General features: G+C 61.0%; 103 protein-coding genes and 2 pseudogenes (1 of these 105 running past the window's edge). 50 read left to right on the top strand and 55 right to left on the bottom strand.

The features are described 5' to 3' along the window. Nucleotides 1-8 carry the start of a glycerate kinase gene (locus tag JTP94_RS33890; protein ID WP_204854714.1) on the bottom strand. 1258 nt of this gene lie to the left of the window's left edge, so 8 of the gene's 1266 nt are visible here — the first part of the coding sequence; its start codon is at nucleotides 6-8; its stop codon lies off the left edge, out of view. Between the two features lie 150 nt (nucleotides 9-158). Between JTP94_RS33890 and JTP94_RS33885 the strand changes: the two genes are divergently transcribed. Beyond that, entirely contained in the window at nucleotides 159-587 is a 429-nt protein-coding gene (locus JTP94_RS33885) for an OsmC family protein (protein WP_034503705.1), read from the top strand. Nucleotides 588-869: 282 nt separating this feature from the next. Here the strand turns inward: JTP94_RS33885 and JTP94_RS33880 are convergent, their stop codons facing one another. From JTP94_RS33880 to JTP94_RS33870, 3 genes are all read right to left on the bottom strand, one after another. After that, nucleotides 870-1412: a carboxymuconolactone decarboxylase family protein gene (locus tag JTP94_RS33880; protein ID WP_204854713.1), complete on the bottom strand. Its 543-nt coding sequence runs from the start codon at nucleotides 1410-1412 to the stop codon at nucleotides 870-872. 9 nt (nucleotides 1413-1421) lie between these two features. Then, complete coding sequence (locus tag JTP94_RS33875) at nucleotides 1422-2768, bottom strand: LLM class flavin-dependent oxidoreductase (RefSeq protein WP_204854712.1); 1347 nt, start codon at nucleotides 2766-2768, stop codon at nucleotides 1422-1424. A gap of 140 nt (nucleotides 2769-2908) precedes the next feature. Continuing rightward, nucleotides 2909-3820, bottom strand: coding sequence for a LysR family transcriptional regulator (locus JTP94_RS33870; protein WP_204854711.1), 912 nt, complete (start codon nucleotides 3818-3820; stop codon nucleotides 2909-2911). 123 nt (nucleotides 3821-3943) lie between these two features. Between JTP94_RS33870 and JTP94_RS33865 the strand changes: the two genes are divergently transcribed. The 3 genes from JTP94_RS33865 (at nucleotide 3944) to JTP94_RS33855 (ending at nucleotide 7047) form a co-directional block, all read left to right on the top strand. After that, the gene (locus JTP94_RS33865; RefSeq protein ID WP_204854710.1) at nucleotides 3944-4684 is read left to right on the top strand and encodes an SDR family oxidoreductase; all 741 of its coding nucleotides are present in this window, start codon (nucleotides 3944-3946) and stop codon (nucleotides 4682-4684) included. A gap of 92 nt (nucleotides 4685-4776) precedes the next feature. Then, the gene (locus tag JTP94_RS33860) at nucleotides 4777-5679 is read left to right on the top strand and encodes an SDR family oxidoreductase (protein ID WP_204854709.1); all 903 of its coding nucleotides are present in this window, start codon (nucleotides 4777-4779) and stop codon (nucleotides 5677-5679) included. Between the two features lie 156 nt (nucleotides 5680-5835). Then, nucleotides 5836-7047 carry an adenylate/guanylate cyclase domain-containing protein gene (locus JTP94_RS33855; protein WP_204854708.1) on the top strand — a complete coding sequence of 404 codons (1212 nt, stop codon included), beginning with the start codon at nucleotides 5836-5838 and terminating at the stop codon, nucleotides 7045-7047. Between the two features lie 107 nt (nucleotides 7048-7154). Here the strand turns inward: JTP94_RS33855 and JTP94_RS33850 are convergent, their stop codons facing one another. From JTP94_RS33850 to JTP94_RS33815, 8 genes are read right to left on the bottom strand one after another with little or no spacing between them, the layout of a single operon-like run. Then, complete coding sequence (locus JTP94_RS33850; protein ID WP_204854707.1) at nucleotides 7155-9122, bottom strand: 3-hydroxyacyl-CoA dehydrogenase NAD-binding domain-containing protein; 1968 nt, start codon at nucleotides 9120-9122, stop codon at nucleotides 7155-7157. A gap of 22 nt (nucleotides 9123-9144) precedes the next feature. Further along, the gene (locus JTP94_RS33845; RefSeq protein ID WP_034503717.1) at nucleotides 9145-9540 is read right to left on the bottom strand and encodes a RidA family protein; all 396 of its coding nucleotides are present in this window, start codon (nucleotides 9538-9540) and stop codon (nucleotides 9145-9147) included. Beyond that, entirely contained in the window at nucleotides 9518-9949 is a 432-nt protein-coding gene (locus tag JTP94_RS33840; protein WP_204854706.1) for a thioesterase family protein, read from the bottom strand. The genes JTP94_RS33845 and JTP94_RS33840 overlap by 23 nt, the downstream gene beginning before the upstream one ends. Nucleotides 9950-9957: 8 nt before the next feature. After that, nucleotides 9958-11139, bottom strand: coding sequence for an acyl-CoA dehydrogenase (locus JTP94_RS33835; RefSeq protein ID WP_204854705.1), 1182 nt, complete (start codon nucleotides 11137-11139; stop codon nucleotides 9958-9960). Between the two features lie 14 nt (nucleotides 11140-11153). Continuing rightward, nucleotides 11154-12335, bottom strand: a complete 1182-nt coding sequence (locus JTP94_RS33830; protein WP_204854704.1) for an acyl-CoA dehydrogenase family protein — start codon at nucleotides 12333-12335, stop codon at nucleotides 11154-11156. A gap of 3 nt (nucleotides 12336-12338) precedes the next feature. Next, nucleotides 12339-13190 carry an enoyl-CoA hydratase family protein gene (locus tag JTP94_RS33825; protein WP_204854703.1) on the bottom strand — a complete coding sequence of 284 codons (852 nt, stop codon included), beginning with the start codon at nucleotides 13188-13190 and terminating at the stop codon, nucleotides 12339-12341. 5 nt (nucleotides 13191-13195) lie between these two features. After that, nucleotides 13196-13975 carry an SDR family NAD(P)-dependent oxidoreductase gene (locus JTP94_RS33820; RefSeq protein ID WP_204854702.1) on the bottom strand — a complete coding sequence of 260 codons (780 nt, stop codon included), beginning with the start codon at nucleotides 13973-13975 and terminating at the stop codon, nucleotides 13196-13198. Nucleotides 13976-13982: 7 nt separating this feature from the next. Next, nucleotides 13983-16301, bottom strand: a complete 2319-nt coding sequence (locus JTP94_RS33815; RefSeq protein WP_204854701.1) for a bifunctional salicylyl-CoA 5-hydroxylase/oxidoreductase — start codon at nucleotides 16299-16301, stop codon at nucleotides 13983-13985. A gap of 299 nt (nucleotides 16302-16600) precedes the next feature. Between JTP94_RS33815 and JTP94_RS33810 the strand changes: the two genes are divergently transcribed. Further along, nucleotides 16601-18211: an AMP-binding protein gene (locus tag JTP94_RS33810; protein WP_204854700.1), complete on the top strand. Its 1611-nt coding sequence runs from the start codon at nucleotides 16601-16603 to the stop codon at nucleotides 18209-18211. Nucleotides 18212-18224: 13 nt separating this feature from the next. Here the strand turns inward: JTP94_RS33810 and JTP94_RS33805 are convergent, their stop codons facing one another. From JTP94_RS33805 to JTP94_RS33785, 5 genes are all read right to left on the bottom strand, one after another. Continuing rightward, nucleotides 18225-19073 carry an ABC transporter ATP-binding protein gene (locus JTP94_RS33805; protein ID WP_204854699.1) on the bottom strand — a complete coding sequence of 283 codons (849 nt, stop codon included), beginning with the start codon at nucleotides 19071-19073 and terminating at the stop codon, nucleotides 18225-18227. Then, complete coding sequence (locus tag JTP94_RS33800) at nucleotides 19070-19942, bottom strand: ABC transporter ATP-binding protein (protein ID WP_204854698.1); 873 nt, start codon at nucleotides 19940-19942, stop codon at nucleotides 19070-19072. Before JTP94_RS33800 ends, JTP94_RS33805 begins: the two co-directional genes overlap by 4 nt. Then, on the bottom strand, nucleotides 19939-20832 hold the full coding sequence (locus tag JTP94_RS33795) for an ABC transporter permease (RefSeq protein ID WP_204854697.1): 894 nt from the start codon (nucleotides 20830-20832) through the stop codon (nucleotides 19939-19941). The genes JTP94_RS33800 and JTP94_RS33795 overlap by 4 nt, the downstream gene beginning before the upstream one ends. Further along, entirely contained in the window at nucleotides 20825-21832 is a 1008-nt protein-coding gene (locus JTP94_RS33790) for an ABC transporter permease (protein ID WP_204854696.1), read from the bottom strand. Before JTP94_RS33790 ends, JTP94_RS33795 begins: the two co-directional genes overlap by 8 nt. A gap of 217 nt (nucleotides 21833-22049) precedes the next feature. After that, nucleotides 22050-23585, bottom strand: coding sequence for an ABC transporter substrate-binding protein (locus JTP94_RS33785; protein WP_204854695.1), 1536 nt, complete (start codon nucleotides 23583-23585; stop codon nucleotides 22050-22052). Between the two features lie 375 nt (nucleotides 23586-23960). Here JTP94_RS33785 and JTP94_RS33780 point away from each other — a divergent pair, with 375 nt between their 5' ends. Both JTP94_RS33780 and JTP94_RS33775 read left to right on the top strand, forming a co-directional pair. After that, nucleotides 23961-26114 carry an indolepyruvate ferredoxin oxidoreductase subunit alpha gene (locus JTP94_RS33780; protein ID WP_204854694.1) on the top strand — a complete coding sequence of 718 codons (2154 nt, stop codon included), beginning with the start codon at nucleotides 23961-23963 and terminating at the stop codon, nucleotides 26112-26114. Between the two features lie 9 nt (nucleotides 26115-26123). After that, nucleotides 26124-27683 carry an indolepyruvate oxidoreductase subunit beta family protein gene (locus tag JTP94_RS33775; protein ID WP_204854693.1) on the top strand — a complete coding sequence of 520 codons (1560 nt, stop codon included), beginning with the start codon at nucleotides 26124-26126 and terminating at the stop codon, nucleotides 27681-27683. Between the two features lie 178 nt (nucleotides 27684-27861). On the opposite strand, the gene JTP94_RS33770 is transcribed toward JTP94_RS33775, so the two are convergent. The 3 genes from JTP94_RS33770 to JTP94_RS33760 form a co-directional block, all read right to left on the bottom strand. After that, the gene (locus JTP94_RS33770) at nucleotides 27862-28368 is read right to left on the bottom strand and encodes a MarR family winged helix-turn-helix transcriptional regulator (protein WP_204854692.1); all 507 of its coding nucleotides are present in this window, start codon (nucleotides 28366-28368) and stop codon (nucleotides 27862-27864) included. A gap of 24 nt (nucleotides 28369-28392) precedes the next feature. After that, a complete protein-coding gene (locus JTP94_RS33765; RefSeq protein ID WP_204854691.1) occupies nucleotides 28393-29982 on the bottom strand; it encodes an NAD(P)/FAD-dependent oxidoreductase in 1590 nt (529 codons plus the stop codon). A gap of 76 nt (nucleotides 29983-30058) precedes the next feature. Further along, entirely contained in the window at nucleotides 30059-30841 is a 783-nt protein-coding gene (locus JTP94_RS33760; RefSeq protein ID WP_204854690.1) for a cyclase family protein, read from the bottom strand. Nucleotides 30842-31240: 399 nt separating this feature from the next. Here JTP94_RS33760 and JTP94_RS33755 point away from each other — a divergent pair, with 399 nt between their 5' ends. Next, complete coding sequence (locus JTP94_RS33755) at nucleotides 31241-32809, top strand: NAD(P)/FAD-dependent oxidoreductase (RefSeq protein ID WP_204854689.1); 1569 nt, start codon at nucleotides 31241-31243, stop codon at nucleotides 32807-32809. 97 nt (nucleotides 32810-32906) lie between these two features. Further along, nucleotides 32907-33422 (top strand): MarR family winged helix-turn-helix transcriptional regulator, encoded by a 516-nt coding sequence (locus JTP94_RS33750; RefSeq protein ID WP_204854688.1) that lies wholly within the window; start codon nucleotides 32907-32909, stop codon nucleotides 33420-33422. Between the two features lie 9 nt (nucleotides 33423-33431). Here JTP94_RS33750 and JTP94_RS33745 read toward each other — a convergent pair whose 3' ends face one another. The 7 genes from JTP94_RS33745 to JTP94_RS33715 form a co-directional block, all read right to left on the bottom strand. Further along, complete coding sequence (locus tag JTP94_RS33745) at nucleotides 33432-34106, bottom strand: amino acid ABC transporter permease (RefSeq protein ID WP_204854687.1); 675 nt, start codon at nucleotides 34104-34106, stop codon at nucleotides 33432-33434. Nucleotides 34107-34303: 197 nt separating this feature from the next. Then, a complete protein-coding gene (locus JTP94_RS33740; protein ID WP_204854686.1) occupies nucleotides 34304-35101 on the bottom strand; it encodes an ABC transporter substrate-binding protein in 798 nt (265 codons plus the stop codon). An 81-nt stretch (nucleotides 35102-35182) separates the two neighbouring features. Further along, a complete protein-coding gene (locus JTP94_RS33735; RefSeq protein WP_204854685.1) occupies nucleotides 35183-36391 on the bottom strand; it encodes a pyridoxal phosphate-dependent aminotransferase in 1209 nt (402 codons plus the stop codon). A 189-nt stretch (nucleotides 36392-36580) separates the two neighbouring features. Continuing rightward, the gene (locus JTP94_RS33730; protein ID WP_204854684.1) at nucleotides 36581-37363 is read right to left on the bottom strand and encodes an HpcH/HpaI aldolase/citrate lyase family protein; all 783 of its coding nucleotides are present in this window, start codon (nucleotides 37361-37363) and stop codon (nucleotides 36581-36583) included. Nucleotides 37364-37543: 180 nt separating this feature from the next. Then, the gene (locus JTP94_RS33725) at nucleotides 37544-38824 is read right to left on the bottom strand and encodes a cysteine desulfurase-like protein (RefSeq protein ID WP_204854683.1); all 1281 of its coding nucleotides are present in this window, start codon (nucleotides 38822-38824) and stop codon (nucleotides 37544-37546) included. 102 nt (nucleotides 38825-38926) lie between these two features. Next, a complete protein-coding gene (locus JTP94_RS33720; protein WP_204854682.1) occupies nucleotides 38927-39655 on the bottom strand; it encodes a GntR family transcriptional regulator in 729 nt (242 codons plus the stop codon). Nucleotides 39656-39735: 80 nt separating this feature from the next. Then, complete coding sequence (locus tag JTP94_RS33715) at nucleotides 39736-40695, bottom strand: DMT family transporter (RefSeq protein WP_204854681.1); 960 nt, start codon at nucleotides 40693-40695, stop codon at nucleotides 39736-39738. Between the two features lie 140 nt (nucleotides 40696-40835). Here JTP94_RS33715 and JTP94_RS33710 point away from each other — a divergent pair, with 140 nt between their 5' ends. Continuing rightward, nucleotides 40836-41597, top strand: a complete 762-nt coding sequence (locus JTP94_RS33710; RefSeq protein WP_204854680.1) for a helix-turn-helix domain-containing protein — start codon at nucleotides 40836-40838, stop codon at nucleotides 41595-41597. A gap of 6 nt (nucleotides 41598-41603) precedes the next feature. On the opposite strand, the gene JTP94_RS33705 is transcribed toward JTP94_RS33710, so the two are convergent. Beyond that, complete coding sequence (locus JTP94_RS33705; protein ID WP_204854679.1) at nucleotides 41604-42470, bottom strand: sigma-70 family RNA polymerase sigma factor; 867 nt, start codon at nucleotides 42468-42470, stop codon at nucleotides 41604-41606. A 134-nt stretch (nucleotides 42471-42604) separates the two neighbouring features. Here JTP94_RS33705 and JTP94_RS33700 point away from each other — a divergent pair, with 134 nt between their 5' ends. Then, complete coding sequence (locus tag JTP94_RS33700; RefSeq protein WP_034503761.1) at nucleotides 42605-43063, top strand: carboxymuconolactone decarboxylase family protein; 459 nt, start codon at nucleotides 42605-42607, stop codon at nucleotides 43061-43063. Between the two features lie 144 nt (nucleotides 43064-43207). Here JTP94_RS33700 and JTP94_RS33695 read toward each other — a convergent pair whose 3' ends face one another. Next, nucleotides 43208-44119 carry a LysR family transcriptional regulator gene (locus JTP94_RS33695; RefSeq protein ID WP_204854678.1) on the bottom strand — a complete coding sequence of 304 codons (912 nt, stop codon included), beginning with the start codon at nucleotides 44117-44119 and terminating at the stop codon, nucleotides 43208-43210. 231 nt (nucleotides 44120-44350) lie between these two features. Between JTP94_RS33695 and JTP94_RS33690 the strand changes: the two genes are divergently transcribed. The 6 genes from JTP94_RS33690 (at nucleotide 44351) to JTP94_RS33665 (ending at nucleotide 54842) form a co-directional block, all read left to right on the top strand. Continuing rightward, complete coding sequence (locus JTP94_RS33690; RefSeq protein ID WP_204854677.1) at nucleotides 44351-45163, top strand: alpha/beta hydrolase fold domain-containing protein; 813 nt, start codon at nucleotides 44351-44353, stop codon at nucleotides 45161-45163. Between the two features lie 172 nt (nucleotides 45164-45335). Next, complete coding sequence (locus tag JTP94_RS33685; protein WP_204854676.1) at nucleotides 45336-46523, top strand: efflux RND transporter periplasmic adaptor subunit; 1188 nt, start codon at nucleotides 45336-45338, stop codon at nucleotides 46521-46523. A 132-nt stretch (nucleotides 46524-46655) separates the two neighbouring features. Next, on the top strand, nucleotides 46656-49853 hold the full coding sequence (locus JTP94_RS33680; RefSeq protein WP_204854675.1) for an efflux RND transporter permease subunit: 3198 nt from the start codon (nucleotides 46656-46658) through the stop codon (nucleotides 49851-49853). A gap of 276 nt (nucleotides 49854-50129) precedes the next feature. Further along, a complete protein-coding gene (locus JTP94_RS33675) occupies nucleotides 50130-51083 on the top strand; it encodes an NAD(P)-dependent oxidoreductase (protein ID WP_349010757.1) in 954 nt (317 codons plus the stop codon). 7 nt (nucleotides 51084-51090) lie between these two features. Then, complete coding sequence (locus tag JTP94_RS33670) at nucleotides 51091-52875, top strand: IlvD/Edd family dehydratase (RefSeq protein WP_204854874.1); 1785 nt, start codon at nucleotides 51091-51093, stop codon at nucleotides 52873-52875. Between the two features lie 134 nt (nucleotides 52876-53009). After that, the gene (locus tag JTP94_RS33665) at nucleotides 53010-54842 is read left to right on the top strand and encodes a bifunctional diguanylate cyclase/phosphodiesterase (protein WP_204854673.1); all 1833 of its coding nucleotides are present in this window, start codon (nucleotides 53010-53012) and stop codon (nucleotides 54840-54842) included. Here JTP94_RS33665 and JTP94_RS33660 read toward each other — a convergent pair. Beyond that, the gene (locus JTP94_RS33660; RefSeq protein ID WP_204854672.1) at nucleotides 54805-55827 is read right to left on the bottom strand and encodes a YeiH family protein; all 1023 of its coding nucleotides are present in this window, start codon (nucleotides 55825-55827) and stop codon (nucleotides 54805-54807) included. The two genes, JTP94_RS33665 and JTP94_RS33660, sit on opposite strands and share 38 nt — an antisense overlap. Further along, nucleotides 55779-55943, bottom strand: a pseudogene (locus JTP94_RS36115) (hypothetical protein); the annotation flags it as partial. The pseudogene JTP94_RS36115 and the gene JTP94_RS33660, both read right to left, overlap by 49 nt. Between JTP94_RS36115 and JTP94_RS33650 the strand changes: the two are divergent. Next, on the top strand, nucleotides 55943-56824 hold the full coding sequence (locus JTP94_RS33650; protein ID WP_204854671.1) for a LysR substrate-binding domain-containing protein: 882 nt from the start codon (nucleotides 55943-55945) through the stop codon (nucleotides 56822-56824). The pseudogene JTP94_RS36115 and the gene JTP94_RS33650 overlap by 1 nt on opposite strands. Before the next feature lie 4 nt (nucleotides 56825-56828). On the opposite strand, the gene JTP94_RS33645 is transcribed toward JTP94_RS33650, so the two are convergent. Continuing rightward, the gene (locus JTP94_RS33645; RefSeq protein WP_204854670.1) at nucleotides 56829-57638 is read right to left on the bottom strand and encodes a DeoR/GlpR family DNA-binding transcription regulator; all 810 of its coding nucleotides are present in this window, start codon (nucleotides 57636-57638) and stop codon (nucleotides 56829-56831) included. Between the two features lie 314 nt (nucleotides 57639-57952). Here JTP94_RS33645 and JTP94_RS33640 point away from each other — a divergent pair, with 314 nt between their 5' ends. Beyond that, nucleotides 57953-58831, top strand: coding sequence for a choline/ethanolamine kinase family protein (locus tag JTP94_RS33640; RefSeq protein ID WP_204854669.1), 879 nt, complete (start codon nucleotides 57953-57955; stop codon nucleotides 58829-58831). Between the two features lie 9 nt (nucleotides 58832-58840). Beyond that, nucleotides 58841-61288: an FAD-dependent oxidoreductase gene (locus JTP94_RS33635; RefSeq protein ID WP_204854668.1), complete on the top strand. Its 2448-nt coding sequence runs from the start codon at nucleotides 58841-58843 to the stop codon at nucleotides 61286-61288. A gap of 114 nt (nucleotides 61289-61402) precedes the next feature. On the opposite strand, the gene JTP94_RS33630 is transcribed toward JTP94_RS33635, so the two are convergent. The 3 genes from JTP94_RS33630 to JTP94_RS33620 form a co-directional block, all read right to left on the bottom strand. Beyond that, nucleotides 61403-61786 carry an NUDIX hydrolase gene (locus JTP94_RS33630; protein ID WP_204854667.1) on the bottom strand — a complete coding sequence of 128 codons (384 nt, stop codon included), beginning with the start codon at nucleotides 61784-61786 and terminating at the stop codon, nucleotides 61403-61405. A gap of 19 nt (nucleotides 61787-61805) precedes the next feature. Next, nucleotides 61806-62126 carry a hypothetical protein gene (locus JTP94_RS33625; RefSeq protein WP_204854666.1) on the bottom strand — a complete coding sequence of 107 codons (321 nt, stop codon included), beginning with the start codon at nucleotides 62124-62126 and terminating at the stop codon, nucleotides 61806-61808. Between the two features lie 195 nt (nucleotides 62127-62321). Further along, the gene (locus tag JTP94_RS33620; RefSeq protein ID WP_204854873.1) at nucleotides 62322-62861 is read right to left on the bottom strand and encodes an AAA family ATPase; all 540 of its coding nucleotides are present in this window, start codon (nucleotides 62859-62861) and stop codon (nucleotides 62322-62324) included. 231 nt (nucleotides 62862-63092) lie between these two features. Between JTP94_RS33620 and ung the strand changes: the two genes are divergently transcribed. The 3 genes from ung (at nucleotide 63093) to JTP94_RS33605 (ending at nucleotide 65495) form a co-directional block, all read left to right on the top strand. Further along, a complete protein-coding gene (gene ung / locus JTP94_RS33615; protein ID WP_204854665.1) occupies nucleotides 63093-63794 on the top strand; it encodes a uracil-DNA glycosylase in 702 nt (233 codons plus the stop codon). A 143-nt stretch (nucleotides 63795-63937) separates the two neighbouring features. Next, nucleotides 63938-64870 carry a VOC family protein gene (locus JTP94_RS33610; protein ID WP_204854664.1) on the top strand — a complete coding sequence of 311 codons (933 nt, stop codon included), beginning with the start codon at nucleotides 63938-63940 and terminating at the stop codon, nucleotides 64868-64870. Nucleotides 64871-64883: 13 nt separating this feature from the next. Continuing rightward, nucleotides 64884-65495, top strand: a complete 612-nt coding sequence (locus tag JTP94_RS33605; RefSeq protein ID WP_204854663.1) for an alpha/beta hydrolase — start codon at nucleotides 64884-64886, stop codon at nucleotides 65493-65495. Between the two features lie 50 nt (nucleotides 65496-65545). Here JTP94_RS33605 and JTP94_RS33600 read toward each other — a convergent pair whose 3' ends face one another. Beyond that, nucleotides 65546-65971 (bottom strand): hypothetical protein, encoded by a 426-nt coding sequence (locus JTP94_RS33600; protein WP_204854662.1) that lies wholly within the window; start codon nucleotides 65969-65971, stop codon nucleotides 65546-65548. A gap of 245 nt (nucleotides 65972-66216) precedes the next feature. Here JTP94_RS33600 and JTP94_RS33595 point away from each other — a divergent pair, with 245 nt between their 5' ends. The 4 genes from JTP94_RS33595 (at nucleotide 66217) to JTP94_RS33580 (ending at nucleotide 68930) form a co-directional block, all read left to right on the top strand. Further along, nucleotides 66217-67116 carry a DMT family transporter gene (locus JTP94_RS33595; RefSeq protein ID WP_210384348.1) on the top strand — a complete coding sequence of 300 codons (900 nt, stop codon included), beginning with the start codon at nucleotides 66217-66219 and terminating at the stop codon, nucleotides 67114-67116. Nucleotides 67117-67177: 61 nt separating this feature from the next. After that, entirely contained in the window at nucleotides 67178-67567 is a 390-nt protein-coding gene (locus tag JTP94_RS33590; RefSeq protein WP_204854661.1) for a RidA family protein, read from the top strand. Continuing rightward, nucleotides 67567-68073 carry a VOC family protein gene (locus tag JTP94_RS33585; protein WP_204854660.1) on the top strand — a complete coding sequence of 169 codons (507 nt, stop codon included), beginning with the start codon at nucleotides 67567-67569 and terminating at the stop codon, nucleotides 68071-68073. Before JTP94_RS33590 ends, JTP94_RS33585 begins: the two co-directional genes overlap by 1 nt. 128 nt (nucleotides 68074-68201) lie before the next feature. Further along, complete coding sequence (locus JTP94_RS33580; protein WP_204854659.1) at nucleotides 68202-68930, top strand: bifunctional 2-polyprenyl-6-hydroxyphenol methylase/3-demethylubiquinol 3-O-methyltransferase UbiG; 729 nt, start codon at nucleotides 68202-68204, stop codon at nucleotides 68928-68930. 10 nt (nucleotides 68931-68940) lie between these two features. On the opposite strand, the gene JTP94_RS33575 is transcribed toward JTP94_RS33580, so the two are convergent. The 6 genes from JTP94_RS33575 to JTP94_RS33550 all read right to left on the bottom strand — a co-directional run bounded on the left by JTP94_RS33575 (nucleotide 68941) and on the right by JTP94_RS33550 (nucleotide 75097). Next, nucleotides 68941-69522, bottom strand: coding sequence for an NAD(P)H-dependent oxidoreductase (locus JTP94_RS33575; protein ID WP_204854658.1), 582 nt, complete (start codon nucleotides 69520-69522; stop codon nucleotides 68941-68943). Beyond that, a complete protein-coding gene (locus JTP94_RS33570; protein WP_204854657.1) occupies nucleotides 69519-70928 on the bottom strand; it encodes an FAD-binding oxidoreductase in 1410 nt (469 codons plus the stop codon). The genes JTP94_RS33575 and JTP94_RS33570 overlap by 4 nt, the downstream gene beginning before the upstream one ends. Nucleotide 70929: 1 nt before the next feature. Beyond that, on the bottom strand, nucleotides 70930-72243 hold the full coding sequence (locus JTP94_RS33565) for a cytosine deaminase (protein ID WP_204854656.1): 1314 nt from the start codon (nucleotides 72241-72243) through the stop codon (nucleotides 70930-70932). Further along, nucleotides 72243-73109, bottom strand: a complete 867-nt coding sequence (locus tag JTP94_RS33560) for an ABC transporter permease (protein ID WP_204854655.1) — start codon at nucleotides 73107-73109, stop codon at nucleotides 72243-72245. Before JTP94_RS33560 ends, JTP94_RS33565 begins: the two co-directional genes overlap by 1 nt. Further along, the gene (locus JTP94_RS33555) at nucleotides 73109-73933 is read right to left on the bottom strand and encodes an ABC transporter ATP-binding protein (RefSeq protein ID WP_204854654.1); all 825 of its coding nucleotides are present in this window, start codon (nucleotides 73931-73933) and stop codon (nucleotides 73109-73111) included. The genes JTP94_RS33560 and JTP94_RS33555 overlap by 1 nt, the downstream gene beginning before the upstream one ends. Before the next feature lie 147 nt (nucleotides 73934-74080). Further along, nucleotides 74081-75097, bottom strand: coding sequence for an ABC transporter substrate-binding protein (locus tag JTP94_RS33550; protein ID WP_204854653.1), 1017 nt, complete (start codon nucleotides 75095-75097; stop codon nucleotides 74081-74083). 184 nt (nucleotides 75098-75281) lie between these two features. Here JTP94_RS33550 and JTP94_RS33545 point away from each other — a divergent pair, with 184 nt between their 5' ends. Continuing rightward, nucleotides 75282-76250, top strand: coding sequence for a LysR substrate-binding domain-containing protein (locus JTP94_RS33545; protein ID WP_204854652.1), 969 nt, complete (start codon nucleotides 75282-75284; stop codon nucleotides 76248-76250). Here JTP94_RS33545 and JTP94_RS33540 read toward each other — a convergent pair. After that, a complete protein-coding gene (locus JTP94_RS33540) occupies nucleotides 76238-77035 on the bottom strand; it encodes a creatininase family protein (protein ID WP_204854651.1) in 798 nt (265 codons plus the stop codon). The two genes, JTP94_RS33545 and JTP94_RS33540, sit on opposite strands and share 13 nt — an antisense overlap. Nucleotides 77036-77366: 331 nt before the next feature. Between JTP94_RS33540 and rutF the strand changes: the two genes are divergently transcribed. Next, nucleotides 77367-77897 (top strand): NADH-dependent FMN reductase RutF, encoded by a 531-nt coding sequence (gene rutF / locus JTP94_RS33535; protein WP_204854650.1) that lies wholly within the window; start codon nucleotides 77367-77369, stop codon nucleotides 77895-77897. A 9-nt stretch (nucleotides 77898-77906) separates the two neighbouring features. Here rutF and JTP94_RS33530 read toward each other — a convergent pair whose 3' ends face one another. Both JTP94_RS33530 and JTP94_RS33525 read right to left on the bottom strand, forming a co-directional pair. Further along, complete coding sequence (locus tag JTP94_RS33530) at nucleotides 77907-78911, bottom strand: NAD-dependent epimerase (RefSeq protein ID WP_204854649.1); 1005 nt, start codon at nucleotides 78909-78911, stop codon at nucleotides 77907-77909. A gap of 14 nt (nucleotides 78912-78925) precedes the next feature. Then, the gene (locus JTP94_RS33525; protein ID WP_204854648.1) at nucleotides 78926-80248 is read right to left on the bottom strand and encodes a UDP-glucose/GDP-mannose dehydrogenase family protein; all 1323 of its coding nucleotides are present in this window, start codon (nucleotides 80246-80248) and stop codon (nucleotides 78926-78928) included. Between the two features lie 318 nt (nucleotides 80249-80566). On the opposite strand from JTP94_RS33525, the gene JTP94_RS33520 reads away from it, so the two are divergent. The 4 genes from JTP94_RS33520 to JTP94_RS33505 all read left to right on the top strand — a co-directional run bounded on the left by JTP94_RS33520 (nucleotide 80567) and on the right by JTP94_RS33505 (nucleotide 86313). Then, entirely contained in the window at nucleotides 80567-81421 is an 855-nt protein-coding gene (locus JTP94_RS33520; protein WP_204854647.1) for a GNAT family N-acetyltransferase, read from the top strand. Nucleotides 81422-81627: 206 nt separating this feature from the next. Continuing rightward, entirely contained in the window at nucleotides 81628-82434 is an 807-nt protein-coding gene (locus tag JTP94_RS33515) for a class I SAM-dependent methyltransferase (protein ID WP_204854646.1), read from the top strand. Between the two features lie 203 nt (nucleotides 82435-82637). After that, nucleotides 82638-83933 carry an adenylosuccinate synthase gene (locus tag JTP94_RS33510; protein WP_204854645.1) on the top strand — a complete coding sequence of 432 codons (1296 nt, stop codon included), beginning with the start codon at nucleotides 82638-82640 and terminating at the stop codon, nucleotides 83931-83933. 61 nt (nucleotides 83934-83994) lie between these two features. Continuing rightward, nucleotides 83995-86313, top strand: a complete 2319-nt coding sequence (locus tag JTP94_RS33505) for a hypothetical protein (protein WP_204854644.1) — start codon at nucleotides 83995-83997, stop codon at nucleotides 86311-86313. An 85-nt stretch (nucleotides 86314-86398) separates the two neighbouring features. On the opposite strand, the gene rpoH is transcribed toward JTP94_RS33505, so the two are convergent. Both rpoH and JTP94_RS33495 read right to left on the bottom strand, forming a co-directional pair. Further along, entirely contained in the window at nucleotides 86399-87307 is a 909-nt protein-coding gene (gene rpoH / locus JTP94_RS33500; protein ID WP_034503797.1) for an RNA polymerase sigma factor RpoH, read from the bottom strand. A 372-nt stretch (nucleotides 87308-87679) separates the two neighbouring features. Continuing rightward, on the bottom strand, nucleotides 87680-88705 hold the full coding sequence (locus JTP94_RS33495) for an RluA family pseudouridine synthase (RefSeq protein ID WP_204854643.1): 1026 nt from the start codon (nucleotides 88703-88705) through the stop codon (nucleotides 87680-87682). 50 nt (nucleotides 88706-88755) lie between these two features. Between JTP94_RS33495 and JTP94_RS33490 the strand changes: the two genes are divergently transcribed. Both JTP94_RS33490 and JTP94_RS33485 read left to right on the top strand, forming a co-directional pair. Then, complete coding sequence (locus JTP94_RS33490; RefSeq protein WP_204854642.1) at nucleotides 88756-89133, top strand: hypothetical protein; 378 nt, start codon at nucleotides 88756-88758, stop codon at nucleotides 89131-89133. A 10-nt stretch (nucleotides 89134-89143) separates the two neighbouring features. Further along, a complete protein-coding gene (locus tag JTP94_RS33485; protein WP_204854641.1) occupies nucleotides 89144-89974 on the top strand; it encodes an RNA methyltransferase in 831 nt (276 codons plus the stop codon). Nucleotides 89975-89994: 20 nt separating this feature from the next. On the opposite strand, the gene JTP94_RS33480 is transcribed toward JTP94_RS33485, so the two are convergent. Continuing rightward, nucleotides 89995-91188 (bottom strand): hypothetical protein, encoded by a 1194-nt coding sequence (locus JTP94_RS33480; RefSeq protein WP_204854640.1) that lies wholly within the window; start codon nucleotides 91186-91188, stop codon nucleotides 89995-89997. A gap of 182 nt (nucleotides 91189-91370) precedes the next feature. Continuing rightward, on the bottom strand, nucleotides 91371-91982 hold the full coding sequence (locus JTP94_RS33475; protein ID WP_204854639.1) for a DUF1134 domain-containing protein: 612 nt from the start codon (nucleotides 91980-91982) through the stop codon (nucleotides 91371-91373). Nucleotides 91983-92259: 277 nt separating this feature from the next. Between JTP94_RS33475 and chpT the strand changes: the two genes are divergently transcribed. Continuing rightward, nucleotides 92260-92907 carry a histidine phosphotransferase ChpT gene (gene chpT / locus JTP94_RS33470; RefSeq protein ID WP_204854638.1) on the top strand — a complete coding sequence of 216 codons (648 nt, stop codon included), beginning with the start codon at nucleotides 92260-92262 and terminating at the stop codon, nucleotides 92905-92907. 205 nt (nucleotides 92908-93112) lie between these two features. After that, nucleotides 93113-93475: a PleD family two-component system response regulator gene (locus JTP94_RS33465; protein ID WP_034503804.1), complete on the top strand. Its 363-nt coding sequence runs from the start codon at nucleotides 93113-93115 to the stop codon at nucleotides 93473-93475. Between the two features lie 134 nt (nucleotides 93476-93609). Here the strand turns inward: JTP94_RS33465 and ctrA are convergent, their stop codons facing one another. Next, complete coding sequence (gene ctrA, locus JTP94_RS33460) at nucleotides 93610-94311, bottom strand: response regulator transcription factor CtrA (RefSeq protein WP_047456684.1); 702 nt, start codon at nucleotides 94309-94311, stop codon at nucleotides 93610-93612. A gap of 442 nt (nucleotides 94312-94753) precedes the next feature. On the opposite strand from ctrA, the gene JTP94_RS33455 reads away from it, so the two are divergent. Further along, entirely contained in the window at nucleotides 94754-95110 is a 357-nt protein-coding gene (locus JTP94_RS33455; RefSeq protein ID WP_037195441.1) for a hypothetical protein, read from the top strand. 237 nt (nucleotides 95111-95347) lie between these two features. Here the strand turns inward: JTP94_RS33455 and JTP94_RS33450 are convergent, their stop codons facing one another. From JTP94_RS33450 to cysQ, 4 genes are all read right to left on the bottom strand, one after another. After that, nucleotides 95348-95629, bottom strand: coding sequence for a GNAT family N-acetyltransferase (locus JTP94_RS33450; protein ID WP_037195233.1), 282 nt, complete (start codon nucleotides 95627-95629; stop codon nucleotides 95348-95350). A gap of 74 nt (nucleotides 95630-95703) precedes the next feature. Further along, nucleotides 95704-96270: a hypothetical protein gene (locus tag JTP94_RS33445; protein ID WP_204854637.1), complete on the bottom strand. Its 567-nt coding sequence runs from the start codon at nucleotides 96268-96270 to the stop codon at nucleotides 95704-95706. A 222-nt stretch (nucleotides 96271-96492) separates the two neighbouring features. Further along, a complete protein-coding gene (locus JTP94_RS33440) occupies nucleotides 96493-96768 on the bottom strand; it encodes a DUF1153 domain-containing protein (RefSeq protein WP_007533628.1) in 276 nt (91 codons plus the stop codon). A gap of 292 nt (nucleotides 96769-97060) precedes the next feature. After that, complete coding sequence (gene cysQ / locus JTP94_RS33435) at nucleotides 97061-97855, bottom strand: 3'(2'),5'-bisphosphate nucleotidase CysQ (RefSeq protein ID WP_204854636.1); 795 nt, start codon at nucleotides 97853-97855, stop codon at nucleotides 97061-97063. 328 nt (nucleotides 97856-98183) lie between these two features. Between cysQ and JTP94_RS33430 the strand changes: the two genes are divergently transcribed. The 12 genes and pseudogenes from JTP94_RS33430 to JTP94_RS33375 all read left to right on the top strand — a co-directional run bounded on the left by JTP94_RS33430 (nucleotide 98184) and on the right by JTP94_RS33375 (nucleotide 112733). Beyond that, complete coding sequence (locus JTP94_RS33430) at nucleotides 98184-99434, top strand: sarcosine oxidase subunit beta family protein (protein ID WP_204854635.1); 1251 nt, start codon at nucleotides 98184-98186, stop codon at nucleotides 99432-99434. A 13-nt stretch (nucleotides 99435-99447) separates the two neighbouring features. Next, nucleotides 99448-99723 (top strand): sarcosine oxidase subunit delta, encoded by a 276-nt coding sequence (locus JTP94_RS33425; protein ID WP_204854634.1) that lies wholly within the window; start codon nucleotides 99448-99450, stop codon nucleotides 99721-99723. After that, nucleotides 99720-102677 carry a sarcosine oxidase subunit alpha family protein gene (locus JTP94_RS33420; RefSeq protein WP_204854633.1) on the top strand — a complete coding sequence of 986 codons (2958 nt, stop codon included), beginning with the start codon at nucleotides 99720-99722 and terminating at the stop codon, nucleotides 102675-102677. Before JTP94_RS33425 ends, JTP94_RS33420 begins: the two co-directional genes overlap by 4 nt. Nucleotides 102678-102684: 7 nt before the next feature. Then, complete coding sequence (locus tag JTP94_RS33415) at nucleotides 102685-103239, top strand: sarcosine oxidase subunit gamma (RefSeq protein WP_204854632.1); 555 nt, start codon at nucleotides 102685-102687, stop codon at nucleotides 103237-103239. A 219-nt stretch (nucleotides 103240-103458) separates the two neighbouring features. Beyond that, a complete protein-coding gene (locus JTP94_RS33410) occupies nucleotides 103459-105885 on the top strand; it encodes an FAD-dependent oxidoreductase (protein ID WP_204854631.1) in 2427 nt (808 codons plus the stop codon). Nucleotides 105886-106196: 311 nt separating this feature from the next. After that, nucleotides 106197-107099 carry a branched-chain amino acid ABC transporter permease gene (locus tag JTP94_RS33405; protein ID WP_204854630.1) on the top strand — a complete coding sequence of 301 codons (903 nt, stop codon included), beginning with the start codon at nucleotides 106197-106199 and terminating at the stop codon, nucleotides 107097-107099. Between the two features lie 85 nt (nucleotides 107100-107184). Beyond that, nucleotides 107185-108528: pseudogene (livM, locus tag JTP94_RS33400) on the top strand (high-affinity branched-chain amino acid ABC transporter permease LivM); the annotation flags it as partial. Next, nucleotides 108528-109400, top strand: a complete 873-nt coding sequence (locus JTP94_RS33395; protein ID WP_204854628.1) for an ABC transporter ATP-binding protein — start codon at nucleotides 108528-108530, stop codon at nucleotides 109398-109400. The pseudogene livM and the gene JTP94_RS33395, both read left to right, overlap by 1 nt. After that, nucleotides 109400-110128 (top strand): ABC transporter ATP-binding protein, encoded by a 729-nt coding sequence (locus tag JTP94_RS33390; protein WP_204854627.1) that lies wholly within the window; start codon nucleotides 109400-109402, stop codon nucleotides 110126-110128. Before JTP94_RS33395 ends, JTP94_RS33390 begins: the two co-directional genes overlap by 1 nt. A gap of 24 nt (nucleotides 110129-110152) precedes the next feature. After that, nucleotides 110153-110506, top strand: a complete 354-nt coding sequence (locus JTP94_RS33385; protein WP_204854626.1) for a DUF6867 family protein — start codon at nucleotides 110153-110155, stop codon at nucleotides 110504-110506. A gap of 184 nt (nucleotides 110507-110690) precedes the next feature. Further along, complete coding sequence (locus JTP94_RS33380; protein WP_204854625.1) at nucleotides 110691-111812, top strand: branched-chain amino acid ABC transporter substrate-binding protein; 1122 nt, start codon at nucleotides 110691-110693, stop codon at nucleotides 111810-111812. A gap of 672 nt (nucleotides 111813-112484) precedes the next feature. Continuing rightward, nucleotides 112485-112733 (top strand): hypothetical protein, encoded by a 249-nt coding sequence (locus JTP94_RS33375; protein ID WP_204854624.1) that lies wholly within the window; start codon nucleotides 112485-112487, stop codon nucleotides 112731-112733. A 188-nt stretch (nucleotides 112734-112921) separates the two neighbouring features. Here the strand turns inward: JTP94_RS33375 and JTP94_RS33370 are convergent. Then, a protein-coding gene (locus tag JTP94_RS33370; RefSeq protein ID WP_204854623.1) for an IS630 family transposase occupies nucleotides 112922-113870 on the bottom strand; the annotation gives its coding sequence in 2 pieces (ribosomal slippage) (nucleotides 112922-113533 and nucleotides 113535-113870; 948 coding nt in all). Nucleotides 113871-113926: the final 56 nt, after the last annotated feature.

Here is a 113926-nt window from a genome sequence, read left to right as displayed (position 1 = left end):
ACGGTCATGTCAAAGTGCCTGTCTGCGATGAGCTTGTAACCATTTGGTGGCTTAACTGGCGCAAAGACGCAAGAGGCCGCAACGGCAATTGTGTCCGAGGGTGTGAATCCCTATGTTCTGAGCAAGGGTTTTATTGCACGATTTGAAGGATTTTCGAAATGGCCGAATTGAAGGTGAAGACGAGGCAGACCGGTGCCACCGCCACGGTTGGCCGCACCGGTCTTCCGCACGTGACATCGGTGACCGGCGGCGAAATCGACATCGTCACCTCGCCGTCGCAGCCGGGATTCAACCCGCTCGATCTGCTCTATTCGTCGCTGTCGGCCTGCCTGGTTCTCAGCGCGCGCATGGCCGCAAGCAGCCTCGGCGTGCTCGACAAGCTCACCGAAGTCACCGCCGTCGTAACAGGTGAAAAGGCGACGGAAGGGCTTTCCCGCGTCGAGAAATTCAACATCGCCTTCACCATCAAGGGCGATTTCGGCGACGAGATCCGCAATGCGATCGCGCATGCCGCCGAAGACGAGATCTGCACCGTCAGCAACACGATCCGCGGCAATCCGAAGTTCGAGACGGTGATTTCGGGGTGAGGTTGGCGCAGACTGGCGGCAAATGCGGAGCCTATCTCGCCCTTGGCGGGCGAGAAAGCAATTTCATTGGTTTAGGAATTGCGACACCGAAGCGCCTCCATATTCCATAGCTCGGCGCAATTTCTAAGCCATTGAAATTGCCAGAGCGGTGGCCATGTCTTGCTCAACCTATTCGATGTTAAGTGCGCCCTACCTACCCCCTCCCTTGCAAAATCTAGCACTTAGCTGAAGCTAAATGCTGATTTTGTTTTCCCGCCCGCAGGGGGCGGGATAGGCGGCACCTTATCGTCCCGGCAACTCAAACCCTTCGAGATAAGGCCCGAGCTCCGGGTCAATATCCACCTTCACGGCGTTGTTATAGATCGCGGTGGCGATCATGATGCCGGCGAAGGCGACGAGGTTGACGAGTGTCGGCTCGTCATAGCGTTCCTTCAGCCGTTCCCACAATTCCTCGGGAACGGCGTTGGAATCCCTGACGATGGCTCTGCCGAAATCGATCAGCAGCGCTTCGTCTTCGCTCGGTACGATCGTGTCGGGTGTCTGGCCGGCATTGATCAGCGCGCGGCGGAAAAAGCCGACGGGGATGATCGAGCGGCACTCCGTTGCGATGGCCTGGCAGAGAAGCCAGACGGCGCGGTCGTCCAGCGCCGGGCGCAGCTCTTCGCGCAGTGTGAACCATTCGGCATAGATGCGATGCGCCACCGGCGAATGCAGCAGCGTCCGCTTCATGTTCGTCATGCGGCCGCGCAGCTCCACTTCGCGGTCGTGCTCGGCACGCACTGCGTCGGAGGCGGTCTCGTAGTCGATCGGCGTGATATGGCTCATTGGTATCTCTCACTGCGCTGCCGCAGGCATTGCCTTGAAGAAACGATTGTCCGGGCGCGGCAGGCCCAGATGCTCACGCAGCGTCGTGCCTTCGTATTCTCGGCGGAAAATGCCGCGGCGCTGCAGCTCCGGAACGACACGGGTGGTTACGTCAAGCAGGCCCTGCGGCAGGAACGGGAAGACGACATTGAAGCCGTCGGAGCCTTCCTCGTGCAGCCATTGCTCCATCTCGTCGGCGATGGTTTGCGGCGTGCCGACGAAGGCGAGGCCGGCATAGCCGCCGAGACGCTGGGCAAGCTGGCGCACGGTCAGCTTTTCCGCTTCGGCAAGCGCGATGACGCGTTCGCGTCCGCTCTTGCTGGCATTGGTATCCGGAATTTCAGGCAGCAGGCCATCCGGATCGAAGCCGGACGCATCATGGCCGAGCGCGATCGATAGCGATGCGATGGCGCTGTCGTAGTGAACGAGGCTGTCGAGCTTGGCCCGCTTGGCCTTCGCCTCTTCAACCGTATCGCCGACGACGATGAAGGCGGCCGGCAGGATTTTCAGATGATCCGGATTCCGGCCGATCTCTCTCATCCGTCCCTTGATGTCGGCGAAAATCGCCTTGCCGTCTGCGAGATTGCGTGGTGCGGCGAACACCGCTTCCGCCGTCTCGGCCGCAAGCTGGCGGCCGGCATCGGATTGTCCGGCCTGCACGATGACAGGCCAGCCCTGCGGCGAACGGGCAATGTTGAGCGGGCCACGCACACTGAGCTCCTCGCCCTTGTGGGCGAGTACGTGCATTTTCTCCGGATCGAAGAAGATGCCGGTCTCGGCATTGCGGATGAAGGCGTCGTCGGCGAAGCTGTCCCAGAGGCCGGTGACGACATCATAGAATTCGCGGGCGCGATGGTAGCGCTCGCCATGGTCCATATGTTCGTCGAGGCCGAAATTGAGGGCTGCGTCGGGATTGGATGTGGTGACGATATTCCAGCCGGCACGGCCGCCACTGATATGGTCGAGCGAGGCGAAACGGCGGGCGATGTGGTAGGGCTGGTCGAAGGTGGTCGACGCGGTGGCGACGAGACCGATCCTGTCGGTGACGGCGGCCAGCGCCGAAAGCAGGGTAAAGGGCTCGAAAGAGGTTACGGTGTGGCTGCGCTTCAGCGCCTCGATCGGCATGTTGAGGACCGCCAGATGGTCGGCCATGAAGAAGGCGTCGAATTTCGCCTTTTCGAGCTCCTGCGCAAAGCTCTTAATATGCTGGAAATTGAAATTGGCGTCCGGATACGCGCCGGGATAGCGCCATGCGCCGGTATGCAGGCTGACGGGACGCATGAAGGCGCCGAGCTTTAATTGCTTCTGTTCGGTCATCGGCTCAGTCTCTCTCGAAAATTGCCGGGTCGCCACAACATCGCGACGCCGTCGTCAGCGGAATATGCACTACGACGTAGGCGTGCTCCTCACGCATTCAAAGAGCCGATTTCATTTATTTGATCGCTCGCGTGGAATATTCATCCAGCCTGCGTTTCCACGCCGATCTGCCCTGCGAAGACCTTGACCAGCCAGTCTATGAAAACGCGCACGCGCGGCGAAAGCTGGCGGCTGCGTGGATAGAGCATGGATACCGGCGTCTGGGTCGGTGGAAACTCCTTGAGGACATGCAGCAGCTCGCCGCTGCGCAGGGCATCCTCAGCGTGATAGCGCGGGACCTGGATCAAGCCGAGCCCGAGCTTGGCCGCGGCGAAATAGCTCTCGGCGGCATTGACGGAAATGGTTGCCGGCAGGGTGATCTCGCGCACCGTGCCGCCAACCTCGAATTCCAGCGGCAGCAACCCGCCCGTCGCCGAGGAGCGGAAGCCGACCATGCGATGGCCGTTGAGTGTATCCGGATGCATCGGCATGCCGAGACGCTTCACATAGGCCGGAGCGGCCAGCGTAACTTCTTCCAGCATCGCGACGCGTCGCCCGATCATGTCGCTGTCCTGCAGCGTGCCGACGCGCAACACGCAGTCGATCCCTTCGCGGATGAGATCGACGAAGCGGTCGCCCTCGGTCATCTGAAATTCGATCTCAGGGTAGGTTTCGAGGAAGGAGGGCAGGTTCGGCAATACGAAGTGCCGCGCCAGCGTTCCATGCACATCGACGCGCAGTACCCCCTTCGGCTTGGCGCCGGCAAAGGCGCCTTCGGCATCTTCTATGTCGGAGAGGATCCGCAGGCAGCGCTGATAATAGGCCTCGCCGTCAAGCGTCGGGCTCACATGCCGCGTCGTGCGCTGCAGCAGGCGCACCCCGAGCCGCGCCTCCAGCTGCTTGACCGCATCCGTCACTGTCGAGCGCGGCAGGCCGGTGTCTTCGGCCGCCAGCGTGAAGCTGCGCCGCTCCACCACTCGGCAAAACACCCGCATGGCATCGAATCTGTCCATCTTATTTGTTCGCTCATTTCGGATAGTGATGCCAATAAATGGCTCATTATCCGCCTTTTGAAAAGAGGCATCTTCTCCTCATCGAAACGCGCCACGGCGCAAGATCAGTGAAGGATGAAGATCATGAGCAGCAATTCCAACAAGGTAGCGATCGTTACCGGCGCATCCCGCGGCATTGGCGCAGCCATTGCGCAGCGGCTGGCAGCAGACGGTTTCACCGTCGTTATCAACTACTCCGGCAGCGAAGCCGCCGCCGAGGAGCTGGCCCGCAAGATCGAAGAAAAAGGTGGCAAGGCGCTGACGGCAAAGGCTGATGTTTCCGATTTCGATGCCGTGCGCCGCATGTTCGATGCAGCCGAGGCGGCCTTCGGCGGCGTCGATGTGCTGATCAACAATGCCGGCATCATGCAGCTTGCCAAGATTGCTGACGCCGATGACGCGCATTTCGACCGTCATATCGCCATCAACCTCAAGGGCACGTTCAACACGCTGCGCGAGGCCGGCAAGCGGCTGCGCGACGGTGGCCGTATCGTCAACTTCTCGACCAGCGTCGTCGGGCTCAAGCTCGAATCCTATGGCGTCTATGCCGCCACGAAGGCGGCAGTCGAGACGCTGACGGGCATCATGTCGAAGGAGCTGCGCGGCCGGTCGATCACCGTCAACGCCGTTGCTCCAGGCCCGACGGCCACCGACCTCTTCCTCAATGGCAAGAGTGACGAACTCATCGACCGCATGGCCAAGATGAACCCGCTGGAGCGTCTGGGCACGCCTGATGATATCGCCGCAGCCGTCTCTTTCCTCGTCGGCCCCGATGGCGGCTGGATCAACGGCCAGACGCTGCGCGCCAACGGCGGCATGATCTGAGCCATTCAGGCGGCAGGGCAATGCCTGCCGCCACCACCCCTCTCGACATCATTTCATCATCAGCAACTGACCATCCAAAAAGGAGCAGGATCATGAGCAAGCAAGTCATCGTCATCACTGGCGCATCGAGCGGCTTCGGCGCTCTGACGGCGCGTGCCCTCGCCAGAGCAGGCCATACCGTCTATGCCGGCATCCGCGAGACCCAAGGGCGCAACGCGCCGCAGGTTGAAGCGGTTGCCGCCTTCGCCAGAGAGAACGGCGTCGATCTTAGAGCCGTCGAGCTCGATGTCGCCTCGGATGCATCCGTGGAAGCCGGCATTGCCGAGATCATCGCACAGCAGGGTCGCATCGACACCGTCATCCACAATGCCGGCCACATGTCCTTCGGCCCCGCGGAAGCCTTCACGGCCGAGCAATTTGCCGAACTCTACGACATCAACGTGCTCAGCACCCAGCGCGTCAATCGCGCCGCGTTGCCCCATATGCGCAAACAGGGCAAGGGCCTGGTCGTCTGGGTATCCTCATCAAGCACCCGCGGCGGCACGCCGCCCTATCTGTCGCCTTATTTCGCCGCCAAGGCGGCGATGGATTCGCTCGCCGTCTCCTATGCGTCTGAACTGACCCGCTGGGGCATCGAAACGGCCATCATCGTGCCCGGCGCCTTCACGAAGGGTACCAACCATTTTGCCCATTCCGGCTCGCCTGCCGACAAGGCCCGCGCCGCTGAATACGACAACGGTCCCTATGCAGGCGTTCCTGATCAGGCATTGAAAGGTCTCGCCTCGCTGGAACCGGCCGATGCCGATGCCGCCTCGGTCGCGACCGCGATCGTCGAAGTCGTGGATATGCCCTTCGGCACACGCCCGTTCCGTATCCATATCGATCCGTCTGAAGATGGTGCGGAGATCGTCAACGGCGTCGCGGACCGAGTGCGCGCAGAACTTTTCCGGCGCATCGGCCTGGAGGATCTGCTGAAGCCGCATGCAAGGGGCTGAGACTTCGCCGCCACCCTTCCAGCATGTCAAATCGCCGCTTCTGTGCCACAGGGGCGGCAATCACTTACTTCCGTTGAGACTATTTTGCGTCGTATGGCATTCCAACCCTATAAGTTTCGTACTAAAGCGAATCCTTTAGAGGGTCGGGAGATATCCATGGACGCGAAGGACATCGGCGAAATCGCCAGCTGGCTCATGCAGGCCGGCCTCAAGGGCATGGCAGAAACCGATATCCTGGCGGGTTTCTGCGAGCAGTGCCGCCAGCATGGTCTCAGGCTCGATCGTGCCATGGCGTTGATGGACACGCTGCATCCGGTCTATGAGGGCCGTGCTTTCCGCTGGGACGGCAACCAGGTGATCGAGCGCGAGTTCGAATATGGCCCGTCGCATCAGGGGATCGCCGCCGAGAATTGGCAACGTTCCGCCTTCCATCATATGTTGACGACGGGCGGCGACGAAGTGCGCCGCCGCATCGGCTTCGGCGAGCCGGCCGATTTCTATGGGCTCGACACGCTGCTGGCCGATGGTCACACTGACTACATGGCCATGGTGCACCGTTTCGAAGAAGGGGGCACGATCGGCGAGATGGATTGCTTCTACTCCAACTTCGCCACCGCTGCCGAAGTGGGTTTCCCGGACGAGGATCTGCGCGTGCTGCGCAAGCTTACGCCGGCGCTGGCGTTGGCAATCAAGTGCACCGGCATGAGCCGTATCGCCCGAACGATTGCCGAGGTCTATCTCGGCGAGGATGCCGCCCGGCATGTCCTCGAAGGCAAGATCACGCGCGGCAAGACTGAGCGGATTTCGGCGGCGCTCTGGTTTTCCGATCTCGCCAACTATACCCGCATCTCCGATACCGCCGAGCCGGATGAGATCATCCCGATGCTGAACGCCTATGCCGATGCCGTCATTTCCTCGATCCACGAGGCGGGCGGCAATGTGCTGAAGCTGATCGGCGACGGCACGCTGGCGATCTTCAAGGCGAGGAATTCCGCCGATGCCTGTGCTGCCGCGCTGATGGCGGAATCGCTGCTGCGCCAGAGACTGCGCGATCTGAACGCCCAGCGGCAGATCGAGGGCAGGCCCGTCACCGATGTCTATCTTGGCCTGCATATCGGCGACGTCTTCTATGGCAATATCGGCAGCATGGACCGGCTGGACTTCACCGTCATCGGGCCTGCTGTCAACGAGGTCAGCCGCATCGCCTCCATGTGCCGTTCGGCCGACCGCAATGTCCTGATGTCGTCGAACTTCGTCGAGACGCTATCGACACACAGCAGCAACGATCTCGTCTCCGTCGGTCGCTACGCGCTGCGCGGGGTCAACCGACCGCAGGAACTGTTCACGCTGCTGTCCTCGGCGGCGTAACCGCGCTTAGAGCGGTTCAGCTTTTCACGGAATCTCTGAACCGCTCTATCTCTTTGTTTTACGCAATTCCGGACGGAAAACCGTTGCGCACTTTTCCTGGAATTGCTTTAGCGGCGGCCAGCGGCGAACATCGGGCCGCCCTTGCTCGATGGAAAGCCGTAGCCGTTGATCATGACGAGATCGATGTCGCTGGCGCGGGCGGCGATGCCTTCCGAAAGCAGCGCGTCACCTTCGGCGGACATGGCTTTCAGCAGGCGGGTGACGATCTCTTCCGCAGTGAAGAGCTTCGGCACGATGCCTTTCTCGGCGCGCGCGGCGTCGATCATGGCTGTTACGTCCGGATCGACTGTCCGCTTGCCGTCGGGATAGGCATACCAGCCACGCCCGGCCTTCTGGCCGAAGCGACCGGCCTCGCATAGCCGGTCGGCGATGACGACATAGCGTTCCGCAGGATCGCGCGTTGCGGCCTGCCGCTTGCGGCGCGCCCAGGCGATCTCCAGGCCAGCCATATCGTAGACGGCGAAAAGACCCATGGGGAAACCGTAGGCTTCCATAGCCGCATCGATCTCGTGCGGCAAGGCGCCGTCCTCGACCATATATTCGGCCTCGCGGCGATAGGCCGAAAAGACGCGGTTGCCGATGAAGCCTTCGGTGACGCCGCAGACGATCGGCAGTTTGCCTAACCGCTTCGCGAATGCCAATGCGCTCGCCAGGACCTCCGGCGCCGTCTTCTTGCAGTTCACCACCTCCAGCAGCCGCATGATGTGGGCGGGTGAGAAGAAGTGCAGGCCGACGACCCGCTCGGGCCGCGCAGTGGCGGCGGCGATGACGTCAGGATCGAGATAGCTGGTGTTGGTCGCGAGAATTGCGTCGGCGCGGACGATCGTATCGAGGCGCTGGAACAGTTCGGTCTTGACGGCGAGGTCGTCGAAGACGGCTTCGATGACGATATCGGCATGCGCGAGTTGCCGCATATCGGCGGTCACGCTCAATCGACCTAAACGGTCCTCGCGACCGGCCGCGTCGAGGCGTCCGGATTGCACTGCCTTGTCGAGGATGCCGGCGATCCGTTCGCGGCCCTTTTCCGCTGCTTCGGCACTCTGCTCGACGCCGATGACGCGATAGCCGCCGTTCAGTGCGGCGACCGCGATGCCCGATCCCATCAGTCCAGTGCCGACGATGCCGACGGTTTCAATTCTGCGCGGGGTGACTGCCTCCAAACCCTCGACCTTGCCGGCGGCGCGTTCGGCGAAGAAGACATGGCGCAAAGCAGCCGCCTCCTCGCTATCGCGAAGTTCGATGAAGGTGCGACGTTCTTCGGCAAGTCCTTCCGTCAACGGAGCAGTTGCAGCAAGGCGGACGAGGCGGATGGCTTCGACAGGCGCACGTTGACCGCGTGCCTTGCGCAGCGCATCGGCTGCTGCCTTGTCGATGGTCTCAACGGTCTCCGATGGAACGGAGAGTATGCCAGTGCGACGCGACGAGGAAGCGACGGCTACTTTGATACCCGCAATGGCGTCTGCGAGCAGGGCGCTCTCGGAAACCCCATCGAGAATGCCGAGCTTGAGCGCTTCGGTGGCAGAAACGATGCGTCCGCTAGCGATCATATCGATGGCGGCGGTGGTGCCGATGAGGCGCGGCAGGCGCTGTGTTCCGCCGGCGCCGGGCACGATGCCGAGCTTGACTTCCGGCAGGCCGAGCTTGGCGGCCGGAGCGGCATGGCGACGATGGCAGGCAAGCGCTACCTCGAGGCCGCCGCCGAGCGCTGCGCCATTGATGGCTGCAGCCATGGGCTTCGCAAAGGCTTCGATGCGGGCGATGACATCAGGCAGCAGCGGCTCGATCGGCGGCTTGCCGAATTCCTTGATGTCGGCGCCGCCGATGAAGCTGTTGCCCGCGCCTGTCAGTACGACGCCGGCGATTGTGCGCTCGTTCTCGGCATGATCGAGCGCCGCCATCAGGCCGGCCCGGACATCCGCCGAGAGCGCGTTGACGGGCGCATTGTCTATGGTGACGACAAGGATCCCGTCGGTCAGCGCCGCCGAGATGGTTTGCGAAAAGCGCAGTGCCGACATGATCTCCCCAGTCTATCCCGAGCTATTCCGGAATGATGGCTGTAGCCTGGATTTCGATCTTGGCGCGATCCTCGACAAGGGCGACGACCTGCATGGCGGCCATGGCCGGAAAGTGCCGGCCGATGACCTCGCGATACACCTGGCCGATGGCCTTCAGGCTGGCGAGATATTCCTGCTTGTCGGTGAAATACCAGGTCATCGAGGTGATGTGTTTCGGTTCGGCACCGCCTTCGGCGAGGATGGCGACGACATTCTTCAATGTCTGGCGCACCTGCTCGACAAAGTCGTCGCTTTCGAATTCGCAGGCAGCATTCCAGCCGACCTGGCCGCCGACGAACACCATGCGGCCGGTTGCCGCCATGCCATTGGCATAGCCGATCGGCTTGGCCCAGCCTTCAGGTTGCAGGATGGTGTGCATCGGTCGTCTCCAGATGAGAGGTCAGTGCGGCGCGGATATCATCCGGCCAGGCAAGCGATTGATTGTTGTCGAGCGAGGTGGCGACGACACGGTGCTTGGCAGTCCACAGCACATGGCCATTCGCCGAGACCTGGTGTTCCAGATCGAGCGAAGAACGGCCGATGCCGCGTACCGTCAGCGCGAACTCAAGGTCGTCGCCCTGAAAGCCCGGCTTCATGAAAGTCAGATCCAGCCGCACGGTGGGCACGCCGATCCGGCGGTCGTCGACCAATCTCTTCCAAGGGAAGCCAAGCGAGGTGAAGTAATCCTCCAACACTCCGACGAGGATGTTCAGATAGGACGGGAAATAGGCGATCCCCGAGGGGTCGCAATCTCCGAAGCGCAGGGGTCTCGTGGTTTTGAACGCCAAAGCCGGCCTCAATTCGAAAAAGCGGCGATGCCGGTGATGGCGCGGCCGAGGATGAGGGCGTGGATGTCGTGGGTTCCCTCATAGGTGTTGACCACTTCGAGGTTGACGAGATGGCGGGCAATGCCGAACTCGTCGGAGATGCCGTTGCCGCCGAGCATGTCGCGGGCGGCGCGGGCGATGTCGAGCGCCTTGCCGCAGCTGTTGCGCTTGAGGATCGACGTCAGCTCCACAGGCGGATGGCCGTCTTCCTTCATGCGGCCGAGACGCAGGCAGCCCTGCAGGCCGAGCGTGATCTCGGTCACCATGTCGGCGAGCTTCTTCTGGATCAGCTGATTGGCGGCAAGGGGACGGTCGAACTGCTTGCGGTCGAGCACATATTGCCGCGCCTTGGCATAGCAATCCTCGGCAGCACCGAGCGCACCCCAGGCAATGCCGAAGCGCGCCGAATTGAGGCAGGTGAACGGCCCTTTGAGGCCGGAAACATTGGGCAGCAGGTTTTCTTCCGGCACGAAGACATTGTCCATGACCACTTCGCCGGTGATCGAGGCGCGCAGGCCCACCTTGCCGTGGATGGCCGGTGCCGACAGGCCCTTCCAGCCCTTTTCGAGGATGAAGCCACGGATGATGCCGTCCTCGGTCTTGGCCCAGACGACGAAGACATCGGCGATCGGTGCGTTCGAAATCCAGGTCTTGGCGCCGGTGAGGCTGTAGCCGCCATCGACCTTCTTTGCCCGCGTCACCATCGAGCCCGGGTCGGAGCCGTGGTTCGGTTCGGTGAGGCCGAAGCAGCCGATCCATTCGCCAGTGGCAAGCTTCGGCAGATATTTCTGCTTCTGTGCTTCCGAGCCGAAAGCATCGATCGGCACCATGACGAGCGAGGACTGTACGCTCATCATCGAGCGATAGCCGCTGTCGACCCGTTCCACCTCGCGGGCGATCAGGCCATAGGCGACATAGCCGAGGCCGGCGCCGCCATACTCCGGCGCAATCGTCGGCCCGAGCAGGCCGAGCTCGCCCATCTCGCGGAAGATCGTCGGATCGGTCTTTTCATGGCGGAAGGCTTCGAGCACGCGGGGGCTGAGCTTCTCCTGCGCATAGGAATGGGCGGTGTCCAGCACCATGCGTTCTTCATCGCTCAGCTGCTCCACCAGCCGGAACGGATCGGCCCAGTCGAAAATCTCGCGGCTCATGCTGTCGTCTCCCACTAATTGGCTTTCAGAAGTTCGCGCGCGACGATGAGTTTCTGAACCTCCGTCGCACCTTCATAGATGCGAAGCGCGCGGATCTCCCGATAGAGTTTTTCCGTTATCTCGCCGGACTTCACGCCGCGCCCGCCAAACAGCTGGACGGCGCGGTCGATGACGCTCTGCGCGGTTTCCGTAGCCGTCATCTTGGCCATGGCGGCCTCGCGCGTCGTCGGCAAGTGCTGCACGTCGCGACGCCAGGCCGCCCGATAGGTGAGCAGTGCTGCCGCGTCGATGCCGGTCGCCATATCGCCGAGGGCGGCCTGCGTCAACTGAAGGTCGGCGAGCCTTCCGCCAAACATCGGACGGGCGCGAACATGCGCAACGGATTCATCGAGCGCGCGGCGGGCAAAGCCGAGGCTTGCGGCAGCGACTGAGGCGCGGAAGATATCCAGGGTGCGCATGGCGATCTTGAAACCTTCGCCCGGCGCGCCGAGGCGACGCGAAGCGGGGATGCGGCAATTCTCGAAGCGGATTGTCGCCAGCGGATGCGGCGCGATCACCTCGATGCGCTCGACGATGGAGAAGCCGGGATCGTCGGCAAAGACGACGAAGGCGGAAATGCCGCGCGTTCCCGGTGCCTCGCCGGTGCGGGCGAAGACCGTGTAGACATCGGCGATGCCGCCGTTCGAGATCCAGGTCTTCTCGCCGTCGAGAATATAGTGGTCGCCATCGAGGCGGGCTGCGCAGCTCATGGCCGCGACATCGGAGCCGGCGTCTTTTTCGGACAGCGCGAAGGCGGCAAGCCAATCGCCGGCACGTACTTTCGGCAGCACGGCGGCGCGCAGCTCAGGTGAACCGGAAAGGCCGATGGCGCCGGTGCCCAGCCCCTGCATGGCAAAGGCGAAGTCGGCAAGGCCGTCATACCAGGCGAGGGTTTCACGTGCGAGGCAAACGAGGCGAGAGTCGATCAGCGGTTTGTCATGGGAAGAACCCGTCGCGGCGGCAAGAAGCCCGGCATTGCCGAGCGCCTTGACCAGCTTTCGGCAAGCGTCGTCGACATCCCTGTGGTCGATCGCCGCGATAGCAGAGGATTTGGCGAAAGTGTCCACCTCAGCCGCGAATTCGCGGTGGCGTTCCTCGAAGAACGGCCAATCTAGATGATCCCGCGTCGGACCGGGGAGGCTGCTTGCCGTCGACATCGCCTAGTCCCCCTGAAATTCCGGTTTGCGCTTGGCCGCGAAAGCTTCGAAGGCGCGGCGGAAGTCTTGCGTCGCCATGCAAACGGCCTGGGCCTGCGCCTCGGATTCGATCATCTCATCGATGCCCATCGCCCATTCCTGGTTCAGCATCGTCTTGGTCATGCCATGCGCGAACCAAGGGCCATCGGCAAGCGAACGGGCGAGCTTGACTGCTTCCTGCTCCAGATCGGCGCTGGCGTGCAGGCCGTTGTAGAAGCCCCAGGCATGACCTTCCGTCGCCGTCATCGAGCGGCCGGTAAAGAGAAGCTCGGCGGCGCGGCCCTGGCCGATGATGCGGGGCAGGATGCCGCATGCGCCCATATCCGCGCCCGCAAGACCGACACGGGTGAAGAGAAAGGCAGTCTTGGCCTCGGGCGTGGCCAGCCTGAGATCGGAGGCCATGGCGAGGATGGCGCCTGCACCGGCGCAGATACCGTCGACTGCGGCGACGATCGGCTGCGGGCATTTGCGCATCGCCTTGACGAGATCGCCAGTCATGCGCGTGAAGGCCAGAAGCTCGGGCATGGCCATGCGGGTCAGCGGTTCGATGATCTCGAACACGTCGCCGCCGGAAGAGAAATTGCTGCCAGCGCCGGTCAATACGACAGCGCGAACGTCCGATGCATAGGCAAGATCGCGGAAGAGGTCGCGCAGCTCGGCATAGCTGTCGAAGGTCAGGGGATTCTTACGTTCCGGGCGGTTCAGCGTGAGCGTGGCGACGCGGCCATCCTCGCTGACGTCCCAGAGGAAATGTTGCGGCTTGTAATCCTTGAAGGGCTTCAGGTGTCCTCGCATCGTCATATCTAGATCGCTCATCGCGTTCAAACCTCCCCACCGGCAACCGCGATTGCCTGTCCATTGATCGATGCTGCCGCCGGCGATGCCAGCCACAGAACGGTGTCGGCGACTTCTTCCGGTTTGACGAGCCGCCCCTGCGGATTGGATTTCGTGAACTCGCCAAGCGCCTGCTCGGCCGTGCGCCCCGTCTTGGCGACGATGGTCTCGATCGACCGCTGGATGATCGGCGTATCGGTGAAGCCCGGGCAGACGGCATTGACTGTCATGCCGGTTTTGACGAATTCCAGCGCCAGCGAGCGGGTGAGGCCGACGACGCCGTGCTTGGCGGCCACATAGGCGGAGACGTAGCCGTATCCCTTCAAGCCAGCCGTTGAGGCGATGTTGATGATGCGCGCCCCGGCGCCATGCGCCTTCAGGTCGGGCAGGGCGGCCTGCGTCACCAGGAAAACGCCGGTGAGGTCGACTGACAGGACATGGTTCCATGTCTCGAGGCTGGTCTTCTCGAAGGGCGCGCTCGGCGCTTCGCCAGCGTTGTTGACGAGAATATCGATGGGGCCGAATTTTTCGCGTGCCTTTGCGAGGCCGTGGGCTATGGCCTCGGTACTTGTGACGTCGAACCCATCGAGCACGAATGTCTGGGTACCGATTTCGGCTGCGATCGCTTCCAGAGGCTCCTTGCGGCGGCCGGCCAAGGTGACGCGCGCGCCGTCCGCTGCAAGCGCCCTTGCGATCGCTGCACCGATGCCGCTGCCGGCGCCGGTGACGAGGGCATGGCGACCCGCAAGTTTGCCCGAAGTCGTCATCTGACCCTCACTTCGCCGGCGCGGTCGTCGCCGCGCGGGCGAGGTTGGTTTCGTATTGCGTCTTGCCGGAGAGATACTGCTTCGGCCATGGAATGGACGTCAGGCCGATCTTGGCGGCTTCATGCAGTGACCAGGCGGGATCGGCCAGATGCGGGCGGGCGACGGCGCAGAGATCGGCGCGGCCGGCGGCAATGATCGAATTGGCGTGGTCGGCTTCCGAGATTGCGCCGACGGCAATCGTGGGAATGCCGATCTCGTTGCGGATCTTGTCGGAGAAGGGCGTCTGGAACAGGCGGCCATAAACAGGCTTTTCCTCTTTCGAAACCTGGCCGGAGGAGCAATCGATCAGATCGGCGCCCGCCTCCTTGAATAGACGAGCGAAGATCGCCGCATCTTCCGGCGTGTTGCCGCCATCGGTCCAGTCATGGCAGGAGAGGCGGACGGACATGGGCTTGTCTGCGGGCCAGATCGCCCGCATGGCCTTGAAGATTTCGAGGGGATAGCGGGCACGGTTTTCATGGCTGCCGCCATATTCGTCATCACGCGTGTTGGTGATCGGCGACAGGAAGCTCGACAGCAGATAGCCGTGGGCGCAGTGCAGCTCCAGCCAGTCGGCGCCGGTCTTGACGGCGAGTTCCGTCGAGCGGATGAAATCGGCCTTGACGCGCTCCATATCGGCGCGGTCCATGGCCTTCGGCACTTGGCTGTTCTTAAGGTAAGGGACTGATGATGCCGAGATCAACGGCCATTCACCTTCCGCAAGCGGCTGATCGATCCCTTCCCAGGCGAGCTTTGTCGCGCCCTTGCGTCCGGCATGGCCGAGCTGAATGCCGACTTTGGCGGCGCTGCTCGTATGGACGAAGTCGACAAGCCGCTTCCACTGTGCGACTTGTTCATCGTTCCAGAGGCCAAGGCAGCCGGGGGTGATGCGCGCATCCGGGGTGACGCAGGTCATCTCCGCGAAGATCAGGCCTGCGCCGCCAAGCGCGCGCGAGCCGAGATGGACGATGTGGAAATCGTTCATGACGCCGTCTTCAGCCGAATACATCGCCATCGGCGAGACGACGATGCGGTTGACGAGCTGGACGTCACGCAGGCGATAGGGCGTGAACATCGGCGGCAGGCACCGGTCGTTGCCGACGGCGAGGCCGGATTTTTCCGCGAACCAGCGCTCAAAACCTTCGAGCCAGTCCTTGTCGCGAAGCCTCAGATTTTCGTGGCTGATGCGCTGCGAGCGGGTGAGCATCGAGTACATGAATTGCGGTGGCTCGAGCGTGTCGGCATAGCGGCGTCCGACAACTTCGAACCATTCCATCGCGTTGCGGGCGGCATTCTGGATGCGGGCGACGTCGACGCGGCGGATTTCCTCATAGGTTTCGAGAACGGCCGGTATCTTGTCCTTGTCGTGCCCGTGGATCTGGAATTGCCGGGTGAGTTCGATGGCATCATCTATGGCGAGCTTGGTGCCGGAGCCGATGGCGAAATGCGCTGTGTGGGCAGCGTCACCCATCAGCACGACATGCGAATTGCCGTTGAAATGGCTCCACTTGCCGCAGATCAGGCGGGTGAAGTTCAGCCAGGCCGAGCCTCGGATATGGCGCGCATTGGTCATCAGCGACCCGCCGTCGAGCACTTCGGAAAACAGGTTTTCGCAGAAGGCGATGGAGCCATCCTGATCCATCTTGTCGAGACCGTGGGCGAGGTAGGCTTCCTCGGTGGTTTCGACGATGAAGGTGGAGGTCTTGTCGTCGAATTTGTAGATATGCGACTGGAACCAGCCGTGCTCGGTCCGGCGGAAATCGAAGGTGAAGGCGTCGTACTGCTTGTTGGTGCCGAGCCAGATATAGCGGTTCGGCCGGGTGATCATATCTGGCTGGAAGACCTCCGGATAATGGTTGCGGATCCTGGAATTGAGACCGTCCGAACCGATGACCAGATCAGCGTCGGGATAATCGAGATCGGAATTGACGTCGGTCTCGAAGATCAGTTCGACATCGAGGGCTTCGCAGCGTTTCTGCAGGATATTCAGCAGCTTCTTGCGGCCGATGCCCACAAAGCCGTGGCCTGAAGTGCGCTGGCGCGTGCCCTTGAACAGGACTTCGATATCGTCCCAATGATTGAAGGCGTCCTCGATCTCGGCCGCACTTTCCGGATCCCATTCGCGCATCGATATCATGGTGGCATCGGAGAAAACAACGCCCCAGCCGAAGGTGTCATAAGGGCGGTTGCGCTCGACGACGCGGATCGAATGTTCGGGATGCAGCTTCTTCATCAGAAGCGCGAAGTAGAGGCCGGCAGGCCCGCCGCCGATACAGACGATGCGCATCGCTTATCCCTCCTTACGCGACCGAAGTCGGCCTCGAAATCATTTAAGTTTAAAATATCTCGTCGTGGCCGTTCGTCAAGGCTTGTCTTGCCGGAATCTGTGGTCTGTGGATGGCTACAATAGCTCAAAATTCCAAAATTGCCTTTTAAAATCAAAGAGAATCCAAAAATATTTTAGGCTTAAAATTTCTCGCTTGAACATTTCGATCTTCGGTGCGATCTTTTTTATCGCGCTACACGGGCTGCAGGGGAAAGCGGCTGTCGTGGCGATTTGATCGAGAAGAATGCGGGAGCAAGGCAATGCTGGGACCGACCGGTCATACCGATACATTCACGCGAGACAACCTGCCGCCCTTCGGCGAATGGCCCGAGCTGCTGATGGATGGTTTCGACTATCCCGAATGGCTGAATGCCGGCTTCGAGCTCAGCGACCGGATGGTCGAACGAGGGTTCGGCGATCATGTGGCGCTGATCGGCAATGGCCGCCGCCGCACCTATAAGGAACTGGCGGACTGGACCAACCGCATTGCCCATGGGCTCGTCGAAAATTTCGGCGTAAAGCCCGGCAATCGCGTTCTCATCCGTTCCGGCAACAATCCGGCGATGATTGCCTGCTGGCTTGCGGTAACCAAGGTCGGCGCCGTCGCCGTCAACACCATGCCGATGCTGCGGGCGGGAGAGCTTTCGAAGGTCATCGACAAGGCGGAAATCTCGCTGGCGCTTTGCGATACAAGGCTGCTGGAGGAGCTTGTCGCCGCGGCCAAGGACAGCCGCTTCCTGAAGCAGGTGGTCGGCTTTGACGGCACGGCCAATCACGATGCCGAACTCGACCGCATAGCCCTCAATAAGCCGGTTCGTTTCGAAGCGGTGAAAACCGGGCGCGACGACGTGGCGCTGCTCGGCTTCACGTCGGGATCGACAGGTGTGCCCAAGGCGACGATGCATTTCCATCGCGATATCCTGATCATCGCCGATGCCTATGCCAAGGAGGTGCTGCAGGTCACGCCTGATGACGTCTTCATCGGCTCGCCGCCGATCGCTTTTACCTTCGGCCTGGGCGGTCTGGTTGTCTTCCCGCTGCGCTTCGGAGCGTCAACCGCCCTGCTCGAAAATGCCTCGCCGAAGAACATGGTCGAGATCATTCAGGAATATGGCGCGACGATTAGCTTTACAGCGCCGACCGCCTATCGGGCCATACTGGCCGCCATGGAAGAGGGCGCGGATCTTTCTTCGCTCCGCATTGCGGTTTCTGCCGGCGAGACGCTGCCCGGACCGATCTTTGAGGAGTGGACGCGCAAGACCGGCAAGCCGATCCTCGACGGGATCGGCTCGACCGAGCTGCTGCATATCTTCATTTCCAATCGGCTTGATGATGCCAGACCGAACTGTACAGGCAGGCCGCTGACGGGCTATGAGGCGCGCGTCGTCGATGACGACATGAATGAGGTGCCGCGCGGCACGATCGGCAAGCTGGTGGTTCGCGGGCCGATCGGCTGCCGCTATCTCGCCGATAACAGGCAGGCTGACTATGTCCGAGACGGCTGGAACCTGACGGGCGACAGCTTCATCGAGGACGAGGAAGGCTATTTCCATTTCGCCGCGCGCTCCGACGACATCATTCTTTCGGCCGGCTACAATATTGCCGGGCCGGAAGTGGAAGCAGCGCTTCTGTCGCATGCCGACGTGCTCGAATGCGCCGTGATCGGCAAGCCGGACGAGGATCGCGGCCACATCGTTCAGGCGCATGTGGTGCTGGTATCCGGCGTGACTGGATCTGATCTGCTGGTCAAGGCGCTGCAAAATCACGTCAAGGCTGTCATAGCACCCTATAAATATCCCCGGTCGATCATCTTCGTCGATGCCTTGCCGAAGACGGAGTCCGGCAAGATACAGCGCTTTCGCTTGAAGTAAGGATGCCGCCTTTTCAGGCGGCGTCCTCCTGTCCCGCGTCGCGGCCGAGCCAGGTCGGATCGATTTCCGGCAGCGGAATGGCGTCGAGCAGCATGCGCGTGTAGCCGGAGGCGGGTGCTGCGAAGACGCGCTCGCAATCGCCTTCCTCTTCCACACGGCCGTGGCGCATCACATAGACGCGGTTGCAAATCGCGCGGATGACGGAGAGGTCATGGCTGATGAAGGCCATGGAAAGGCCGAGGTCGCGCGACAGTTCCTTCAACAGGTTCAGCACTTGCGCCTGCGTCGACACGTCGAGTCCGGAAACGATCTCGTCGGCGAGCACAAAATCCGGTTCCAGCAGGGCGGCGCGGGCGATGCCGATGCGCTGGCGCTGGCCGCCGGAGAGCTCGTGCGGATTGCGGTCAAGGCAGCTCTGCGGCAGCGTCATGCGCTCGAGGATGACGGCGACGCGGCGTTCGGCCTCCTTGCGATCCGAGGCCAGTCCGTGCAGGAGCAGCGGTTCGACTAGGATGCGGCGGATCGTGTGGCGCGGGTTGAGCGAGGCCATCGGATCCTGGAAGATCATCTGCATGCGCCGGCGCAGGGGGCGCATTTCGCTATCAGGCAGGCGCGTGATGTCGGTGCCGTCGAAATGGATGGAGCCGGCGGAGACATCGACCAGCCGGAGCAGGGCACGGCCGAGCGTCGTCTTGCCTGAGCCGCTTTCGCCGACGATGCCGACGGTTTCGCCGCGACGGATGTCGATATCGACGCCGTGCAAAACCTTGTTGCCGCCGGCAGCGGGCCCAAACAGGCGACGTCTGGCGCCGTAAGTGACCTCGAGCCCCTTTGCGGACAGAAGAATATCGGAAGTGCTCATTGGCCGCCCTCCGGAATGCCGATCTCTCGGCGCAGTTGTTCGAAGACGGCTTGCGGCACCGGCGTCAACCCGGCATCCGGCCGGTCGTAACGCGGGCCGGCCGACAGCAGCGATTTCGTGTAGATGTGTTGTGGGCGCGCGAGCACATCGCCGGTTTTGCCCTGTTCGATGACCTTGCCGGCGTAGAGCAATGTCACGCTATCGCAGATCTGGGCGACGACGCCGAGATCGTGGGTGACGAAGATGACGGCCGTGCCATGCGCCTCCTGCAGGCCGCGGATCAGCCGCAGGATCTGCTTCTGCACAGTGACGTCGAGCGCCGTGGTCGGCTCGTCGGCCACGACCAGTTTCGGCTCCAGCGCGAAGGCGGCGGCAATCAGTATGCGCTGGCGCATGCCGCCGGACAATTCATGGGGATAGGCGCGCAGCACGCGTTCGGGATCGCGGATATGCACTTCATCGAGCAGTTTCAGCGCGCGCTGTCGGGCATCGCGCGACGACATGCCCCGCTTCAGCCGCAGGCCGTCGGTCAGCTGAGCCTCGATGCGGCGGCCGGGATTGAGCGCGGTCTGCGGATCCTGCGGGATCAGCGAGATATCGCTGCCCATGATGTCGCGCAATTCCCTAGCGGAGAGAGCCAGAAGGTTACGGTTCTCAAAGAGGATGGAGCCGCCGGTGATGCGGACGCCGCGCGGCAGAATGCCGAGCAAGGCCTTGGCAATGGTCGACTTGCCGGCGCCGCTTTCGCCGACGAGGCCGCGCACTTCGCCGCGCTCGAGCGTGACGGAGACATCGCGCAAGATCGGCGCGCCCCCGTCGCGGTCGGACACGGCATTCAGGCCCGTTATGGAGAGAAGCGGCGCAGTCATCGGCGCATCACCGGATCGAGGGCGCGGCGCAGCCCGTCGCCAAGCTGGTTGAAGGCAAGTACGGTCGCGAAGAGGGCGATCAGCGGCACGACCAGCACCCACCATCCTTCATAGATGATCTGCCGGCCCTCGGCGATCATGCCGCCCCAGGTCGGCGTGTCCGAGGAGACGGAGAGGCCGACGAAGGACAGGATGGCCTCGACGATGACGGCGATGCCCATTTCCAGGCTGACGAGGGCGATCAGGACCGGCATGACATTGGGCAGGATTTCGCTGAAGAGAATCCTGGCCCGCGAAAAGCCGATCGTATGGGCCGCCGTCACATAATCCATCCGCGCCTGAGCCTGCGTTTCCGATCGCACGACGCGACAGAAGCGGGTCCAGTCGATGATGACGATGGCTGCGATGACCGAATGCACGCCGGAACCGAAGACGGCGACCAGCAGGATCGACAGTAGCACGGGCGGGAAGGCCATCCAGATATCGACAAGGCGCGAAATCACTTTGTCGATCCATCCGCCGTACCAGCCGGCGAGAAGGCCGAGCAGCGTACCGATGAATGCTGCGAGCCCTGCCGCGACGAAGGCGACAGTCAGTGCGATACGCGTGCCGAAGATGACGCGGGACAGCACGTCTCGGCCCAGATCATCCGTGCCCAGCAGGAAGCCCGGATCGGAGCCATCGACCCAGATCGGCGGCAGGGTGCCGGACATCAGGTCCTGCTCCAACGGATCCTTTGGCGCGATATAGGGCGCGAAAACAGCGAGAATGATCAGGATCAGGATGGAGCCGCCGCCGAAGATGACCTTCGGCTGGGAGAGCAATGCTCGTACGCGTTTCGCCATCCGGGAGGGCGAGCTTGGCACGGCGGGCGAGATGACGTCAGCCATGGGCGAGCCTCGGATTGAAGGCCGCGACCAGGAGGTCGACCGCCAGATTGACGAGGATGAAGAGAGCGCCGAACACGAGCACCAGCCCTTGGATCAGCGGCAGGTCGCGGTTGATGACCGCGTCGATCGCCATGTTGCCGATGCCGGGATAGGCGAAGATGCGCTCGACGATGACGGTGCCGCCGATCAGGAAGGTGAATTGCACGCCGGTGAGCGCAATAGTCGGGCCGACGGCGTTGCGCAGCGCTTCCTGCAGAACGAGCCGCAGATCGGACATGCCCTTCAGTTTGGCGAGCAGGATGTAGTCCTGCACCATGGCTTCCGAGAGTGCCGCCTTCAGTACCCGGGCGATGATGGCTGCGAGCGGCAGGCCGAGCGCCAGCACCGGCATGACCATATGGGCTGATATATCGGCAAAGATCCGGAAGCGGAGGGTGAGCAGGCTTTCGATAAGATAGAAGGGGGTCGCGAATTGCGCGTCCGTGCTCGGATCGATGCGGCCGGAAAGCGGAAAAAGCGGAAAGAGAACGCCGAGGACGAGCACCAGCGCCAGCGCCCAGACGAAATCCGGCACGGCAAGGAAGAGGCCGTTGAGGCTGTCGATGATGGGTTCGAAGATGGTTCGGCGGGCAAGCGTGCCGATGATGGCGACAGCACCACCGAGAAGGACCGCGAGCACGAGGGCTGCAAAGGCAAGCTCCAGCGTCGCCGGCAGGCGTTCTCCCAACAGCGACAGCACATCGCGCTTCAGCGAGATCGACGTGCCGAAATCACCCGTCAGCACAGATTTCAGCCAGATGCCGAACTGCGTCGTCAGGCTTGCATCGAGGCCGTAATGGGCGCGCAAGGCGGCTATATCGGCGGGGCTTGCGCCCGGCGAGATCATCATGGCGATGGGATCGCCGGGCACGACCCGCAGCAGCACGAAGACAATCAGCGCCACACCGAACAGCGTGACGGCGGCCATGATCAGGCGGTTGAGAATGGAGACTGCTATCATTCGTTATGAATTCCGATCGCACGGCTGGTGGCGATGGAGAGCCCCAAGCCCCTCATCCGCCCTGTCGGGCACCTTCTCCCCGTTTTGACGGGGAGAAGGGGAAGACGCACCTACAGACTACCCCTAACGACCTGTTCCGGCGAGGATACAAAGGTCGTTCCCTCTCCCCGCGAGCGGGGAGAGGGCTAGGGTGAGGGGCAAAGCCACAAGAGCAATATCAATCCTTCGACACCAGCGTCGGCTGCAGCGCGCCCGAAACGTTCGGCGTCACCTTCAGGCTCGATTTATAGACGATCGGCTGAACATATTGCAGCAGGGGGATCACATAGCCCTGTTCGGCGATGTACTTGATTGCAGTCTTCCAGCCGGCAATGCGCTTTGCCTCGTCCTTTTCCACCCAGAGCGGACCCAGCATGTCGTCGACATCCTTGGTCTTCCAGGCTGAATGCGGCGAGGGGCCGAACATGGCGAAGCCGGTCGAGGTCGTGGGGTCGCCGATGGCGTTGCCCCAGTTATAGAAGGCGGCGGGGCCGAGCTGGTGGGCGGCGCGCAGCTCGTAGTGCTTGGCGATTTCGTAGACTTCGATTTCCGCCTCGATGCCGACCTTGCGCCACATGCCGACGATCGCCTGGATCATCTCGTAGTCCTTCGGCTTGAAGCCGCGGGTGGTCTTGATGCCGAACTTGACAGGCTTTGCCGGCGAATAGCCGCTGGCGGCCAAAAGTTTCTTTGCCTGTTCCGGATCGTAAGGGATCTTGACGGAGGCGTCATAGGCCTCGTATTCCGGCGCTTCCAGCGTCGAAAGCGGCTTGCCGTAGCCGCGCAGCAGTCGCTTGATGATCGCTTCCTTGTCGATCGCCATATTGGCGGCAAGGCGCACGTTCTTATCGAGCATCGGATCGACGTTGCTGATGAAGATCATGCCGATATCGGAGATTGGTGTCGCGACGCCCGCAAGGCCGGACTTCTTCTTCAGCCGGTCGAAATCCTCATAGGGGATTTCCAGCGTCACGTCCGATGAGCCGGATTCGATTTCGGCGACGCGGCTTGTTGTGTCGGGCACGAACTTGAAGATGACCGTATCGAAGGCCGGCTTGCCGCCGAAATAGTTTGGGTTCGCCTTCAGGCGCAGATAGGAATTGCCCTCATAGGCGTCGACCATATAGGGGCCGGTGCCGACAGGCTTCTTCTCGAAGCCTTCCGTGCCGACCTTGGTATAATAGTCCTTCGGCAGGACATAGCCGGTGAGGAAGGCCATCCATTTGAAGAAGGTCGGCTCGAAGCGGACGACATCGCCGGTAATGCGATTGCCTTCCACTTTATAATTATTGGCCGTCGACCAGATGAACTGGATCGGATTGCCTGTCTCCTGCTTGGCTGCCCGCTCCAGCGACCAGACGACGTCCTCAGGCGTGAATTTGGAGCCGTCATGCCAGGTGACGCCCTCGCGAACGTCCATCCAAACCTTGGACTTGTCGTCGTTCCAGCCCCAGGCGGTCAGCAAGCCCGGCTGGAACTTCAGGTCCGGTCCCTGGGCGATGAACTGGTCGAAGATCGAGCGATAGATCGCCTGGATCGTCGGGTTGACCGCCGACGGCCCCGTCGTCGGGTCGAAGGAGGGCAAGTTGACGTTGAAGGCGATGGTCAGCGTGCCGGCTTCGGCGGCTTCCACATGCGTCCTGCCCGCGAGAATCCCAGTAATGAATGCGGCTACGCCGAGGCTCAAGGCCTCGCGCCGAGTAAGCGTTGTCATGGTCACTCCGTTCCCCTGTTAAGCGGCAGAAAAGCATGACGCCCGCCTGCCGCTGGCGATTTATTGTCGGAATGTTTTAATCCTAAAATAAGTATTTCGGAGCGGCAAGCGCTTTCTCTGAGCGTCTCACAAAATCCGGGTCTCCGTTTTCCAGCGCGCCTTGTGATGCGCCCATATTTCATGCATTTGCATATATATGCGCTTTCACCCACCATTTCTTCTGGGCACTTTCGGAATCGGGCGGCACAGTTCTGCAGCTTGAGCGCCAATCAATCCCTCGAAGTTTCATATTTGTTCGTTGACAGTCTAAGGGCGTTCAAAATATGATTTTGCAAATGATTAAAAAGAAGCCCACAGGGCAAAGGGGTAACGTCTATGGCCGAGCGGTCTTTTGCGCGCGAGGTCGAGGATCTGAAGCTCGGGGAAGGCGACATCTTCCGCGGCGAGGGTATTCTCGCGATCACCAAGGCACTTCTGCAGTCCGGCGTGTCCTATGTCGGCGGCTATCAGGGTTCGCCGATCTCCCATCTGATGGACGTGCTGGCCGACGCCAAGGATGTGATGGAAGATCTGGGCGTCCATTTCGAGACCTCGGCATCGGAAGCTGCTGCTGCCGCCATGCTTTCGGCCTCCGTCATGTATCCGGTGCGCGGCGCCGTCACCTGGAAATCGACGGCGGGCACCAACGTTGCCTCCGATGCGCTTTCCAACCTGTCGTCGGGTGGGGTCACGGGCGGCGCACTGATCATCATCGGCGAGGATTACGGCGAGGGTTCCTCGATCATGCAGGAGCGCAGCCATGCCTATGCGATGAAATCGCAGATGTGGCTGCTCAACCCGCGCCCGAACCTGCCGTCGATCGTGCAGGCGGTGGAGGAGGGTTTCGAGCTTTCGGAGGCCTCCAATACGCCCGTCATGCTGCAGGTCGGCATCCGCAGCTGTCATGTGCACGGCCAGTTCGTCGCCAAGGACAATAAGCGGCCGGCCTTTACGCTGAGGCAGGCGCTCGAAAATCCGATCCGTGATGTCAACCGCATCGTGCTACCACCCGCCTCGTTTCTCCACGAGAAGGAGAAGCTGGAGAAGCGTTGGCCGGCCGCTGTCGAGTTCATCAAGCAGCGTCAGCTCAACGAATATTTCGGCCCATCCGAGGGCGAGGTCGGCATCATCCTGCTCGGTGGTGCTTACAATGGCGTGATGCGTGCGCTGCAGCAGCTCGGTCTTGCAGATGTCTACGGCAATTCCGCCGTGCCGCTCTATGTTCTCAACGTCGCCTATCCGCTGATCGACGATCAGATGGCCGAATTCTGCGCTGGCAAGAAGGCCGTGCTGCTGGTCGAGGAGGGCGCGCCCGAATATATAGAGCAGTCGCTCAACACCATCCTGCGTCGCCGCGATATCCAGACCAGGATTGCTGGCAAGGATGTCCTGCCGATGGGCGGGGAATATACCGCGCCTGTCCTGATGAAGGGCATCAAGAATTTCCTGGAGACACATCAGCGCGTGTTGCTCGGCAATCAGCCGCCACTGCCGGATCCGTCGCCTATCCTGAACGATCCGAAGATCAAGGCGCTCGCCGAAGTCGTGCCGCCGCGCCCGCCGGGCTTCTGTATCGGCTGTCCCGAGCGGCCGATCTTCGCGGCGATGAAGATGGTTGAGGAAGAACTCGGTCAGCACCACATCTCCGGCGATATCGGCTGCCACCTGTTCTCGATCCTGCCGCCGTTCAACCTGGGCAGCACGACGATGGGTTATGGGCTTGGTCCCGCTGCGGCCTCGGCCTTCAATGTCGCCGCCGACAAGCGCGCGATCTCGGTCATGGGCGATGGCGGTTTCTGGCACAACGGTCTGGCGACTTCCGTTGGCAATGCCGTCTTCAACAAGCAGGATGGCGTTATCCTCGTCGTCGACAATTTTTATTCGGCCGCTACCGGCGGGCAGGACATCCCGTCATCGCGGGCGCTGAACCCGCGCCGCAAGACCAACAATTCCATCGTCAATGCGGTCAAGGGCATTGGCGCGACCTGGGTTCGCCAGATCGACCGCACCTATGATGTCGCCAAAATGCGCGACACGCTGCGCGAGGCGCTGACATCGAAGGAGCCGGGTCCGAAGATCATCGTCGCTTCCTCGGAATGCATGCTCAACAAGCAGCGCCGCGTGAAGCCGCAATTTGCCAAGGCGGTCAAGGACGGCAAGCGCATGGTCAAGGAACGCTTCGGCGTTGACGAGGACGTCTGCACCGGCGATCACGCCTGCATCCGGCTTTCCGGCTGTCCGTCGCTGTCGGTCAAGCATACCGACGATCCGCTGAAGGATGATCCGGTCGCGGCGATCGACAATAATTGCGTCGGCTGCGGCAATTGCGGCGAAGTCGCGGAGGCGGCGGTGCTCTGTCCCTCCTTCTATCGCGCCGATATTATTCATAATCCCACGGGTTGGGACCGCTTCGCCGCCCGCCTGCGTTCCGCCGTCATTGGCTGGCTACAGGCGCGTCGCCGCGCCGGCCGCATCGTCTTTTCGGATTGAGGGGACGATATGAACGAGCATGTGAGCATGAGTGATATCGGCACTAGCCGCCTTTCGACCGACAAGCCCCTGTCGCTTGCCATTCTCGCCATGGGCGGGCAGGGCGGCGGCGTGCTGGCCGACTGGATCGTCGGTCTTGCCGAGGCCGAGGGCTGGATGGCGCAGACGACCTCTGTGCCCGGCGTCGCGCAGCGAACGGGCGCGACGATCTACTACATAGAGATGCTGCCGGCCCGGGACGGCCATGCGCCGATCTTTTCGCTGATGCCGACGCCTGGTGATGTCGATGTCGTCATGGCGGCGGAGTTGATGGAGGCCGGCCGTTCCGTGCTGCGTGGACTGGTCACGCCTGATAAGACCGTGTTAATCGCCTCGACGCATCGCTCCTTCGCGGTCGGCGAGAAGGAAAAGCCGGGAGACGGCATCGGCAATCCCGAAGTCGTGGTCGAAGCGACGGATTTCGCCGCCAAGCGCACCATCGCCTTCGATATGGAGACCTTGGCCATCAAGAACGGCAGCGTGATCTCTGCCTCGATGTTCGGCGCACTGGCGGCCTCCGGCGCGCTTCCTTTCGGAAAACAGGCTTTCGAGGCGATGATCCGTGCTGGCGGCAAGGGTATCGAACCGAGCCTCAAGGCGTTCAATGCCGCCTTCGAACGGGTCAAGGACAAGCCGCGCGACGCTGTCTCGGCAACGCCGCTGAAACATTTCGACGTTTTGCCTGAGACGGCTGGCCATCCGGCGCTGGACCGGCTGGTCAATCGCATCAGTGCCGAATTTCCGGAAGCGGCTCACCCGCTGCTGTTTGCCGGTGCCAAGAGGCTGACTGATTATCAGGACCCGGCCTACGCCGACGAATATCTGAGCCGCGTGGCGGCTCTCCATGCGCTCGATCGCAAAGCCGGCGGCGCGGACAAGGATTTTGCCTTCACCGTCCAGGCTGCAAAATATCTCGCGGTCGCCATGGCCTATGACGATGTCATCCGTGTTGCCGATCTGAAGGTGCGTGCATCGCGCTTCGAGCGGGTGCGCAAGGAGGTCGGGGCCAAGGATGACCAGATCGTCTATATGACCGAATACATGCATCCGCGCATGGAGGAAGTCTGCGGCACGATGCCGAAGGCCATGGGCCTCTGGATCGAGAATCGGCCGCGCTTGTTCGAACGCCTCGACCGCTTCGTCAACAAGGGCCGCCGCGTGCAGACCGGCACGCTCCTCTGGTTTCTCGGCCTCTACATGGTCTCAGCCCTGCGCCGCACCCGTCGCGGCACGCTGCGCCATTTACGCGAAGTCGAGCATCGCGAAGCCTGGCTGGCAGCGGCGACCAATCTGCTCGGCGTGAATTACGATCTCGCCGTCGAGGTGCTCAATAATCGCCGCCTCGTCAAAGGCTATTCCGATACGCATGCGCGCGGCCTTTCGAAATTCGATCGGGTGATGTCGGCCCTACCGATGCTGCGCGATCGCGAAGACGGGGCTGCCTGGATGAAGCGGCTGCGGCAGGCGGCGCTGCTGGATGAGAACGGGGTTGCGTTGGATGGGGCGCTGAAGACTGTGGAGACCTTGTGAAGGGTTTGTTTCAGCCATCCGCCCTCGTGGTTCGAGGCTACGGTCCTTTGGACCTTCGCACCTCACCATGAGGGCTAACCCTTTGCGCCAATCGCGAAATCGCTCCGCCTCATCTTGAGGCGCGGCGGAAAGATGCCTCGAAGGATGGGGCGGCCACAGACACCACCCCGATCTCGGTTCAAATCTCGTGCTTGCGAATATTATGCAGCACCTTGTGCAGGGTCGAGATGAAGGCGCGGTATTCGGCCTCCTCCACACTATCGAACATCTGCAGGAACAGGTCGTACATGGTCGGCCACACCTTCTCGAAGGCGGCGCGGCCTTCTTCGGTGATGGAGACGTCGCGGATGCGCATGTCCTCGACACGGGGCTGGCGGCGGATGAAGCCCTGCCGCTCGAGCGAGTCTAATGTGCGGCTCATCGTCGATTGCTCGGTGACGGCGAAGACGGAAAGCTCGTTGATCGTGACGCTGGAGGAGACGCTGAGCACGGCAAGCGCCCGCATCTTGGCCGTCGTCATGTCGTATTCGCGCAGCTCCTCCGACATGTTGGCGTTCCAGCGGGCCATCAGCCGGTTCATCAGATAGGGCGCGAAGTGATTGAGGCCGATTTCGCCCATGGTCGGACGTTTTACGGGCTCCTCCCGATTGCGCCTCAAAACAGTGCCTGAAAACCGCTCCTCCATCGACGATACTCCTCCGGAAACGTGTTACTTCAGCGATGATGCGAGCAGGAAGCCGGAGCCTCCTCCGAGACCGGCTCCCGGGTGCGCCGAGGCGCCGATATGGTATAGGCCTGATATGTGGGTGCGGTGGTTAACAGATGACTTGAAGGGGCGCCAGATGAAAAACTGGTCCAGGCCGCAATAGCCACCATACGGGTCGCCGCCGACAAGGTTCATGTTCATGGCTTCCAGATCACCCGGCGAATAGGCGCGCCGTGCGAGTTTTATGCCGGAGAAATTCTCGATATGGCTTTCGAGCAGCGCTTCGATGCGGTCGGCATAGCGCTCGCGCACCTCTTCTGTCCAGCGGCCGTCTTGCGGCGTTGCGATCTCGCCTGCGGCGTCTCCCTTGATATGGCGCGGCGCTTCGGGAAGCTGCAGCCACAGGATCGATTTGCCCTCCGGCGCGCGGCTCGGATCGAGTGAGACGGGCTGACCGACGCAGACGGTGGGTTCGGCCGGCAGCAATCCGCGTTCACATTCATTGGCGGCGCGGGAGACGCCGTCGAGACCAGGCGTCAGATGCAGCAGCGCCACCTTGCCGAGATCTGCATTGGCCTTCCAGCGCGGCGGCTCGGAAAGGGCATAGTGGATTTGCATGTCACCCTTGCCGTAGCGATAATTGGCGACGCCGGTTTTGATCTCTGTCGGCAGCGGGTCGGGCCAGTCCTTCATCAGCCGTTCGTAGAGCTGGTTGGGCGTTACCGAACAGATCACGCCCAAACTGGCCTTCAGCGTTTCGCCGCTTGCAAGACGCACGCCGTCGGCGCGGCGATTGGCGCCGGGAATGATGGCTTCGACGTCAGCGCTGATGCGGATCTCGCCGCTATTGTCCTTGATCAGCCGCTCGAAGGCCGTCAGCAATGCTCCTGCGCCGCCTTTGACGATGGGCGCGCCGCCAAGCTCCAGCGCAAAGCCGATGACCTTCAGCATTTCGGCGGAATAGGCGCTTTCGGGCCCGAGGCCGCAATGCAGGACCCAGGGTGCCCAGAGCGCATGAATATCCTCGGATCGATAGCTGGTCTCCAGATAGCCGCGGGCCGGTGTCAGGGCTTCGCCAAACCAGGCCGCAAGCTTGCGCAGACCGCGATTCCAGCCTTGGCTGGCGACGTTTTTCAGGGTCGATCCCGACCAGAGTGCGCCACCGAGCAGGGAAAAGAGGAAGGGGGCATCGGCGGCGAGCGCATCCATCTCGCGGGAGAAGGTCTGCCCGTCGCCGAGCGACAATTCATCGAAGGTGGCGATGTTTCGTCGCCTGTCCTTGGAAAAGATCACATGCGAACCGTCCGGCCTCAGCACGCCTGTGGGAAGGTCGGCATGGGCAAATTCCAGGCCGCGGGCCTCGAGATCCCTACCGATGGCGCCATAGGCCGGCGAGGTGAGGAACAGCACCATGGTCGTCGCCATGACGTCGTGGATGAAGCCGGGCTCGGTGATCTCCTCTGTGCGCAGACAGCCGCCGATGCGGTCGTTGCGCTCGAGGAGGAGCACTTTGTGGCCCTTCTTGCCGAGCATCGCGGCTGCGACAAGCGCATTTATGCCGCTGCCGACGATGATGTAGTCATGATCGCCCATTGCCATTGCCCCTCGCAGGCAAAATGAGTGGAAAGGAAGAGCCTAATTCGCCCCGGACTCCAGCCTTTCCAGCCTATCATGCAATAAGTGCCAGCGCACGGACCGGCGAACCCGTGCCCTTGACGAACTTCAACGGTGCGGCGATCAGCACGGCGCGCTTGGCGGGAAGCTGGTCGAGGTTGGAGAGGCTGGCGAGGCCATAGCGATTGGCCTTGTGCATGAGGTTATGGGCCGGGAAGGGCGGGTTCATGCCGCCGGCGGAACCGGCGTCGGTGCCGATGGTTTCCGAGCCCCAGCCGATAATGCCCTTGGTCAGAAGATATTCGATCGCCTCGGCCGTCGGGCCGGGAGAATGCGGGCCGTTTTCATCGGCGTTCAGGAAGGTTTCGGTCGAGCCGTTGCGCTTGTACCAGTCGGTGCGCAGCAGCACCCAGCTGCCGGCTTCGATCGCGCCGTGCTGCGCTTCCCATTCCTTGATGCTGTCGACCGTCAGCAGATAGTCCGGATTGGCGGCAGCTTCCTTCGAGCGGTCGATGACGTTGACCGGTGCGACGAAGTTCTGCGGCGGTATGGTATCGGTCGTATTGTTCGGATTGTCCTTGCCGGTGATCCAGTGGCAGGGGGCGTCGAAATGCGTACCGGTATGCTCGCCGAGTTCCAGCCAGTTCCACGCCCAGAAGGGGCCATCCTGGTTATATTCCGAAATCGTATGGACCTTGACCGACGGCGTGTTCTTGCCGAACTGTGGTGGCAGGTAGAGTACCGGTGTTTCAGGGCCGAGCGGCGCTGTGAGATCGACGACCTTGATGGAGCCCGAAAGCAGGGCCGAGGCCAGGCTGGAAAGTGTGGTGGCGGTCATAGATTGCGTTCCCCTTGTTGTCGCGTGACCCCATGCGAAGAGCCGCTTTGCGGGCCTTCTGTCCAGGATCGAGATTGAAGCTATCATCGCCAGGCGCAGGGGTGCCTTTCCTCTGGGCACCGGGTCCGCGCGGCGGCGGATTGGAGGGAGCCTATGTTACAATATATGATATTGCAAGCATTCCGGCATGGTCTTCAGGCCCAAAATCGACCCATATCCGGCGGGCTATCGGGTATTTGTAAAGTGCTGAAACTAAACACGAATCTCTGGGGTAAATTGCGATCATACTACTTAGGATTGTTTCTATTTCTTGCGATTCGTTTCGATAGGTACTTGAAGCTTAAAACTCAAGATGTATGCATGTGACAATAATAATCACCGACGAAAGAGGGGCAATCGATGAGCTATGATGCGATCATAGTTGGGGCGGGCCATAACGGCCTGGCAGCGGCGGTGCATCTGGCGGCGAAGGGCTGGAAGGTTGCCGTCATCGAGGGCAATGCCGAGCCGGGTGGTGCGGTGAAAACCCGCGAGGTGACGCTACCGGGCTTCCGTCACGATCTGTGCGCCATGAACCTCTCCATGTTCGCCGGTTCGGCCTTTTTCGCCCAGTACAAGAACGAGCTTTCGGCCGAAGGTCTCAATTTCGTGCCGGCGGCGGATTGCTTTGCCAGCGTCTTTCGCGACGGCACATTTCTCGGCGTCAGCACCGATCTCGAAAAGACCACGGGCGCCATTGCCGACATATCGCCGCAGGATGCGGCCGCCTGGCGGCACATGCTGTCGGAGTTCGGCGCGGATGCGCCTCATATCTTCGGCCTGCTCGGTTCGCCCATGCCGTCGTTGGCGGCCGCCAGGGTCGTTTGGAAGGCATGGCGGGAAAAGGGGAGCGGCTGGGTTTACGATACGGCGCGCATGCTGTTTGCCTCGCCGCGCGACTTTCTCGATGCGCGTTTCCAGAACGCCAAGCTCAAGACGATGATGGCCGCCTGGGGGCTGCATCTCGACTTTGCGCCCGATGTCGCCGGCGGCGCGTTGTTTCCCTATCTCGAATCCATGGCCAATCAGGCATTCGGCATGGTGATCGGCAAGGGTGGGGCCGATACGATCGTCAAGGCGATGGCGGCCGTGCTCAAGAGCAAGGGCGGTGAGTTGATGCTCGGCACGCGCGTCGACAAGATCGTCACATCAGGCGGCAAGGCGACCGGTGTCATTCTCGCCGACGGACGTCGCTATGAAGCCAGGCGCGCCGTCATCGCCAATGTCCATCCGCAGATCCTGTTCGGCAAGCTTCTCGATGAGGATCCATCACGCCAGGAATTCGACAGCAAGGTCAGGCGCTTCCGCGCCGGCCCCGGGACGATGATGATCCACCTGGCGCTGTCGGGGCTTCCGGATTGGACGGCGGGCAAGGCGCTTCAGAATTTCGCCTATGTCCATATCGCGCCGGATCTCGAGATGATGTCGCGCGTCTATGCCGAGGCGATGGGCGGCTTGCTGCCTGCTGAGCCCGCGTTGGTGGTCGGACAGCCGACGGCCATCGACCCGTCGCGCGCGCCGGCCGGGCAGCATGTGCTCTGGATCCAGGTGCGTGTCCTGCCGGCAGAATTCCGCGGCGATGCGGCGGGCGAAATCAGCGGCGCGAACTGGGACGAGATCAAGGATGTCTATGCCGAGCGCGTTCTCGACATCGTCGAGCGCTATGCGCCCGGCTTGCGCGGCAAGATATTGGGGCGATCCGTGTTTTCGCCCCTCGATCTCGAACGCGAGAACCCGAATCTCATCGGCGGAGACAATCTCTCCGGCAGCCACCACCTCGACCAGAACTTCCTGTTCCGGCCCGTCGCCGGTTATTCGCGCTATAAGACGCCTGTGGGATCGCTGTTCATGTGTGGGGCCTCTACCTGGCCCGGTGCGGGCACCGGCGCCGGTTCCGGTTTCATGTTGGGGAAAATGCTGGCCAGGTGACGACCAACGGACTTGACGCGTAAACCTTTGACATTTCAAATGTCGCCCCCTAGATCGTTTAGATAAGCAATGCAAAGCGGTGGGTTTAGCTGACGTGATGACAGAGCCTGGGAGTGCAACCGTCGACCTGGAGATCATTGTTCAGGGAGCGCAGGAAGGCAAAAAGCAGGAGCTGCGGCTCTGGCTGCGCATGTTGTCGACCACCAAGCTGGTCTCGCAGGAAATTCGCCGCCGGCTGCGCAACGAGTTCGGCGCGACCCTGCCGCAATTCGACCTGATGGCGCAGCTCTATCGCGAACGCGACGGCCTGCGCCTCGGCGAGCTTTCCAAGCGCACCATGGTCACCAATGGCAATGTCACGGGGTTGGTCGAGCGGCTGGAAACGGACGGGCTGGTCCTGCGCGTGACGCCTGACGGCGACCGGCGTGTCACGGTCGCGAAGCTGACCGAAAAGGGCGAGACGATCTTCGGCGCCATGGCTGTCGCCCATGAGGGCTGGCTGCGCGATATGATGGCGGATGTCGATCCCGCCATCGTCAGCGAGCTCTGGCAGGATATCGGCGCGGTGAAGTCCTCGGTGAGCAACCACCTTTCAGGCGGTGACTTCGATTGATGGCCGGCTCTATCGGGCCTGTTCGCTTTTGAATCTCTTTTCGAGCACGCTGACGAGACGCACCATCGGCCAGAGCAGGATGATGTAGATCAGTGCGGCCATGATCAGCGGCGAGGGATTGGCGTAGAAGCCTTGAGCGTTCTGTCCTTCTTTCAGAAGTTCAGGCAGCGCCACGGTCGAGGCGAGCGACGTATCCTTGAACATGGACACGCAGTTGCTGGTGGTCGGCGGGATGACGATGCGCACCGCCTGCGGCAGCACGACCTTATAGAGCGTGATCAGGAACGGGATGCCGAGGGCGGCGGCGGCTTCGAACTGGCCGCGCGGCACGCTTTCGATGCCTGAGCGGAAGACTTCCGCCGAGTAGGCAGCCAGCACGATGGAGAAACCGAGGATCGCCGACCACCAGGCCGAAAAGCTGATGCCGACGAAGGGCAGCGCGTAATAGATCAGGATCAGCACGACAAGCATCGGCATGGCGCGCATGATGTCGATGTAGGCAATCATCAGCATTTGGAGCGGCTTCGGCGCATAGAGGCGGATCAGGCTGACGATGAGCCCAGCGGAGACGCCGATGGCGATGCTGACCACGCCGAGCGCGATGGTCATCCAAAGCCCGCGCATCAGTTGAGGAAAGGCCGAAATCATGACGTCGGAGTTGAGGAATGTATCGACGAAAGACATTGGCACTCCCGTGTGCGGAAAGAAATGAAGGTCTCTTACATTTACGCCGGCCGCAATGGCCGGCGTAAGATTTCATTCTAGAGCGTTTCCGCTTTTCTTCGAATCGCGAAAACGCTCTATCTTCCTGTTTTTTACGCATTCCGGACGGAAAACCGCTGCGCACTTTTCCTGGAAATGCTCTGGCGATGATCTTTTGATCACGCCTTGGGGATAGGCAGTTCTGTGACGGTGGAGGAGCCTGCGGGCGCCTTGCTGCCGAACCACTTTTCATGGATCTTTTCCAGCGTGCCGTCCTTCTTCATCGCGGTGATGGCGTCGTTGATCTTGGCGACGAGCGGCGAGTCCTTGGTCATCATCAGACCGTATTGTTCGCCGGTCTTGATGCGATCCTTGATGGCGAAGCCCTTCGTCTTGACGAAGAGATACTGCATGCCTGGGATATCGCTGACGACGGCGTCAACGCGGCCGGCACCGAGATCGAGGAACATGTCCTGTTGGGAGTTGTAGCCCTTGACGTCGGCGAAGCCCTGGGCGGCCTTGTTGTCGTTGACCCATTTTTCGCCCGTCGAGCCGGACAGTACGCCGACCATCTTGCCCTTGAGATCGGCAAGGTTCTTGATCGGGCTGCTTTCCTTGGCGGCGACACCCATGTCGGAGTCGTAATAGGGCTGCGTGAAGGATTGCGACTTCAGGCGCTCCGGCGTGATTGTTATGGACGAGATCGCCACGTCGATGCGCTTGGAGCTCGTTGCCGCGAACAGGGCCTGGAAGCCGTAGTCGGCAATATTGGTCGTCATGCCGGCGCGCTTGGCCGCTTCGTTGACGACGTCGACCTCAAAGCCCTCGAAACCGCCCTCAGCGGTCTTGTACTCGAAGGGTGGGTTGTTCGGATAGGAGCCGACATTCAGCACATCGGCGGCATAGGCGAAGTGGCTTCCGCCGGCGAGGCCAACGGCGGTCGCAAGGACCAGCAGACTGCGACGAGTAATATGCATTTTCTTAGTCTCCCTCTGGTTATGGCTGCGGGCATTCCTCTTACCCGCGGGTATTCCCGTCCGCCCGCCTGGGCGGCCGTGTCATGTCATCGCATCGACCATGCGGTCGAGGGCGATACGCATCTGTTCTGTTTCGCGGAAGGTGCACATGCGCAGGAAGGCGCGGGACGATTCACCGAAATGATATCCGGGCGCCAGACCGACGCGCGCCGTCTCCAGGATGCGTTCGCAAAGCGCGGTCGCATCGGCTTCACCCTCTAGCGCGAAGAAGGCATACATGCCGCCGCGGGGCTTCTCCGGCAGGATGATGCCCGGTATTTGCGGCAGTTTTTCATAAGCAAGGTCGAGGCCGGCCTTGATCCTGCCGCGGATCTCGGCAACCAGCGGCTCGCCTTCGCGCAGTGCCGCCGCTGCTCCCGTCTGGACCATGGCTGATGTGCCGCTGTTGACATACTGCGTCATCGCGCCGAGCTGGTCGGCAATGGCTGACGGGTGTGTGAGCCAACCGACGCGCCAGCCGGTCATGGCCCACGCCTTTGAGAAGCTGTTGATCGCGATCACACGATCGCCGTCTTGGGCGACCTGCAGGATCGAAGGTGCGATTTCGCCCTCGAAATAGAGGCGGGCATAGACCTCGTCGGAGATGATCCAGATGCCGGTGCGGCGGCTGAAATCCAGCAGGGCCTGCATCTCTTCGCGCGATGCCGTCCAGCCGGTCGGATTGGATGGGGTCGACAGGAAGATCGCGCGAGTACGGGCATCGCAGCGGGCAAAGAGCTTGTCGAGGTCGAGACGCCAATCGGTGTCGAAATCGAGCGATACCGACCGGGGCTCACCACCGATCAAATGGATGGCGTTGTGGATGTTTGGCCATTGCGGCGCCACGTAGACGACATTGGTGCCGACATCGACGAGCAGTTCCAGCGCCATATAGAGCGCCTGCATACCGCCGGGAGCGACCGTGGTGCGCTCGATGGGGATGGGACGTTCGTGCCAGCGGGTCTGATATTCGGACAGAGCTTCGTTCAGCGTCTGGAGGCCGCGCATGTTCGGAACGTAGAAGGTCGCACCATCGTCCAGCGCCTTCTTTGCTGCGTCGCGGATGAAGGCCGGCGTCACAATGTCGCCTTCGCCGAACCAGAGCGGGATGACGCCGCCGAGTTCGCGGGCACGCTTGGCGAGCACGGCAATATTGTCGGTGCGCATGTCGCGGATCTGGGCGCGGATGCCTTCTAGGGCATCGCGGCCACTGATCGTGTTCGGCAGGTTATGCTGCGGCAGAAGAGACAAGGAACTTCCCCTCGGAATTCGGTGTCGAAGGGACGATGCGATTGCAGAGGCCTGCGCTCGGATTGCCCTTCATTTTCGAATGGTTATCCAAAAACGAGTGCATTTCAAGGATAAAGTTTAAGCTTAAAAAGTCTGCCCCTTCATCCGGTTCGCCTATGGCTGGTGCACATCTTAAAGCTCTGGAATCGTTCACTTTTCTTCGACTCCCAAACTGCCCTTGTGCGTCTTTGCTTCGATGACACCGGCGGCCAGGCCGGCGCCGAGAAACATCGTGTCGCTGGCCAGCAGAAAGAAGCTTATCCCTGCCGCCGACCACGTACCGACGTCGTCCGGTGTCGGGCGAAAAATGCCGACCGCGCGGCCGGCGGACAGAGCCGTTTTGACAATGGTCCGGATGGCGGCGTCGAGCTTGTCCTTGCCGGCCGGACCCATCGCATCGATTGAGACCGAGAGATCGCCAGGGCCGATGAAAATGAGATCGACTCCGTCGATGGCGGCGATATCGGCAATGTTGGCCAGCCCTTCGGCCGTCTCGACCTGAATGGCCAGCACCAGCTCGGCATTGGCCTTGGCGAGATAATCCGGGATGCGATAGCCGTATGCGGCCGCACGGCCCGGGCCGACGCCGCGCGCACCGAGCGGCGGATAGCGCGTGGCCCGGACGGCCGCTCTCGCCTGTTCCGCCGTCGAAATCCGCGGCACCAGAACGCCGGCTGCTCCTGCATCTAGCACGGCGGCGATGTCTTCCGCCGCATGGCCCGGCACGCGAACCATGGCGGGAACGCGATGGACGTCGGCGGCGCGGATCAGATCCTCGATGCGCTCGCGGCTGATCTGCGAATGCTCCCAGTCGATGCAGAGAAAATCGACGCCGGAGGCCGCCGTGACTTCGATGGCGACCGGATGCGGGATGGCTGCAAACGTGCCGATGAGCAGCTTGCGCTCGATACAGTTCCGGCGGAAATCGCTCATCCTTTTCCTCCCACTTCAGCGGTCCTCTTAACGAGGGATAGACCGAAAAAACTTAGCTGCGAAGCGGCAATTTGTTCTGAACTCAGGCAGCGTTCCGTGCCGTTGCCGGTTGGGGCCTACGGCACGGAGGCAGTGCGGTGGCGGAGTTGTTCGGGCGCCGCCACCGCTCATGGGCGCGGCTTATTTGCGTCGCGCCATGATCTCGGTCAGGACCGCGTCGAACCGGGCAATCTCTTCGACCTTGTTATAATGCACCAGCGACACGCGGATGGCACCCGTTTCCATGGAAAGACCGAGGCGCTTCATCAGGCGTGGCGCGAACATATGGCCGTCGCGCAGGCCGATGCCGGCTTCGCCCATCTCGGCGGCGAATTCCTGCGGCGTGATGCCAGGCATGTTGAAGCAGATTGTGGGAACGCGCTGCTCGAGGCGGGCCTCGTCGGAAATGCCGTATATGACGGCGCCGTGGCGCTTCAGGACCGATATCATCTCCCGCGAGAGCATCAGCTCATACTGGCGGATCGCGCCCATCGCCGCAGCCAGGGCCTCACGGCGGCTATGGTCGCCGGTCGGGAGGAAACGCCGGCCGAGGCCTTCCAGATATTTGACCGCGGCGTTCATGCCGGCAACATTCTCGTAAGTGAAGGTGCCGACCTCGATCTTATAGGGCGGTACGTCGGGAATGAAGTCTTCCTTGAAGGTCGGAAGCTTAACCAGCGCATCGTAACGGCCCCAGAGGAAGCCCATGTGCGGCGAGAAATTCTTGTAGCCGGAGCAGACGAGATAATCGCAGCCCCAGGCCTGAACGTCGATCAGGCCATGCGGACCATAGTGGACGCAATCGAGAAAGGTCTCGGCGCCGGCCGCATGCGCCAGTTTGCAGACGGCGGCGACATCGACGATCGTGCCGATGGAATGCGCTGTCACGGTGCAGGCAACGAGGCGGGTTTTGTCGTTCAAGAGGGGCTTCAGATCCTCGGGATGCAGCGTGCCGTCCTCGCGCATGCGCCACCATACGATCTTGGCGCCGTCGGCTTCCAAGGCCATCCAGGTGGCGATGTTGGCGTCGTGATCCATGTCGGTGATGACGATCTCGTTGCGCTCGCCGAGCAGCTTGGCGATGCCGAGGCTCACCAGGCGAATGAAGGATGTGGCGTTCTGGCCGAAGGAGATTTCCTCCGGTCGGTAAGCATTGACCAGCATGGCGACGCTTCCGCGTGCTTCATCGAGATTGCGGTCGACGCCCTGACTGTGCTGGTATTTCGCCATGCGCTGGACGTTGAAATCGATCAGATGGTTGGCGACCGCATCGACCACCGTCTGGGGAACCTGCGACCCGCCTGCATTGTCGAGAAAGACGAAGTCGCCGGCCTTCTGGATGGCCGGGAACAAGGCGCGGACCTCATCGACCGGAAAGCTGTTGTGGCCGACGAATTGCGATGCGGAAGGGGCGGAACTCATGGGGATCTCGCTCTGAACGACGGAAATGAAATCTGCAGTTTGATCATTTGATCACAAAATACTTTAAGGTTCAACCAAATTTCTCGATCTCCGGTTACGGAGTTAGCGGCGGGACGCCGAGCCGGATCCCTTGCTTCGTGGTTCGTCCTGCGTGACCGGGCAATAATCGCGCAGAATTTCGTGGGTGCGGCGGATATCGGCGACGACCCCGTCGCGGGCAGCCGTAAAGTCGCCGGCCTTCAGGGCCTCGACGATCGGAACATGCTGGCCGGCGGGATCGAGTTCACCCTTGCGCATCAGCGGTTCGACCGAGGCGGACAGCATGCGCATATAGGGGCCGAACCGCAGCCACAATGTTTCGATGAGCTGCAGCAGCACTTCGGAGCCGGAGGCGCGATAGATGGTGAAGTGGAACTGCTGGTTCTTCGCCATCAGGTCATAGACATTACTGCCAAGGCCGATTGCGTGTTGATCGACGGCGATGCGATCGAGTGTGGCGATGTCGGTCGGGGTGAGGTTGGGTATGCCGAGCTCGGCGGCCAGACCCTCCACGGCGATGCGGGCGCGGCAGAGATCATCCAGCCGGGCAAGCGTGACTATCGGAATTCGGGCCGAGCCGTTGGCGGCGACTTCGAGCGCATTTTCGGCGGCCAGCCTGCGCAAGGCTTCGCGGACCGGCATGTTGCTTGTGCCGAATGTCTCGGCGAGCGAGGCGATGGTCAGGGTCTGGCCGGGATCGAAATTGCCAGCCATCAGCGCATTTTTGAGCTGCTGGTAGACGCCCTCCTGGATCGTCGTTCTGGAGGACACCGGTTCCAGGGCTATGCGCACGCTCGCTTCCTTTTCGCTTGGGGACTCGTTCATGGTAGAACGAAGACCGCGCGAATGGAAAGAGTTTCGCTAGGAAGCGCTCAGGCTTCCTCCGCTTCCCAGTCTGCTTCATCGGCTGCGGGTGACGCTTTGCCGCTCGCCGTCGGCGACTTTCGCAGGCCAAGGCCGACGCCGATGAGGGCGAGCGCGCCGCCGATGGCATGATAGGAGTGCAGCTGCTCTCCGAGAAGCCCCCAGGCAAGTGTCGCGACCACGATCGGCAGAAGATTGATCAGCAGCGAGGTGCGGCTTGCGCCGAGCTTCTGGATGCCGATCATCCAGCAGAGCGGGGCGACAAGCGATGTCGGGATCGCCGCGTAGAGGATCAGCGGCAGATTGGCTGTCGTGATCGGCGAGATATCGCCCATCAGGAAAACCGGTATCAGCAGCAGGGTCGAAAAGCCGATCTGCCAGAAAAGCTGCTGCCAGATCGGGATCGGCATTGCCCAGCGTTTCAACATCACGCCATAGAGCGCGTTCGACAGCACGGCGATGATCATCAGGCCATCGCCAATGTGGAAGCCGCCATTTATCAACCTTGTCGGGTCGCCCTGAGATGTCAGATAGATGAGCCCGATCAGCGAGATGGCGCCGCCCGCCAGGCTGGCAAGGGTCAGTCTTTCGCCGGCCAAAAGGCTGGCAAGCGCCGTCGACAGCAGCGGCATCAAGGCGATCATCACGCCCATGTTGACTGCCGACGTGGTCTTGGCCGCCTCATAGGCGAGGCTCTGGTAGATCACCATGCCGAGGGCGCCGAGGGTCGCGAGTTTCAGCCAATGCTCGCGCAATAGCGCCCGGTTGCGCCATGCCGTGCGGCCGACGAAGGGCAGCAGCACGACGAAGGCGAGCAGCCAACGATAGAAGGAGATGGAACCCGGCGAGATCACCCCGGCGGACGCCTTGGTGACGACGGTATTGCCGGACCAGATCAGCACGGTCAGCAGCGGCGCAAGTCCGGCCACGCTGACGATGGATGCGGATGAGTTCGGCTGGGTGCTCATGGAATGGTCTCCCGACGTCATTCTGGCTTCTATGCGAAACGAGGCATGGCGGACATCGTTCACCACTGTGATGTCCTTCTACTCTTTGTCCGAATTTTGGTATATAACGAGATTAGGACAATCGGTAGCGAAATGAGGACATGCCGGACAGGCTTCCACGCATTGAGGGCGATCCGCCGCGCCCCGTTTCCTTTCGGACGGAGAACTACAGAGCGGGCACGGTTTTTCCGAGGAAAAGCCAGCCGTGGGGTGAGCTCAATTATGCGCTCATCGGTGTCGCCGAGTTCGATATCCAGGGCGTGCGCTATCTGTCGCCGCCGCATTATGCCATCTGGCTGCCGCCGGATACGATGCATGGCGCGCATAACCAGCATGATCTGCGCTATGTCACCATCTATGTTGAACGCGGGCTCTGCGCCGATCTGCCGGACGAGCCCTCGACGCTGAGCATCAGCCCGCTGTTGAAGGCGATTCTGGCGGATTTCGCGACGCGGGACATCACCGTGCCGGAGACGGCGGAGGACTTGCGGCTCGCACAGGTTCTGGTCGACCAGATTCGCCTGGCGCCACGCTGTGAAAGCTATCTGCCGCTTTCCGACGACCCATTGCTCGGCCCGGTGCTCAGCGCCTTGCAGGCCGATCCCGGCGATCGGCACTCCCTGGCGGAATGGGCGCGCCGGATGGGGACGACCGAGCGCACGCTGTCGCGTCGATGCCAGGACGATCTCGGCCTTTCTTTCAACGAGTGGCGCCAGCGGTTGAAGCTGGTCGCAGCCCTGGCGCTGATCGAAGCCGGCGAACCGGTGCACCGGATCGCGGCGCAGCTGGGCTACAGCAATGCCTCCGCCTTCATCGCCATGTTTCGCCGGCTGACGGGCACGAGCCCGACCCAGATGCGATAGCGCCATTCATGGCTCGATCAACACGATATCCAGTTTGCGCAGCTGTTCAGGATCGGCCATCGCATCGATGGTCGCGACCATGCCGTTTTCGTTGACGGTGAAATGAAGCGCGATACGCAATTGGCCGCCGATAACCACGATGGCGCCGACCGCGCCGTTGATGACGGCCAGCCGGGCTGCCTGCGCGCGGCCATTGAAGGTTTTGGCGACATCGACACGCCCGCGGATTTCCCCGACCGATCCCATACGCGCCGCGACGGCATCCGGGCGGAAGACCGCTTCAGGATCAAGGACGGCGAGCAGCGCGTGCATGTCACCGCCACGCGAGGCGGCGAAGAAGGCATCGACGACATGCCGCTGGCGGGTGATGTCGGCCTCCATCGCGACAGGTGTTTCCTGCACACGGCGGCGGGCGCGGCTCGCAAGCTGGCGCGTCGCAACCGTGGTGCGGCCGACGATCGGGGCTATGTCGTCGAAAGACACGTCGAACATGTCATGCAGAACGAAGGCGAGCCGCTCGGCCGGGTTGAGCTTCTCCAGAACGACCAATAAAGCAAGGCCGACGGAATCGGCCAGCAGCGCATCCTGTTCGGCCTCGTGCGTCACTGCCGGCTCGGGGATGAGGACCGTCAACGGCTCCTCGCGACGGGATTTACGGGCGCGCAGCCAGTCGAGGCAGATGCGCGCAGTTACCGTCGTCAGCCAGCCGCCGAGGTTTTCGATTTCGGACCTATCGGCCTTGAGGAGACGGAGCCATGCCTCCTGCACCGCATCTTCCGCCTCCGTTCGTGAGCCGAGCATGCGGTAGGCGACGGCGCGCAGATGCGGCCGGTTCGCCTCGAATTTTTCAGCCTGCCACTTTTTTTCGTCCATCGGTCACATTCCCTCATCGTGTTCCGTCAAACCCATGACGAACGCAGTCCGGCCGGTGTGACAACGGATCGACAGGAAAGTGCGTCGTCAAGATCGGGGCCGTCGTGGCGTCCGAACAATCAGAGGACAGAGATATGCAAGCTCGTATGCAGAACCCCGCCGTCATCCTGCCGGAAACACTGCAGGCCCTTCTGGCCGTCAGCGCCTCGATCAAAGATCGCGGCCTTTCTGAAAATACAATCGACCTCGTGCATCTGCGCATCAGCCAGATCAACGGCTGCAGTGTTTGCACCGACATGGGCTTTCGCAAGCTGCAGAAGGCAGGCGAGACCATCGAGCGCATCGTCGGGGTCTCCGCCTGGCGCGAAATGCCTTACTTCTCGGATGCCGAGCGTGCGGCCCTTGCTCTCGGCGAGGCAGTCACCCGGCTTGCCGACCGGCCGGATGCCGTCAGCGACGAGGTCTGGAACGAGGCTGCCCGACACTATGATGAAAAGGCGTTGGCCGCCCTGATCGTCGCGATCTCGATCGACAATGTCTGGAACCGGTTGAACGCAACGGTTCGCCAGCAGGCAGGAGCCTCCTGGAGCTGACCGGTTGCGAGAACCTATCCTTCTCCCCTCAGATAGGCAGGGGAATCGCATATGAGATGAGACCGTCGCCGCTCAACCCCTTCTCCCCTCGGGGAGAAGGAGTTTACGGTTGGCTGCTCAGATAGGGGAAGGCAGTTTGCTATTTCAGGCTTCTCCGATCCGCGATGTCACAAGCAATTTCGCCAGCCAATCGACGAAAACGCGCACCTTGTTGCTCAGGTGCCGGTTGGGCGGATAGACGATGTGCATGGGCAGCGCGGGCCGGGTCCAGCCGGTGAAGATGGGCACCAGATCGCCCTTGGCAAGCGCCTCGCGGGCCATGAAGCTGGGGACTTGCGCGATGCCTAGCCCGGTCAGTGCCGCTTGGATATAGCTCCGGCTGTCATTGACCGAAAGGATGTAGCGCGGGGTGATTTCCAGCGACTCGTTGCCGTGTTCGAAGATGAAAGGGATAGTACGCCCGGTTTGCGCGCGGAAATAGCTGACCGCATAGTGAGTGGTCTCCAGCTCTTCCGGGCGCTCCGGGATGCCATGCTTTTCGATGTAACCGGGTGCGGCGCAGGTGACGAGGTGGATCTCGCCGACGCGGCGGGCGATCAGCGACTGGTCGCTCGGCATGCCGGCGCGCAAGGCGCAATCGACATTCTCGGCCAGATAGTCCACCAGTCGGTCACCGACACCGAGGTCGATATGAATATCGGGATAACGCTGGTGGAAATCACAGAGCGCCGGCATGACGATCTTTTCGGCAAAGGCACCCGCCATTTCGACGCGCAGGCGGCCGCTCGGCAGGCTCTGCGAATTGCTGATGCTGCCGTCCAGTTCCTCTATTTCCGAGAGGAGCTGAATGGCACGCTCATAATAGAGCGCGCCGTCGGTCGTCACCATGACGCGCCGGGTTGTCCGGTTCAGAAGCTTGGCGTGCAGATGGGCCTCGAGCGACTGGATGAGCGTCGTCACCGTTGCCTTTGGCATGGAAAGGGCTGCTGCGGCGCGGGTGAAGTTACCCGTCTCCACCACACGCGCGAAAGCCCGCATTGCTGATAACTGGTCCATTCCATGGTGTCCTTCGACCGCCAAGAAAGGGGTCGATTGTTTGTAATGCTGAATAGTCTGATCGAATATAGGCTACTTATGCTCTGATCGGAATAACAATATGTTGTTTCCAAGATTGTTGCAATGCGGCACGGGGCGCTGAAGACCGCACTATCGAGAATATGGTTCCAAGGCATGCTAAGCGGCTTCTGGAAGAGATCATATTCACTCGAGCAGATAGGATTTGGGTCGATGAGTGCGCCGTGGAAAGATGTTGTGCTGGAAAACGTGCCTACGGGGCCGGTGGCAGCTCGGATCTACAACGGCGAAGGTTTGAAGAAGGCGGCGCCTCTCGTGCTCTATCTGCACGGCGGCGCTTTTCTGGACACAAATCACGCAATCGACCGGCCGGTGGCCGTAAGCCTCGCGGAAGCCGGCGCGATCGTGGTTGCTGCGGACTATACCAGCGGCAATCAGAATGCTTTTCCGCAGGTGCTTGAATGCGCCTACGGGATTCTCGCCTATCTCAGCAACAAGCGAAACATGCTTGCGCTGGGTGGAGCGAAAAAATCACTGCTGTTTGTCGCCGGAGAGGAATCGGGTGGCAATGTAGCGGCAGGTGTCGCTTTAAAGGCGCGCGATCAGATGCCCGGTTCATTGGATGGACAGGTGTTGATATCGCCTTTGCTCGACCCCTTCATGGGATCGAAATCTTTCCTCCAGGCGGAGGAAAGCGGCATGCGCGAGCGCTGGACGGAGGGTTGGAACCGATACCTGGGTTTCCTGGGCGGTGTCTGCCACCCCTATGCGGCGCCTCGATACTGTTCGCGGCTTTCGGGCCTCGCGCCGGCATTGGTGCTCACGGCCGAGGACGACCCGCTCCGCGACGAGAGCATGGAATACGGCAGCCGGCTGAAAGCGGCTGGCGTCCGTGTTCGCCAGCAAGTCCTTCCCGCCGGGACAGGCTGGCCCACCCTCTACGGCGGACAGTCGAAGGACAGGCCCTCATGGCGGCAAGATGTTTGCTGTTGTTTCAAGGGCTTTGTCGAAGAAGTGCAGGCTTGATCGACTACAGCATCCCGATCGCGAGGGAAGTCGCGGAATTGGACGGGATGCTGGAGGCAGAAAGCCGAAGTGATCTTCGCGCGGATGCGCAGTGCTTCGGACCCCAGACTGTATTGAGATACTAGGAATTTTCGGCCCCGTTTCCCAAGGCGGTGCCAAAGGAGAGAATAACATGAAGTCCAACGGTAAGCGCTGGGCCCTGTGGGGCGCCGGCATGGGTGTTGCTGCGGCTGTTGCAGGCGCAGCTTTCTATCTTGAGCTGCCACGCGGCGCTCAAGCAACCGAGGCGGCTGGCCCGGCGGCAATGCCGGCCGTCCCCGTCACCGTTGCTGCCGTGGAGCTGCGCGACATCACGTCCTGGCAGGAGTTTTCCGGCCGGCTTGAAGCCATCGACCGGGTTGAAGTCCGGCCGCGTGTGGCCGGCGCAATTCAGTCCGTGCAATTCCGCGAAGGTGCCCTGGTCAAGCAGGGCGACCTGCTGGTGACGATCGATCCGGCAACATACCAGGCGGCCGTCGCCCAGGCTCAGGCCCAGGTCGGAGCGGCAAAGGCCAGGCTTAACCTAACGAAGGTTGAAGTCGACCGCGGTCAGAAGCTCTTCGACAACAAAACGATCTCGCAGAGCGACATGGATACACGCGCCAGCAATTACGCCGAAGCGGATGCCAATGTGAAGGCGGCGCAAGCAACCTTGCAGACGGCGCAATTGAACCTCGACTACACGCAGGTTCGCGCTCCGATCTCCGGCCGCGTCGGTAAGATTGCGGTTACCGTCGGCAATCTGGTTGCTGCCGGTTCGTCCTCGCCGGCGCTGACGACGCTTGTTTCGGTCGATCCGGTCTATGCGAGCTTCAATGCGAGCGAACAGACCGTTACCCAGGCGCTGGCCGAACTTCCGGTCACCAATGGCGCGGCACCACCGGTCGAGCAGATCCCCGTGCAGATCGGTACAGCGAACGACAACGGCACGCCGGTCAACGGCAAGCTGCAGCTGATCGACAATGAAGTCGATGCCGCAAGCGGCACCATCACCGTGCGCGCGGTCTTCGACAATCCGGGTGGGCGTCTCATCCCCGGCCAGTTCGTGCGGGTGCGCATGGGCCAGCCGAAGGCTGAGAGCAAGCTTCTCATCAGCGAGCGGGCAATCGGCACCGACCAGGACAAGAAGTTCGTCTTCGTTGTTGGGGCCGACAACAAGGTTGAGTATCGGCCGATCAGTCTCGGCGATACCTCCGACGGCATGCGCATCGTCAATTCCGGCCTGAATGCCGGCGATCGGATCATCATCAACGGCCTGCAGCGGGTTCGCCCGGGCGCCGTGGTCGATCCGAAGCCGGAGGAGAAGGTCGCCGCGAAGTAATGTATTCGGCCGGAAGGTAAAATCTTCCGGCCGCCATTCCAATGTTCCGATTTGCAATGCTCGTGACGCCTCGGTGGGTCGGGGGCACGGGCCTCGTGTCCTCTTGATTCACCCCCTGGAGAGGGTTCTGCCATGAACATCTCAAGATTTTTCGTCGACCGTCCGGTGTTTGCCGGAGTGCTATCGGTCCTCATCCTGGTCGCCGGCCTGATCGGCATGCGGCTGCTGCCGATCTCCGAATATCCGGAGGTCGTGCCGCCCTCGATCGTCGTCACGGCGCAATATCCGGGCGCCAATCCGAAGGTCATCGCCGAAACAGTGGCGACGCCGCTGGAAGAGCAGATCAACGGCGTCGACGGCATGCTCTACATGAACAGCCAGGCGACCTCGGATGGTCTGTTGACGCTGACGGTCACCTTCAAGCTCGGCACTGATCCGGACAAGGCGCAGCAGCTGGTGCAGAACCGCGTCTCGCAGGCCGAGCCGCGACTGCCGCAGAACGTCCGCGACCTCGGCATCACCACGGTGAAGAGCTCGCCTGACCTGATGATGGTGGTCAACCTCATCTCGCCCGACAATCGCTACGACATCACCTATCTGCGCAACTACGCGACGCTGAACATCAAGGACCGTCTGGCCCGCATCGAGGGCGTCGGTCAGGTTCAGGTGTTCGGTTCGGGCGATTATTCGATGCGCGTCTGGGTCGATCCGCAGAAGGCGGCCGAGCGCGGTCTGGCCGCCAGCGACATCGCCAACGCCATCCGTCAGCAGAACGTCCAAGCCGCCGCCGGCATCATCGGCGCGTCGCCCAACGTTCCCGGTCTCGACGTGCAACTCTCCGTCAACGCCCAAGGCCGCCTGACGACGCCGGAAGAGTTCGGCAACATCATCGTCAAGAGCGGCAGCGGCGGCGAGATCACGCGTCTGCGCGATGTCGCCCGCGTTGAACTCGGCGCGTCGGACTATTCGCTGCGCTCGCTGCTCGACGGCAAGCCGGCGGTCGCCGTTCCGGTCTTCCAGGCCCCAGGTTCGAACGCCATCACCATCTCGGACAACGTCATCAAAACGATGAACGAGCTGCAGACGGCGATGCCAGACGGCGTCAAATATGAAATCGTCTACGACACCACGCAGTTCGTGCGCGCTTCGATCGAGAAGGTCGTCGATACGCTGCTCGAAGCCATCGCGCTGGTCGTCGTCGTCGTCATTCTGTTCCTGCAGACATGGCGTGCCTCGATCATCCCGCTGATCGCCGTTCCTGTCTCGATCATCGGTACTTTCGCGGTGATGTATGTCTTCGGCTTCTCGATCAACGCGCTCAGCCTCTTCGGCCTGGTGCTGGCGATCGGTATCGTCGTGGATGATGCCATCGTGGTCGTGGAGAACGTCGAGCGCAATATCGAGAACGGCCTCAGTCCACGTGACGCGACCTATCGCGCCATGAAGGAAGTCTCAGGTCCGATCATCGCGATCGCTCTCGTGCTGGTCGCTGTCTTCGTGCCGCTTGCCTTTATTTCCGGTCTGTCGGGCCAGTTCTATCGTCAGTTTGCCCTGACGATCGCTATCTCGACCGTGATTTCCGCCTTCAACTCGCTGACGCTGTCTCCGGCCCTGGCGGCCCTTCTCCTGAAGGACCACCACGCGCCGAAGGACATGCTGACGCGGATTATGGATGCGGTATTCGGCTGGTTCTTCCGCGGCTTCAACAAGGTGTTCCACCGTGGTTCGAACGCTTACGGCAAGGGCGTCGGCGGTATCCTGTCGCTGAAGAGCGTTGTCATGGTTGTTTACATCGCGCTGATCGGTGCGACCTACTTCCTGTTCCATGCCGTTCCGGGCGGCTTCGTGCCGCAGCAAGACAAGCAGTATCTGATCGGCTTCGCGCAGTTACCTGACGGCGCGACCCTCGACCGCACGGATGACGTCATCCACCGCATGAGCGACATCGCCATGCAGCAGCCGGGCGTCGAGCATGCCATCGCCTTCCCGGGTCTGTCGATCAACGGCTTCACCAACTCGTCCAATGCCGGCATTGTCTTCGTGACCCTGAAGGCGTTCGAGGAGCGCACGACGCCGAATCTGTCGGGCGGCGCCATCGCCATGCAGTTGAACCAGAAGTTCGCCGGCATCCAGGACGCCTTTATTGCCATGTTCCCGCCGCCGCCCGTCCAGGGCCTCGGCACGACGGGCGGCTTCAAGATGCAGATCGAGGATCGCGCCGGCCTCGGCTACCTGGCGCTTGACCAGGCCAACAAGGCATTCCTTGCCAAGGCCTATCAGGCGCCGGAGCTTACCGGCCTGTTCTCGAGCTACCAGATCAACGTGCCGCAGCTTTATGCGGACCTTGATCGCGCCAAGGCCGAGCAGCTCGGCGTCTCGGTGACGGATGTCTTCGATACGCTGCAGATCTACCTGGGTTCGCTCTATGTCAACGACTTCAACGCCTTCGGTCGTACCTACAGTGTGCGTGTGCAGGCGGACGCCCAGTTCCGTGCTCATGCTAGCGACATCGGTCAGTTGAAGGTCCGTTCGGCATCGGGTCAGATGATCCCGCTGTCGGCGCTCTTGAAGGTCGAGGCCAGCACCGGTCCCGAGCGGACGACGCGTTACAACGGCTTCCTCGCCGCCGATATCAACGGTGGTCCGGCTCCGGGCTTCTCGTCCGGTCAGGCACAGGCGGCCGTTGAGCGCATCGCCAACGAAACCCTGCCCAAGGGCATCAGTTTCGAATGGACGGATCTGACCTACCAGCAGATCCTGGCCGGCAGCTCGGGTATCATCATCTTCCCTCTGGCCCTGCTGCTTGTCTATCTCGTGCTGGCAGCCCAGTATGAGAGCGTCACACTGCCGCTTGCGATCGTCATGATCGTGCCGATGGGCGTGCTGGCTGCCTTGACGGGCGTCTGGCTGACGGGGGGCGACAACAACATCTTCACGCAGATCGGCTTGATGGTGTTGGTGGGTCTCTCGGCAAAGAACGCGATCCTGATCGTGGAATTCGCCCGCGAGCTGGAGTTGGAAGGCCGCAAGCCGATACAGGCTGCTATCGAGGCCAGCCGTCTGCGTCTGCGCCCGATCCTGATGACCTCCATGGCCTTCATCATGGGCGTCGTCCCGCTCGTCACCTCCACCGGTGCCGGTGCCGAGATGCGTGCGGCCATGGGCGTGGCGGTGTTTGCCGGCATGATCGGCGTCACCTTCTTCGGCATCTTCATGACGCCGGTATTCTACGTGCTGATCCGCAATCTGACGGGCAACCGTCCGCTGAAGCAGCATCACAGCAACGACAACGACCATTCGGCCGAGGTGCTCCCCATCGCCGCCGAATAGGGTGCCGTATCGGATGGTACTCCAGTGCCTGATACGTTCACGGGCGGGACCGCTAGGTCCCGCCCTTTTTGTTTTTGTGCAGCCGCTTTTCCACTCCTGCCATTTCGGGCATCTGGTTTTTTGAAGAATTTGCCGCATGCGCGCCGATTTCTTTTGCATGCTGGCACCATAGGTTTATCAAGCTCTTGGACGAGTTGATTGACGTGCGTCGGGCAAGAGGAGTTGCCGTTGACGCCCGAGGTTCAAGGAGAATTGCGTGCATGACGTCCTTGCCGAATCGATCGGCATGATCGGTGGCCGCGCGATGGCGGGGCCGGCACAAATTTATGTCGGAGGACGCTTGCCATGAGCGGCAGAAAGATCGCCTTTCTCGGAACGGGTCTGATGGGAGCGCCGATGGCGCGGCGGCTGCTGGCCGCCGGCTTTCCGGTCACCGTCTGGAATCGCGACCGGAGCAAGGCCGATCCCTTGGCGGATGACGGCGCGACACTCGCCGCAACTGCGGCCGAGGCGGCGCGGGGGGCATCGGTGCTCTTCACCATGCTGACCAATGGCGGTGCCGTCAGCGAAGTTCTGTTCGGCAGCGGGGTGGCCGAGGCGCTGGAGCCAGGCGCCGTTGTCATCGACAACAGCTCGATATCGCCGGCAGTCGCCCGTGAACACGCATTCAAGCTTGCCGAACGCGGCATCCGGCATATCGATGCGCCGGTCTCCGGCGGTGTGGCCGGCGCTATGGCCGGAACTTTGGCGATCATGGCCGGTGGCGATGCCGATGTCATAGACAGCGTTCGCGATGTGATGGCACCGCTCGGTCGCGTGACCCGCGTCGGGCCGAGTGGCACCGGCCAGCTTGCCAAGCTCGGCAATCAGCAGATCGTTGCGGTGACCATCGGTGCCGTCGCGGAAGCGATGTTGCTGGTCGAAGCCGGTGGTGGATCGCGCGAGGCGTTCCGTGCCGCCATTCGCGGCGGTTTCGCTGAAAGCAGAATCCTGGATCTGCACGGCCAGCGCATGATCGAGCGTAATTTCGAGCCGGGCGGAACGGCACGCAACCAGCTGAAGGATCTCGATACGGTTCTTGCTGCCGCGCAAAGCCTGTCGCTTCACCTGCCGCTGACAGAAGTCGTCAGGACCGAATTTGCCGAATTCGTCGAAAATGGCGGCGGCGAACAGGATCACAGCGGTTTGCTGCAGCATCTGGAAGACAAGAATGCCCGAGGAAAGGCTTGAGGAAGAGATGAGCGATAAGGGTGCATCCAAGCGTCGCCTGCGTTCGCAGGATTGGTTCGACAATCCGGATCATATGGATATGACCGCGATCTATCTGGAGCGGTTCATGAATTACGGCATTACGCCGGAAGAACTGCGCTCGGGCAAGCCGATCATCGGCATCGCCCAGAGCGGTAGCGATCTCACGCCTTGCAACCGCCACCATCTCGATCTTGCCAAGCGCGTGCGCGACGGCATTCGCGATGCCGGCGGCATTCCGATCGAATTTCCGACCCATCCTATCTTCGAGAACTGCAAGCGCCCGACGGCCGCACTTGACCGCAATCTCGCCTATCTCGGCCTCGTCGAAGTGCTTTACGGCTATCCGCTCGACGGGGTCGTGCTGACGACCGGCTGCGACAAGACTACGCCGTCGGCGCTGATGGCGGCCTCCACCGTGAATATTCCGGCGATCGTGTTGTCAGGCGGGCCGATGCTGGATGGTTGGCACGATGGCGAGCTTGCCGGGTCCGGCACGGTGATTTGGCGCTCACGCCGCAAGCTGGCGGCCGGAGAGATCGACGAAGAGGAATTCATGGAGGCGTCACTCGCCTCTGCTCCTTCGGTGGGTCACTGCAATACGATGGGAACGGCCTCGACCATGAATGCGATGGCCGAGGCGCTCGGCATGTCGCTTACCGGCTGCGCGGCCATTCCCGGCGCCTATCGCGAGCGCGGGCAGATGGCCTATCGCACCGGGCGGCGCGCGGTCGAACTGGTGCTTGAGGACATCAAGCCGTCCGACGTGCTGACGCGGCAGGCCTTCCTGAACGCCATCCGCGTCAATTCCGCCATCGGCGGGTCGACCAATGCGCAGCCGCATCTGGCCGCGATGGCCAAGCATGCCGGCGTCGAGCTCTATCCCGACGATTGGCAGGTGCATGGTTTCGACATTCCGCTTCTGGCCAATGTGCAGCCTGCGGGCGCCTATCTCGGCGAACGCTTCCACCGTGCCGGCGGCGTACCCGCGGTGATGTGGGAGCTGCTGCAGGCCGGCAAGCTCGATGGCGACTGTCCGACGGTGACCGGCAGGACGATGACAGAGAATCTGAAGGGGCGCGAAGCGACGGATCGAGACGTTATCCGCCCCTTTGCCGAGCCGTTGAAAGAGCGGGCCGGCTTCCTCGTGCTGAAGGGCAATCTCTTCGATTTCGCCATCATGAAGATGAGCGTCGTATCGGAAGACTTCCGCCTTCGCTATCTGCAGGAGCCGGGCCACGAAGGCGTGTTCGAGGGCAGGGCGGTGGTCTTCGACGGATCCGAGGATTATCACAGGCGCATCAACGACGCCGATCTCGGCATCGACGAGAGAACCATCCTCGTCATTCGGGGTGCCGGGCCGATCGGCTGGCCGGGATCCGCCGAAGTGGTCAACATGCAGCCGCCGGACGCGCTTCTGAAGCGGGGCATCCGTAGCCTTCCCACAATCGGTGACGGCCGCCAGTCGGGCACGGCCGACAGCCCCTCGATCCTCAACGCTTCGCCGGAGAGCGCTGCCGGTGGGGGGCTTGCCTGGCTGCGGACCGGCGATATCATTCGCATCGATTTCAATCACGGTCGCTGCGACATGCTGGTGGACGAGGCGGAAATCGAGCGTCGAAAGGGCGATGGCATCCCGGCCGTCCCGCCCGACGCAACGCCATGGCAGCGCATCTATCGCCGCTCCGTGACGCAGCTGTCCGACGGTGCCGTGCTCGATGGCGCGGCCGATTTCCGCAACATCGCGGCCAATCCACCGCGGCACAATCATTAGCTAAGGATATCGATGGAAATCGCAGGCTAGGTCACGACACGCGCGCGGGCATTAAAGTTCGTGTAAGGGAGTAGTGCAAATATATCAGTTGCATGTGCGTAATCTCTCAATGTGTCCCAAGGAGGTGAAGCCGGTTGGCAGAGGCGGCGTCAGGGCGAACAGAGGAAGAGTTCCAGGACCTTTTGAGAAGGCTGGAGCTTGCGCTGGAGGCGTCTCAAATCGGTGTCTGGCAGCACAATATCAAGGATGAGGAACTGCTCTGGGATACCCAGATGCACAAGCTCTACAGAACCGGTCGCCAGGATCGCAAGGTATCGTCCGATGTCTGGCTGAAATCCCTGCACCCCGAAGACGTTGAGGGCGCGCTCGGCGACTTTCAGGCGGCCCTCGACGGAAGGGGTTTCTATAACTCGCAGTTTCGCGTCGTCCTGCCGGACGGAGAGGTGCGGCATCTGCGCTCACGCGCTCATTTCTATGAAGGTCCCGATGGTGCGCCGTCCTTCATCGGCGCGGAATGGGATGTCACCGCCGACGTCCTGCTCAATCGCGAGCTCAGCAGCCAGAAGGCCATCGCCGAAGCGCGCGCGGTGGCGCTTGAGCAAAGCCGCGCCCGTATCGAGCATGCCGCCGATCATGATTATCTGACCGGCCTTCCCAATCGACGCTATTTCGACCGCCGGCTGGCCGAATTGCGCAAGGATGATGCGGGGCAGACATTGGCCGTGCTCCATATCGATCTCGACGGCTTCAAGGAGATCAACGACAAATGGGGCCACGCGGCCGGGGATGCGACCTTGCAGAGCGCGGCAGCGCGAATCTCCGGCGCGATCAGCGCCAACGACATTGTGGCCCGTGTCAGCGGTGACGAGTTCGTCGCTGTTTTGGTCAATGTCAGCAGTGCCGAAAAGCTGCAAGCCATCGCGGACGATATTCTCTCGCGATTGCGGCGCGAAGTGCGCTTCGGCAATGAAATGCTGCGGATCGGCGCATCCGTCGGCGTGGCCTCAAACCGGGCTGACAGCGCGGGTAACCTGCTGGCGGAATCCGACGTGGCGCTTTTCCAGGCCAAGAAGCTCGGGCGCAATCGGGTCGAATTCTTCACGCCGCAGCTCCAGTCCGACCTGCACGCGGAACGTCAGCTGGCTGATGAGTTGCGGTTGGCGCCGGTGCTGCGTCAGATTGAGCCTTTCTATCAGATCCAGGTGGATGCGCGCAGCCGCCGCATCGTCGGGCTGGAGGCGCTGGCACGCTGGCGGCATCCGGAAAAGGGACTGTTGCACCCGGCAGCGTTCCTCAAGGTGGCAGACGAATATGGGCTGACGGCCGAGATCGATGCCGCCGTGTTGAAGCGCGCGCTTGCCGATCGCGCCGCCTGGGTTTCGCAAGGTATCACGCCGCCGCGCATTGCCGTCAATATTTCCGGACGCCGGCTTGCCGACCCCGATCTGATCGAGGGGTTGCAGGCGCTGAAGATACCGCGCCAGGCCATCGCCTTCGAACTGGTGGAAACCATCTTCCTCGACGATCCCGATGATAGGGTGCTGGCCAATATCGATGCGATCAAGGAGATGGGGATCGATATTGAAATCGACGATTTCGGATCGGGTCATGCTTCGCTGATCGGTCTGGTCAAGCTCAAGCCGAAGCGGCTGAAGATCGACCGGCAGCTGGTGACGGCAATAACCGTGTCAGACGAGCAGCGCCGCCTCGTCGGCTCGATCGTCGAAATCGCCCGGACATTGAATGTCGAGGTTGTCGCCGAGGGTGTCGAGACCGAAGAGCACGCGCGCATTCTGGCAGAGGTCGGCTGCGATGAACTTCAGGGCTACGCCATCGGCTATCCTTCCTCGGAAAGCGATACCGCCGCTTTGCTGAAATCGGCTCGCACATCGGGCAAGAACCGATCCTCGACTGGTGGGGGGGGGCGGACTACTGGATCTGCAAGGCAACGATCAGAGCGTAGCTGACGGCGCCCAGCATCAGCAGCGACAATGTGGCTGCTACAATCACGCGGCCGCCGGCGTGGGCGACCGAGCGGATATTCACCGACAGCCCGAGTGCCGCCATCGCGATGACAGTCAGGATGCCCGAGACCGATTCCATCGGGGTGATCAGTGCGTCCGGAATGAGGCCGAAGGAGCGCAGTGCCATCAGCCCAAGGAAACCGCAGATGAACCACGGAACCAGCGAATGATGGTGGCCGCTGCGCCCATCTGAACCCATTGTCTCGGCCTTGGTAAGGATGCCGAGCAGGAAGATCACGGGTCCCAGCATCAGGACGCGCACGAGCTTGACAAGGGTGCCGGTCTGCACAGCGAGAAGGCCGACCGGGGCGGTGGCGGCAAGCACCTGGGGTACGGCGTAGACAGTAAGTCCGGCCAGCGTGCCGTATTGCGGCACGCTCATGCCAAAGTGAAAATAGAGAAGTGGCAACAGGAATACGGCCGCAATGCCGAGTACGGCGGTGAATGCGAGGGCCGCTGCGATCTCTTGCGAGTCCGCCTCGATCACGGGGGCAACGGCAACGATGGCCGAGTTGCCGCATATCGAGTTGCCGCAGGCGATCAGCGTTGCCAGCTTCGGCGGCAGGCCAAGCAACCGCCCGATGATATAGGTCGCAGCGATCGAAAGGACGACGACGATGGCGATGCCGGCAATCAGCCAGACGCCCGCGCCCCGGATCGCCGAAAGGCTGATGGATGCGCCGAGAAGGACGATGGCGATTTCCAGCAGGATCTTGGCGCTGAAATCGATACCAGGCCGCATGCTTGGCTTCAGCGGTTTGATGGTGCAGACGACGATGCCGAGTGCGATGGCAAGCACCAGGCTTTCGATCCACCTGCCACCGAAAATACCTTCCTCAAGGTGCTCGCCGGCATAGGCAAGAAGCGCAACGGCGCAGGTCAGCGCAAGGCCGGGAAGAATCCTGTTTGCGCGCTGTGCATGGGACATTTCGTACTGCCGTTCGTTATTCCGATTGAGTGACGGCAGGAAAGTCTCATCTCCCGATGTGGACATCCATCGAATATTATCCTACGTTTCGTTCGATAAATTAGAATGATTTCCCATGACCTTCGAGCAACTCGCCATTTTCGTCGCCGTCGCCGAGCGGGAACATCTGACGCATGCCGCGGAAGCCATTCATCTGACGCCTTCGGCTGTCAGTTCGGCGATCAAGAACCTCGAAGCCTATTATGGCGTGGAGCTGTTTCACCGCGTCGGCAGGCGGATCGAGCTGACGGAGACGGGCCGCTCCTTCCTCGGCGAAGCCAAGGCGACGCTGGCCCGCGTGCGTTCGGCCGAACTGATGCTGTCCGAGCTGGGCGGCCTGCAGCGGGGTCAGCTCAGCCTCTATGCCAGCCAGACCATCGCCAGCTACTGGCTGCCGCCGTTGCTGATGCGGTTTCATCGCGATTATCCTGGAATTGAACTGGACCTGACGATCGGCAATACACGCACGGTCACCGAGGCCGTCATCGACGGCGCGGCCGAGCTCGGTTTTATCGAAGGTGAGGTGGATGCGCCGGCGCTGTCGATGACGATCGTTGCGCAGGATGCGCTCGTCATTGTCGTGCCGCCACACCATCCCTGGGCGGACGGGCGGCAGCTGGCCGCGGCCGATCTTGCCAGCGACACATCCTGGGTGATGCGTGAAGAGGGTTCCGGCACCCGATCGGAATTCGAAAATGCGGTTGCCAAGCTCGGCGCTTCGCCGCGTGATCTCAAGGTGGCGCTTGTCCTGCCCTCGAACGAGGCCGTGCTGTCAGCTGCTTGCGCGGGACAAAGTGCGGCCGCTATTTCCAGTGCGGCAGCCAGGGCCTATCTCGGGCAGGGCCTGCTGGTTCAAGCCAGCTTCGATTTGCCCGCCCGCAGCTTCCGATTGCTACGTCATAAGGAGCGCCACGCCAGCAAGGCGGCGTTGACGCTGGAAGCCATGTGCAAGGGTTAGCCGCTTAGCGCCGCTCCATCCGCTGCCGGTTGGCGATCACGAGTTCGATCTCATTGCGCTCGAGCATGGCCCGGATGTCCGGCGGCGGCATGTCGTCGGTGACCAGCACGTCATAGGTTGCCGGTTCATTGAGAACGACCGGCGCGCTGCGGCCGAACTTGGCGCTGTCGGCGACGATGATGCGGTTTTCGGCGCGGCTTGCGGCTTCTCGAGAATATTCCGCTTCCTCGAGATCGTGCAGCATGAAGCCGGACGTGGCATTGACGGCGCCGACGGACAGCACGGCGTGGCGCACGTTGAAGCGCCGCAGAAAATTGGCTGCCTCCATGCCAAAGGTGCCGCCGTCGTGACCGCGCAGCTCGCCGCCGGCAAAGAAGACGCGATTGCCATTGCGGGTGGCGAGCGCATGGGCCACCGACACGGCGTTGGTGACGACGAAGAGGTTCTGGTGCTTTTGCAGCGCAACGGCGATGAAAGCTGTGGTGGAGCCGACGTCAAGGAAGAGCGTGTCGCCGTCCTTGATCATCGCTGCAACGGATGCGGCGATCATTCGCTTGGCTTCGGCATTCTCGTTCATCCGCAGGTGCAGCGGCGGCTCGATCATGGCGTCCTTGATATGGACGCCGCCGTGCACCTTGGTCACGAGACCATTGGCTTCCAGGCTGCGGATGTTGCGGCGAATGGTTTCTTCCGAGACGCCGAGCCGCTCGGCAAGGAATTGAATGCGGCTGGCGCCGCCGGCAAGCCGCAGCTCCTCCAGGATCTCCCGTTCGCGATGATTGGAGTGAAGCGGCGGTTGGGATGTGCCCGACATGGTTCTGATCCTATTAAGGGTATGATCCCAAAATGTATGAGCGGCTTGCGGATCGGACAGCCATCCGACGCCGGAAAGTGGCGTAAAGACGCAAGCTCGATCCATTTACCTCGCGTGTGAGTTTTTAAGTCAAATCTCACTTACGGTGAAGCGCTCTATTGCAATATCCATAGTTCATACGATCGCATTCGTTTCCATGAAACCAACAAAAAGCCAAATATTCGTTTCATTTTGTGGGGTGATGCTTGACAGGTCGCCCTTTGTGAGGAACCTTTCTATTCTGAAGGATGCGCGGTCGCGGTGCCGGAGGAAGGATGATCGTAACGGCTGAAGACAAGATACAGTCTCTTGGCATTTGGCACGGGCCGATCGACATCGCCCCGCTCGTCGGCGGCATCACCAATCGCAACTATCTGGTCAGCAACGGCGGCCGACGCTTCGTCGTCAGGCTCGGCTCCGATATTCCCATTCACCATATCAGCCGCGTCCATGAGGTGGCTGCGAGCAGGGCAGCGCATGCGGCCGGTCTTTCGCCCGCCGTCATCCACCATGAGCCCGGCATATTGGTGTTGGATTATATCGATGCGAAGCCGCTCTCCGCCGACGATATCCGTGATCCCGCGATGTTGGCGCGCGTCGTGCGCCTCGTCCATTCCTGCCATCGCGATGTCGCCAGGCATTTTCGCGGGCCGGCCGCGATCTTCTGGGTCTTTCACGTGGTCAGGGATTATGCGGCCACACTCGATGCCGGCGGTAGCCGGCACAAGCCGTTGCTACCGTCCTTTCTCGATATAGCGGAACGGCTGGAACAGGCGGCCGGCCCTTTCGACATCACCTTCGGCCACAACGACCTGCTGGCAGCGAATTTTCTCGATGATGGCGAGCGACTTTGGCTGATCGACTGGGACTATGCTGGCTTCAACACGCCACTCTTCGACCTCGGCGGCCTTGCGTCCAACAATGAATTCTCCGAGGCGCAGGAAAGCGCGATGCTGGAAGCCTATTTCGGGACACCGGTAAACGACGATCTCAGCCGGCGCTACCGGGCGATGAAATGCGCTTCGCTCCTGCGCGAGACGATGTGGAGCATGGTCTCGGAAATCCATTCCGATATCGATTTCGACTATTCTTCCTACACAAGCGAAAATCTGCGGCGGTTCGAGAGCGCCTATCAGAGCTTTCGGAACTCCTGAGGTGACGCAATGAAGGAACTGCCGAATACAGCAAAGACCGTCGTCATCGGCGGCGGCATCATCGGCTGCTCGACGGCCTACCATCTCGGCAAGCTCGGCTTCACCGATACCGTGCTGCTGGAGCGCAAGAAGCTGACCTCGGGCACCACATTCCACGCCGCCGGCCTTGTCGGCCAGTTGCGCACCAGCGCCAATATCACCCAGATGCTCGGCTACTCCGTTGATCTCTACAAGAAGCTGGAGGCCGAGACCGGGCTTGCCACCGGCTGGAAGATGAATGGCGGGTTGCGTCTCGCCTGCAACGAGGAGCGATGGACGGAGGTCAAGCGGCAGGCGACGACGGCGCAATCCTTTGGCTTGCAGATGCATCTGCTGACGCCCAAGGAGGCTTTCGATCTCTGGCCATTAATGGATATCGACGATCTGGTCGGCGCCGCCTTTCTGCCGACCGACGGGCAGGCCAATCCTTCCGATATCACCCAGGCGCTGGCGAAAGGCGCACGGATGAGCGGCGTCTCGATCTTCGAGGATACCGAGGTTCTCGATCTGGAGATCGACAAGGGCCGGATCCGCGCCGTCATTACCGACAAGGGGCGGATCGAATGCGAGCGCGTCGTCGTCTGCGCCGGGCAGTGGACACGGACTTTTGCTGGCCGCTTCGGTGTCAACGTGCCGCTCGTCTCGGTCGAGCATCAATATCTGATCACCGAATCCTTCGGTGTGCCTTCCAACCTGCCGACGCTGCGCGACCCGGACAGGCTGACCTATTACAAGGAAGAGGTCGGCGGGCTGGTCATGGGGGGTTATGAGCCGAACCCGATCCCCTGGGCGCTCGACGGCATCCCCAGGGATTTCCATTACACGTTGCTCGACAGCAATTTCGATCATTTCGAGCAGATCATGGAGCAGGCGCTGATGCGCGTGCCGGCCCTGCAGACGGCTGGTGTCAAACAGCTCCTCTGTGGCCCCGAGAGTTTTACGCCCGATGGCAACTTCATCCTCGGCGAGGCGCCGGAGCTGAAGAATTTCTTCGTCGGTGCCGGCTTCAACGCCTTCGGCATCGCCTCTGCCGGCGGCGCGGGCATGGCGCTCGCCGAATGGGTTGTAAAGGGCGAGCCGCCCTACGATCCCTGGCCGGTCGATATCCGCCGCTTCGGCCGTCCGCATTTCGACACCGACTGGGTGCGGACCCGCACGCTCGAGGCCTATGGCAAGCACTACACCATGGCATGGCCTTTCGAGGAGCATTCCAGTGGTCGACCTTGCCGCAAGTCGCCGCTCTATGACCGCTTGAAGGCGCAGGGCGCCTGCTTCGGCGAAAAGCTCGGCTGGGAGCGGCCGAACTGGTTTGCCGATCTCTTTACGGGCGAGGAACCGAAGGATGTCTATACGTACGGCCGGCAGAACTGGTTCGATGCAGTCGGCCGCGAGCACAAGGCGGTTCGTGAAGCGGCCGTGATCTTCGATCAGACCTCCTTCGCCAAATTCGTTCTCAAGGGACGGGATGCCGAAGCGGCGATTTCGTGGATCGCTTCCAACGATGTCGCCAAGCCGGTGGGCGCACTGACCTATACGCAGATGCTGAACGACCGCGGCGGCATCGAATGCGATGTCACCGTTGGCCGTATTGCCGAGAACGAGTTCTACATCACCACGGGTACCGGCTTTGCCACCCATGATTTCGACTGGATCGCCCGGAATATTCCGGCCGAGATGCATGCCGAACTGGTCGATGTGACCTCGGCCTATTCCGTGTTGTCGCTGATGGGGCCGAAGTCGCGCGAGATATTGCAGGCCGTGACCTCGGCCGACGTTTCGAATGCCGCATTCCCCTTCGGCAAGGTGAAAACCATCGGTATTGCCGGCTGCCCGGTGCGGGCGCTGCGCATCACCTATGTCGGCGAACTCGGCTACGAGCTGCATGTGCCGGTGGAATACGCCGGCACCGTCTATGACGTGCTGATGGCGGCGGGGCGCGAGCACGGCCTTATCAATGCCGGCTATCGCGCCATCGAAAGCTGCCGGCTGGAGAAGGGCTATCGCGCCTGGGGCTCCGATATCGGTCCGGACCATACGCCGGTCGAAGCGGGGCTGACCTGGGCGGTGAAGATGAAGAAGGATGTCGCGTTCCGCGGCCGAGAGGCGATGGAGCGGCAGCTGGCGTCGGGCGTGAAGAAGATGCTGGCCTGCTTTGTGCCCGACGATCCCGAGACCGTGCTTCTCGGCCGCGAGACGATCTATCGCGACGGGCAGCGCGTCGGCTGGCTGTCGAGCGGCGGCTATGGCTACACGATCGGCAAGGCCATCGGCTACGGCTATGTTCGCGATCCGGGTGGGGTGACCGAGGATTTCGTGCTTTCCGGCCGCTACGAACTCGATGTCGCGCAGCGGCGCGTGCCCTGCCAGGTGTCGCTGAAGCCGCTCTATGATCCGCAGATGCTGCGGATCAAGGGGTGATTGCGGAGGGGGAGGCGGTTTTCGGGGAGTATGAGGCCGAGATCGCTGGCCACTTCGGAGCCTTGATGACCTTGGCAGGATTGCGCCAGAAGTGGTTGCGACCGCCGCGTCTGGCTAAGCCAGCGAGAGGAGCGACATGATCTCTGGGTGAGCAAGCGGCGCGACAAAATTAGCGTCGTCTATTGGCACCCATATCAGATCAGTATGTTCGTCCCCGAGCAATCGAGGCGGTCCATCCGACCAGTCGGTAACTGCATATATGTGGTAGGTTGCTTCGTGTTGGCTGTCTTTGAAGAAGCCTAAATGTCTGAAGGAGAGAGGTATCACCCCAACTTCCTCGTAAGCCTCTCTGACAAGTGCGATATCGACAGGCTCATCCGGCTCGACATGGCCACCGACCAAATCCCAATGCTCCGGATAGTGCTGCTTATGTGCGGCACGACGCGCCATCAACACTCGGCCGCTCTGAACGAATGCTGCCAGCACGATTGTCGTCAAAATCTCTCCCCGGCATACTCTAAGCGGCTGAGTTCTCGGCGCAGGGTGCAATCGGCAGATCATTACCGGAGACATCAGCGCCAGGACCCATAACGACTATGCCCTGACCGACAATTCGGCCCGCGACCTGGCCGTTCAAAACGAAATTTCCGTCATTCACGACATTTCGATCTATCTTGCCGGAAACCACTGCATTTCCCCCGGCTTCAATAACCAATCCGCCGAGCAGTTTTCCTGACGATACCAGCTTCCCGCCTGGTTTAACGCGGGTAACTCCGGTGGCAGTGTTGCTTGCAATCATAATGTTGGTCACAACCAAATCACCAATATGCTGGCCCATTTCAGCTACTCCCACGACATTTGAATAGATAGTTCGTGCAGCTTAGGGCTTTTCTCGCCTCTAGCAATGGCCTCAATCGACTTTCGTCCGGAGCTAAGTCACCAACCTCCCGCGGGGCTGCATCACCATTTGGAGGCAAGTGAATGCCATGAGGTTGCGTCTCATTTGGGCTCAAGCGCCATTCCCACAAAACGCCTATCGCCTGTCTGGCAAATCCCAAACCCGGTAGAGGCTATTGAGAGCCTCCGCCGTATGACATTCCACAATTGGCAAGCCGGATTCCTGGAGAATTTTCGCGTATTTGACGCCGCTGTTGCGGGTCTTCACAAGAATCCAATGAATCATTTCCCATTTGATGCTGTCCTGGGCACCTTCGAGATGTCCCGCGCGATCTGCGCGGTTGATGAGCGTGCGCTTGAGATAGCGGGAAAAGCGTAGCCAATGGTTTGAGGTTATAAGGATAGCACCGGTGGCTCGGGCGAAACGCTGTGGCATCAGGCGCGAGTAGTTGCCCTCCATAACCCACCGTTCTCCAAGAATTGCTGCATCATGAAGTGCAGCGAACTCGGCTTCAGGGCGCTGCTTCCAATCTGTATGGGGCAGGTGGTGAAGCTGATCGAGATGCACGGCTGGAAAGCCGAGTTTTTTGGCAAGGGCGACTGCAAGGGTTGACTTGCCGGCATTGGAGGGGCCGAGAACGACGATGCGCTCGCCAAGGGAATGCAAGGGAAGCATGGGGCACCAGTCGGGAAATTGGGATGGCTTCCATTGGCCGAAATGAACGGTGTTGTCAACGATTTGGAGCCTTGCTCCTGCCATCGGTGGGATTCACCAATAAGATCGGAGCCAGGCCACCCCGCCCTTCCAAAAACTGTGATCTCCCCGCCGCAGCATCCGCCATTTTCTTGACACGCCCTCGCTTTCATCCTCAATCGACATGCTGACAACAGACGGAGGCGAGAGACGATGGCGGAAGCGAGCATCAAGCTGGAGGAAAGCTGGAAAGAGGCGCTGTCTCCGGAATTCGAAAGCCCCTACATGCAGCAGCTCAAATCCTTTCTTGTCGAGGAGAAGCAGCGCGGCAAGGTGATCTTTCCGCGCGGCAGCGAGTATTTCCGGGCGCTGGATCTGACGCCGCTCGATGAGGTGCAGGTCGTCATTCTCGGGCAGGATCCCTATCACGGCATCGGCCAGGCGCATGGGCTCTGCTTCAGCGTCCGTCCCGGCGTGCGTATTCCACCGTCGCTTGTCAATATCTACAAGGAGCTCGAGACCGATCTCGGCATTCCGCCGGCGCGCCATGGCTTTCTGGAAAGCTGGGCGAAGCAGGGGGTGCTGCTGCTGAACAGCGTGTTGACCGTCGAGGAATCACAGGCCGCCTCGCATCAGGGCAAGGGCTGGGAGCGCTTTACCGACGCCGTGATCCGCAAGGTCAACGACGAATGCGATGGTGTCGTCTTCATGCTCTGGGGCTCCTATGCGCAGAAGAAGGCCGCCTTTGTCGATACCGAGCGCCATCTGGTGTTGAAGGCAGCTCATCCATCGCCGCTATCAGCCCATAACGGCTTTCTCGGCTGCCGACATTTTTCCAAGGCCAATGCCTATCTGGCTGAGAATGGTCGAGAGCCGATTGAATGGGCGCTGCCGAGCAATCCGGGCAATAGCTAAGCTCATATTGAACGACCTCTATTCGTCGTTCAACAATTAAAGACAATCCGTTTGGCACTTGGGGGCTATCGAAATAGGGCTTCCCGGACCATCTTCTGCCCATGAGAAACGCCTGCCGTCGCGGGCGAGACAAGGGGTTAAAGATGCTCAATCAGATCAAAGGTCTTCACCACGTTACTTCGATGGCTGGAGACGCCCGGACCAACAACAAGTTCTTCACCGATACGCTCGGCCTGCGCCGCGTCAAGAAAACCGTCAATTTCGACGCGCCCGATGTCTATCACCTCTACTATGGCGACGAGACCGGCGCGCCCGGCACGATCATGACCTATTTCCCGTTCGCGAAGATGGCGCAGGGTCGCCCGGGTACGGGCGAAGTCGGCAACACCGTCTTCTCCGTTCCGGAAGGCGCGATCGGCTACTGGACCGAGCGGCTGGGCAAGCAGGGTGTCGAGGGCTTGAAAGCCGACGAATCCTTCGGTGAGAAGCGCCTGCATTTCGCCGGCCCGGATGGGGATGGCTTTGCTCTCGTCGAGGTCAAAGGCGACAGCCGTCAGCCCTGGACGCATGGCGGTGTCGATGCCGAACATGCCATCAGGGGGTTCCATTCCGTCGCCATGCGGCTGCGGGACGAGGGAGCCACGGCTGAACTATTGAAATACATGGGCTACGAGGTGGTCGATACGCATGAAGGCGTCAAGCGGCTCGCCATGCCCGGCGGCAACGGCGCCGATTATGTCGACCTCGAAACCATGCCGAACATCAACCGTGCGCTTCCGGGCGCTGGTTCCGTCCATCACGTCGCCTTTGCCGTCGAGAACCGCGCAAAGCAGCTAGAAGTGCGCAAGGCGCTGATGGATACGGGGTATCAGGTAACGCCTGTTATCGACCGTGACTACTTCTGGGCGATCTATTTCCGTACGCCAGGCGGCGTGCTGTTCGAAGTCGCCACCAACGAACCCGGCTTCAACCGTGACGAGGATACGGCCCATCTCGGCGAGGCACTGAAACTGCCAGAGCAGCATGCGCATCTGCGCGCCTTGATCGAGCAGCATCTCGAGCCACTGGAAGGTTAACTGGGAGAGGATCATGACGGATACGACCTACGTGCACCGGCTGAAGGCCGGTGCACCCGGAAAACCCATTCTTTTCACCTTCCACGGCACTGGCGGTGACGAGAACCAGTTCTTCGATTTCGGTGCACGCATGCTGCCCGAGGCGACCATCGTGTCGCCGCGCGGCGATGTCTCGGAACATGGCGCGGCGCGTTTCTTCCGCCGGACGGGCGAGGGCGTCTACGATATGGCCGACCTTGCCCGGGCGACGGACAAGATGGCGGCCTATGTCTCGGGCCTTGCGGCCGAATACGGCGCGTCGCAGGTGCTTGGACTTGGCTTCTCCAACGGGGCCAATATCCTCGCCAACGTGCTGATCGAACATGGCGATCTTTTCGACGCGGCCGTGCTCATGCATCCGCTGATCCCGTTCCAGCCGAAGGACAATGCCAGGCTGGAGGGCAGGCGCGTGCTGATCACCGCCGGCGAGCGGGACCCGATCTCGCCCGCGCCCGTGACCAAGGCTCTGGCCGATTACTTCGCGCGGCAGGAGGCTGAGGTGACGCTCGAATGGCATCCGGGCGGCCACGACATCAGGCCGAACGAGATCGAGGCAATTCGCGCCTTCCTCGCACCTTACGCTTGAATTCGAGCAAGACGCTTGCGCACACGGCAGTCATCGGCTGCCGTGTGCGACTATTTTCCGATCAGGCGCAGCATTGCCTTCGCCTGGGATGCGGCTGCAAGTTTTCCGTTCTCGTCCAGATAGTCCGCTCCGCAGAAGCGGTTGAGATTGGTCGCATCGGTGCTGTCGGCCTGAGCGTGTCTTGCATCAGCGATGACGATGCGCCAGGCGCAGCCGAGCATCTTGTCGGGCTGGATCGCCTCATCGCAGCCGGTGCTCAGGCACAATGCGACATGTTTCTGCGCTCTATATCCGCCGGCGATGGCCTCGTCATAGTCGGCCTTCCACGTATCGCGCGTATGCTGGCAACGGGCTGGATTGCTGCTCTGGCTGCATTGCACCGTCGTATCGACATAGGTCTGCGCCGGCGGCCAAAGCGGACCATCGACCAGGCTGACGCAGCCGCATGCGAACAAGGTGGCTGACAGCAGGCGCAACTGATTCTCCCTAGACCGAAACCCATGCGGACCGTAAAGCGGCAGAGAATATCTGCAACATGAATGTGATCCTGGCCGTGTTCAAGACGCCATCGACCATCCGCCACTCAACTGACGGGACCGGGGCGTGGCCTTCCTGCAACCCTCACAATCTTCCGGCATCCGCGACATTCAGCGGCGCAAGCTTTGCTTGTGGGTATCATCGCCGCTCGCTAATGATCTGCCGCTAAGGGACGGGGGAGTTGATGGTGACGCTGGCGGAACAGCAGCAATACAGGCTGGGCGTGACCTATGTGGCGCTTTCGGCGCTGGCGTGGTCGACCTCGGGCCTCTTCGTGCGGGCGATCCATGCCGACCTCATGACCATCCTCTTCTGTCGTGGGATCGTCTCCGGCTTGGGCGTATTTACGCTGTTTTTCTACATCGAACGCCGCAACGCCTGGCGCATCCTGCGCTCCATGCGCGACCCCTCGCTGGCGGCGACGGTCTTTTCCACGGCGGCTATGATCAGCGGTATCGGCTCGATCTATTATACCTCTGTTGCCGATGCCATGGTCATCTATGCGACCGTGCCCTTCGTCACCGCGGGCGTTGCCTTTCTCTTCATCGGCGAGCGCCCCAATATGAGGACGCTGGTTGCCAGCGCCGTCGCCTTCATCGGCGTTCTCGTCATGCTTTCAGGGCATGCGAGCGACGGCGGCAGCTGGCTCGGCAAGGTTCTTGCCGGCGTCATGACGTTGACGGTCGCCGGTCTCGCCGTGGTCATGCGGCAACATCGCAATGTGCCGATGCTGCCGGCCATGGCCTTGTCCGCCTGGTTGTGCTCCTTCATTACCTTCTGGTTCGCATCGCCGCTCTCGCTGTCGGGGCAGGATCTCGGCCTGGTCATCGCCTTCGGCATCATCCAGAATGCGATGGGCCTCAGCCTCTATACATTCGGCTCGCGGCTGGTTCCGGCCTCGGACGCCGCCCTGCTGACTGCGCTCGAAGTGCCGCTGACGCCGCTGTGGGTCTGGATGGCCTTTGCCGAGCGCCCGTCGACGGCGACGCTGATCGGCGGACCGATCGTGCTTGCCGCACTCTTCGGCCATATCCTGTTGGAGGTGCGTCGAAATCGGGTAGTTACTTCAGCACAAGCGCATTGAACGGCTTGTCGGCTTAGCCTCAAAATGTTGAAATCGGTCTGATCACGAGGAGTCGATATCGATGAAGAAGGTATTCAACCCACCGTCTGTCCGACGCCCCTTCGGCAATTACAACCACGGTCTGCTGGTGCCGCCGGGCGCCAGCCTTCTGGTGACATCCGGCCAGCTCGGCATCGGTCTCGATGACCGTATCCCGCCAGATGTCACCTCCCAGGCCGAGATGTGCTTCAAGGCGATCAAGGCCATTCTCGATGATGCTGACATGAGCTTCGCCGACGTCATCCGCATAGCCGGCTTCGTCACCACGCGTGAGGATTTCCCCGCCTATATGGCCGTGCGCGATCGCTATACGCTGGAGCCGAAACCGGTCTCGACGCTGCTGATCGTCGGCGGGTTTACCCGATCAGAGTTTCTGGTAGAGGTCGAGGTCACCGCGGCGAAGGTGATGTGATGACGGCGAGCAGCCCTGCGCAAGCCGTCGATCCGCAGATGCCCGCCATTTTGGGCCTCTACGAGACGCATCTGACGGTTTCCGATCTTCAACGCTCGATCGGATTTTACCGCGATATCCTGAAGCTGGAACTGGCGGCTGTCCTCGAAAGCAGGCGTGTCGCGTTCTTTTGGATCGACGACAAAAGGACAGGCATGCTTGGCCTCTGGGAAACGGGCAGCGGGCCTTTACGGATGCGGCTCCACATTGCTTTTCGAACCACTTTGGAAGATGTCCTCCGCTCCGCTGCAGCGTTGAAGGCTCGCGGTGTTCAACCTTCGGGCTTCAGCGGAGAGCCACTTGACGAGCCCGTCGTTCTCGGTTGGATGCCGGCGGTTTCTCAGTATTTTGCCGATCCTGATGGGCATTCGATCGAATTCATCCATGTGCTTGAGGATGCGGCGGATCCGGACTTCGGCGTGAAGCCCTATTCGCAATGGCTGTTGCGGCCGAGGCCGACGGCTTGACGGGCACCAGCGGTTGGACCGCTCTCCGCCCGACTTTCCGCGAGCTTCGTTATCGTCTAAGCGAAGCAGATTCGACTGATATTGCCGATGCGGCCTGAAGCTGGCCGCATGGAGCATAGGAAACTACCATGACCCAGAATATCTACGACGATCCAGGCTTTTTCGAAGGCTATAGCCGGCTTCAGCGGTCGGTCGAAGGGCTGGGTGGAGCGGCGGAGTGGCCGGCTATTCGCGCCTTGCTGCCGGATCTGCATGGCCTCGATGTCGTGGATCTCGGCTGCGGCTTTGGATGGTTTTGCCGCTGGGCGGCAGAGCATGGCGCCGCCGGGGTGCTGGGGCTCGATGTCTCAGACAACATGCTTGCGCGCGCCCGCGCCGAGACGACGGACGCCCGCATTCGCTACGACAAGGCGGATCTGGAAAGGCTACAGCTTCCGGCCGCCGGCTTCGATCTCGTCTATAGCTCCCTGGCCTTCCACTATATCGAGGATTTCGCCGGGCTTCTGAGCAATATCCGCCAGGCGTTGAAGCCGGGCGGGCGGCTGATCTTCTCGATCGAGCATCCGATCTATATGGCGCCGCGGCAGCCGGAATGGCTTGTTGGTGCGGATGGCGGCAAGGTCTGGCCGCTGAATGCCTATCAGATCGAGGGGCCGAGGGTGACGAACTGGCTCGCCGAAGGCGTCGTCAAGCAGCATCGCACCATGGGCACGACGCTCAACCTGCTGATAAAGTCGGGCTTCTCGATCGCGCATGTCGAGGAATGGTCGCCGAGCGATGAGGATCTTGCCCTGCATCCGGAGCGGGCGATCGAGCGCGAGCGGCCGATGTTTCTGCTGATCTCGACCCGGACCTGAGGTTGGAGCGTCAGAACCGCGTCATCTCCTGCTTCACCTTTTCAAGGAACCGCCCTCTCGTCTCGTCGGTCGAGCGGTTCATGTCGTAGTGAGCGAGGAAGACGACCGGCGCGAAAGGCTTGATCTGCGCCCGCAGGACACGCTTGACGATCTTCTTCGGCGGATTGCCGGCGATGAAGGCGCGGAAGGGGTCGGCGCCATAGGTCAGCACCGCGCCGAGCTTGCGGATATGCTGCAGCTTGGAGCGCACCTTGCCGTCGACGAGCTCGAAAGAGACACCGGGAAGCCAGACGCGGTCGAAATAACCTTTCAGAATGGCCGGAAAGCCGAAGTTCCAGACCGGCGTGACGATGACAAGAGCCTCGGCGCGTTCCAGCCGCTCGACATGCGGTTTTAGTGCCTCGGTATTCTCGGGATAGTCATGGTAGATCAGGCGGTCGCGGCGCGACAGCACGGGGTCGAAACCCTCGGCATAGAGATTGCAGTCGTCGACCTCATGGCCGGCGGCTTTGAGGCTCTCAATGGTCTGGCGATGCAGCGCGCCGCCAAAACTTTCCTCCACCGGATGCGAATGAAGGACGAGAACCTTCATGAGGCCTCCATCAGCGCCGCAAGGCCGGGGAAGAGGTAGTTCTTGCCTGACTTGAAGTCGAAATTCGGATCGTCCCAGGCGATCATCTTGCCGGGATTGAGCAGGCCCTTCGGGTCAGTCTCTCTTTTAAAGGCGAGCTGGACGGAGTCCGTCTGCTTCATGCCGCCTTCCTCGAGCGTATAGCGATGCGGATTGAAGATCGGGCAGCCGTGATCCTGATGGATCTTGATGATCTCCTCGAGCCGGGCTTCGGAGGTATAGCGCACCAGTGGCAGGCCGGAGCACTGGATCTGGCCGTCGAACTTGATGAATTCGAGATGGCCGGGCACTTCGTCACCGAAGATTTCCACCATTTTCTGGACTTTGGCGACATGGTCCGGTCCCGGATATTGCACCTGCAGATAGGTGATTGATGGATCGACCTTGATGGCGCGCAGCGTCGTATGGTTCCAGGCGAGTTCATAGGCATGCGGGATGCCCTTCATGCTCTCTATCTTGTCGGAGCGGAAGGTGATTTCGCCTTTCTGCTGGCCGGCGAAGGCGACGAACGGCTCCATCGAATGTGGTGCGATCATCAGCGCCACGATCGACTGTCCCTCGCGGATATAGGGCTTGTGGCGGGTGAAATATTCGTGCGGGATGGGTGCCGCAATAGGCGCGATTTCCTTGACCAGAATGCCGTTGCATTTGGCGAGCGCGTCGGAAAAGCGCACGGCGGACATGAAGTCGTCATAGCCGACCAGCACGTCCAACCAGTCATAGGCGGGGGCAAGCGGCATTTCGATCTCGGTGATGATACCATTGGTGCCATAGGCATGGCTGACCTTGGTCAGATCCCAGCCGGTCAGATCGAGAACGCGCGGTTCTGCTTCCATGGTGACGACGCGCAGGCGCAGGATATTGCCGAGATCGCGCAGGCCGCCCCAGGTGATGGAGCCGACGCCGCCGGAGCCGCCGGCGATGAAGCCGCCGATTGTCGCCGTCTGCGCGGTCGAGGGGTGGAAGCGCAGTTCCTGGCCGGAATGGGCCTTGGTCTGGCGATCGAGTTCGGCGATGACGATGCCGGGTTCGCAGATGACGCGGCCGGGATGGATCTCCTTGACCCTGTTCATCGCGGCGAGGTTGAGCACGATGCCGCCGGAGAGCGGCATGGCCTGGCCATAATTGCCGGTGCCGGCACCGCGCGGCGTGACGGGAACGTCATGCGCATAGGCCACTTTCAGCGTGCGGATCACCTCTTCCTCGGTCTTCGGTGTGACGACGAGATCGGCGGTGACATTGTCGAGCTGCGCTTTCAGGATCGGCGAATACCAGTAGAAATCACGGCTCTTCTGGCGCACGAGCGCCGGATTGTCTTCGACGGCGATGCCTTCGAGTTCTTTCTTGATGCGCTGATAATCCGGCATTTTACGCTCCAATGACACTGTCGAGTTCACGATAGTCCGGCAGGCTGCGGTCGATCACCTTGCCCTTGCGAAGGACGACGCGGTCGGACTGTGGGCGGGAAAGGAATTCGCTCCAGCGCCGGGCGCTGAAGAGGACGAGATCGGCCGGGCCGCCGACGGCGATGCAGCCGATATCGGGGCGGCCGAGGATGGCGGCTGGCGAAGTGGTGACGACCCTTGCGGCCGTATCCAGCGGATGGTCGAGGTGGAGGATACGCACGGCTTCCCGGAAGACTTCGACGGGATCGAGGTCGCCATAGGCATAGAAGGGATCACGGGTGTTGTCGGAGGAGACGGCTGTCGGCACGCCGGCGGCGGCAAGCTCGTGCAGCAGGGTGACGCCACGCCAGCGCGGCGTGCGGCCAGGATGGCGGTCCTGCAGATACATGTTGCACATCGGCAGGGAGACGATGGAAATCCCGGCCTTGGCGACGAGATCGATGGTGGTGCGGGCGACATCTTCGTCCTGGCGGGCGAGCGAGCAGCAATGGCCGGCGGTGACCTTGCCGGTGAAGCCGTTGCGGAGCACAGCCTCGGCGATCGCCTTCAGCGTCAGTACCTGCTTGTCCTCGGTCTCGTCGACATGCAGATCGATGTCGAGGCCGTTGTCGGCGGCGGCGCGGATCAGCTTGTCGAGCTGCGCATCAATGTCTGGGTTCATCTGTGTGACCCCGCCCATCAAGCCGCCCGCATCGCGCACGACGCCGAGCAGATCTGCGAAGAAGGCATCATCCACCATGCTGTCGAGCGGGAAGAGAGCGACCGCCTGCAGCGCGATCCTGTCTTTCCAGGCTTCGCGGACCGAAGTGAAGACCTCGAAGGAAATGCGGTGCTGCGGCGCCAGCGAATCCAGATGGGTGCGGATCAGGCCGGTGCCGTGGGCGTAGGCCGAACGCAGCGAGAATTCCATGCGCTTGCGCACATCATCGGCCGACCAGTTGGCTTCCCGATCAGAGCGCACGGCATCGAGCGCGCCCATGAAGCTGCCATCCGGGTTGGAGCGTCGCTCCCATATATGGCCCTTGTCGAGATGGGTGTGCATGTCGACGAAGGTCGGCCAGACCATGCCCTCCCTCATATCGACCCTGGCGAACTCGGCCGGAGCAGTGCCGGGCGGCAGGATATCCTTGATCAGGCCGTCTGCGACGACGATGTCGGCCTTGACCAGCCCTTCGCTGGCGGCTGCGCGAAAGCCGGAGAGCGTCACGGCGGGAACGGTGGCATTACTCAGCACGAAGCGGGCGGCATTCGGCGGTGACATGAAGGCGTGGGACATCAGTTCTCCCGCTTGAGGCTGCTCTCATGCCAGCGATGCAGGCTCAGCCATGAGATGAAGGAGGTGAAGGCGAAGATGGCGACGCCGAGCGCCGACAGCAGCAGCAGCGCCGCAAAGAGGCGCGGCATGTTCTGGCGGTACTGCGCTTCGAGCAGGCGGAAGGCGAGGCCGGAATTGGGGCCGCCGGAGCCGGCGGCGAATTCCGCGACGACGGATGCGATCAGCGACAGGCCGCCGCCGATCCTGAGCCCGGTCATGAAATAGGGCTGGGCGGCCGGCAGCTTCAGATGCAGCAACGCCTGCCAGCGCGAGGCCCCATAGAGATCGAAGAGATTGAGCAGATTGTGGTCGACGCTTTTCAGCCCCTGTACCATGTTGGACAGGATCGGGAAGAAGGCGACGAGGAAACCGCAGATCAAAAGGGCAGACTCGCGTGTCGGCGCGTAGATCAGGATCAGCGGCGCGATCGCGACGATCGGCGTCACCTGCAGGATGACCGCGAGCGGATAAAAGGCGAGCTCGATCCAGCGCGACTGCACGAGGAAGATGGCAAAGCCGACGCCGCCGATCAAGGCCAGCACTAGCGATATGAAGGTGATCTGCGTGGTCACCCAGAGTGCCGGCCACAGGATGCCCCAGTCGGAAACCAGCGCCTTGGCGACGGCGATCGGGCTCGGCAGGATATATTGCGGGATGTCGGCGCCGAGGACGAGGAGTTGCCAGAGAACGACCAATATGACGACGGTCAGGACCGGCACGCCGACGCCAAGCGCACGCTCGGCATATCTTTTCCCGATTGCCGGCGCCTGAGGCGTGTCGGCAACCTCGGCGGAAAGATCGGCGGGCAGGCTGGTACTCTCGCTCATCAATGCGCCTCCGGCCAGCCGATGGCCTCGATCAGGGAAAGGGAGACTTTCTCGCAAACCTGCCGGTACTCTTCCGATGACCTGTAGAGAGGGTCGCGCTCGCCGCTGGTGACAAGCGGGAAATCCGTGTGGACGCGGCCGGGGCGGGCCTTCATGACGACGATGCGGTTTGAGAGATAGGCGGATTCATAGACGGAGTGGGTGACGAAGATGACGGTGATTCCCGTCGTCTGCCAGAGGCGCAGAACGTCATCGTTGAGCTTCTGGCGGGTGATCTCGTCGAGTGCGGCAAAGGGTTCGTCCATCAGCAGCAGCTTCGGCTTGGTGATCAGAGCGCGGGCGATCGAGACACGCATCTTCATGCCGCCGGACAATTCGCGCGGATAGGCCTCGGCGAAATCCTGAAGGCCGACCGTCGCCAACGTCGCCATGATCTGCTCATAGGCCGCGGCCTTCGAAACCCCTCGCAGCTTCAAAGGCAGGTGGACATTGCCGAAGACGGTTTTCCAGGGGAGAAGCGTCGGTTCCTGGAAGACGAAGCTGATATCGCCGTCCGGAAGACCCTTGGCATTGATGCGCGAGCTCGGCCAGTCGATCCTGCCGCCTGAGGCGCCGCCGAGGCCAGCGATGATGCGCAAGGCCGTCGACTTGCCACAGCCGGAGGGGCCGAGCAGGCTGATGAATTCGCCGCTTTCCACATTGATCGACATGCCGGAAAGCGCCAGCGTGCCGTTGGAGAAGATTTTGGAGACCTGCTCCATGACAACAAGCGGCCGCTTGCGCGCTTCTGCTTTGGTAATCGTGGTGGCATCAGACAGGGTCATGGTTCGGCTCTTTGTTGATCCACCCTCCCCTTGAGGGGGAGGGTCGGAGCAAAGCTCCGGGGTGGGGTGATCCTTCGAAATCTCGGGTTGTCACCCCCACCCGCCGCTTTGCGGCGACCTCCCCCATCAAGGGGGAGGTGCTAGAACTTACTTCTTCAGGGCCATTCCAAACCCCTTGCAGACGAATTGCGGATCGAATGCCTTCTTGTAGTCGATGTCGGCGTCGAAGACCTTGATCTGCACCATTTCGTCGAAGAACTTCTTGTAATGCGCATCGGTGATGCAGCCGATGCCCTTGTCGAGCGCGTCGCCGGATTCGACGATGCCGTATTCCTTCATTTTGGCGATGGAATAGGCGATCTGGCCGTCTGTCATGTCGGGATTGTCCGTCTTGATCAGGTCGTTGGCCGCTTTGTTGTCGCCGTAGAGATAGTTGTACCAGCCCTCGATCGAGGCGTTGACGAAGCGCTTCACCAAGTCGGGGTTCTTCTGAACCAATGCGGTCTGCGTGGTGATCATCGTCGAATAGGGCGAATAGCCGGCGTCGGCGATCAGGAAGACCTTCGGCTTCCAGCCGGCCTGCTTTTCGATCTCATAGGGTTCGGAGGTCAGATAGCCCTGCTGGGCGGACTGTTTGTCCGCCAGGAACGGCGCCGGGCTGAAGTTGTAGGGCTTGAACTGCTCGTCCTTGAAGCCGGGGAAGTTCGCCTTCATCCATTCGAAATAGGTGATATAGCCGTCCTTGCTCATGAACAGCGTCGGCAGCTTGGCAAGATCTTCAAACTTCTCCACGCCGGCATCCGGATGGGCGATCAGCACCTGCGGATCCTTCTGGAAGATCGCGGCAACGTCGACGACCGGGATGCCCTGTTTGACTGCATCGATTTCCTGCTGCGGCCCGCCCATGTAGAAATCGATCTTGCCGGAAATCAGCAGCGCCGAGTTGGCGGCATTGGGGCCACCCTGGACGATCGTCACGTCGAGACCGTATTTCTTGTAGGTGCCGTCGGCGACTGCCTGATAGAAACCGCCATGTTCGGCCTGGGCGAGCCAGTTGGTGCCATAGGTCACCTTGTCGAGGGCATTTGCGGGCTCTGCCGCGGCGATGGCGGCCGAGAGGCCGATGACGGCGAGAAATGCTTTGGTCTTCAATGCATTAAACATGGCTGACTGTTCCCTCTATCTGCCATGGGACGCCGCCAGTGACGCCCATTTTCTGCATTTGAGCGATTGCCTTGCGCTTTGAAAAGCATCAAAATTCGTGCGCATTGATGCCTTTTAGGCATCTGTCCCTGGGTCTGTGCCTAAATTGTGCGGCCTGGGCAAAATTTATGCAATGGGGACACGCATGCTGCACTCGAGACGACTTCTCTACATCAACGAAATCGCCCGCTGCGGCTCGATCCGCAAGGCGGCGGCGCGGCTCAACATCGCCTCATCGGCGATCAACCGGCAGATTCTGGCGCTGGAGGAGGAGATGGGAGCCCCGCTCTTCGAACGGTTGCCGCGCGGCCTGCGGTTGACGGCGGCCGGCGAGCTCTGCATCGAGCACATCCGCGAGGTGTTGAAGAACTACGAGCGGCTGGAGGGGCGCATCCGCAGCCTCAAGATGCAGCAGGCCGGCAAGGTTCGGATGGTGGCGACAGTCGGGCTGGCGTCAGGACCATTGCCCGAGATCATCGCGCGCTTTCTCTCCGAGCATCCTCGCGTCTTCATTCAGCTGCGCAATGATTCCGGTTCGACGACGATGGCGCCGGTGCTTTCGGGCGAGGTCGATATCGGCCTCGGTTTCAACATACCGGCCACGCCCGGTATCCGTTCGCTCGGCAATTTCGACATCCCGATCGGTGTCGTGCTGCCGCCCGGCCATCCTCTGATAGGGGAGGGGCCGATCAACCTTGCCGACGTCGTGGAAGAGCGGTTGCTGCTGGCCCAGTCGGGCACGAGCTTGCGTGACGTCATCAATCTGACGCTCGCTCGCCTTGCCATACAGGTCGAGCCGGTGCTGGAAAGCAGCGCATCGGAAATGCTGAAGCAGCTGGTCAAGTGCGGGGCAGGGCTGACGCTGCTCAATCCGCTTGACGTCATTACCGAATGTCGGCGCGGTGAGCTGGTGTTCCGGCCGATCGCCGAGCCGCATTCACGGCCTCAGCCGATGAAATTATTCGCCCGTACGCGCGCGCCGCTCGACGCAGCCACCAGCCTGTTCGTCGAATATCTGCTCGCCGAGCTGGCTGGCATGGTCGAGGAATTGCAGACAAAGGGGCATATCATCATGCCTTCGGAACGCCGCCGCTCGGATGCTTATTTCGAATAGAGGTTGGAGAGCGGATAGTCGCGGAGATCGCGCAGCATCTCGATGAAGCCGGCGACCTCGTGACGGCAGATGAGGGCGCCCTTTTCCGCCGTGCCGTTGGCGGCATTGCCGACGACGCCGTTCGGATTGAGGTCGTGCGCGATCCAGGCCAACGAATGTGGCGGCAGCGGCTGCAGATATTTGGAGTGCTGCTTCATCCACTCCGCCTTGGAGGCAAAATTCTCAGCTTTGTCCATACGAACGAGTTCAGGACGGAAATACAGCATCAGCGAGGTTTCGACGTCGCCGCCATGTATGCCAAAACGCTGCTCATGCTCATCGATCATTCCATCAGGTGTGCCGAAGCGGGTCCATTGCGTGGCGACGACTGCCATCTGATGGCGCACGCGCAGCTCGCGCGCGACGATGCCCATGATATCGAGATTGCCGCCGTGGGAGTTGACGATCACCATCTTGCGGATGCCGGCTTCAGCGACCTTCGCGCCAATTGCGGTCCAGACCGGGATCAGTAGCTCCGCGCCGAGCGATAGCGTGCCGGGGCCATAGATATGTTCGTTGGCTTTGCCGATTTCCTGCGTCGGCAGCACGAGGAAATCCAGATCGTCGGGGCGCTGAACCTTCAATTCCGCCAGCATGCCCTCGGCAATCGCAACATCCGTTGCGATCGGCAGATGCGGGCCGTGCTGCTCCGTCGAGGCAATCGGCAGGATGGCGATCGTGGTGTCGGGCGAGAGGCCGGCGAAATCATAGGTGTTGAGTTCGTTCCAATAAAAGGGCTTTGCCATTGCCATATCCTCTCGTCCGCGTCTCGTGCGTAAACGGATACGGCAAGGATGATGGCGGTGGAAAGCATCAATTTGCGGGCGTGCCGCTGCCTTTTTGCGTGCACTTGCAATGTGCGGCCATCACAAGCCGGAGGTCTTGGCATTCCGCTTGCATGTAACAGGCGGAAATACCCTAGATGTCAGCAGGAGGGATTGCTTTTCCTATTGTTGATAGATTTTATAGAAAACTAATTGCTCATCGCATGCCGCTTTCGCGAAACACCGTTGCTTGAGATAAGCGCCTCGACCCGATACGTTGGATCATCCAGCGCGAGTTGTGGGGATAGTGAGAATGAACATGAAAACGTCCGTGGCGATCGAGAATGCGGTGCCTGTTGCCGATCCCGATGTTGCGCGAGCCGAATTTCGCAACGCCATGGCGCGGATGGCTGCGGCCGTGAACATTGTCACGACCAATGGCCCGGCAGGAGTGGCCGGCTTTGCCGCGACCGCCGTCTGCAGCGTTACCGACAGCCCGCCGACCCTGCTCGTCTGCCTCAATCGCGGCGCTTCCGTTCATCCCGCAGTGACTGAGAATGGCGTGCTCTGCGTCAACGTCCTATCCGAGGCGCATCAGGATCTTTCGCGCCTTTTCGGCGGCAAGACGCCGGTCGAGGAGCGCTTTGCGGCCGCTGCATGGTCGGAATTGTCCACCGGTGCGCCCGTGCTGGAGGACGCGCTCGTTTCGTTCGACTGCCGCATCGTGCGCCAGGCCGATGGCGGAACGCATGACATATTGTTCTGCGAGGTCGATGCCATTCGTCGGAGTGACGGCAGGCAGGGGCTCATCTACTTCGACCGGGCCTATCACCCGGCCGGCTAGCCGTTTTCCTCAATAATTTTCCTGATACCACTCGACGAAGCGGCGCACGCCCTCGTCGACTTCGATCTGCGGCTTGAAGCCGGTCAACGCCACCAGCAGGTCCGGCACGGCATAGGTATTGTGCACGTCGCCGGGCTGCATCGGCAGCATGTGGCGGATCGCCTTCTTGCCGAGCATGGTCTCGATGGTCTCGACGAAGGTCATCAACCCCACAGGCTGGCCGCCGCCGATATTGACGACGCGGAAGGGCGCGTTTTTCGAGAGCGTATCGGTGATCGTATCCGATACGATCCGGTTTTCTTCCGAGGGAATGACGCCGATCAGCCTGATGATGCCTTCGACAAGATCGTTGATATAGGTGAAATCGCGGCTCATCTTGCCTTCGCCGTAGATCTCGATCGGCCTGTCGTTGCGGATGGCATCGACGAACTTGAACAGAGCCATGTCCGGGCGACCCCAGGGGCCGTAGACGGTGAAGAAGCGGAAGGCGGTCGTGGGCACGTGGAAGAGATGGGCGTAGCTATGCGCCATCAGCTCCATGCTCTTCTTGGTCGCCGCGTAGATCGTCATCTGCTCGTCGGCCTTGTCGCTTTCGGCGAAGGGGATCTTTTCGTTGGCGCCATAGACGGAGGAGGTGGAGGCGAGCAGCAGATGTTTCGGCTGCAGGTTTCTCGCCAGTTCCAGGACGTTGAACGAGCCTGTGACGTTGGAATCGACGTAGGAGCGCGGATTTTCGAGGCTGTAGCGCACGCCCGCCTGAGCGGCGAGGTGGACGATGACGTCGGGTTCCGCCAGCTCTGCGGCGTGGTCAAGTGCTGCCTTGTCCTCCAGCATTCCGACGACGGCTTTGAAGCCGTTGGAACGCGCCAGGATGGCCGTGCGCTTCTCCTTGAGCTTGACGTCGTAGTAGGGCGTCATGCCATCGAAACCAACGACGAAATGACCTTCGTCGAGCAGGCGTCTTGCAAGATGGAAGCCGATGAACCCGGCGGTTCCGGTGATGAGATAACGCATTGGTCGGCCTTTGCTTACAGTTCAGCGCCGTTCATCGGTCTGCCGATACTGGTATAGGCAAAGCCGTGCTTTGTGACCTCGTCATGGCGGTAGATGTTTCTAAGGTCGACGAGGACGGGCGATTTCATGACGGACTTGAGCCGCGCGAAATCCAGCGCGCGGAACTGGTTCCATTCGGTGACGATGACCAGCGCGTCGGCGCCGCGCGCGGCGCTGTAGGCATCGTCGGCATAGGCGATATTGTCGATCACCAGGCGGGCATTGCCCATGCCTTCGGGGTCGTAGCCCGTTACAGTAGCGCCGGCATCCTGCAGGGTCTGGATGACCGAGATTGCCGGGCTGTCGCGCATGTCGTCGGTATTCGGCTTGAAGGTCAGGCCGAGCACGGCGATGGTCTTGCCCCTGATATCGCCGCCCATTGCCGCGATCACCTTGCGGCCCATGGCGCGCTTGCGGTTGTCGTTGATCGAGATCGTCGTCTCGATCAGGCGCACCGGGCTGTCAAAGTCCTGTGCTGTTTTGGCCAGCGCCAGCGTGTCCTTCGGGAAGCAGGAGCCGCCATAGCCAGGCCCGGCATGCAGGAATTTCGCGCCGATGCGGCCGTCAAGGCCGATGCCGCGCGATACTTCCTGCACATTGGCCCCGACCTTCTCGCAAAGATCGGCCATCTCGTTGATAAAGGTGATCTTCATGGCGAGGAAGGCGTTGGCGGCGTATTTGATCAGCTCCGACGTGCGCCGGGCAGTGAAGAGCAGCGGCGCCTGGTTGAGGTAGAGCGGCCGGTAGACTTCCGTCATGACGCCGCGGGCGCGGTCGTCATTGAGGCCGATGACGATGCGGTCCGGCCGCTTGAAGTCCTCGATAGCAGCGCCTTCGCGCAGGAATTCCGGATTGGAGACCACGGCGACATCGGCCTGCGGATTGGTTTCGCGAATGATGCGTTCGACTTCGTCACCGGTGCCGACCGGCACGGTCGATTTGGTGACGATGACGGTGAAACCGTCGATATGCTGGGCGATCTCACGGGCGGCGGCATAGACATAGGAAAGGTCGGCATGACCGTCGCCACGCCTTGAAGGCGTACCGACGGCGATGAAGACCACATCGCTGGCTGCGACGCTCATCTCGACTTCTGTCGTGAAAGAGAGGCGGCCGGCGCGGACATTGTCCGCGACGAGCTGCTCAAGACCGGGTTCGAAGATCGGTATCTCGCCCCGTTGCAGCGCTTCGATCTTGCTCACGTCCTTGTCGACACAAATGACATCGTGGCCGAAATCGGCGAAGCAAACGCCGGACACGAGCCCCACATAACCTGAGCCGATCATGGTGATCCGCATGAAATTTCAATCCTTTTGCTGGCGCCGGGTTCAGCGAGTGAACGCGATCCCGGCATTGGCGTTTGCCTGCGCTTATACACAGGATCGCCGGTGACGCCTATATGCGATGCTCTTACCCGGAAAGTTGCGACAGGAGTGTTACAAAGGCAGGCTTGCGCTGTTACGGCGTTCGGGATGTTGCATTCCGCGCGCGGCGAGAGCTTCCTGCGTTAAGCTTGTCGTCGTCTGTCGCTTGTGATTGGCATCGCGTTGCAGCATGATGAATCGGGCGCAACCGTTCGGCGGGGACGGTGCGGAACGGTGGTTCGGGACTATTGCATGAAATCGACTTTTGCCGTGCGTACAATGCGGGCTGGGGAATTGGAGCTCGCTCTGGAATGGGCTCGGCAGGAGGGATGGAATCCCGGCGTCGATGATGCTCCGGCCTTCTGGGAAGCGGATCCTTCCGGCTTTCTGGTCGGTGCGATCGGAGAGGTGCCGATAGGCTGCATCTCCGTCGTCCGCTATGGCGAGAGCTTCGCCTTTCTCGGCCTTTATATGCTTCATCCGGAGTTTCGCGGCAGAGGATATGGCAAGCAGCTCTGGAACAAGGGCATGGTGCTTGCCGGCAACCGTACCGTCGGGCTGGACGGCGTTGCCGCACAACAGGAAAACTATAGCCGTTACGGTTTCGAGACGGCCTATCGAACGCTGCGCTATGGCGGCATTCCCATAGTGCTCGACGCAGGAGAGCAGGCAGCACAGGTAACGCCGGTCACGCATGGGAAGCTCGAGGGGCTATTGCAATATGACGCGGGTATTTTCCCCGGCTTGCGCCATTCCTTCATCAAGGCGTGGTGCGGCTCTCCCGAGAGACGGAAATCATTCATCGTCGGCGGCGGCAGCAGAGTTCGCGGCTATGGCACCATCCGGCGCTGCTTCGATGGTTACAAGATCGGTCCGCTGTTTGCCAATAAGCCGGAGGTCGCGGCCGCGTTGCTGGCAAGGATGGCGACCGAGACCAAGGGTGCGAAGGTCTATCTGGATGTGCCGGCTGATAATGCTCAGGCCATCAGGCTTGCCGAGGATTTCGGCCTGTCGCCCATCTTCGAGACGGCGCGCATGTATCGCGGCCAGGCGCCGGAAATACCGCTCGATCGTGTTTTCGGCGTGACCACGCTCGAGCTCGGCTAGCCCAGCCGATTTTCGCGCCAAGCGTGTGCGCGATTTTAACCTTAACAAACGATTAATGGCCGGATCAGAGGCTTAACCAGCCTTGTGATGCTGCATGTCCGGCGCGACCTGTTATATGGATCGCGTGGGGTGCCATGGGGAATTGGCAACTGATGAGCTGGGGGAATTGAGCAACCGAAGCGTTCATTTTAAATTGGAGTCCAGCCATGCATGTAATGGAAACCATCAACCGGCAGACCTGGCGTAATCCCTGGGCCTTGCGGGATTATCGTCGCAGCAGCGGCCATCTCAACGAAGGCGAGCGTGTCGCTTTTGCCATCGCTGCCCCGCGAGCGGGCAGGGCGCGCATCCTCGATATCGGTGTCGGCGGCGGCCGCACGGCCGGGCTCCTGCGTCCGATCGCGAGCGACTATGTCGGTGTCGACTACACGCCGGAGATGGTCGAGCTTTGCCGCACCAATCATCCCGATCTCCGTTTCGAGCATATGGATGCACGCGATCTCTCAGCCTTCGCGGATGCCAGCTTCGATCTCGTCGTCTTCAGCTATAACGGTATCGATTCCGTCGATGCTCCCGGCCGACTGGCCGTTCTGAGCGAGGCGGCACGCGTTCTCGCCTCCGGCGGAGCCTTCGTTTTTTCCACGTTCCATCGTGGCTGGCATGGCTTCGAACGCCGGGTCGATTATCGCCGGCTGGAATGGACACCCAATCCGGTACGGCTCGGCCTGCGCACCCTTCGCTATGTCGAGGGCCGCGTTTCCGGTACGTTGCGCCAGCGTCGTCTGAAGCCGCTTGAACAGCGGGATGGCGAGCATGCTATCCTGCTGCATGGCGCGCATGATTTTGGCGTCATGGTCTATGCGACGACGCCGGCGCAAGTGCAGTCGCAACTGGCCGAAGCCGGCTTCGCCATGCCGGCATTGCTGCTCGACCTGGATGGAAAGGCGATCGGCGCGGTCGCGTCGGCCGAACACGAATATTTCCATGTCGTCGCGCACAAGCCCGGCATTTGACAGGGAATCGGTCTTGGCCGGACAAGGGCGATCTTCGCGCTGTCCGGCCTGCCGGCGGGAAAAATCCTGTTAGAGGCGCTGATTCGTCACGTAAAAAGCCGAATCTCCTGGGACAACAGGGTCGCTTTCCCAAAAACAAAGCTTTATAGATGCGCGGGTTTGAGCAAGGTGCGCCTCCGTGCGCAGGAAGCGGGAATCGAGAAATGACGAATGTGGTAGTGATTGGCTCGCAATGGGGCGACGAAGGCAAGGGCAAGATTGTCGACTGGCTTTCGGAACGCGCCGATGTGATTGTACGCTTTCAGGGCGGCCATAATGCTGGTCATACGCTTGTCGTCGACGGCGTCAGCTACAAGCTTGCACTGCTGCCCTCCGGGCTCGTTCGCGGCAAGCTGAGCGTCATCGGAAACGGCGTCGTTGTCGATCCTCATCATTTCGTCGCAGAAGTCGAGAAGCTGCGTGCCCAGGGCATTGCGGTTACGCCGGATGTCCTGCGCATCGCTGAAAACGCGCCGCTGATTCTGTCGCTGCACCGCGACTTGGACGCTTTGCGCGAAGATGCCGCTTCCAACAGCGGCACGAAGATCGGCACGACGCGTCGTGGTATCGGACCTGCTTATGAAGACAAGGTCGGCCGCCGTGCTATCCGCGTTATCGATCTCTCCGAGCCGGAAACGCTGCCCGCCAAGATCGACCGGCTGCTGACGCATCACAATGCGCTGCGTCGCGGCATGGGCCTCAGCGAAATCTCCTTCAATTCGCTGCACGAGGAACTGACCTCCGTCGCGGAGCATATCCTTCCTTATATGGACCAGGTCTGGCGGCTGCTCGACGAGCAGCGCAAGGCGGGCGCCCGCATCCTCTTTGAAGGCGCACAGGGCGCGCTGCTGGACAACGACCACGGCACCTATCCGTTCGTGACCTCGTCCAACACAGTGGCGGGGCAGGCGGCAGCCGGCTCCGGCCTCGGCCCGACGGCGCTCGGCTATGTGCTCGGCATTACCAAGGCCTATACGACGCGCGTCGGCGAGGGGCCGTTCCCCTGCGAGTTGCATGACGAAATCGGCAAGCACCTGTCGACCGTCGGCCGCGAAGTCGGTGTCAACACCGGCCGCCCGCGCCGCTGCGGCTGGTTCGATGCCGTGCTGGTGCGCCAGACGGTGAAGACCTCGGGTATTACCGGCATTGCACTTACCAAGCTCGACGTGCTCGACGGCCTTGACGAGTTGAAGATCTGCATCGGCTACAAGCTCGACGGCAAGGAGATCGACTACCTGCCGGCCAGCCAGGCCGCCCAGGCTCGTGTCGAGCCGATCTACATCACGCTCGAAGGCTGGAAGGAATCGACCGTCGGCGCCCGCAAATGGGCCGATTTGCCGGCGCAGGCGATCAAGTATGTCCGGCAGGTGGAAGAGCTGATCGGCGCGCCGGTGGCGATGCTTTCGACCAGCCCGGAGCGCGAGGACACTATACTTGTGACCGACCCCTTTGAGGGCTAGAGTTACGGATCAATGACGAATCCCGGCCCGGCTGCTTGCCGGGCATCATGAGAAAGTACTGATGGCGGATTTTGTAGCAGTCATTCGACGGGCCGTGGATGGCCTGACGGAAAACACTCCCGAGATGCGGGTCAAGGTTTACGATCGAGCTCGTGGTGCCGTTCAGCGGCAGCTCGAGAGCATGAAGCCGCGTCCGCCCGAGGAGATGCTACGCCGCCAGCTGGACAAGCTGGAAGTTGCGATCGTCGAGGTCGAAGCCGAACATGCGGAAGCCTTGCCGGCGGTCGAAGAGCCAATCGCGGAAGCGCCTGCGGTCCACGAGGAGGTCGCGCCCGAGCCAGCTCAGGAGCATCATGCCGTTGCGGAATCTCATGTAGAAGAGCCCGAGCAGGCTCCCGTCGAGGTCCATGCCCATGAGGAACCCGCCTACGAGGAGCCGGTTGCAGATGTCGAGCCGGAGCGGACGCACGAGCACGAGCCTGTAGAAGAATGGAGCGAGCCGCAGCATGCCGCGGCGGAACATCACGCCGAGGTCTACGAGGAGCCGGCTCCCGAATCGGCTCATCATGACGAGCCGAAGGCCGATGCCGAGGAAGCGCCGGCGGTTACTGCCGAACCCGTCCATGCCGCCCCGCCATCTCTAGCGAGCCGGGCGCCGGTTGACGATGTTATAAGCCAGGTCGAACAGATTTGGGCGGAGGTTGATGCGCCTGCCCGGCGCAGCGCGGCGGAGCCGGCGATTTCACAGCCTGACGAGCCCGTGATGCCTGCTGCTGTTTTTGCGGAGACACCATTCGGCCACGCTATCGAGCCGGCTGAAGCTGCGAAGGCACCTGCCGGCAACAAAGGCTTCGTATGGGATGCGGATGTTTTCGAGGAGCTACAGCCGACGCCGGCAGCTCCCCAGCCGGTGCAGCCTGCCCGACAGGTGCCGGACAACGCCTTTGAAGACGTCGACCTCTTTGCCGACGTGCATTCTTCGTCAAAGGGCGCGCTTGCGAACGAAGCTGCCGGCGATGGCTGGCGCGAGCTGAAGGAACTCGCCGGTTTCGACAAACGGGGCGAAGACCAGCGAGGCGGCGGTTCTTCCATTCCGCCCGATCTCGATCAGGCCATGTCAGCAAAGCTGCAGGGCAGAAGCTTCCGCATGGAGCCGAAGCGCCGGCGTTTCAATGCCACCAGCGTCGTTCTCACGCTTGTCGGCCTCGCCATCGTCGGTGGTGGCGGCTATGCCGCCTGGCTCAATCGCGATGCGCTCAACAACATGGTGACGAAACTCGTCAGTTCCGCGCCGAAGAACTCGTCTGCGGCGACGCCTCCCGCTTCAGACACGGCAAACAGCAGCAGCAATGCTGCGGCTCCCGCACAGCCATCGGCTGCCGCGCCGGCTCAGACCCAGACCAACACCGCCGCTGCTAAGCCACCTGCTGCCGTCAATACGGATGTCGCCGCATTGAACAGCGACCCCAATACGGTCGCTACGAAATTCACGCAGCGTCTTCGGCCTGACGGCACGGAAGAGGATGAAGGGCCGGCTGCAAACGGCCAGCCCGGCGTCGTTGAGGGCAAGTCCGTGGCCGAGCAGAATGTTGCGTCCGCAGCACCTGCTGCCGGAGCACCTGCTGCCGCTGTACCCGCTGCCGCGACAGCGGCGACGCCGCCTGCGAACAATGCGGTTGCTGCGCCTCAGACTCAGCCGCCCGCCACTGCCGCGCCGGCTTCGACCGATCAGCAGGCTCCAGCCGCCACTCCACCACAACAGCAGGCAGCAGCCAATCAGCCGCCGCCCGTTACCCAGCAGACGGCTCCGGTCACGGACGGGCAGAAGGTCTTTCTCTATGAGGAGCGCCTCGGTCAGACGTCGCCGGCTGCCTTCGAAGGCACCGTCACTTGGTCGGTACAGGAAGGCAAGGGCGCTGATGGCCGGCCGGAACCTTCGGTCCAGGGCCTTATCAACGTTCCGGAACGCGGCCTCACAGCCACAATCACAGTCTCCCGCAATGGCGACCCTTCGCTGCCGGCAAGCCATCTGATCGAGCTCGCTTTCCAGGTTCCGCCGAATTTCGAGGGTGGTGCGATCGACAACGTCCAGCGCATCGCCCTTAAGGCGACCGAGCAGGATCGTGGCGATGCGTTGATCGCGGTGCCTGCCAAGGTCACCGACGACGTCTACATGGTCGCGCTCAACGATTTCCCGGATGCGCGCAAGACCAATCTCGACCTTTTGAAGACTCGCAACTGGATCGACATTCCGGTTGTCTATCGCAACGGCCGCCGTGCCTTGCTGACGATGGAGAAGGGACCGACCGGCACCGACGCTTTCAACAAGGCGATCGCGGAATGGCAGGCGCTTGGCGGTGTCGCCTCGAGCGGTCAGTAAGTTACTCTCAGTCGATTGATACGAAAAAGGCGGGCCTCGCGGCCCGCCTTATTTTATGTTGCGATGAAACGCTTAAATCGAAGCGTCAAGCTGTTGCTTCCACGACCCGCAGGGCCTTGGCGCGCTCGAGCGCATCCTTCTGTACCGCTTCCTGAACCTTTTCGAAGGCACGGACTTCGATCTGGCGGACGCGTTCGCGGCTGATATCGAACTCGGACGAGAGGTCCTCCAGCGTCACAGGATCATCGGCAAGGCGGCGAGCCTCGAAGATGCGGCGTTCGCGGTCGTTCAGCACGCCCATCGCGCGCGCCAGCATACGGCGGCGCGTATCAAGTTCGTCCTGCTCGATCAGTACGGCTTCCTGGCTTTCATGATCGTCCACCAGCCAATCTTGCCACTGGCCTGAATCGCCTTCGGAAGCCTTGATCGGCGCGTTCAGCGAAGCGTCACCCGAGAGGCGGCGGTTCATCGAAATGACCTCCTCCTCCGAAACGTTCAACTTGGTGGCGATCTCGGAGACATGCTCCGGCTTCAGGTCACCTTCATCGATGGCCTGGATACGACCCTTCAGTCGGCGCAGGTTGAAGAACAGGCGCTTCTGGTTGGCGGTCGTGCCCATCTTCACCAGCGACCAGGAGCGCAGGATATATTCCTGGATGGAAGCCTTGATCCACCACATGGCATAGGTTGCCAGGCGGAAACCGCGCTCCGGATCGAACTTCTTCACGGCCTGCATCAGGCCGACATTGCCTTCCGATACGACTTCGCCGATCGGCAAGCCATAGCCGCGATAGCCCATGGCAATCTTCGCCACGAGGCGCAGATGGCTGGTGACGAGCTTGTGCGCGGCCTGGCGGTCGGCATGTTCCGCATAGCGCTTGGCGAGCATGTACTCTTCCTGCGGTTCCAGCATCGGGAACTTGCGGATCTCGTCGAGATAACGATTGAGGCCGGCTTCTCCGGCAGCGATGGACGGTAAGGTATTACGGGTCATGAATGCACCCTCCTAATTCGAGATTTGGTTCCTTCTGGGGGCGTATTGCGCGCCTTCTGCGAAGCGGACCAAGGCGTGCGGGTTACGAAAACCCCGCACTAAACCAATGTATAGATAAGTATGGCGAAACGGCGATTCAAGAACGGTGTCACGCAAGTGTTACCGCGGCGTGACCGCTAGTCTCGCCGTGATATCGCCCTTGGGATTCTCCTCCCGAATGCTCCCGCACGATAAGCTTCAACCATATCGGCCACCAAAACGCGTCCGCGTTTTCGATAACCGAAGGCGCACCGGAGTTCGGTCCTCTGGGAAAGAGTATAGGCCGACAAGGGGCAGGCGTCCAGCCGGACGTTCACCGCGGGAAATTGCCGCTCATGCGCGGAGCGCGGCCGCCAGGTCTTCCATATCGTCGGGCAGCGGCGCCTCGAAATGCATGACCTCGCCGGTTCGCGGATGCTCGAATTGCAGCATGTAGGCATGCAGGGCCTGGCGCGTGAAGCGATTGACGACTTCCTTTGCCGCCTCCGGCAGAAGGTTGGCCTTGGTCTTGAAGCCGCCGCCATAGACGGCGTCGCCCAGCAGTGGATGGCCGATATGCGCCATGTGCACGCGGATCTGATGGGTCCGGCCCGTTTCGAGATGGCAGTCGACCAATGAGGCGAGGGCGGTCGCGTCCGGCGCCTCGTGGAAGCGCTCCAGCACTTCGTAATGCGTAATGGCCTCGTCGGCGTCCTGAGAACCTGGGCGTTTGACGGCGCGCCGTGTGCGGTCGTTGTTCGAACGTCCGAGCGGCGCATTGACGGTACCGATGAGCTGGCGGGGGCGTCCCCAGACGATTGCCTGATAGGCACGTTCCAGCGACGTCGTTCTCCCGTGATCAGCAAATTGCAGCGACAAGTGCCGATGGGCGACGTCGTTCTTGGCGACGACCATCACGCCGGTGGTGTCCTTATCCAGCCGATGCACGATGCCCGGTCGACGCACGCCACCGATGCCGGAAAGGCTGTCGCCGCAATGATGGATCAGCGCGTTGACCAGCGTGCCGGTCCAATTACCGGCGGCGGGATGGACGACGAGCCCGGCAGGCTTGGCGATGACGATGATGTCTTCATCCTCATAGAGCACGTCGAGCGGAATATCCTCGCCCTGCGGCGTCGGGTCCTCGGGCTCGGGCAGCGTGATCTCGTAGACGTCGCCGGGGCGCACCTTGCGCTTGGCATCGGTCACCGGCTTGCCGTTCAGCAGCACTACGCCTTCCTTGATCAGAGCCTGGACGCGACTGCGGGAAAATTCCTTGCCGAACTCTGCGGTCAGCCACGCATCGAGCCGGCCTTCGGCGCTTTCATCGGCGGTTAGGACTTTTCTATTGCTCGCGGCTTCTTTAAAGGGGTCGCTCAAACGTATTTCTCCGGCGCTCGAGGGCGCTCTCAATCAGTAAGGACGCATCGATGACAAATCTCGAGCCAGACGATCAAGAGGAAAAGCCCCTCGATCCGGCCCTGGAGAGTGTCCGACGCAAGATGATCCGCCTGCAGATCATCTCCGCGGCCGTCATGGTGGTGAGCCTTATGGCTGTCTTCGGGGCCGTTGTCTACAAGACGATGCGGCCGGCGGCAAAGCCGGCTGGCCAAGCCACCGCCAATATTCCCTCGGACGCTCCCGTCGCCGTGACGGCTTTGCTGCCGGCGGGCTTCACCGTCCAGTCCACGGCTCTTTCGGGAAACCAGGTGCTGTTCTACGGCACGCTCGCCAGCGGCCAGCGTCAGGCCGTCGTCTTCGACTACGGCATCGGTCGCATCGTGGCGACCATATCGCTGTCCAATTGACGGCCGCGCGATGACGAGCGATCGGCTCATCGAGATCACGCATCCCGACGATCCGCGCATCGCCGAGTTCCGTGATATCCGCGAGCGCGATCTGACGGGTCGCGAGAACCGCTTCATCGCCGAGGGTACGGTGGTGCTGCGGCTGCTTGCCGAGGCCCATGCGGCGGGCGGCGATTTCCTCGCGGAGAAGGTGCTGCTGCTGCAAAACCGCGTCGCCGGCCTCGCCGATATCATCGCTAAATTCCCTCCCGAGGTTCCGGTCCATGTCGCGACATCAGAGGTGCTCGACGGCATCGTCGGCTTCCATCTGCATCGCGGCGTTCTGGCGCTTGGCCGGCGGAAGACGGAAAGCGAACTGAGCGCGTTTCTCGACCGCCTGCCGCGACAGGCGCTCGCGCTTGTCGGTTGCGGCATTTCCAACCACGACAATATGGGTTCCATGTTCCGCAACGCGGCGGTCTTCGGGGCCGATGCGGTGCTGCTCGACGACAGCTGTTGCGACCCGCTCTATCGAAAGGCGCTACGGGTGTCTGTCGGCTCCGTTCTGACCATGCCCTATTGCCGACAGTCGAGCGACGTCGATCTGCTAACGGCGCTCGCCGATCGCGGCTTTGCGATCTGGAGCCTGTCGCCGCGGGGGGAGGCCGATATTCGCGATGTCCCGCCATCCGAACGCATGGCCCTGGTCGTCGGCACGGAGGGGGATGGTCTGCCGCAGAACATCCTGTCCGCATTCGGCAGCGTGCGGATACCGCAGGCTCCGGGGCTCGACAGCCTCAATGTCGCGACAGCCAGCGGCATTGCGCTCTTCGAGATGGCGTCGAGGATCAAGCGCATCTGAGCGCCGTGCATGCTATTGGACTAGGGATGCTTCGGCAGCATGGCAGCCACTCGGTCGGCAAGGCTGATGCGCGCGCCCTGCTCGGCGGCGTTCTTACCCTTGGGCAGAAGATCGAGGATGGGGGATGCGCTGCCTTCCTTGAGCGCCGTCAGCGCCACCATGTTGGCGGCGATCGTTGCGATCTCCTCGCGCATGGCCTCCTCATGGGCCGGCGTGCGGGCCTTCAGCAGGCGGTCCGAAAGGGCTGCGGCCCGATTACGGACCTCTTCCGTCATGTGCGCGATGTCATTTTCCACTGTGCGTTCCGGTTCAGCTGCGTTCGTCTGATTGTCGGCGCTATCCACGATCATGGACACTGCTGAGAGTTTTGGCGCTTTTGCCGGCTTCTTCGGAGGCGCTATGCCGGCGGCGCGCAACGCCTTGTTGGCTTCCCTCGATTCCTTGACGGCGGCTTCGAGCCGTTCTTTCAGGCGGGCAGCGTCCTGAACGTGCCGCTCGATCGCGGTCTCCTTGTCGGCGCTGCCGGCAATCTCGCGGGTCAGCCGTTCGTCCAGCCGCTTGTTCTTGTCGGTTTCCTGCCGAAGCGACCGCTCCGCATCCGTGGCGCGCAGGCTTGCGGCGTTGAGATCGCGGTGCAACGTATCGCGCTCGTCCCGCAACGTGTTGATGCGAAGCTTCAAACTTTCGATTTCGGTTTCTCTGGTCGCAAGGTCGATCTTGAGATTGTCGGCATCGGCAGACATCTTCATCATCCGCTTGCGCAGGTTGTCGACATCGGCTTCCTTCTCGGCGCTGGTCTGCTCCGCGGCATGAACGCCTGATTTGAGCTGGCTGATGTAGCTCTCTTCACGCCGCAGGCGCGAGCGAAGCTCCCCGGCTTCCACTTCCAGATCGTCGATGCGCGTCTGCAGTTCGCCGTTGCCGCCAGCAAGCCGGCTGGCTTCCTGCTGAAGCTTGCCATTGTGGATCTGCAGCGCGACTGTTTTGTCGCGCTCCTGTGTCAAGGCCTGCTCCGTCCTGGCATTTTCCGCGGCAAAGAGTGCGCGCGCCATGTCCTTCTGCGCCCGCACTTCCTGTGTGCTCAGCGGCATGGTCGCCTTCAGGCGCTTTTCGGTGAACCAGACGATGCGGCGATGGATTGCCGGCGCGATGAGAAAGACCAGAAGAGAGGCCGTCAGAAAGCCCAATCCGAACAATAGAGCAAATTGAATCACGACGCGGCCAGTATCCTGGATTTATTTTCGATCTCGATGAAATGATTAATCATGGGCTGGGCATGCGGCAAGCGTTTAAAGCGGATATGGTTTATCGGCGCGGGCCGGATTTGCTGAAAGAAAAGGCCCGCAATCCAGGCGGGCCAAGGCATCGGCTGCTTGGGAGACGATATAGCCAATGCTCAGAAGGGATTCCAGGTCGCGTTGGGCGTGACCTTCAGATAGCCGAGGTTGACGCCGAGGCGGGCACCAAGGCCGGTCCGGATCGGAACCAGCACGATATTGTTGTTCTTCAAGACAGTCATCCCGAAGCCGGCGACGACGAAGGCCTGGCCGCTGACGCCGCCGAAGCGGGTATAGACGCTGTTAATGCTCGGCAGATCATAGACCAGCATCATGACGCGGGTGCCCTGGCCGCCGTAGTCGAGGCCGAGCGAAGGACCCTGCCAATAGAGTGGATGCTCGCCGGCATTCTTGGTGTTCAGCTGGCCTTCGCCGTAAGTCAGGCCGGCGAGGAAGGCACCGGAGCCTTCCTGGCCGAGAATATAGCCGTTGGGCAGGCCATATTGCTGGAAGGCGCGCTCGACGACCTTGGCGAGGCCGCCGCTGGTGGAGCCGAAGAAGGAATGGCCGGCATCGACGATTTCCTGCGCCGAATATTGACTGTCGGGCGCGGCAGCGGCCTGACGGACCGGTAGTGCGAAACTCACGAATGCAACAATGGCCAGGATCAGACCGAGCCCGAGCGTCCTGGTGCCGAGGCTTGGCATTCTCTTCAGGAATTCATAGCGCATGAAAGTCATCCGTTCATCATGGTCGGTGCGATGGACGTGCCAAGCATGGCTCGCCCCCTCTTTCAGACCGTTCCGCCCGTCCATCGCAGTATGATTCGCGCGCGAAGACGTCTGATAGTGATGAATGCATTTTGCGTCGATGGTCTTAACAATCGGTTTACCAAATATGGTGTCTTTATGGCGTGCGGTACACCGGCTGCGACAATCCTCGAGCAACCTTACCGTGGCAACGTGGAATCTACTGCGTTTCGCCTTGTCAGCATTCAGGAGACAATGAATGTCGAAGAATCCGAATCTCACTCTGACCGGACCGGATCTGGCCGCGCTGTTGTGCAGCCGCGTTTGCCATGATGTGATCTCGCCGGTCGGGGCGATCAACAATGGCCTGGAGCTGCTCGACGAGGGTGGTGCCGATGCCGATGCGATGGATCTGATCCGCACCAGCGCGCTCAATGCCTCCGTCCGCCTGAAGTTCGCGCGCCTAGCTTTCGGCGCGTCCGGCTCGGTCGGCGCATCGATCGACACGGGCGAAGCCGAACGCGCCGCGAAGGATTTTGCCGCCGCCGAGAAGAAGACCGAGGTGAGCTGGGTCGGCCCGCGCGCCATCATCGCGAAGAACCGGGTGAAGTTGCTGCTCAATCTTTTCCTCGTCGCCTATAGCGCGATCCCGCGTGGCGGCAATATCGAGGTGACGCTGGAAAATCCCGAACTCGAGGCCAAGTTCACGATCACCGTCAAGGGGCGGCTGATGCGTGTGCCGCCGAAGTTTGCGGAAATCTGCTCCGGCACGCTGGAAGAGGCAATCGATGCCCATTCGATCCAGCCCTATTACACGGTGCTTCTCGCCGACGAGAGTGGGATGGAGCTCTCCTACAATGCGACGCCGGAAGAGCTCACCTTCACCGCGATCATACCGGCCGCATAGACGGATTCTTAATAGCTGCATTTTTTCACCCGCGGCCGAATGGCGGTCGCGGGATTATCTTTTCGTGCATTCAATATTTTTGCAATCTTCCGGTTGTCCGCGCAATTGACAATATAGCGGTAACGAATCCTTAGCTTGCTGATCCTATCGTTCCAATTTGAAGTCGTCGTTCATTTCGCGGCGACTGACGCTAAGGAGCGCACACATGCAGCGGTTCATGATAACGGATACATCGGATGTCGTACGCAAGGTCGGCAAGCGAATTCTATCCGAGCTGGATTTCCTGGTGAGCGAGGCCGGCGATGCCCGTGAAGCCTTGATGCGTTGCGAGGCCGAGATCCCGGACTATCTGATTGTCGACGCCGGCATGGAAGGCGCGCTCGAGCTGATTGCGAGCATCCGTGCCATGCCGAACGGCAAGGACGTGAAGATCTACTATTGTGTCGTCGAGGCGGACCTGCGCAAGCTGATGGCTGGAAAGCGGGCTGGCGCTACGGACTTCCTGTTGAAGCCCTTCGACCGCAAGATCTTAACGGCGATCTTCGGCAATCGCGCCATCGCCGCCTAGTTCTGCTGAGGATTATCAAAATAATGACAGCCGTCCTTTCGGGGCGGCTTTTATTTTTCTGCGGCGCTGCCAACAAAAAATCCCGCCTTTGGGGCGGGATTTTGATGCACGGGCGGCAATGGCGGGGAGGCGGCTCAGGCGCTTTCGGCGAGCTCGTGGTTGTCGGGCTCGCGCAGCACATAACCACGGCCCCAGACAGTTTCGATGTAGTTGGCGCCGCCGGCGGCATTGGCGAGCTTCTTGCGCAGCTTGCAGATGAAGACGTCGATGATCTTCAGTTCAGGCTCGTCCATGCCACCATAAAGATGGTTGAGGAACATTTCCTTGGTGAGCGTCGTGCCCTTGCGAAGCGAGAGCAGCTCCAGCATCTGGTATTCCTTGCCGGTCAGATGCACGCGCTGGCCGCCGACTTCGACTGTTTTGGCGTCGAGATTGACGATGAGCTCGCCGGTCATGATCACCGACTGGGCATGGCCCTTGGAGCGGCGAACGATGGCGTGAATGCGCGCGACCAATTCATCCTTATGAAAGGGTTTGGTCATATAGTCGTCAGCACCGAAGCCGAGACCGCGGACCTTGTCTTCGATGCCGGCCATGCCGGAGAGGATGAGGATCGGCGTCTTGACCTTCGAAAGGCGCAGCGTGCGCAGCACTTCGTAGCCGGACATATCGGGAAGGTTGAGATCGAGCAGAATGATGTCGTAGTCGTAAAGCTTTCCGAGATCGACGCCTTCTTCACCGAGATCGGTGGTGTAGACGTTGAAACTTTCGGATTTGAGCATCAATTCGATGCTCTGCGCTGTCGCGCTGTCGTCTTCAATGAGTAGAACCCGCATAATTGTCCCCTTTACCGCCGCCGAAAGGTCGTCAGCCCCCTTTACGCGATACCGATCAAATCACTGCATGATTTGGAAGCTGCCATGGAATGGTTAACAAATTCTGATTCACTCTGGCAAGTCGTATCGAATTTATTAAATAATTTTTCCATTGCACTGTTTTCCAACGACAATCAGCAATATCCGTTTCTAAAGTATCGCATTAGGAACCTACGCCAAGTGATTTATCCGACTCATCAATACCGACATATCGAATTCCGACCGCGGCATTTACTGACCCTTAAATCATTACGCCTATCATTAACGATGCCCGTAAACGAAAGGTTACCAGCGGTAGGTTTTTATTAAGATCGCTGGAAATTTTTTTAACCAAGTCGTCTAAAACCGGTTTGGCGGGCGGAAATACCGAGAGCCGGGGTCTCGCATCACGGGAGTAATGCGTATGAAGTCACGTGAGAGCCTAGTTCGCCTGAAAGAGTTTCAGGTGAACGAAAAACGCCGTCAGCTGCAGCAGTTGCAGATGATGATGGCGGAATTTGACCGCATGACGAAGGATCTGGAGAGCCAGATCGTGCTGGAAGAGAAGAAGTCCGGCATTTCTGACCCTAACCACTTTGCTTACCCGACCTTTGCCAAGGCCGCCCGCCAGCGCGCGGACAACCTGCAGGTGTCGATCCGGGAGCTTCAGGTTCAGGAAGAGGCGTTGGAATATTCGCTTGAGGAAATGCAGGCCGAATATGCCAAGGCCGCAGCGCTCGAGGAGCGTGACGGTTCGGGCCCCGCAAGGGCCCGCGCCTGAGGTCGCGATTTCGTCGTCCTCTTTTGATCCACGCATTATTCCATTCCGACACGGGGCCTTCCTCGGAATATGCGGGATAAGACAGAGGCGGCACAAAGCCGCGCATGACCGGCCGTGACAGGGCCGGTCATGCGCGGCTTTTTGTATTTTCGTCTGTGTCGACGTGGCATCTGCCTAGCGTTCTTGCATTCGGCATCTGCCTGGACACACCAGCGAATCCTTGTTTGACACCACTGCCTAGAGATTGACCACGTCGCGCCAGTCATCATGGCGCTGGGCCTGCGCCTTGAAGAAGGGGCAGAGCGGAATGATTTTCCAGCCACCGCGGCGGGCTTCCTCGACGGCGTGAAGAGCCAGCGCCTGACCGACCCCCTTGCCGCGCAGGGCGTCCGGCACGCCGGTATGATCGACGATGATGAGCTGGGGGGAGGCGCGGGAAAACGTCATTTCCGCCTCATGACCCTCGACGGTCGCGACATAGCGGCCACCCGACGCATTGTCTTCGTTGCGGATATCCATGGCTTATCTCCCTGATCGTTACATGCGGCGAAGATTGCATGGGCTCGCCAAGCTGCCAACTGTCGAATGCTGCATCATGGTCCGGCCTGCCGGCGGATGTCGATAAGCGGACAATCGTCCCATACCTGAACTTCGATGAAGGCATCTGGTCCACGTTGATCTCTCGACAGCGTCGGGTCGGGGAGGCCGTAGCGAGCGACCACCTGCGTGATCTCGGCAAGGGTGAAAACCTGCCCATGCCATGGTTTGTCGGAAGGGCTCGCCGGGCGTATGTGTGGGCAGCTTGCCATGCTATCGGGAAAGGTGAATGTGATCGTACGAGGATCGAACAGGGCGAGCGGAAGGACAATGGATGCAGGGCGGGATCTGTCCCACCCGTCGGCCATGTCGCCAAGGAAGAAATAGATAGGGCGGGTGAGGGGTGTTTCGCCGATCTTTCGGGCGCGTTCCGCAATGAGCCAGCCTTCGGTGCACAACCGTCGCGACAGATAATTTTCCTTGAGATAGGAATGCCCGCCAAGCCGGATCGACGCGATGATCCGCTCCGCATCGTCGCGCGGCAGACCGCAGACGTTGCGGAACGCACCCCGTTCGGGGTGGAAATTATGGGTAATCACCGTGGGTAGCGTGTGAAGCAGCAAGTGGCCTGAACCCTTCAATCGGCCGGGCTCTTGTAACACGCATCGCGGGAGCGCCATGCGGAAATCTTAAGATGGATGCTTCGTCGGCGCCTGCTTACAGGGAGACCGACAGCCTCGCCTCAAGGCGGCTTCAACGGAACAATTCGGGCCTCTTTCTGTCCCATTTTGGGGTGAAAGAGGCCCGAACCAAAGATCAGATAAAGGTCGTGTCTGTCGCTGTTGTCAGTGGCGATACTGCTGTATGCGGGTCGTCCGCAGGCCGGCAAGGCCATGGCTGTTGATGGACGACTGCCAGGAGAGGAACTCTTCGACGGTCAACGTATAACGTTCGCAAGCTTCTTCCAAGCTGAGCAGACCACCACGCACAGCGGCAACAACCTCTGCCTTACGACGGATGACCCAGCGGCGCGTATTCGGCGGCGGAAGGTCGGCTATCGTAAGCGGGCTGCCATCGGGGCCGATGACATACTTCACTCGGGGACGTATCATTTCGGTCATTGGACTCTCTACACACACTCAAGACCACGAGTGGCACTCTATCTCGCCACATTTAAAAATTGCCTAAGCACATAGTAAGACTTTGCTAAGAATTTTAAGAAATGTGGCCGGCGACTGATTTGCCTTTGGCCGAAGAGATAAAACGCCGGATAATCCCCTGTTATTTCAGGGGAAATGGCTTTCATCCTATCATTTTTTGTCAGTGAAAACTTACGCTTTCGGGTCAAAAATCCCTGCACCGGCTTTGTTACCCGGTCGCGTCAAAGGGGATCTTTCTTGCGAAAAAGCGCTCTTAAGCGTGTATGGCGCTCTTCTTGCCGCCCCAACAGATGAAGTGCGGGTTTGCAAAGTCGCTATCCTCGCTCTGGTCGATCTTGCCATAGGCCAGGGGACGGCCATCAACCGTCACGGTAGCGCCGCCGGCCGCGCGCAAGACGGCATCGCCGGCTGCGGTATCCCACTCCATGGTGCGAGCGAAGCGCGGATAGACGTCGGCCTTGCCTTCGGCAACCAGGCAGAATTTCAGCGAGGAGCCGATCGACGTGCAGGCGGCAACCGCATTGTCCGAAAGGAAGCTTTCGGTCCTTTCATTGCTGTTACAGCGGCTGGCAAGCGCGGTCAGATTGACCGGCTGTGCGCGCACGGCGATGGTCAGGCGGTCGGCGACGGCAAAATGATCGTCGACGATCAGCTTGCGGGCCCTTCCGGGCTCACCGGTAAAGGCCACTCCGAGTGCGGGGGCATACACGATCCCGGCAACGGGAACGCCATTCTTTATATAGGCGATGTTGACGGTGAATTCGTCACGATGCTCGATGAATTCGCGCGTGCCGTCGAGCGGGTCGACAAGGAAGAAGGCGCGGCCGCGAACATCCGGGACCCTGCCGGCGGAGACCGATTCCTCGGCAATGGCCGGTATATTCGGAAAATCGCGCGCGAGATGCTCGAGGATGATGTGTTCGGCGCGCTCGTCTGCAAGGGTTACAGGGCTCATATCCTGTTTTAAGGCCACGGCGTAGCCGGCGCGGTAGACCTCCAATATGGCCTTCCCCGCCTCGAGCGCTGCTCTTTCGAATGTTGCAAGCATCTGCCTGTTCGTCTTTCCGCACCGTGTCCGCGGTTCAAGTTTCCGGACACTATATATAAGAAGTCCCGATTGTGGAGTTTAGACTTCAAAAGATCTGGCTCGTTCCGGCTTAGCGCCTGAACCGAGGTTTCGCAACAGTGCTTTGCATGCTTGCGTCGCCGCTAAAATCATTGACCTGCGAGGCGTGTTCTTCGGGAGACAATCATAGGCTTCTCCTGCGCATTCGGAAAAGAACATGTTCTGTTTGCGAATCTTTTTCGTCCTTTCGGGACTTGTCGTTTTTATTGCATATGCGAATGTGCGGCCGGGTCGTGATCGGGATGAATGCATGCGATATTCGGCATATCAGCTTCTAAAACAGGCGTTTTCGGGCAACCGCAATTGGCAGCCGGTGTGGCGGACGCCGGAGCCGAAACCGCATTACGACGTGATCATCGTCGGCGGCGGCGGGCATGGGCTGGCGACGGCTTATTATCTCGCCAAGGAATTCGGCATCACCAACGTCGCGGTGCTGGAAAAGAACTACCTCGGCTCCGGCAATGTCGGCCGCAACACCACGATCATCCGCTCCAATTACCTGCTGCCGGGCAACGAGCCCTTCTACGAATTCTCGATGCAGCTCTGGGAAGGGCTGGAGCAGGATTTCAACTATAATGCCATGGTCTCCCAGCGCGGCATCGTCAACCTCTTCCATTCCGACGGCCAGCGCGATGCTTATGCCCGGCGCGGCAATGCCATGCGCATGCATGGTGTCGATGCGGAACTTCTGAGCCGCGAGCAGGTGCGCCGGATGATGCCCTACCTGAATTTCGACCATGCGCGGTTTCCGATCCTCGGTGGTCTCTTACAGGCGCGCGGCGGCACGGCACGGCACGATGCCGTCGCCTGGGGCTATGCGCGCGGCGCTGATAGCCGCGGCGTCGATCTCATTCAGCAATGCGAGGTGATCGGCATCCGCCGCGAGGCTGGCGTTGTGACCGGGGTGGAAACGAACCGCGGCTTCATCGGTTGCAACAAGCTGGCGCTGGCGGCGGCCGGCCATACGTCGATCCTGGGTAATATGGCCGATCTGGAATTGCCGATCGAAACCCATGTGCTGCAGGCCTTCGTTTCCGAGGGACTAAAGCCGGTGATCGACAACGTCATTACCTATGGCGCGGGACACTTCTATATCTCGCAGTCCGACAAGGGCGGATTGGTCTTCGGGGCTGATATCGACTACTACAGCTCCTATGCCCAGCGCGGCAATCTTGCCACCGTCGAGCATACGATGGAGGAGGGCGTGGCGCTCATTCCCGGCCTGTCGCGCGTCCGCGTGCTGCGCACCTGGGGCGGCGTCATGGATATGAGCATGGACGGCTCGCCGATCATCGACCGCACGCCGATCGACAATCTCTATCTGAATTGCGGCTGGAACTATGGCGGCTTCAAAGCGACGCCGGCCTCGGGTTTCTGCTTCGCGCACCTGATCGCCAAGGGCGAAAGCCACGAAGTCAGCCGCCTCCTGCGTCTCGACCGCTTCGAGCGCGGCTTCGCGCTGGACGAAAGCGGCAAGGGTCCGCAGCCGAACCTGCATTGAGGGCACGAAACCAATGGCAAGCTTGATCAACTGCCCGCATTGCGGCATGCGACCGAAGGAAGAATTCTCCATTCGCGGCGCGTCCGTCGCCCGTCCCGCTCCTTCGGCGCCGGATGAGGATTGGCATCGCTATGTCCATATCCGCGACAATGAGCGCGGCCGGATTCTCGAATACTGGCATCATGCGGCGGGCTGCCGCCGCTGGCTGGTCGTTGAGCGCAGCAATATCACCCACGAGGTCTTTTCCGTCATCGATGCCGAGGACAAGGCAAGGGAGGCGGCGCAATGACGGCCTATCGTCTGTCGACCGGCGGCCTCGTCAATCGCAGCCGCCCGCTTTCCTTCAAATTCGACGGCAAGGATATGAGGGGCCTGGAGGGCGATACGCTCGCCGCTGCTCTCCTTGCCAATGATCAACTGCTCGTCGCACGCAGCTTCAAATATCATCGGCCGCGCGGCATCCTGACGGCAGGTTCGTCCGAGCCCAACGCGCTTGTCACCATCGGCAAGGACGGGCGCACGGAGCCCAATACGCGCGCCACCGTCGCCGAGCTCTATCAGGGCATGGCGGCCGTCAGCCAGAACCGCTGGCCGTCGTTGAAATATGATTTTGGTTCGCTCAACGGCCTGTTGTCGCCGTTCCTCGGCGCGGGCTTCTACTACAAGACATTCATGTGGCCGGCAGCCTTCTGGGAGAAGGTCTATGAGCCGCTGATCCGCCGCGCCGCCGGCCTCGGCAAGGCTGTCATGCAGGCCGATCCGGACCGCTATGAGAAGGCCTGGGCGCATTGCGATCTGCTTGTCATCGGCTCCGGTCCTGCCGGATTGATGGCGGCGCTGACTGCGGCGCGTGCCGGCCTACGCGTGGTCCTCGCCGATGAGGGCTTCCGTCTCGGTGGTTCGCTGCTGTCGGAAAGGGTCTCGATCGGCGGCGCCTCGGCCGATGTCTTCGTGCAGGCAACGCTGGAGGAGCTGCAAGGTTTCGAGAACGTCACCCTGATGCCACGTACGACTGTCTTCGGCTGGTATGACGGCAATGTCTTCGGTGCGGTCGAGAAAGTGCAGAAGCATGTCGCTATGCCATCGCCCGACCTGCCGGTCGAGCGTCTTTGGCGTATCGCCGCCAAGCGCGCCATTCTTGCTTCCGGCGCCGAGGAACGTCCCCTTGTTTTCGGCGGCAACGACCGGCCGGGCGTGATGATGGCTGGCGCCATGCGCAGTTATCTCAATCGCTATGGCGTCGTTGCGGGTCAAAAGGTGGCCGTGTTCACCAATGGCGGCTCGGGTTATCGCACAGCGCTCGACCTTGCCGTAGCGGGCGTCGAGATTTCGGCTATCATGGATACGCGCGCCGCCTCTTCCGACGTTGCGCCGCAGGGTGTTCGCGTCGTGCATGGGGCGAGCGTACACGCGACCAAGGGCAAGTATCGCATCAGCGGCGTTATTGTCGATCGTGGCGGCCTGGATGAACTCATTGCCTGCGATGCGCTCGCGATGTCCGGTGGCTGGTCGCCGATCATCCATCTTGCCTGCCAGCGCGGCGCAAAGCCGGTCTGGTCGGACGAAAGCCAGGCATTCATGGCGCCGACGGTCGGCGGTGAGCTGGAGATTGCTGGGTCGGCTGCGGGCATCGAGAGCACCTCCGGCTGTCTCGCCGATGGAGCGGAAAAGGCGCGGAAGATTGTCGAAAGTCTTGGCCGTACCACACACGCAACTGATATGCCCGAGGTCGAGGGAGACTATGATCCGTCCTTCGCGGCGATCTGGCATGTGCCCGGCGCCAAGGACAAGGCGTTCGTGGATTTTCAGAATGACGTCCATACCAAGGATCTCGGTCTTGCCCTGCGTGAGGGTTTCGGCCATGTGGAGCACGCCAAGCGCTACACAACCAGCGGCATGGCGACGGACCAAGGCAAGCTCGGCAATGTGAATGCCGCCGGCATCATCGCCGGCATGCGCGGCGTCAGCCCTGCCGCCGTCGGCACGACAACGTTCCGGCCCTTCTACACGCCCGTTTCCTTCGGAGCGCTCGCCGGCACCGCGCGCGACAAGCATGCGCAGCCCGTGCGGGAATCGCCGCTGCACGGCTGGGCGAAGAAGAACGGTGCGACTTTCGTCGAGGCTGGCCTCTGGTATCGCTCGTCCTGGTTCGCGCGGCCGGGCGAAAAGGGCTGGCGTGACAGCGTCGATCGCGAGGTTCTGAACGTCCGCAACAATGTCGGGCTTTGCGACGTGTCGACGCTCGGCAAGATCGAGGTGTTCGGCAAGGATGCCGCGGAATTTCTCAACCGCCTCTATTCCAATGCCTTCCTGAAACTGCCTATCGGCAAGGCGCGTTACGGGCTGATGCTGCGCGAGGATGGCATCGTCTTCGACGACGGGACGACCAGCAAGCTGACGCCCGATCACTTCTTCCTGACGACCACGACCGCGATGGCCGGCGAAGTGATGACGCATATGGAATTCTGCGCGCAGACGCTCTGGCCGCAGCTCGATGTTCGTTTCGTCTCCTCCTCCGATCAATGGGCGCAGATGGCGATTGCCGGGCCGAAGGCGCGGCTGGTGCTGGAACAGATCGTCGAGGACGATATTACCGATGCATTCTTCCCGTTCCTCGCTGCCGCCGAAGTCATGCTGAAGGGCGGTCTGAAGGCCCGCCTGTTCCGCATCTCCTTCTCCGGTGAGCTCGCCTATGAGCTTGCGGTTCCTGCTGGCTATGGCGAGGCCGTGGCGGATGCGATCATGGAGGCCGGCAAGGCGCACGGCATCTGCGCCTATGGCGTCGAGGCCCTCAACGTGCTGCGCATCGAGAAGGGCCATGTCACCCATAATGAGCTGGATGGTCGTACGACGCCCGACGATGTCGGCCTTGGAAAAATGATGTCGGCTCAGAAGCCGGATTTCATCGGCAAGCGGCTGTCCACCCGTTTCGGCCTGACCGCTGCCGACCGCGTGCAGCTCGTAGGCCTGAAACCGCTCGATGCGGCGAAGGAGATCCATGCCGGCGCGCATCTGTTGAGGGAAGGCGCCAGGCCGTCGACTGTGAACGATCAGGGTCATGTCTCCTCGGCCTGCTTCTCGCCCGTTCTCGGCCATTCCATCGCTTTGGCGTTCCTGAAGTCGGGCCGGGAGCGGATCGGCGAGCATGTGGTCGTCTGGGACGGGTTGCGCGGCGAGGAAGTGCCGGCGGAAGTCTGCAACCCGGTCTTCGTCGATGCTGACAACAAGAAGCTTTTCGGGTGAGGGATTGATGAGCGTCGCGTATCAAAACAGGCATGTGCTGGAAGATCACATTTCCGGCTTCGAGGCTGCCCCCAATCCGAATCATCTTGCCGTCGTCCGCCGGCCGGTCATCTTCTCCCTACTCGGCAAGGCCGGCGAAAAGGATTGGGTTCTGGCCGGCCTGAAGGCGATTGACGATGTGTCGGTTCGCGACGTCGGCCCGAGAGAATGGCTTGTTCTGTCGGAGACGCTTGGTGTCGAGAGCGTGGCGCGGGATCTCTTCACGCTCGATCCAGCTCGGGTTTCCTTCTTCGAGCAGAGCGATGGCCGGGTGTTGCTTCGTATTTCCGGCCCCAGCGTTCGCCGTATCCTGGCGAAATGTGTCGCCGTGGACCTGCATCCGCAGGTCTTCGCCGAGGGCCAGTCGGCCAGCATGTTGTGCTGCCATGTCAGCGCCAATGTCGCCCGCACCGGCCCTGACCACTTCGAGATCATCATCCCGCGCTCCTATGCCGGCAGCGTGTTCGAGGAGATCATGGAGATGGGGCGCGAGTTTGCCCTGACGGCCGGTTTTGCCGACTGAAAAGCCATAGGCCGCCGGACTTCGAATGCCTTGCCGATCGATTTGTGTCTCCGAAAAGCGATGGCGCGATCCGAACAATTGTGATGGCGCAAACAGACATATCGGTTTCGCAGTTCGGGCTATTTGGCTTCCCGGATAGTCTCTAGGCTGCCCTGCAAATGCGGCCGGTCATACGGGACAACACCCGGCGACTTCGCGCCGAAAACAGGGGATTCCTAGATGAAAAGCCATGCCAAGGTCGTCGTCATCGGTGGCGGTGTCGTCGGATGTTCGGTGCTCTATCACCTGACGAAGTTCGGCTGGACGGATGCGGTGCTGCTCGAACGTTCCGAACTAACCTCCGGATCGACCTGGCATGCCGCCGGTGGCATGCACACGATCAACGGCGATCCGAATGTCGCCAAGCTGCAGAAATATACGGTCGAGCTCTATAAGGAGATCGAGGAATATTCGGGCCAGGACATCGGCCTGCATTTGACCTCCGGCCTGATGCTTGCTGCGACGCCGCAGCGCTTCGACTGGCTGAAGTCGATCCTTGCCAAGGGGCGCTATAACGGTCTGGAGGCGACCTTGCTGACGCCGAAGGAAGCGCATGAGATGATGCCGCTTCTCGATCCCGATCAGTTCGTCGGCGCGCTCTACGATCCCGTCGAAGGCCATCTCGATCCCTATGGCACGACGCATGCCTATGCTCGGTCGGCGAAGAAGAACGGCGCCGACATCTATCTGCATACCAAGGTGGAGGAGTTGGTGCAGCGCGAGGACGGTTCCTGGCGCGTCATCACCAACCAGGGCGAGATCATCGCCGAGCATGTCGTCAACGCCGCCGGTCTCTGGGCGCGTGAGGTCGGCCGCATGGTCGGGCTCGAGCTTCCGGTGCTCGCCATGGAGCACATGTATCTGATCACCGAGGATATGCCCGAGGTGATCGGCTTCAATAAAACCACCGGCAAGGAGCTGATGCACTGCGTCGACTTCGATGGCGAGATCTATCTGCGCCAGGAGCGGCAGGGCATGCTGATGGGCACCTATGAGAAGGCATGTCGCCCTTGGTCGCCGCTGACGACGCCCTGGGATTTCGGCCATGAACTGCTGGCAGAGGATATCGAGCGCATCACGCCGGAGCTGGAAGTCGGCTTCCGTCATTTCCCGGCCTTCAACAATGCCGGCATCAAGAAGATCATCAACGGCCCATTCACCTTCTCGCCGGATGGTAACCCGCTCGTCGGTCCCGTGCGGGGCTTGAGGAACTACTGGTCGGCCTGCGCCGTCATGGCCGGCTTCAGCCAGGGCGGGGGCGTGGGGCTGGCGCTCGCCAACTGGATGATCTACGGCGATCCGGGCTTCGATGTCTTTGCCATGGACGTCTCCCGCTACGGTGACTATGCGACGCTTGCCTATACGAATGCCAAGGTGCGCGAGAACTATGCCCGGCGCTTCTCCATCCGCTATCCGAACGAGGAACTGCCGGCCGCCCGTCCGCTGCTGACGACGCCGATCTACGACAAGCTGAAGGAGGCAGGCGGCGTTTTCGGAGCTTATTACGGCCTCGAGCAGGCGCTGTGGTTCGCCCCGCAAGGCGAGGTGGACCAATTCTCCTGGCGCCGTTCCAACGACTTCGACGTCGTCGGCGCCGAGGCGAAGGCGGTGCGCGACAGCGTCGGCCTGATGGAAACCTCGGGCTTTGCCAAATATTCGGTCAAGGGGCCGGGCGCGGAAGCTTTCCTCGACAATCTGCTCACCTGCCGCATTCCGGCTGCGGGCCGCATGACGCTGGCGCCGATGCTGAAGCATGACGGCAAGCTCATCGGCGATTTCACGCTGGCGAAGCTCGGCGAGGGCGATTTCCTCGTCATCGGCTCCGGCATCGCCGAAGCCTATCATATGCGCTGGTTCGAAAGCCTGCTGCCCAAGGACGGTTCGGTCGAACTGAAGCCGCTGGGTCTGTCGCTTCTCGGCCTCTCGATCGCCGGGCCGAACGCTCGTAAACTGCTGCAGAAGCTGACGCATCAGGACCTTTCGACCGATGCCTTCCCCTTCATGTCTATCCGGCGCATGGATATCGGCATGGCTTCCGCCATCGTCGGACGTGTCTCCTATACGGGCGACCTGGGATACGAGATATGGATGAAGCCGGAACATCAGCGCTATATCTTCGACCTCCTGATGGAGGAGGGAGCCGAATTCGGTATCCGGCTCTTCGGTCTTCGGGCGCTGAATGCGCTGCGTCTCGACAAATCCTATGGCAGTTGGGCGCGTGAATACCGGCCGCTCTACGGACCCTTCGAGGCCGGCCTCGGCCGCTTCGTGGCACTCTCGAAAGAAGCCGATTTCATCGGCAAGGCGGCTGCGGCAAAGGAGAAGTCCGAAGGCGGGGTGTTGCGGCTGCGCACCTTCATCCTTGCGGCGAGGGATGCCGATGTCATCGGCGACGAGCCGATCTATCACAACGGAGCGGTCTGCGGCTGGGTGACGTCTGGCGGCTATGCCCATGCCTCCGGTCTTTCGGTTGCCGTCGGTTATGTTCCGAAGGAAATTGCCGATGAGACACAGGGCTGGTCGATAGAACTGCTTGGCGAACTCTTGCCTGCGGACCTGCAGGCGGAGCCCCTGTTCGATGCCGACGGAGCGCGCATGCGCGCCTAGGTGTGCTTGTGGAAAGCGAAGCTGGTAGGCCCTGCAGAGGGCCTGCCGCTGACAAAAGCTCTTCAGCGAAAATACCCTGTTTGATCATTTTGGCTATTTTTTGAGCCAGGGGATGCCGCTTTTGTGTCATTTTTGGCCTGATTTGCGCCATCGCACGGTGATTTGAAAAGAATTTGTCAATTTCTCGCCTTTTTGGCTTCACATTTCCTTCGAAAACGGTATGGAATCGCGCCCACGGGCCCTCTCGAAGGAGACCCTAAAAAGTAATAAGAGATGTGGTCGATTGACGCCGCATCCAGGGGAAATGACATATGGAGTACTTCGTACAGCAGCTCCTAAACGGGCTGACTCTCGGGTCTATCTATGGCCTGATCGCCATTGGTTACACCATGGTTTACGGCATCATCGGCATGATCAATTTTGCCCATGGTGATGTTTTCATGCTCGGCGGCTTTGCCGCTCTCATCACCTATCTGGTTCTCGTCTCGCTTTTCGCCGGCTTGCCGGTGGCGGTCATGCTCTTGGTGATGCTGATCGTCGCCATGCTGATGACGAGCCTTTGGAACTGGGTGATCGAGCGTATCGCCTACCGGCCGCTGCGCGGTTCGTTCCGCCTCGCGCCGCTGATCACGGCAATCGGCATGTCGATCGTGCTGTCGAACTTCATCCAGGTCGCTCAGGGTCCGCGCAACAAGCCGATCCCGACGCTGGTGGGTGATGTCTACAACTTCGGCGCCGTCTCGCTGTCGCTGAAGCAGATCATCATCTTCATCATAACGGTCGTTCTGCTGGCCGCCTTCTGGTATCTGGTCAACAAAACAGCGCTCGGTCGCGCCCAGCGCGCCACGGAGCAGGACCGCAAGATGGCGGCGCTGCTCGGCATCAATGTCGACCGCACCATTTCCGTCACCTTCATCATGGGCGCGGCACTCGCTGCCGTCGCCGGCACGATGTATCTGATGTATTATGGCGTCGCCAATTTCACCGACGGCTTCACTCCTGGCGTCAAGGCGTTCACTGCGGCGGTTCTTGGTGGCATCGGTTCGTTGCCGGGCGCTGTCCTCGGCGGCCTGATGATTGGCTTCATCGAGTCGTTCTGGTCGGGCAACTTCCCCATCGCGTATAAGGATGTCGCGACATTCGGCATCCTGGCCTACGTGCTGATCTTCAAGCCGACGGGTATTCTCGGACGGCCGGAAGTCGAAAAGGTATAACGCCATGGCAAATTCAAATTTCGTTGCAGACAAGACCGCGCCCGGCCTTGTCCAGAAAGGGATTACGGATGCCCTCTGGACCGCGCTCATCTCCTTCGGGATGTTCGTCCTCTATATCGGGCTGAAGACCGATCAGAACATCGACAACAAGCTGGTCATCGTTCAGCGCTGGGGGCTGCTGGCCATCATCGTCGCCATCGCGGCGGTCGGGCGATTCGTAATGACGGTGTTCGTACGGCCCCGACTGGATGCGAGAAAGGCCGCCAAGGACAAGGTTGCGCCGGTCGTGACTGAGCCGGGCTTCGTCGGCAAGAATTTCAACACGTTAGCGCTGGTTTTCCTGCTCATCTATCCGATGCTGGCACTGGCGCTTTTCGGTCCGCAGGGGTCTTTGACCTATGTCGACAACTTCGGCATCCAGATCCTCATCTACGTGATGCTTGCCTGGGGCCTGAACATCGTCGTCGGTCTGGCGGGGCTGCTCGACCTCGGCTATGTCGCCTTCTATGCGGTCGGCGCCTATTCCTACGCGCTGCTGTCGACGCATTTCGGTCTGTCGTTCTGGATACTGCTACCGCTCTCCGGCATCTTTGCCGGGCTTTGGGGCATGATCCTGGGCTTCCCGGTTCTGCGCCTGCGCGGCGACTATCTGGCGATCGTGACGCTGGCTTTCGGTGAGATCATCCGCATCGTCCTGACGAACTGGACTGACGTGACGAAGGGCAGCTTCGGTATTTCCAACATCACCAAGGCATCGATGTTCGGCATCTACACCTTCGATCTCAAGGACCCGCACAACTTCATCCGCAGCTTCGGCCTGCCGTTCTCGTCGGCCTGGTACAAGATCTTCCTCTTCTACGTCGCCCTGGCGCTCTGCGCGCTGACCGCCTACGTGACGATCCGGCTGCGCCGCATGCCGATCGGCCGTGCATGGGAAGCGTTGCGCGAAGACGAGATCGCCTGCCGCTCGCTCGGCATCAACACGGTGACGACGAAGCTGACGGCTTTTGCGACCGGTGCGATGTTCGGCGGCTTTGCCGGCTCCTTCTTCGCGGCCCGTCAGGGCTTCGTCTCGCCGGAATCCTTCGTGTTCCTCGAGTCTGCGGTGATCCTGGCGATCGTCGTCCTCGGTGGCATGGGTTCGCTGAAAGGTATCGCAATCGCGGCGATCGCCATGATCGGCGGTACTGAATTGCTGCGCGACATGGATTTCCTGAAGACCGGTCTGGTCTTCGGCAATACGACGATCATCCCCGGCTTCGGGCCGGACTTCACCCCTGAACTCTATCGCATGCTGATCTTCGGGCTCGCCATGGTCATCGTGATGATCATCAAGCCGCGCGGCTTCGTCGGCACCCGCGAGCCGACCGCCTTCCTCAAGGAGCGGAAAGCGGTCTCCGGCAGCTTTACCAAGGAGGGCCACGGCTGATGAACGCTGTGACCGCAACCCCCGACGACATCCTGCTGAAGGTCGATCACCTGTCGATGAGGTTCGGCGGCCTGATGGCGATCAACGACTTCTCCTTCGAGGCGAAGCGCGGCGACATCACCGCATTGATCGGGCCGAACGGCGCCGGCAAGACGACGGTGTTCAACTGCATCACCGGTTTCTACAAGCCGACGATGGGCATGATCACGCTCCGCCAGAAAAGCGGCAAGGACTATCTCCTGGAGCGGCTTCCGGATTTCCGGATCACGCGCGAAGCCAAGGTGGCGCGTACCTTCCAGAACATCCGCCTGTTCTCGGGCCTGACCGTGCTCGAGAATCTGCTGGTGGCGCAGCACAACAAACTGATGCGTGCCTCCGGCTATACGATCCTCGGTCTGCTTGGCATCGGCCGTTATCGCGCCGAGGCCAAGAATGCCATCGAGCTCGCGCGCTTCTGGCTCGAGAAGGCCGATCTTGTCGATCGGGCCGACGATCCCGCTGGCGATCTCTCCTACGGCGCCCAGCGCCGCCTGGAGATCGCCCGCGCCATGTGCACGGGTCCCGAAATGCTTTGCCTGGACGAGCCCGCGGCCGGTCTCAACCCTCGCGAGTCCAATGTGCTCAACGAGTTCCTGCGCAGTATCCGCAAGGATACCGGCACGTCGATCCTTTTGATCGAGCATGACATGTCGGTGGTCATGGAAATCTCCGACCATGTCGTCGTGCTCGAATACGGGCAGAAGATTGCCGATGGCACGCCGGATCAGGTCAAGAACGATCCGAGAGTGATCGCGGCCTATCTGGGCGTCGAGGATGAAGAAGTGGAAGAGGTGATTGCCGAAGTCGAGCACCTCCAAGAGGGCGAACATTGATGACGGGGCAACCGCTTCTGAAAGTTGAGGGCGTCGAGGCCTATTACGGCAATATCCGTGCGCTTTCCGGTGTCGATATCGAAGTCAACAGCGGCGAGATCGTCAGCCTGATCGGCGCGAACGGTGCCGGCAAGTCGACGCTCATGATGACGATCTGCGGCAGCCCGCAGGCGCGCAGCGGCTCCGTCATTTTCGACGGACGCGATATCACGCGCATGCCGACGCATGAGATTGCACGGCTTCGCATCGCCCAGTCGCCCGAAGGCCGGCGCATTTTCCCGCGCATGACCGTCTACGAAAACCTGCAGATGGGCGCGAGTCTCGACAATCTCAAATATTTCAACGAGGACGTCGAGAAGATCTTTACGCTGTTTCCGCGCCTGAAGGAGCGCCAGTCGCAGCGCGGCGGCACGCTATCAGGTGGCGAGCAGCAGATGCTGTCGATCGGTCGCGCGCTGATGGCGCGTCCCAAGCTGCTATTGCTGGATGAGCCTTCGCTCGGCCTTGCGCCGTTGATCGTCAAGGGCATCTTCGAAGCCATCAAGGTTCTGAACAAGACGCAAGGGCTGACTGTGTTCCTCGTCGAGCAGAATGCCTTTGCGGCGCTGAAGCTTTCCGACCGTGGCTATGTGATGGTCAATGGACGGGTGACGATGAGCGGTTCGGGCAGGGAATTGCTTGCCAATCCGGAAGTGCGCGCCGCCTATCTCGAAGGCGGGCATCATTGAACGCCGTTTTGCGGAGAATTTGATATGCAGGGAATTTTCTTCGAAAGCGATACCGGCGGCCGCATCGTCATCCGCGCGATCATCGTCCTCCTCGGCTTCTGGACCGCCTGGCGCGCGGGCCGGGCGGTCGCCTCCAACTGGGATTCCTATCCGTTGGCGGTGATCTACACCTTCCTGGTCGGGCTCGGGCTGCAATTTCTGCACCACGCCTTGTTCAACGGGCCGGTCTTCGACCTCGGAAACTATGTTCTCGACGTGGTTCTGCTGCTGATCTTTGCGACAGCCGGATATCGCTATCGGCGCACCGACCAAATGGTCAATAATTATTACTGGCTTTATGAAAAGACCTCGGCCTTTTCATGGAAGAAGAAGAATTGACACTGTGCCTAAACTAGGCACAGTCTGCGTGTGGCATCGGCGTAATCCTGTCTTATAAAAACGAATGACACCTGACGGGATCATGCTTTAAGTATTCGGAATACAAGCGTTACCGGCGTGATGATTGGTGGGTATCGCGCAGGGCAAATCAAACGGAACCCGCTTAAAAATTGGGAGTAACAATATGAAGAAGTATCTTCTGTCGGCGGTGGCTTTGTCGGCGATGATCGCATTCGCTGGCGTTGCGAAGGCCGACATCATTGTCGGCGTTGGCGGTCCCTTGACGGGTCCGAATGCTGCGTTTGGCGCGCAGCTCCAGAAGGGTGCCGAACAGGCTGCTGCCGATATCAACGCAGCCGGCGGCATCAACGGCGAAAAGGTCAAGATCGAACTCGGCGACGACGTCTCGGACGCGAAGCAGGGTGTTTCGGTCGCCAACAAGTTCGTCGCTGACGGCGTGAAGTTCGTTGTCGGTCACTTCAACTCGGGCGTTTCCATCCCGGCTTCGGAAGTGTACGCCGAAAACGGTATTCTGCAGATTACCCCGGCTTCCACCAACCCACAATTCACGGAGCGTGGCCTCTGGAACACTTTCCGTACCTGCGGTCGTGACGACCAGCAGGGCGCAGTTGCCGGCAAGTATATCGCCGACAATTTCAAGGGTGCCAAGGTTGCCGTCGTTCACGACAAGACCCCCTATGGCCAGGGCCTCGCTGACGAAACCAAGAAGAACCTCAACGCCGCTGGCGTGACGGAAGTTCTTTATGAAGGCATCACCCCCGGCGACAAGGACTATTCGGCCCTCATCGCCAAGATGAAGCAAGCTGGCGTAGATTTCGTCTACTACGGCGGTCTGCACACCGAAGCCGGCCTGATCATGCGTCAGATGGCCGATCAGGGCGTCAAGGCTCACTTCATGTCCGGTGACGGCATCGTCTCCAACGAGCTGGCTTCGATCGCGGGCGACGCCGTTGACGGCACGCTGATGACCTTCGCTCCGGATCCGCGCAAGAACCCGGCTTCTGCAGATCTTGTCGCCAAGTTCCGCGCTGCCGGCTATGAGCCGGAAGGCTACACGCTGTACTCCTATTCTGCTCTGCAGGTCATTGCCGCTGCAGCCAAGGCTGCCGGCTCCAACGACCCGATGGCCGTTGCCGACGCGATGAAGGCAAAGGGTCCGTTCAAGACCGCTATCGGCGACCTCGGCTTCAACGCCAAGGGCGACATTACCCGTCCGGACTATGTCATGTACAAGTGGTCCAAGGGTTCCGACGGCAAGTACAACTACGACGAAATCTCGAAGTAATCTTTGCGATGCCGGCTTGCCGGCATCCATTCGATCTGCGAAGCCCGGCCATTGGCCGGGCTTTTTTCATTGTTAACATTGAGAAATATGTGTTTTTCTATCTGAAATTTTGCCGTTATCATAACATGAAGGACCCACCGATCGTGAGACGCTGGGCGAGCTTTATGGTGGCTGCGGTAATAGGTAGTCCGCACCAACAATGCGGCGAACACTTCATGCATAGCGCCGGGTCGGGAACTAATGGCCGCGGCACGGGTTCAACTTTGGAACAGGAGAACCTTCGTTATGCCAAATCCTTCAAACGAGCCAAGCCTCACACCTTCCGCCGACAGCCCCGGTCAAAAGGCCGAAAAGGTCCGCGCCGGAAAAGGCGTTGTGAGTATCATCGGTGGAATCGCGGTCGTGTTTCTTTGCATCTTTGTCGGCATTATCGGTTATGCCCTGATCTTTGGCTTGAGCCAGTGACCTGTGCCGGCGCATGACGGAACACGAACTGCCCTTAAAAATGAGTGCAGTAAACAACCGCCGGCTGGTGAGGCCGACGGGTATGCTGTGGTGGACTTGGTGGACTGGTATGTCGACACTTCGTAGCGTACCGCCCCTGATCTAACGCAATCGATGGCGTTTAGGCCGCCATAGCCAACGAGCCGACAACGGTATAATGCTTTCCTCATGGCCCTAGATCCAATCAAAGTTCTTGCAGACTATGCTGAGGCAGATTGCAGCGTGCAGTTCTGGATTGCCGACGCTCCTGCAGTTGAATTCAAGTCTTTAAGGGCCGCGGTCAGATACGCCAAAGATCATGGTGGACGATGGCAAGAGATCGAAATCACGGTGCATTTGCCCCGAGAGGACATCGTCTATGCAACTGAAAAGGTGCACAGGCTGATTGATGCATTGAAAATTCGAGGTGATCGCTAGTTGCTTCGGGAATTTTCCTCACCGAGCTTCTAAACAAGACCGGTGGGCACGGTGGCGGTTGGAAGATGGCCGCCGACATGCCTAGCGCGGCTATGCCGGCGGATGGAGGCACGTGTGAAGGCGCACCCCCTACCAGCCGCTTCGTGGTCGGCTGGGTCTGAATTCGTGCGGACAAATACTAGAGCATTTCATGTTTTGACCGAAGCATAGCCAGCGTTTGAGAAGTAGTTGGCGCATTCGTCAGGCTTGATGGTGTCTGCGAGGTAGCCGAGATGGCGCCAGGTGTCTTCGATGGTTCTCTTTTGAGCGTGACGCATCCAGTGCTTGATTTTGGCGAAGACCTGCTCGATGGGATTGAGATCTGGCGAATATTTCGGCAGAAACCATAGCCTGGCACCGGCCGCCCTGATGGCCTCGCGAATGGCCTTGGCTTTGTGTGAGCCGAGATTGTCGAGGATGACGATATCGCCGGGCTTGAGGATCGGGATCAACTGTTGGCGGACATAAGCGCCGAAGCACTCACCATTGATGGGACCATCGAAGACGCAGGGCGCGGTGAGCCGATCGCAGCGCAAGGCGCCGAGGAAGGTAAGCGTGCGCCAGCGGCCATGCGGTGTGAAGCCGCGCAGCCTCTTGCCTTTCGGGCCCCAGCCACGCAACGGCGCCATATTGGTCCTGATCCAAGTTTCGTCGATAAAGACAAGCCGCTTCGGATCGAAGCGGCCTTGCCAGACCCTCCAGCGCGCTCTGCGCCGGGCTACGCCGGCACGACCCTGCTCAAGGGCGAACAGTGTTTTTTTTGAAGCTCAAGCCTTCCCGGCGCATAAATTGCCAGATGGCATTGTGGGAGACGGTCACGCCGCGGGCGGCCAGTTCATCCTTCAGCCGATGCAGCGTCAGGTGTGATGTCTGATCAATCCACTCCACAATGAAGGTGCGGTGCGGTTCCAAGATGCGCCGGCGATGACCACCCATCTTGCCGGGCGACACGCTGCCGGTCGTCCGATGTCGCTGCGACCACTTCACCACGGAGGAGACGGCAATGTCGAACCGTGCCGATACAACCCGGCAACTCTGGCCAGCTTCAACTGCGGAAACAACACGCTCACGAAGGTCGTTCGAGTAAGGTCGTGTCATGGATACCGGCCTCCATTCCAGCATCCATCATGAAGCACAATTCTCCTGATTTGCGA

The sequence above is a fragment of the Martinezella lusitana genome (assembly GCF_016901135.1).
Taxonomy (GTDB): domain Bacteria; phylum Pseudomonadota; class Alphaproteobacteria; order Rhizobiales; family Rhizobiaceae; genus Rhizobium; species Rhizobium lusitanum_D.
Note: the sequence above shows the minus strand (reverse complement) of the source record. Positions and strands in the feature narration are given on the sequence as shown.

Excerpts from the sequence above, each read along its gene's own strand:
- JTP94_RS33885 (WP_034503705.1), top strand. The coding sequence starts at position 159 with ATGGCCGAATTGAAGGTGAAGACGAGGCAGACCGGTGCCACCGCCACG.
- JTP94_RS33880 (WP_204854713.1), bottom strand. The coding sequence starts at position 1,412 with ATGAGCCATATCACGCCGATCGACTACGAGACCGCCTCCGACGCAGTG.
- JTP94_RS33875 (WP_204854712.1), bottom strand. The coding sequence starts at position 2,768 with ATGACCGAACAGAAGCAATTAAAGCTCGGCGCCTTCATGCGTCCCGTC.
- JTP94_RS33870 (WP_204854711.1), bottom strand. The coding sequence starts at position 3,820 with ATGGACAGATTCGATGCCATGCGGGTGTTTTGCCGAGTGGTGGAGCGG.
- JTP94_RS33865 (WP_204854710.1), top strand. The coding sequence starts at position 3,944 with ATGAGCAGCAATTCCAACAAGGTAGCGATCGTTACCGGCGCATCCCGC.
- JTP94_RS33860 (WP_204854709.1), top strand. The coding sequence starts at position 4,777 with ATGAGCAAGCAAGTCATCGTCATCACTGGCGCATCGAGCGGCTTCGGC.
- JTP94_RS33855 (WP_204854708.1), top strand. The coding sequence starts at position 5,836 with ATGGACGCGAAGGACATCGGCGAAATCGCCAGCTGGCTCATGCAGGCC.
- JTP94_RS33850 (WP_204854707.1), bottom strand. The coding sequence starts at position 9,122 with ATGTCGGCACTGCGCTTTTCGCAAACCATCTCGGCGGCGCTGACCGAC.
- JTP94_RS33845 (WP_034503717.1), bottom strand. The coding sequence starts at position 9,540 with ATGCACACCATCCTGCAACCTGAAGGCTGGGCCAAGCCGATCGGCTAT.
- JTP94_RS33835 (WP_204854705.1), bottom strand. The coding sequence starts at position 11,139 with ATGAGCCGCGAGATTTTCGACTGGGCCGATCCGTTCCGGCTGGTGGAG.
- JTP94_RS33830 (WP_204854704.1), bottom strand. The coding sequence starts at position 12,335 with ATGTCGACGGCAAGCAGCCTCCCCGGTCCGACGCGGGATCATCTAGAT.
- JTP94_RS33825 (WP_204854703.1), bottom strand. The coding sequence starts at position 13,190 with ATGAGCGATCTAGATATGACGATGCGAGGACACCTGAAGCCCTTCAAG.
- JTP94_RS33820 (WP_204854702.1), bottom strand. The coding sequence starts at position 13,975 with ATGACGACTTCGGGCAAACTTGCGGGTCGCCATGCCCTCGTCACCGGC.
- JTP94_RS33815 (WP_204854701.1), bottom strand. The coding sequence starts at position 16,301 with ATGCGCATCGTCTGTATCGGCGGCGGGCCTGCCGGCCTCTACTTCGCG.
- JTP94_RS33810 (WP_204854700.1), top strand. The coding sequence starts at position 16,601 with ATGCTGGGACCGACCGGTCATACCGATACATTCACGCGAGACAACCTG.
- JTP94_RS33805 (WP_204854699.1), bottom strand. The coding sequence starts at position 19,073 with ATGAGCACTTCCGATATTCTTCTGTCCGCAAAGGGGCTCGAGGTCACT.
- JTP94_RS33800 (WP_204854698.1), bottom strand. The coding sequence starts at position 19,942 with ATGACTGCGCCGCTTCTCTCCATAACGGGCCTGAATGCCGTGTCCGAC.
- JTP94_RS33795 (WP_204854697.1), bottom strand. The coding sequence starts at position 20,832 with ATGGCTGACGTCATCTCGCCCGCCGTGCCAAGCTCGCCCTCCCGGATG.
- JTP94_RS33790 (WP_204854696.1), bottom strand. The coding sequence starts at position 21,832 with ATGATAGCAGTCTCCATTCTCAACCGCCTGATCATGGCCGCCGTCACG.
- JTP94_RS33785 (WP_204854695.1), bottom strand. The coding sequence starts at position 23,585 with ATGACAACGCTTACTCGGCGCGAGGCCTTGAGCCTCGGCGTAGCCGCA.
- JTP94_RS33780 (WP_204854694.1), top strand. The coding sequence starts at position 23,961 with ATGGCCGAGCGGTCTTTTGCGCGCGAGGTCGAGGATCTGAAGCTCGGG.
- JTP94_RS33775 (WP_204854693.1), top strand. The coding sequence starts at position 26,124 with ATGAACGAGCATGTGAGCATGAGTGATATCGGCACTAGCCGCCTTTCG.
- JTP94_RS33770 (WP_204854692.1), bottom strand. The coding sequence starts at position 28,368 with ATGGAGGAGCGGTTTTCAGGCACTGTTTTGAGGCGCAATCGGGAGGAG.
- JTP94_RS33765 (WP_204854691.1), bottom strand. The coding sequence starts at position 29,982 with ATGGGCGATCATGACTACATCATCGTCGGCAGCGGCATAAATGCGCTT.
- JTP94_RS33760 (WP_204854690.1), bottom strand. The coding sequence starts at position 30,841 with ATGACCGCCACCACACTTTCCAGCCTGGCCTCGGCCCTGCTTTCGGGC.
- JTP94_RS33755 (WP_204854689.1), top strand. The coding sequence starts at position 31,241 with ATGAGCTATGATGCGATCATAGTTGGGGCGGGCCATAACGGCCTGGCA.
- JTP94_RS33750 (WP_204854688.1), top strand. The coding sequence starts at position 32,907 with ATGACAGAGCCTGGGAGTGCAACCGTCGACCTGGAGATCATTGTTCAG.
- JTP94_RS33745 (WP_204854687.1), bottom strand. The coding sequence starts at position 34,106 with ATGTCTTTCGTCGATACATTCCTCAACTCCGACGTCATGATTTCGGCC.
- JTP94_RS33740 (WP_204854686.1), bottom strand. The coding sequence starts at position 35,101 with ATGCATATTACTCGTCGCAGTCTGCTGGTCCTTGCGACCGCCGTTGGC.
- JTP94_RS33730 (WP_204854684.1), bottom strand. The coding sequence starts at position 37,363 with ATGAGCGATTTCCGCCGGAACTGTATCGAGCGCAAGCTGCTCATCGGC.
- JTP94_RS33725 (WP_204854683.1), bottom strand. The coding sequence starts at position 38,824 with ATGAGTTCCGCCCCTTCCGCATCGCAATTCGTCGGCCACAACAGCTTT.
- JTP94_RS33715 (WP_204854681.1), bottom strand. The coding sequence starts at position 40,695 with ATGAGCACCCAGCCGAACTCATCCGCATCCATCGTCAGCGTGGCCGGA.
- JTP94_RS33710 (WP_204854680.1), top strand. The coding sequence starts at position 40,836 with ATGCCGGACAGGCTTCCACGCATTGAGGGCGATCCGCCGCGCCCCGTT.
- JTP94_RS33705 (WP_204854679.1), bottom strand. The coding sequence starts at position 42,470 with ATGGACGAAAAAAAGTGGCAGGCTGAAAAATTCGAGGCGAACCGGCCG.
- JTP94_RS33700 (WP_034503761.1), top strand. The coding sequence starts at position 42,605 with ATGCAAGCTCGTATGCAGAACCCCGCCGTCATCCTGCCGGAAACACTG.
- JTP94_RS33695 (WP_204854678.1), bottom strand. The coding sequence starts at position 44,119 with ATGGACCAGTTATCAGCAATGCGGGCTTTCGCGCGTGTGGTGGAGACG.
- JTP94_RS33690 (WP_204854677.1), top strand. The coding sequence starts at position 44,351 with ATGAGTGCGCCGTGGAAAGATGTTGTGCTGGAAAACGTGCCTACGGGG.
- JTP94_RS33685 (WP_204854676.1), top strand. The coding sequence starts at position 45,336 with ATGAAGTCCAACGGTAAGCGCTGGGCCCTGTGGGGCGCCGGCATGGGT.
- JTP94_RS33680 (WP_204854675.1), top strand. The coding sequence starts at position 46,656 with ATGAACATCTCAAGATTTTTCGTCGACCGTCCGGTGTTTGCCGGAGTG.
- JTP94_RS33670 (WP_204854874.1), top strand. The coding sequence starts at position 51,091 with ATGAGCGATAAGGGTGCATCCAAGCGTCGCCTGCGTTCGCAGGATTGG.
- JTP94_RS33660 (WP_204854672.1), bottom strand. The coding sequence starts at position 55,827 with ATGTCCCATGCACAGCGCGCAAACAGGATTCTTCCCGGCCTTGCGCTG.
- JTP94_RS33650 (WP_204854671.1), top strand. The coding sequence starts at position 55,943 with ATGACCTTCGAGCAACTCGCCATTTTCGTCGCCGTCGCCGAGCGGGAA.
- JTP94_RS33645 (WP_204854670.1), bottom strand. The coding sequence starts at position 57,638 with ATGTCGGGCACATCCCAACCGCCGCTTCACTCCAATCATCGCGAACGG.
- JTP94_RS33640 (WP_204854669.1), top strand. The coding sequence starts at position 57,953 with ATGATCGTAACGGCTGAAGACAAGATACAGTCTCTTGGCATTTGGCAC.
- JTP94_RS33635 (WP_204854668.1), top strand. The coding sequence starts at position 58,841 with ATGAAGGAACTGCCGAATACAGCAAAGACCGTCGTCATCGGCGGCGGC.
- JTP94_RS33625 (WP_204854666.1), bottom strand. The coding sequence starts at position 62,126 with ATGGGCCAGCATATTGGTGATTTGGTTGTGACCAACATTATGATTGCA.
- JTP94_RS33620 (WP_204854873.1), bottom strand. The coding sequence starts at position 62,861 with ATGCTTCCCTTGCATTCCCTTGGCGAGCGCATCGTCGTTCTCGGCCCC.
- ung (WP_204854665.1), top strand. The coding sequence starts at position 63,093 with ATGGCGGAAGCGAGCATCAAGCTGGAGGAAAGCTGGAAAGAGGCGCTG.
- JTP94_RS33610 (WP_204854664.1), top strand. The coding sequence starts at position 63,938 with ATGCTCAATCAGATCAAAGGTCTTCACCACGTTACTTCGATGGCTGGA.
- JTP94_RS33605 (WP_204854663.1), top strand. The coding sequence starts at position 64,884 with ATGACGGATACGACCTACGTGCACCGGCTGAAGGCCGGTGCACCCGGA.
- JTP94_RS33595 (WP_210384348.1), top strand. The coding sequence starts at position 66,217 with ATGGTGACGCTGGCGGAACAGCAGCAATACAGGCTGGGCGTGACCTAT.
- JTP94_RS33590 (WP_204854661.1), top strand. The coding sequence starts at position 67,178 with ATGAAGAAGGTATTCAACCCACCGTCTGTCCGACGCCCCTTCGGCAAT.
- JTP94_RS33585 (WP_204854660.1), top strand. The coding sequence starts at position 67,567 with ATGACGGCGAGCAGCCCTGCGCAAGCCGTCGATCCGCAGATGCCCGCC.
- JTP94_RS33580 (WP_204854659.1), top strand. The coding sequence starts at position 68,202 with ATGACCCAGAATATCTACGACGATCCAGGCTTTTTCGAAGGCTATAGC.
- JTP94_RS33575 (WP_204854658.1), bottom strand. The coding sequence starts at position 69,522 with ATGAAGGTTCTCGTCCTTCATTCGCATCCGGTGGAGGAAAGTTTTGGC.
- JTP94_RS33570 (WP_204854657.1), bottom strand. The coding sequence starts at position 70,928 with ATGCCGGATTATCAGCGCATCAAGAAAGAACTCGAAGGCATCGCCGTC.
- JTP94_RS33565 (WP_204854656.1), bottom strand. The coding sequence starts at position 72,243 with ATGTCCCACGCCTTCATGTCACCGCCGAATGCCGCCCGCTTCGTGCTG.
- JTP94_RS33560 (WP_204854655.1), bottom strand. The coding sequence starts at position 73,109 with ATGAGCGAGAGTACCAGCCTGCCCGCCGATCTTTCCGCCGAGGTTGCC.
- JTP94_RS33555 (WP_204854654.1), bottom strand. The coding sequence starts at position 73,933 with ATGACCCTGTCTGATGCCACCACGATTACCAAAGCAGAAGCGCGCAAG.
- JTP94_RS33550 (WP_204854653.1), bottom strand. The coding sequence starts at position 75,097 with ATGTTTAATGCATTGAAGACCAAAGCATTTCTCGCCGTCATCGGCCTC.
- JTP94_RS33545 (WP_204854652.1), top strand. The coding sequence starts at position 75,282 with ATGCTGCACTCGAGACGACTTCTCTACATCAACGAAATCGCCCGCTGC.
- JTP94_RS33540 (WP_204854651.1), bottom strand. The coding sequence starts at position 77,035 with ATGGCAAAGCCCTTTTATTGGAACGAACTCAACACCTATGATTTCGCC.
- rutF (WP_204854650.1), top strand. The coding sequence starts at position 77,367 with ATGAACATGAAAACGTCCGTGGCGATCGAGAATGCGGTGCCTGTTGCC.
- JTP94_RS33530 (WP_204854649.1), bottom strand. The coding sequence starts at position 78,911 with ATGCGTTATCTCATCACCGGAACCGCCGGGTTCATCGGCTTCCATCTT.
- JTP94_RS33525 (WP_204854648.1), bottom strand. The coding sequence starts at position 80,248 with ATGCGGATCACCATGATCGGCTCAGGTTATGTGGGGCTCGTGTCCGGC.
- JTP94_RS33520 (WP_204854647.1), top strand. The coding sequence starts at position 80,567 with ATGAAATCGACTTTTGCCGTGCGTACAATGCGGGCTGGGGAATTGGAG.
- JTP94_RS33515 (WP_204854646.1), top strand. The coding sequence starts at position 81,628 with ATGCATGTAATGGAAACCATCAACCGGCAGACCTGGCGTAATCCCTGG.
- JTP94_RS33510 (WP_204854645.1), top strand. The coding sequence starts at position 82,638 with ATGACGAATGTGGTAGTGATTGGCTCGCAATGGGGCGACGAAGGCAAG.
- JTP94_RS33505 (WP_204854644.1), top strand. The coding sequence starts at position 83,995 with ATGGCGGATTTTGTAGCAGTCATTCGACGGGCCGTGGATGGCCTGACG.
- rpoH (WP_034503797.1), bottom strand. The coding sequence starts at position 87,307 with ATGACCCGTAATACCTTACCGTCCATCGCTGCCGGAGAAGCCGGCCTC.
- JTP94_RS33490 (WP_204854642.1), top strand. The coding sequence starts at position 88,756 with ATGACAAATCTCGAGCCAGACGATCAAGAGGAAAAGCCCCTCGATCCG.
- JTP94_RS33485 (WP_204854641.1), top strand. The coding sequence starts at position 89,144 with ATGACGAGCGATCGGCTCATCGAGATCACGCATCCCGACGATCCGCGC.
- JTP94_RS33475 (WP_204854639.1), bottom strand. The coding sequence starts at position 91,982 with ATGCGCTATGAATTCCTGAAGAGAATGCCAAGCCTCGGCACCAGGACG.
- chpT (WP_204854638.1), top strand. The coding sequence starts at position 92,260 with ATGTCGAAGAATCCGAATCTCACTCTGACCGGACCGGATCTGGCCGCG.
- JTP94_RS33465 (WP_034503804.1), top strand. The coding sequence starts at position 93,113 with ATGCAGCGGTTCATGATAACGGATACATCGGATGTCGTACGCAAGGTC.
- ctrA (WP_047456684.1), bottom strand. The coding sequence starts at position 94,311 with ATGCGGGTTCTACTCATTGAAGACGACAGCGCGACAGCGCAGAGCATC.
- JTP94_RS33455 (WP_037195441.1), top strand. The coding sequence starts at position 94,754 with ATGAAGTCACGTGAGAGCCTAGTTCGCCTGAAAGAGTTTCAGGTGAAC.
- JTP94_RS33450 (WP_037195233.1), bottom strand. The coding sequence starts at position 95,629 with ATGGATATCCGCAACGAAGACAATGCGTCGGGTGGCCGCTATGTCGCG.
- JTP94_RS33440 (WP_007533628.1), bottom strand. The coding sequence starts at position 96,768 with ATGACCGAAATGATACGTCCCCGAGTGAAGTATGTCATCGGCCCCGAT.
- cysQ (WP_204854636.1), bottom strand. The coding sequence starts at position 97,855 with ATGCTTGCAACATTCGAAAGAGCAGCGCTCGAGGCGGGGAAGGCCATA.
- JTP94_RS33430 (WP_204854635.1), top strand. The coding sequence starts at position 98,184 with ATGCGATATTCGGCATATCAGCTTCTAAAACAGGCGTTTTCGGGCAAC.
- JTP94_RS33425 (WP_204854634.1), top strand. The coding sequence starts at position 99,448 with ATGGCAAGCTTGATCAACTGCCCGCATTGCGGCATGCGACCGAAGGAA.
- JTP94_RS33420 (WP_204854633.1), top strand. The coding sequence starts at position 99,720 with ATGACGGCCTATCGTCTGTCGACCGGCGGCCTCGTCAATCGCAGCCGC.
- JTP94_RS33415 (WP_204854632.1), top strand. The coding sequence starts at position 102,685 with ATGAGCGTCGCGTATCAAAACAGGCATGTGCTGGAAGATCACATTTCC.
- JTP94_RS33410 (WP_204854631.1), top strand. The coding sequence starts at position 103,459 with ATGAAAAGCCATGCCAAGGTCGTCGTCATCGGTGGCGGTGTCGTCGGA.
- JTP94_RS33405 (WP_204854630.1), top strand. The coding sequence starts at position 106,197 with ATGGAGTACTTCGTACAGCAGCTCCTAAACGGGCTGACTCTCGGGTCT.
- JTP94_RS33395 (WP_204854628.1), top strand. The coding sequence starts at position 108,528 with ATGAACGCTGTGACCGCAACCCCCGACGACATCCTGCTGAAGGTCGAT.
- JTP94_RS33390 (WP_204854627.1), top strand. The coding sequence starts at position 109,400 with ATGACGGGGCAACCGCTTCTGAAAGTTGAGGGCGTCGAGGCCTATTAC.
- JTP94_RS33385 (WP_204854626.1), top strand. The coding sequence starts at position 110,153 with ATGCAGGGAATTTTCTTCGAAAGCGATACCGGCGGCCGCATCGTCATC.
- JTP94_RS33380 (WP_204854625.1), top strand. The coding sequence starts at position 110,691 with ATGAAGAAGTATCTTCTGTCGGCGGTGGCTTTGTCGGCGATGATCGCA.
- JTP94_RS33375 (WP_204854624.1), top strand. The coding sequence starts at position 112,485 with ATGGCCCTAGATCCAATCAAAGTTCTTGCAGACTATGCTGAGGCAGAT.